Annotated in this window: 100 protein-coding genes and 1 pseudogene (2 of these 101 only partly in view); 40 read left to right on the forward strand and 61 right to left on the reverse strand. The window is 32.6% G+C overall.

Translation table 11 applies throughout. The annotated features are described in order from the left end of the window. The 4 genes from IPO86_10300 to IPO86_10315 form a co-directional block, all read right to left on the reverse strand. Positions 1-2003, reverse strand: the 5' portion of a protein-coding gene (locus IPO86_10300; protein MBK9728498.1) for a CotH kinase family protein. 307 nt of this gene lie to the left of the window's left edge; 2003 of the gene's 2310 nt are visible here — the first part of the coding sequence; the start codon lies at positions 2001-2003; its stop codon lies off the left edge, out of view. A 16-nt stretch (positions 2004-2019) separates the two neighbouring features. Continuing rightward, a complete protein-coding gene (locus tag IPO86_10305) occupies positions 2020-2712 on the reverse strand; it encodes a DUF4956 domain-containing protein (GenBank protein MBK9728499.1) in 693 nt (230 codons plus the stop codon). A gap of 146 nt (positions 2713-2858) precedes the next feature. After that, entirely contained in the window at positions 2859-5312 is a 2454-nt protein-coding gene (locus IPO86_10310) for a ribonucleoside-diphosphate reductase subunit alpha (GenBank protein ID MBK9728500.1), read from the reverse strand. 49 nt (positions 5313-5361) lie between these two features. Beyond that, the gene (locus IPO86_10315) at positions 5362-6339 is read right to left on the reverse strand and encodes a ribonucleotide-diphosphate reductase subunit beta (protein ID MBK9728501.1); all 978 of its coding nucleotides are present in this window, start codon (positions 6337-6339) and stop codon (positions 5362-5364) included. 436 nt (positions 6340-6775) lie between these two features. On the opposite strand from IPO86_10315, the gene IPO86_10320 reads away from it, so the two are divergent. Beyond that, positions 6776-7357 (forward strand): pseudouridine synthase, encoded by a 582-nt coding sequence (locus IPO86_10320; protein ID MBK9728502.1) that lies wholly within the window; start codon positions 6776-6778, stop codon positions 7355-7357. Positions 7358-7371: 14 nt separating this feature from the next. On the opposite strand, the gene IPO86_10325 is transcribed toward IPO86_10320, so the two are convergent. Continuing rightward, positions 7372-8352 carry a pyruvate dehydrogenase complex E1 component subunit beta gene (locus tag IPO86_10325; GenBank protein MBK9728503.1) on the reverse strand — a complete coding sequence of 327 codons (981 nt, stop codon included), beginning with the start codon at positions 8350-8352 and terminating at the stop codon, positions 7372-7374. A gap of 133 nt (positions 8353-8485) precedes the next feature. Continuing rightward, entirely contained in the window at positions 8486-9820 is a 1335-nt protein-coding gene (locus IPO86_10330) for a peptidoglycan synthetase (protein MBK9728504.1), read from the reverse strand. Positions 9821-9922: 102 nt separating this feature from the next. Here IPO86_10330 and IPO86_10335 point away from each other — a divergent pair, with 102 nt between their 5' ends. The 5 genes from IPO86_10335 (at position 9923) to IPO86_10355 (ending at position 13538) form a co-directional block, all read left to right on the forward strand. Then, positions 9923-10090 (forward strand): hypothetical protein, encoded by a 168-nt coding sequence (locus tag IPO86_10335; protein ID MBK9728505.1) that lies wholly within the window; start codon positions 9923-9925, stop codon positions 10088-10090. 61 nt (positions 10091-10151) lie between these two features. After that, the gene (mnmD, locus tag IPO86_10340) at positions 10152-10826 is read left to right on the forward strand and encodes a tRNA (5-methylaminomethyl-2-thiouridine)(34)-methyltransferase MnmD (GenBank protein MBK9728506.1); all 675 of its coding nucleotides are present in this window, start codon (positions 10152-10154) and stop codon (positions 10824-10826) included. Positions 10827-10909: 83 nt separating this feature from the next. Beyond that, entirely contained in the window at positions 10910-11446 is a 537-nt protein-coding gene (locus tag IPO86_10345) for a hypothetical protein (GenBank protein ID MBK9728507.1), read from the forward strand. Next, the gene (locus IPO86_10350; GenBank protein MBK9728508.1) at positions 11443-12768 is read left to right on the forward strand and encodes a TlpA family protein disulfide reductase; all 1326 of its coding nucleotides are present in this window, start codon (positions 11443-11445) and stop codon (positions 12766-12768) included. Before IPO86_10345 ends, IPO86_10350 begins: the two co-directional genes overlap by 4 nt. Continuing rightward, the gene (locus IPO86_10355) at positions 12765-13538 is read left to right on the forward strand and encodes an SDR family NAD(P)-dependent oxidoreductase (protein MBK9728509.1); all 774 of its coding nucleotides are present in this window, start codon (positions 12765-12767) and stop codon (positions 13536-13538) included. Before IPO86_10350 ends, IPO86_10355 begins: the two co-directional genes overlap by 4 nt. A gap of 162 nt (positions 13539-13700) precedes the next feature. On the opposite strand, the gene IPO86_10360 is transcribed toward IPO86_10355, so the two are convergent. From IPO86_10360 to lipB, 4 genes are read right to left on the reverse strand one after another with little or no spacing between them, the layout of a single operon-like run. After that, positions 13701-14102, reverse strand: coding sequence for a DUF1801 domain-containing protein (locus IPO86_10360; protein MBK9728510.1), 402 nt, complete (start codon positions 14100-14102; stop codon positions 13701-13703). Positions 14103-14107: 5 nt separating this feature from the next. Then, entirely contained in the window at positions 14108-16678 is a 2571-nt protein-coding gene (locus IPO86_10365) for a T9SS type A sorting domain-containing protein (GenBank protein ID MBK9728511.1), read from the reverse strand. A gap of 6 nt (positions 16679-16684) precedes the next feature. Beyond that, positions 16685-17209: an acyl-CoA thioesterase gene (locus tag IPO86_10370; GenBank protein ID MBK9728512.1), complete on the reverse strand. Its 525-nt coding sequence runs from the start codon at positions 17207-17209 to the stop codon at positions 16685-16687. Continuing rightward, positions 17206-17928, reverse strand: coding sequence for a lipoyl(octanoyl) transferase LipB (gene lipB, locus IPO86_10375; protein MBK9728513.1), 723 nt, complete (start codon positions 17926-17928; stop codon positions 17206-17208). The genes IPO86_10370 and lipB overlap by 4 nt, the downstream gene beginning before the upstream one ends. Positions 17929-17960: 32 nt before the next feature. On the opposite strand from lipB, the gene IPO86_10380 reads away from it, so the two are divergent. Next, positions 17961-19691 (forward strand): redoxin domain-containing protein, encoded by a 1731-nt coding sequence (locus IPO86_10380; protein ID MBK9728514.1) that lies wholly within the window; start codon positions 17961-17963, stop codon positions 19689-19691. 41 nt (positions 19692-19732) lie between these two features. Here the strand turns inward: IPO86_10380 and IPO86_10385 are convergent, their stop codons facing one another. Next, the gene (locus IPO86_10385) at positions 19733-21364 is read right to left on the reverse strand and encodes an ABC transporter substrate-binding protein (protein MBK9728515.1); all 1632 of its coding nucleotides are present in this window, start codon (positions 21362-21364) and stop codon (positions 19733-19735) included. Beyond that, positions 21318-21854, reverse strand: a complete 537-nt coding sequence (locus IPO86_10390) for an NAD(P)H-dependent oxidoreductase (protein MBK9728516.1) — start codon at positions 21852-21854, stop codon at positions 21318-21320. Before IPO86_10390 ends, IPO86_10385 begins: the two co-directional genes overlap by 47 nt. A gap of 92 nt (positions 21855-21946) precedes the next feature. Here IPO86_10390 and IPO86_10395 point away from each other — a divergent pair, with 92 nt between their 5' ends. Genes IPO86_10395 through IPO86_10415 form a run of 5 tightly spaced genes read left to right on the forward strand, consistent with a single transcriptional unit; the run spans position 21947 to position 25285 of the window. Then, positions 21947-22627: a metal-dependent hydrolase gene (locus tag IPO86_10395; protein ID MBK9728517.1), complete on the forward strand. Its 681-nt coding sequence runs from the start codon at positions 21947-21949 to the stop codon at positions 22625-22627. Further along, positions 22628-23389, forward strand: a complete 762-nt coding sequence (locus tag IPO86_10400) for a ParA family protein (GenBank protein MBK9728518.1) — start codon at positions 22628-22630, stop codon at positions 23387-23389. An 8-nt stretch (positions 23390-23397) separates the two neighbouring features. Next, positions 23398-24288 (forward strand): ParB/RepB/Spo0J family partition protein, encoded by an 891-nt coding sequence (locus IPO86_10405; protein MBK9728519.1) that lies wholly within the window; start codon positions 23398-23400, stop codon positions 24286-24288. A 4-nt stretch (positions 24289-24292) separates the two neighbouring features. Beyond that, on the forward strand, positions 24293-24928 hold the full coding sequence (locus tag IPO86_10410; GenBank protein ID MBK9728520.1) for a hypothetical protein: 636 nt from the start codon (positions 24293-24295) through the stop codon (positions 24926-24928). Positions 24929-24958: 30 nt separating this feature from the next. Continuing rightward, positions 24959-25285 (forward strand): hypothetical protein, encoded by a 327-nt coding sequence (locus tag IPO86_10415; protein MBK9728521.1) that lies wholly within the window; start codon positions 24959-24961, stop codon positions 25283-25285. Between the two features lie 63 nt (positions 25286-25348). On the opposite strand, the gene IPO86_10420 is transcribed toward IPO86_10415, so the two are convergent. Genes IPO86_10420 through IPO86_10430 form a run of 3 tightly spaced genes read right to left on the reverse strand, consistent with a single transcriptional unit; the run spans position 25349 to position 28386 of the window. Then, complete coding sequence (locus IPO86_10420; protein ID MBK9728522.1) at positions 25349-25666, reverse strand: SCP2 sterol-binding domain-containing protein; 318 nt, start codon at positions 25664-25666, stop codon at positions 25349-25351. Between the two features lies 1 nt (position 25667). Next, complete coding sequence (locus tag IPO86_10425) at positions 25668-27503, reverse strand: M1 family metallopeptidase (GenBank protein MBK9728523.1); 1836 nt, start codon at positions 27501-27503, stop codon at positions 25668-25670. Next, positions 27490-28386 carry a CPBP family intramembrane metalloprotease gene (locus tag IPO86_10430; GenBank protein MBK9728524.1) on the reverse strand — a complete coding sequence of 299 codons (897 nt, stop codon included), beginning with the start codon at positions 28384-28386 and terminating at the stop codon, positions 27490-27492. The genes IPO86_10425 and IPO86_10430 overlap by 14 nt, the downstream gene beginning before the upstream one ends. A gap of 66 nt (positions 28387-28452) precedes the next feature. On the opposite strand from IPO86_10430, the gene IPO86_10435 reads away from it, so the two are divergent. Both IPO86_10435 and IPO86_10440 read left to right on the forward strand, forming a co-directional pair. Then, positions 28453-29016, forward strand: coding sequence for a hypothetical protein (locus tag IPO86_10435; GenBank protein MBK9728525.1), 564 nt, complete (start codon positions 28453-28455; stop codon positions 29014-29016). Next, the gene (locus IPO86_10440; protein MBK9728526.1) at positions 29000-29164 is read left to right on the forward strand and encodes a hypothetical protein; all 165 of its coding nucleotides are present in this window, start codon (positions 29000-29002) and stop codon (positions 29162-29164) included. Before IPO86_10435 ends, IPO86_10440 begins: the two co-directional genes overlap by 17 nt. Here IPO86_10440 and IPO86_10445 read toward each other — a convergent pair. After that, complete coding sequence (locus tag IPO86_10445; GenBank protein ID MBK9728527.1) at positions 29161-29703, reverse strand: cob(I)yrinic acid a,c-diamide adenosyltransferase; 543 nt, start codon at positions 29701-29703, stop codon at positions 29161-29163. The two genes, IPO86_10440 and IPO86_10445, sit on opposite strands and share 4 nt — an antisense overlap. Continuing rightward, the gene (locus IPO86_10450; protein ID MBK9728528.1) at positions 29700-30380 is read right to left on the reverse strand and encodes an ABC transporter ATP-binding protein; all 681 of its coding nucleotides are present in this window, start codon (positions 30378-30380) and stop codon (positions 29700-29702) included. The genes IPO86_10445 and IPO86_10450 overlap by 4 nt, the downstream gene beginning before the upstream one ends. Positions 30381-30608: 228 nt before the next feature. Here IPO86_10450 and IPO86_10455 point away from each other — a divergent pair, with 228 nt between their 5' ends. Beyond that, positions 30609-31226, forward strand: a complete 618-nt coding sequence (locus IPO86_10455) for a deoxynucleoside kinase (protein MBK9728529.1) — start codon at positions 30609-30611, stop codon at positions 31224-31226. 313 nt (positions 31227-31539) lie between these two features. Here the strand turns inward: IPO86_10455 and IPO86_10460 are convergent, their stop codons facing one another. Further along, positions 31540-32493 carry a magnesium transporter CorA family protein gene (locus IPO86_10460; protein ID MBK9728530.1) on the reverse strand — a complete coding sequence of 318 codons (954 nt, stop codon included), beginning with the start codon at positions 32491-32493 and terminating at the stop codon, positions 31540-31542. 209 nt (positions 32494-32702) lie between these two features. Beyond that, positions 32703-33947: an ABC transporter permease gene (locus IPO86_10465; protein MBK9728531.1), complete on the reverse strand. Its 1245-nt coding sequence runs from the start codon at positions 33945-33947 to the stop codon at positions 32703-32705. Between the two features lie 78 nt (positions 33948-34025). On the opposite strand from IPO86_10465, the gene IPO86_10470 reads away from it, so the two are divergent. After that, a complete protein-coding gene (locus tag IPO86_10470; GenBank protein ID MBK9728532.1) occupies positions 34026-35312 on the forward strand; it encodes a tyrosine--tRNA ligase in 1287 nt (428 codons plus the stop codon). Between the two features lie 2 nt (positions 35313-35314). Then, positions 35315-36580 (forward strand): alpha-hydroxy-acid oxidizing protein, encoded by a 1266-nt coding sequence (locus tag IPO86_10475; GenBank protein ID MBK9728533.1) that lies wholly within the window; start codon positions 35315-35317, stop codon positions 36578-36580. A gap of 9 nt (positions 36581-36589) precedes the next feature. On the opposite strand, the gene msrB is transcribed toward IPO86_10475, so the two are convergent. The 3 genes from msrB to rimO are packed head-to-tail and all read right to left on the reverse strand — an operon-like array spanning position 36590 to position 38896. Next, on the reverse strand, positions 36590-37141 hold the full coding sequence (gene msrB / locus IPO86_10480; GenBank protein MBK9728534.1) for a peptide-methionine (R)-S-oxide reductase MsrB: 552 nt from the start codon (positions 37139-37141) through the stop codon (positions 36590-36592). Beyond that, complete coding sequence (locus tag IPO86_10485) at positions 37128-37580, reverse strand: hypothetical protein (protein MBK9728535.1); 453 nt, start codon at positions 37578-37580, stop codon at positions 37128-37130. Before IPO86_10485 ends, msrB begins: the two co-directional genes overlap by 14 nt. Continuing rightward, positions 37577-38896, reverse strand: coding sequence for a 30S ribosomal protein S12 methylthiotransferase RimO (gene rimO / locus IPO86_10490; GenBank protein ID MBK9728536.1), 1320 nt, complete (start codon positions 38894-38896; stop codon positions 37577-37579). Before rimO ends, IPO86_10485 begins: the two co-directional genes overlap by 4 nt. A 53-nt stretch (positions 38897-38949) precedes the next feature. Here rimO and IPO86_10495 point away from each other — a divergent pair, with 53 nt between their 5' ends. Further along, complete coding sequence (locus IPO86_10495; GenBank protein ID MBK9728537.1) at positions 38950-39621, forward strand: hypothetical protein; 672 nt, start codon at positions 38950-38952, stop codon at positions 39619-39621. A gap of 86 nt (positions 39622-39707) precedes the next feature. Here the strand turns inward: IPO86_10495 and IPO86_10500 are convergent, their stop codons facing one another. Continuing rightward, positions 39708-40235: a TrmH family RNA methyltransferase gene (locus IPO86_10500; protein ID MBK9728538.1), complete on the reverse strand. Its 528-nt coding sequence runs from the start codon at positions 40233-40235 to the stop codon at positions 39708-39710. 12 nt (positions 40236-40247) lie between these two features. After that, entirely contained in the window at positions 40248-41858 is a 1611-nt protein-coding gene (locus IPO86_10505; GenBank protein MBK9728539.1) for a CTP synthase, read from the reverse strand. Positions 41859-41921: 63 nt separating this feature from the next. On the opposite strand from IPO86_10505, the gene IPO86_10510 reads away from it, so the two are divergent. After that, a complete protein-coding gene (locus IPO86_10510; GenBank protein ID MBK9728540.1) occupies positions 41922-42689 on the forward strand; it encodes an MOSC N-terminal beta barrel domain-containing protein in 768 nt (255 codons plus the stop codon). 211 nt (positions 42690-42900) lie between these two features. Here the strand turns inward: IPO86_10510 and IPO86_10515 are convergent, their stop codons facing one another. The 6 genes from IPO86_10515 to IPO86_10540 form a co-directional block, all read right to left on the reverse strand. Further along, complete coding sequence (locus tag IPO86_10515) at positions 42901-46017, reverse strand: M4 family metallopeptidase (GenBank protein MBK9728541.1); 3117 nt, start codon at positions 46015-46017, stop codon at positions 42901-42903. A 16-nt stretch (positions 46018-46033) separates the two neighbouring features. Beyond that, complete coding sequence (locus IPO86_10520; GenBank protein ID MBK9728542.1) at positions 46034-48949, reverse strand: hypothetical protein; 2916 nt, start codon at positions 48947-48949, stop codon at positions 46034-46036. Between the two features lie 11 nt (positions 48950-48960). Then, on the reverse strand, positions 48961-50649 hold the full coding sequence (locus IPO86_10525; GenBank protein MBK9728543.1) for a DUF1501 domain-containing protein: 1689 nt from the start codon (positions 50647-50649) through the stop codon (positions 48961-48963). A gap of 19 nt (positions 50650-50668) precedes the next feature. Then, a complete protein-coding gene (locus tag IPO86_10530; protein ID MBK9728544.1) occupies positions 50669-52315 on the reverse strand; it encodes a DUF1800 domain-containing protein in 1647 nt (548 codons plus the stop codon). Positions 52316-52618: 303 nt separating this feature from the next. Then, on the reverse strand, positions 52619-54520 hold the full coding sequence (gene dnaK / locus IPO86_10535; protein MBK9728545.1) for a molecular chaperone DnaK: 1902 nt from the start codon (positions 54518-54520) through the stop codon (positions 52619-52621). A gap of 395 nt (positions 54521-54915) precedes the next feature. After that, on the reverse strand, positions 54916-55923 hold the full coding sequence (locus IPO86_10540) for a DUF4249 family protein (GenBank protein MBK9728546.1): 1008 nt from the start codon (positions 55921-55923) through the stop codon (positions 54916-54918). A 577-nt stretch (positions 55924-56500) separates the two neighbouring features. Between IPO86_10540 and panB the strand changes: the two genes are divergently transcribed. Both panB and mltG read left to right on the forward strand, forming a co-directional pair. Beyond that, positions 56501-57316 (forward strand): 3-methyl-2-oxobutanoate hydroxymethyltransferase, encoded by an 816-nt coding sequence (panB, locus tag IPO86_10545; protein MBK9728547.1) that lies wholly within the window; start codon positions 56501-56503, stop codon positions 57314-57316. Continuing rightward, entirely contained in the window at positions 57316-58338 is a 1023-nt protein-coding gene (gene mltG / locus IPO86_10550; GenBank protein MBK9728548.1) for an endolytic transglycosylase MltG, read from the forward strand. The genes panB and mltG overlap by 1 nt, the downstream gene beginning before the upstream one ends. Before the next feature lie 210 nt (positions 58339-58548). Here the strand turns inward: mltG and IPO86_10555 are convergent, their stop codons facing one another. Next, positions 58549-59067, reverse strand: a complete 519-nt coding sequence (locus IPO86_10555; GenBank protein MBK9728549.1) for a hypothetical protein — start codon at positions 59065-59067, stop codon at positions 58549-58551. Between the two features lie 12 nt (positions 59068-59079). On the opposite strand from IPO86_10555, the gene tilS reads away from it, so the two are divergent. Next, positions 59080-60405, forward strand: a complete 1326-nt coding sequence (tilS, locus tag IPO86_10560; GenBank protein MBK9728550.1) for a tRNA lysidine(34) synthetase TilS — start codon at positions 59080-59082, stop codon at positions 60403-60405. A 48-nt stretch (positions 60406-60453) separates the two neighbouring features. Here the strand turns inward: tilS and IPO86_10565 are convergent, their stop codons facing one another. The 3 genes from IPO86_10565 to mdh are packed head-to-tail and all read right to left on the reverse strand — an operon-like array spanning position 60454 to position 62859. After that, on the reverse strand, positions 60454-61329 hold the full coding sequence (locus IPO86_10565) for a hypothetical protein (GenBank protein ID MBK9728551.1): 876 nt from the start codon (positions 61327-61329) through the stop codon (positions 60454-60456). 28 nt (positions 61330-61357) lie between these two features. Beyond that, positions 61358-61885 (reverse strand): redoxin family protein, encoded by a 528-nt coding sequence (locus IPO86_10570; protein ID MBK9728552.1) that lies wholly within the window; start codon positions 61883-61885, stop codon positions 61358-61360. Positions 61886-61926: 41 nt separating this feature from the next. Continuing rightward, entirely contained in the window at positions 61927-62859 is a 933-nt protein-coding gene (mdh, locus tag IPO86_10575) for a malate dehydrogenase (protein MBK9728553.1), read from the reverse strand. Between the two features lie 88 nt (positions 62860-62947). Here mdh and IPO86_10580 point away from each other — a divergent pair, with 88 nt between their 5' ends. The 6 genes from IPO86_10580 to IPO86_10605 all read left to right on the forward strand — a co-directional run bounded on the left by IPO86_10580 (position 62948) and on the right by IPO86_10605 (position 69283). Beyond that, complete coding sequence (locus IPO86_10580; protein MBK9728554.1) at positions 62948-64486, forward strand: T9SS type A sorting domain-containing protein; 1539 nt, start codon at positions 62948-62950, stop codon at positions 64484-64486. Positions 64487-64495: 9 nt separating this feature from the next. After that, positions 64496-65959, forward strand: coding sequence for a T9SS type A sorting domain-containing protein (locus IPO86_10585; protein ID MBK9728555.1), 1464 nt, complete (start codon positions 64496-64498; stop codon positions 65957-65959). Continuing rightward, a complete protein-coding gene (sucC, locus tag IPO86_10590) occupies positions 65960-67165 on the forward strand; it encodes an ADP-forming succinate--CoA ligase subunit beta (protein ID MBK9728556.1) in 1206 nt (401 codons plus the stop codon). Next, a complete protein-coding gene (gene xseA / locus IPO86_10595; GenBank protein ID MBK9728557.1) occupies positions 67166-68410 on the forward strand; it encodes an exodeoxyribonuclease VII large subunit in 1245 nt (414 codons plus the stop codon). Then, positions 68392-68583 (forward strand): exodeoxyribonuclease VII small subunit, encoded by a 192-nt coding sequence (locus tag IPO86_10600; GenBank protein MBK9728558.1) that lies wholly within the window; start codon positions 68392-68394, stop codon positions 68581-68583. Before xseA ends, IPO86_10600 begins: the two co-directional genes overlap by 19 nt. An 88-nt stretch (positions 68584-68671) precedes the next feature. After that, positions 68672-69283, forward strand: a complete 612-nt coding sequence (locus IPO86_10605; GenBank protein MBK9728559.1) for a hypothetical protein — start codon at positions 68672-68674, stop codon at positions 69281-69283. A gap of 50 nt (positions 69284-69333) precedes the next feature. On the opposite strand, the gene IPO86_10610 is transcribed toward IPO86_10605, so the two are convergent. Together IPO86_10610 and IPO86_10615 are read right to left on the reverse strand one after the other, a co-directional pair. Continuing rightward, on the reverse strand, positions 69334-70806 hold the full coding sequence (locus IPO86_10610) for an LptF/LptG family permease (GenBank protein ID MBK9728560.1): 1473 nt from the start codon (positions 70804-70806) through the stop codon (positions 69334-69336). 101 nt (positions 70807-70907) lie between these two features. Further along, complete coding sequence (locus tag IPO86_10615) at positions 70908-71303, reverse strand: SPOR domain-containing protein (GenBank protein ID MBK9728561.1); 396 nt, start codon at positions 71301-71303, stop codon at positions 70908-70910. 97 nt (positions 71304-71400) lie between these two features. Here IPO86_10615 and IPO86_10620 point away from each other — a divergent pair, with 97 nt between their 5' ends. Then, the gene (locus IPO86_10620) at positions 71401-72306 is read left to right on the forward strand and encodes a methionyl-tRNA formyltransferase (GenBank protein ID MBK9728562.1); all 906 of its coding nucleotides are present in this window, start codon (positions 71401-71403) and stop codon (positions 72304-72306) included. A 3-nt stretch (positions 72307-72309) separates the two neighbouring features. Here IPO86_10620 and IPO86_10625 read toward each other — a convergent pair. Beyond that, positions 72310-74010: pseudogene (locus IPO86_10625) on the reverse strand (ABC transporter ATP-binding protein). Between the two features lie 104 nt (positions 74011-74114). Between IPO86_10625 and IPO86_10630 the strand changes: the two are divergent. After that, the gene (locus IPO86_10630) at positions 74115-77225 is read left to right on the forward strand and encodes a hypothetical protein (protein ID MBK9728563.1); all 3111 of its coding nucleotides are present in this window, start codon (positions 74115-74117) and stop codon (positions 77223-77225) included. A gap of 48 nt (positions 77226-77273) precedes the next feature. Here the strand turns inward: IPO86_10630 and IPO86_10635 are convergent, their stop codons facing one another. The 9 genes from IPO86_10635 to IPO86_10675 all read right to left on the reverse strand — a co-directional run bounded on the left by IPO86_10635 (position 77274) and on the right by IPO86_10675 (position 87622). Next, positions 77274-78620: a hypothetical protein gene (locus IPO86_10635; GenBank protein ID MBK9728564.1), complete on the reverse strand. Its 1347-nt coding sequence runs from the start codon at positions 78618-78620 to the stop codon at positions 77274-77276. 129 nt (positions 78621-78749) lie between these two features. Further along, positions 78750-80165, reverse strand: coding sequence for a redoxin domain-containing protein (locus IPO86_10640; GenBank protein ID MBK9728565.1), 1416 nt, complete (start codon positions 80163-80165; stop codon positions 78750-78752). Between the two features lie 89 nt (positions 80166-80254). After that, a complete protein-coding gene (locus IPO86_10645; protein ID MBK9728566.1) occupies positions 80255-81436 on the reverse strand; it encodes a glycosyltransferase in 1182 nt (393 codons plus the stop codon). Positions 81437-81459: 23 nt separating this feature from the next. Beyond that, on the reverse strand, positions 81460-82392 hold the full coding sequence (locus IPO86_10650) for an aspartate carbamoyltransferase catalytic subunit (GenBank protein ID MBK9728567.1): 933 nt from the start codon (positions 82390-82392) through the stop codon (positions 81460-81462). Positions 82393-82407: 15 nt separating this feature from the next. Next, positions 82408-82962: a bifunctional pyr operon transcriptional regulator/uracil phosphoribosyltransferase PyrR gene (gene pyrR, locus IPO86_10655; protein ID MBK9728568.1), complete on the reverse strand. Its 555-nt coding sequence runs from the start codon at positions 82960-82962 to the stop codon at positions 82408-82410. After that, positions 82959-84644, reverse strand: coding sequence for a glutamine--tRNA ligase/YqeY domain fusion protein (locus IPO86_10660; GenBank protein MBK9728569.1), 1686 nt, complete (start codon positions 84642-84644; stop codon positions 82959-82961). The genes pyrR and IPO86_10660 overlap by 4 nt, the downstream gene beginning before the upstream one ends. A gap of 10 nt (positions 84645-84654) precedes the next feature. After that, the gene (locus tag IPO86_10665; protein ID MBK9728570.1) at positions 84655-86487 is read right to left on the reverse strand and encodes an arginine--tRNA ligase; all 1833 of its coding nucleotides are present in this window, start codon (positions 86485-86487) and stop codon (positions 84655-84657) included. A gap of 20 nt (positions 86488-86507) precedes the next feature. Beyond that, positions 86508-87047 carry an RsmD family RNA methyltransferase gene (locus tag IPO86_10670; protein MBK9728571.1) on the reverse strand — a complete coding sequence of 180 codons (540 nt, stop codon included), beginning with the start codon at positions 87045-87047 and terminating at the stop codon, positions 86508-86510. Next, on the reverse strand, positions 87044-87622 hold the full coding sequence (locus IPO86_10675) for a DUF3822 family protein (GenBank protein ID MBK9728572.1): 579 nt from the start codon (positions 87620-87622) through the stop codon (positions 87044-87046). Before IPO86_10675 ends, IPO86_10670 begins: the two co-directional genes overlap by 4 nt. Before the next feature lie 92 nt (positions 87623-87714). Here IPO86_10675 and tsaD point away from each other — a divergent pair, with 92 nt between their 5' ends. Beyond that, positions 87715-88719 (forward strand): tRNA (adenosine(37)-N6)-threonylcarbamoyltransferase complex transferase subunit TsaD, encoded by a 1005-nt coding sequence (gene tsaD, locus IPO86_10680; protein MBK9728573.1) that lies wholly within the window; start codon positions 87715-87717, stop codon positions 88717-88719. Here the strand turns inward: tsaD and IPO86_10685 are convergent. From IPO86_10685 to folP, 3 genes are all read right to left on the reverse strand, one after another. Next, complete coding sequence (locus tag IPO86_10685) at positions 88712-91117, reverse strand: Smr/MutS family protein (GenBank protein ID MBK9728574.1); 2406 nt, start codon at positions 91115-91117, stop codon at positions 88712-88714. The two genes, tsaD and IPO86_10685, sit on opposite strands and share 8 nt — an antisense overlap. A gap of 14 nt (positions 91118-91131) precedes the next feature. Continuing rightward, the gene (locus IPO86_10690) at positions 91132-95784 is read right to left on the reverse strand and encodes a translocation/assembly module TamB domain-containing protein (GenBank protein MBK9728575.1); all 4653 of its coding nucleotides are present in this window, start codon (positions 95782-95784) and stop codon (positions 91132-91134) included. 98 nt (positions 95785-95882) lie between these two features. Further along, positions 95883-96692 carry a dihydropteroate synthase gene (gene folP, locus IPO86_10695; GenBank protein MBK9728576.1) on the reverse strand — a complete coding sequence of 270 codons (810 nt, stop codon included), beginning with the start codon at positions 96690-96692 and terminating at the stop codon, positions 95883-95885. 229 nt (positions 96693-96921) lie between these two features. Here folP and IPO86_10700 point away from each other — a divergent pair, with 229 nt between their 5' ends. Continuing rightward, the gene (locus IPO86_10700; GenBank protein ID MBK9728577.1) at positions 96922-98217 is read left to right on the forward strand and encodes a peptidoglycan DD-metalloendopeptidase family protein; all 1296 of its coding nucleotides are present in this window, start codon (positions 96922-96924) and stop codon (positions 98215-98217) included. A gap of 1 nt (position 98218) precedes the next feature. Here the strand turns inward: IPO86_10700 and IPO86_10705 are convergent, their stop codons facing one another. From IPO86_10705 to IPO86_10720, 4 genes are all read right to left on the reverse strand, one after another. Continuing rightward, positions 98219-99190 carry a sensor histidine kinase gene (locus tag IPO86_10705; GenBank protein ID MBK9728578.1) on the reverse strand — a complete coding sequence of 324 codons (972 nt, stop codon included), beginning with the start codon at positions 99188-99190 and terminating at the stop codon, positions 98219-98221. A gap of 82 nt (positions 99191-99272) precedes the next feature. Next, positions 99273-99956, reverse strand: a complete 684-nt coding sequence (locus IPO86_10710; protein MBK9728579.1) for a response regulator transcription factor — start codon at positions 99954-99956, stop codon at positions 99273-99275. Between the two features lie 73 nt (positions 99957-100029). Continuing rightward, positions 100030-100356 (reverse strand): DUF4296 domain-containing protein, encoded by a 327-nt coding sequence (locus IPO86_10715; GenBank protein MBK9728580.1) that lies wholly within the window; start codon positions 100354-100356, stop codon positions 100030-100032. Beyond that, on the reverse strand, positions 100356-100868 hold the full coding sequence (locus tag IPO86_10720) for a histidine phosphatase family protein (GenBank protein MBK9728581.1): 513 nt from the start codon (positions 100866-100868) through the stop codon (positions 100356-100358). The genes IPO86_10715 and IPO86_10720 overlap by 1 nt, the downstream gene beginning before the upstream one ends. Positions 100869-100922: 54 nt before the next feature. Here IPO86_10720 and IPO86_10725 point away from each other — a divergent pair, with 54 nt between their 5' ends. Genes IPO86_10725 through IPO86_10740 form a run of 4 tightly spaced genes read left to right on the forward strand, consistent with a single transcriptional unit; the run spans position 100923 to position 104923 of the window. Continuing rightward, the gene (locus IPO86_10725) at positions 100923-102575 is read left to right on the forward strand and encodes a hypothetical protein (protein MBK9728582.1); all 1653 of its coding nucleotides are present in this window, start codon (positions 100923-100925) and stop codon (positions 102573-102575) included. 2 nt (positions 102576-102577) lie between these two features. After that, positions 102578-103867 carry a hypothetical protein gene (locus IPO86_10730; GenBank protein MBK9728583.1) on the forward strand — a complete coding sequence of 430 codons (1290 nt, stop codon included), beginning with the start codon at positions 102578-102580 and terminating at the stop codon, positions 103865-103867. A gap of 2 nt (positions 103868-103869) precedes the next feature. Continuing rightward, positions 103870-104334 carry a 23S rRNA (pseudouridine(1915)-N(3))-methyltransferase RlmH gene (locus tag IPO86_10735; GenBank protein MBK9728584.1) on the forward strand — a complete coding sequence of 155 codons (465 nt, stop codon included), beginning with the start codon at positions 103870-103872 and terminating at the stop codon, positions 104332-104334. Then, positions 104327-104923, forward strand: coding sequence for a rhomboid family intramembrane serine protease (locus IPO86_10740; protein ID MBK9728585.1), 597 nt, complete (start codon positions 104327-104329; stop codon positions 104921-104923). The genes IPO86_10735 and IPO86_10740 overlap by 8 nt, the downstream gene beginning before the upstream one ends. A 19-nt stretch (positions 104924-104942) precedes the next feature. Here the strand turns inward: IPO86_10740 and pruA are convergent, their stop codons facing one another. From pruA to IPO86_10755, 3 genes are read right to left on the reverse strand one after another with little or no spacing between them, the layout of a single operon-like run. Beyond that, entirely contained in the window at positions 104943-106574 is a 1632-nt protein-coding gene (gene pruA / locus IPO86_10745; protein ID MBK9728586.1) for an L-glutamate gamma-semialdehyde dehydrogenase, read from the reverse strand. A 32-nt stretch (positions 106575-106606) separates the two neighbouring features. Then, positions 106607-107071, reverse strand: a complete 465-nt coding sequence (coaD, locus tag IPO86_10750; protein MBK9728587.1) for a pantetheine-phosphate adenylyltransferase — start codon at positions 107069-107071, stop codon at positions 106607-106609. Positions 107072-107124: 53 nt separating this feature from the next. Next, complete coding sequence (locus tag IPO86_10755; GenBank protein MBK9728588.1) at positions 107125-107640, reverse strand: hypothetical protein; 516 nt, start codon at positions 107638-107640, stop codon at positions 107125-107127. Between the two features lie 90 nt (positions 107641-107730). Between IPO86_10755 and lpdA the strand changes: the two genes are divergently transcribed. Beyond that, positions 107731-109128 (forward strand): dihydrolipoyl dehydrogenase, encoded by a 1398-nt coding sequence (lpdA, locus tag IPO86_10760; GenBank protein ID MBK9728589.1) that lies wholly within the window; start codon positions 107731-107733, stop codon positions 109126-109128. Here lpdA and IPO86_10765 read toward each other — a convergent pair whose 3' ends face one another. From IPO86_10765 to IPO86_10775, 3 genes are read right to left on the reverse strand one after another with little or no spacing between them, the layout of a single operon-like run. Beyond that, positions 109129-109599, reverse strand: coding sequence for a DUF962 domain-containing protein (locus IPO86_10765; GenBank protein MBK9728590.1), 471 nt, complete (start codon positions 109597-109599; stop codon positions 109129-109131). 12 nt (positions 109600-109611) lie between these two features. Beyond that, positions 109612-110052 carry a GNAT family N-acetyltransferase gene (locus tag IPO86_10770; protein MBK9728591.1) on the reverse strand — a complete coding sequence of 147 codons (441 nt, stop codon included), beginning with the start codon at positions 110050-110052 and terminating at the stop codon, positions 109612-109614. A gap of 3 nt (positions 110053-110055) precedes the next feature. Then, a complete protein-coding gene (locus tag IPO86_10775) occupies positions 110056-110922 on the reverse strand; it encodes a hydroxymethylglutaryl-CoA lyase (GenBank protein ID MBK9728592.1) in 867 nt (288 codons plus the stop codon). Positions 110923-110980: 58 nt separating this feature from the next. Between IPO86_10775 and IPO86_10780 the strand changes: the two genes are divergently transcribed. Further along, on the forward strand, positions 110981-111190 hold the full coding sequence (locus tag IPO86_10780) for a hypothetical protein (GenBank protein ID MBK9728593.1): 210 nt from the start codon (positions 110981-110983) through the stop codon (positions 111188-111190). Between the two features lie 74 nt (positions 111191-111264). Next, a complete protein-coding gene (locus IPO86_10785; GenBank protein ID MBK9728594.1) occupies positions 111265-112236 on the forward strand; it encodes a hypothetical protein in 972 nt (323 codons plus the stop codon). Here the strand turns inward: IPO86_10785 and IPO86_10790 are convergent, their stop codons facing one another. Further along, on the reverse strand, positions 112237-113463 hold the full coding sequence (locus IPO86_10790; protein ID MBK9728595.1) for a DUF1343 domain-containing protein: 1227 nt from the start codon (positions 113461-113463) through the stop codon (positions 112237-112239). Between IPO86_10790 and IPO86_10795 the strand changes: the two genes are divergently transcribed. After that, positions 113432-114847, forward strand: coding sequence for a GIY-YIG nuclease family protein (locus IPO86_10795; GenBank protein MBK9728596.1), 1416 nt, complete (start codon positions 113432-113434; stop codon positions 114845-114847). The two genes, IPO86_10790 and IPO86_10795, sit on opposite strands and share 32 nt — an antisense overlap. On the opposite strand, the gene pyrF is transcribed toward IPO86_10795, so the two are convergent. Then, positions 114813-115343, reverse strand: partial view of an orotidine-5'-phosphate decarboxylase gene (gene pyrF / locus IPO86_10800; GenBank protein ID MBK9728597.1) — the 3' portion only. Its footprint extends 300 nt past the window's final position; the window shows 531 of its 831 coding nt (coding positions 301-831); its start codon lies off the right edge, out of view — the gene reads right to left on this strand; it ends in the stop codon at positions 114813-114815. The two genes, IPO86_10795 and pyrF, sit on opposite strands and share 35 nt — an antisense overlap.

Raw genomic sequence — 115343 nt, forward strand, 5'->3', positions numbered from 1 at the left:
CTAGCATATCCTTTGTCGGTAAGTTGTGCACCGAAACTAACCTTGTCAACTTGTTGAGCTAGGCTATCTAATAAAATAATTTCTTCACCGGAGGCTGATAGTTTAAAATTTGCATGGTAGCCTGTTTGCTTTCCATTTTCATCAGCCCAAATAATTAAATAACTATCTGGAATAAGTTTGGTGCCGTAAGGAAAACGATATTTATCAAGGTTTGTTGGATTATCAGTTAAAATCCAATTACTGATATCAATTTCTTTATTTGAATTATTGTAGAGTTCGATCCAATCATCAAATTCACCATCCTGATCAGCCATCGTAGTTGAATTCGAAGCCATAAATTCGTTAATTACAATTTCAGTGGCCGATGAATTTTTTAATTCTACTTGATAAATGTAAACGTCATGTTCCGCACCTTCTGGTGAATATTTAGTAGTTCCTGCAGTATTATTGGCAATAGATTCAATATAATATCTTATAAAATTACCGTTTGGATAGGCTGGAATAGAAGCTGCATATATTCCATCCTTCGCTTGGTTGTCGTTATGGTTTCCATCATCATACATTACGATTTTGTTAAAATAGCCATCATAACCTGGTGCAAAATATAAATTTACTTGCTTTGCTGCTATGTTACCACTGATTGTTGCTTGAATCGTTACTTCTTGAGTTTCATCTGGAGTTTTGAACGGTACCCCATTTGTCAAAAATTGCACATCAGAAATAGTAGCACCTATTTGCTTGAATTCTGTATTGTTTAAAACAAATGTTCTTCGACTTCGCATCCAATTTATTAGAACATTTTTTTCTGCTTGAAATGCAGAATACGTCATGAATTTTTTTGGATCACTAGTTACTACGGAATCGATATGATTGTAGAATGTGTTGATATAATTTGTGAAGTAGGTGGAGTCTAATGTAGCATTAAAAAGGCTTCTAACATGCGCTAAGTATCTTTGTCTTAATGCCGGAACAGCAAAAAGTCTGTTTGTTAATGGGAATTTTACATCAGCCTCTTTTAAGAATATTGACCAATTCGTAGTCTGTCCTTTCATCACTGAGTTTGCATCATATTCAAGTGGAATGAGTCGCTCTACGTCTTTTTGGTAAATTGCATAATAATCCATTCCTCCTTTATTTACATAGCTATCGTCATCGCCAAATAAAATCTCTTTAGCTAAAAACCAAAGAGCTCGGTCAATATCAAATACTTTATTCAAGCTGTCTTCTAATTGCGCCAAAGGGACCGTATTTAAAACTTTAGTAACTCTTGCAAGATCGGCCCATGGATTATCAACTGTAGTATGTTTTAATGTATAATGTGGTTTATAACTTGACGTGTCATCACCTAAATAATTTAAAGTCGAAGTTCCTGCACCAAAACCACCCATCCCTCCAGTGGTTCGTTCACATCTCCATCTGGTACCGTCGTTACTTAAAAACCATTCTTTGATATATGCCCCATCTAAAGCTTGAACATTCGGATAGAGTCCCCAATCCTGACCATTTATATAAAGATGAATAAAGTTAGCTTTCAAAGAAGGGCAAAAAGGTCTGGTAATATTTTCATATAAAACCTCTCTGGTGCAGCTATTATCTTCGAATGCATTATTGAAGTTTAAGGTTTGATATCCTTTTAAATCTTGTTCGGGGTCCAAAAAATCCATTGTAACATTAAATGATTTTTTTTGGCTGGTTACTCTGGAATAAGACGTTTGACCTTTAAACCGAACACCCACATTTGGATAGGTTACGCCATCTATAATTAGGCTGGCTACGATATCTTTTTTAGATTGATAATTATTAGTTAGTTGGGTCCAATAATCAGGCTGATCAAATATCAGATCTACACGTCTTAATTTTTCAGTGTTGTAAAGTCCTGCTACTTCAGAAATTCCTGTTATTAACCGTTTCCCATCGGTTGAGAATTGGACTTCCGATGGAAGTTTTTGTGCTTTAACACTATTGCATATTAGCAATAGTAAGCATGCTATAATATTTTTCATTCAACAATTTTAAACCTCAAATACTTTCTTCTTCTGATCTCAAATTATATCGTATTGATTTAACTTCAGATAAGGCGGAGATAGATTCTATTAAACTATTTTCATCAATATTTTGTGAAGATTTGACTTCCCAAATATAACTTTTATCAGTTCTACCTGATTCTAGTGAAATATCTATTCTGATGAGTTCTGCTGCAATTTTAGCCTGGACAAAATATTCACGAATGCTCTTTTCTCCAATACGAGCATCTTGATCAAATGTAACCTTTATAGTTTGGGATTTTTTAGGATAATTACTTAATGGTGATAAGTCTAATAAAAAAGCCAAAACACAAAAAAGTACACAGCCATAGAGCGCTATATTAAAAGCAAATACACCACAAGCTATTCCAGATGCCAGCGCAGCAAAAATAAAAATCATGTTTCTTGGCTGGTTAATATTTGTTCTAAAGCGGATCATTGCAAGCACTCCTAACATCCCTAACCCTCTTCCTATACTATCACCAACTGCCTGAGCTACAATAGCTGCAATGATAGATCCAAGTATCATAGATTGTATAAAATGACCTGGAGATTGATTGTGACCTGTTGTTTTTTCATAGGTAAATGCAATCAAAGAAGACAGGAAAAAGCTTAGCAACAAAGCATATAATACAGATAAAGGCGACGGATTATCAGTATTTATATTCGTTAATGAAAAATCAAACATTTCGGAAAGTTAAGCCTTTTTTAAATTTGATCCTTAATTTTAGTTAAGCCTACCAAGAGATTTGGACGGATGATTGATCAAAAGGTTTAATTGGGGAATATAAATTCCCCCAAATGCCCCATATTAATAAACTCTGTGTATGCGCTCTAACCTTGGCAAAAAACACAGCCATCTTCCATAGTACAAGACTGTCCTTCTGTCATTGTTTGAGTTTCCGTGGCAGCAAACATTTCCTGCAATTGCTCAATCTTGATTTCACCAGAACTTGGTGAAGTGGTCATTGTAAATTCTTCTGATTTTACATCTTCAATTTGATCCACAAATTTGCGCTGATGCTTTTCACTTAGTGTAAATTTAATAGGATCTACAGCAGATTTTGTTCTGAGGTAATACATACCGGTTTTTAAACCTTTTTTCCAAGCATAGAAATGCATTGAGCCTAATTTATTTACGGTAGCGCTTTCAAGAAACAGATTTAAGCTTTGACTTTGACAGATAAATGCACCTCGATCTGCAGCCATGTCTATGACTGCTTTTTGGCTTATCTCCCAGACTGTTTTATAAAGTTCTTTTAAATGTTGCGGGATGTTGGGAATCGTTTGAATAGACCCATTATTTAACATCAACATTTCTTTCATTTCTTGATTCCAAAGACCAAGTTTTACGAGATCTTCTAATAAATGTTTATTGATTACAATATATTCTCCAGATAAGGTTCTTCGAGTGTAAAAGTTTGAAGTATAAGGTTCAAAGCACTCATTATTACCTAAAATTTGTGAAGTACTTGCAGTCGGCATAGGTGCAAGTAATAGACTGTTTCTTAAACCGTTTTGGATGACCTCTTTTTTTAAGGAATCCCAATCCCAACGTTTGGAGTCTGGAGTCACTCCCCACATATCAAATTGAAATATTCCTTGGCTCATGGGTGAGCCTTTAAAACTTTCATAACTGCCATGCTTTTTTGCAAGTTCGCAACTTTCTTTTACAGCAGCAAAATATATTGTTTCAAAAATATCTTTGTTTAATTGTTTCGCTTCATCACTATCGAATGGCATTCTCATTAAAATAAAAGCATCTGCCAAACCTTGTACGCCAATGCCAATTGGGCGATGTCTAAAATTGGATGTTTTGGCTTCTGGAATTGGGTAATAATTAATATCAATGATTCGATTTAAATTTCTCGTTATTACTTTTGTTACAGCTGCCAATTTTTTGAAATCAAACGTATTATTTTCAACAAACTTAGGTAATGAAATAGAAGCTAAATTACAAACTGCAACTTCCTCGGCTGAAGTATATTCAAGTATTTCTGTGCATAGATTTGAAGAACGTATAGTGCCTAAATTTTTCTGATTTGATTTTTCATTACAAGCATCTTTGTATAATAGATATGGCGTTCCCGTTTCTATTTGACTTTGACAAATTTGAAACCATAATTCCTGCGCTCTTACTGTTTTACGCGCTTTGCCATCCGCTTCATATTGATGATATAAAGTTTCAAATTTTTCGCCATAGGAATCGTATAGACCGGGTGCTTCATTTGGACAGAACAAGGACCAATCTGCATCATCTAAAACTCGTTGCATAAATAAGTCAGGTATCCAAAGGGCAAAAAATAAATCACGAGCTCTCATTTCTTCTTTGCCATGATTCTTTTTTAATTCTAAAAAATCTTCAATATCCGCATGCCAAGGTTCAATATAAATAGCAAATGCACCTTTGCGTTTTCCTCCACCCTGATCTACATATCGTGCGGTGTCATTAAATACGCGCAACATTGGAATAATGCCATTGGATGAACCTCCAGTTCCTTTTATATAACTTCCTTTCGCCCGAATATTATGAATGCTTAAACCGATTCCACCAGCAGATTGTGAGATTTTTGCACAGCGACTTAAGGTTTCAAAAATTCCAGAGATTGAATCATCTACCATACTTAATAAAAAACAGGAAGACAATTGCGGTTTTGGTGTACCCGCATTAAATAATGTTGGAGTCGCATGGACAAACCATTTCTCTGACATTAAATTATAGGTTTCGATTGCAGCATCTATATTTTCACCATGAATCCCTACAGCGGCTCTCATTAAAAGATGTTGTGGTCTTTCAACTACTTTTTTATTGGCTTTTAATAAGTACGATTTTTCTAATGTCTTAAATCCAAAATAATCAAAACTATAATCTCTATCATAAATAATTGCAGAGTCTAATAAGTCTGCATGATTTCGAATTACACTAATCGTTTCATCGCTTATAAGGCCTGCTTTCTGGCTAGTTTTTGGATCGATATATTGATATAGCAATTCCATAGTTTCAGAAAAGGACTTATTGGTGTTTTTATGCAGATTTGATACCGCAATTCTAGCTGCAAGGATTGCATAATCAGGATGTATCGTTGCAAAACTTGCGGCAGTTTCTGCGGCCAGATTATCCAATTCCGATGTCGTAACACCGTTGAAAAGTCCGGTAATTACTTTTCTAGCAATTTCTATTGGGTCAACAAATTTACTATCGAGGCTATAGCACAATTTCTTCACACGGGCTGTAATTTTATCAAAACTGACTTCTTCCCGCTTGCCGTTACGTTTTAGTACTTGCATAATAAGTATAGATTAAAAATCAAAAAAGGGTTAAAAAAAAAACTACGGGTTAAAACTCTTCGTCTATGGTAAATACCTTCGGAGCATGTCCCGTTGTTACGCCCGATTTTTGGTATTCCGACACCCTTTTTTCAAAAAAATTGGTTTTACCTTGCACGGAGATCATTTCCATGAAGGCGAATGGATTTTGAGAATTGTAAACTTTAGGATTTCCTAATGCTATCAATAGTCTATCAGCAACAAACTCAATATATTGACACATCAATTCTGCGTTCATACCGATTAAAGCAACTGGTATTGCATCGGTAACGAAATTTTTCTCAATTTCAACAGCATCCTTGATGATTGCTTCGACTGTCTCCTTTGGAAGTTTGTTATTAATATGCTGATTGTATAATAAACATGCAAAATCACAATGCATTCCTTCATCTCTTGAGATTAATTCATTAGAGAAGGTTAAGCCTGGCATGAGCCCGCGCTTTTTAAGCCAAAAAATACTGCAAAATGATCCACTAAAGAATATTCCTTCTACTGCAGCAAAAGCAATTAACTGTTCCTGAAAACTACCTTTTTTTATCCAACGCATTGCCCAATCTGCCTTGTTTTTAACACATTCCAGGTTGTCAACAGCGTGGAAAAGGAAATCTTTATCTACAGGATCCTTAATATAAGTATCAATTAATAAGGAATAGGTCTCTGAATGAATATTTTCCATCATGATCTGAAAACCATAAAAGAATTTAGCTTCTGGATACTGAACCAGCCTGACCATGTTTTCAGCAAGGTTTTCATTAACAATTCCATCACTTGCTGCAAAAAATGCAAGGACATGTTTAATAAAATGTTTTTCGTCAGAAGTTAATTTATGCTGCCAATCTTCCAGGTCCTGAGCAAGATCTATTTCTTCGGCAGTCCAAAAAGAAGCTTCAGAATTTTTGTAAAATTGCCAAATATCATCATGCTTTATTGGAAATATGACAAATCGATCGGGATTTTCGGTAAGAATTGGTTCTGAACGGTAATTCATTGGCTCTTGCTGTTTGAGTTTGGTAAGCTGATCGGGTAATTGTGGTTCAAATGTATTTAAAACTTAATATTATATAACAAAAATTTTGATATATTTTTTTACTTAATATGTATTGCTTTGATTTATATTTAGAAATCTGATTTAATAAATTGTGATCCATACAAAAATCATATTATCAATAATTATTATATTTAGCTCAAAAATACAACGAACTTTGTTTGATTTTTTACAATAATTATCAACATAATGTGGAAAACTTGGGTAAAAAACTGAAAAGGCGTTAAATACAAAATGTTAATTCTTGCTATGGTTGTGGAAAACGCATTAAAAATGTTTAAAACTTATAATAAAATGACTCTAAAAGTTTTAAATATATGATTTTGTTTAAATATGAAGGTAATTTTGAAACCCTAAATGGACTAAAACAAACTATAAAATGTACTATTACAAAATATATAAACCTTATGGAGTCTTAAGTCAGTTTAGCAAAAAAGAGCCTGAACAAGTAACTCTCCAGGATGTATTTAAGTTTCCAAAAGCAGTTTACCCAATTGGAAGATTGGATAAAGACAGTGAAGGATTATTAATTTTATCAGATGATATTGCATTAAATAATAAGCTTTTAAACCCAAAATTTAAAATGCCGAAAACATATTTAGCCCAGGTAGAAGGAATTCCAACCCAAGAAGCATTGAAAAAACTCGAATCTGGGATTTTAATTAAAATTGATGGAAAATCACATACAACATTACCTGCAACAGTTAAATTGATGGATAAAATACCGACTTATCCAGAAAGAATACCTCCCATCCGACTCCGTAAATCCATCCCAGACCGGTGGATCGAAATAACAATCCATGAAGGAAAGAATCGACAAGTCAGGAGAATGTTTGCAGCTGTAGGCTTTCCGGTACTGCGACTTATTAGAATTTCAATTGGACCCATACAATTAGGTACATTGCAAGCAGGTAATACGGTGCTCCTAAATAATGCAGAACTTCTTGCTTTAAAAGTGTAATTAACTAAAAAGTGCTATCTGTACAATACACTTTTAACTGCCTTAATCACTTTCTCAGGATTCGGAAGATACTCTTGGACCATAGTTGGAGCATATCCCAGGGATGTATCCGCTGCATTTACTCTCGTTACTGGTGCATCAAGATAGTCAAATGCATGTTTTTGAATAGTGTACGCAATTTCAGATGAAACGCCCGCAAATGGCCAGCTTTCGTCCACAACGACTAATCGATTTGTCTTTTTAACAGATTGTACGATGGTTTCATAATCCATAGGACGAATAGTTCTTAAATCGATTATCTCTGCATGAATTCCTTCTTTTTCTAATTCTAATGCTGCTTGTTTAACTACTTCCATCATTTTATTATAGGAAACTATCGTAACATCAGTTCCTTCTTTACGGACTATCGCTTTACCAATAGGTACCAGGTACTCATCCTCTGGTACTTCTCCCTGAAGTCCATAAAATGACTCAGACTCCATAAAACAAACCGGATCATTGTCTCGAATTGCTGATTTCATAAGACCTTTAGAATCATATGGATCAATACAAGAAACTACTTTTAATCCAGGACAGTTAGCTAACCAACTTTCAAAGCTTTGGCTATGTTGTTGTGCCAGTTGACCTGCAGCACCGCTGGGTCCTCTGAAAACAATTGGACAATTAAATTCGCCCGCGGATTGTGACAATGTTTTTGCAGCGTTATTTACAATTTGATCAAAGGCCAGAACCGCAAAATTCCAGGTCATAAATTCAATTATCGGCCGCAGGCCATTCATTGCCGCACCTACACCGATACCAGCAAATCCTAATTCTGCTATAGGTGTATCAATAACTCTTTTAGGACCAAATTCATCCAGCATCCCTTTGCTCACTTTGTATGCACCATTATACTGGGCGACTTCTTCACCCATTAAAAAAACATTAGGATCTCGCCTCATTTCTTCACTCATCGCTTCTCTAAGCGCGTCCCTTAAGCTTAATATTCTTGCCATATGATTTGAATAGCCTGCAAAAATAGATAAACTACAGGAAATTAAAGTATTTCGTAATAGGATCCCTGAAATGTAAAGCACATGCTGCTTTAAGCACTTAAGTACAATGCAGATTTGAATTAAAATAGGAAGATTATTGAAGACTTATACCTCCAAATTGCCCACTTCCTAAAAACAGAATTAAATCAAACTCGGATTGATATTTATTTAAAAATTCTTCTAGTTGTGATTTGTTTTCACACACTTTAATGGAATCATTTCCGAAAGCTGACTTAATGAAAGCAGGGTCTAGTAAATTCATTCTTTTAATTTCTAATGCTTTTTGATCATAATAAACAACTACTTGATTTGCTAAGTCTACCGTGTATTTATACTGAGGTAAAAATTCCTTATTCAAACTGCTATAAGTATGAAGTTCCAGTATTACAAGGATTCGTTTGTCAGGGTAGCGCTCCCGAACTGCCTCTATAGTTGCTTTAACCTTTGAAGGTGCATGTGCAAAATCCCGGTATCGAACTTGGTTTGAATTTTCTGAAATTAATTCCATGCGCTTAGCCGCACCTGTAAAGCTACTTAAGGCTTCTGCAACTGGATTTAGAGGAATGTTTAAAATACTGCAAGTATTCAGAACTGCTTGCAAATTTTGCATATTGTGTTTGCCAAAAATTTTGAGCGGAAAGGTTTTATCTTTTATAATTAAATATACAGTTCCATTTATTAATTGAGAATTTGCTTCTGTATATGGATGACTCATAAGATGGTCAGCATGATGCAAAATAATCTCAATTAAAAGAGGATCCTTTTCATAATAAATCACATGTGACCCTACATCTAAACTGGCTACTAAATTCTGAAATGTATTTAAATAGGATTGAAATGTTGGAAATACATTGTAATGGTCCCATGCAACTCCAGTGATAATATTGATTGTTGGATGGTAATGCATAAATTTTGAACGAGCATCCAGGCATGAACTTAAATACTCATCTCCTTCTATGATTGCATAGGGAGCATTTGTAAAAGAAACCATAGTGTCAAATCCGTCCAATTGTGCTCCAACCAGATAATCAAATGAAATTCCAAGCTTTTGAAATACATGCATTAACATGGAGGTCGTTGTTGTTTTTCCATGACTACCTGTAACAACAATTTGAGTTTTATTACTGAATTGTTCACCAACAAACTCAGGGAATGATTGTATTCGTATACCAAGCTCCAAGGCTTTCAATAATTCAGGATTGTCATTTTTGGCATGCATACCTAAAATGACCAGATCTAATTTTTGATCAATCCTATTTGCATCCCAACCTTCAATTTCTGGCAAGATTCCAGCTGCTGCCAATCTGCTTTTTGCGGGTTCATAAATTTGGTCATCACTGCCACTAATCTGATGTCCTTGATTAGATAATGCTAGGGCTAAATTGTGCATTACACTCCCTCCTACTGCTATAAGATGTATCCTAGACATTCATATTATTTATAATATAGGGTAAACATAGTTTAAATTTAGAAAATAATTTATCTTTGCAGTCCGTTTTGAAAGTATTCAATCATTTCTAAACTGGTTATTATGAAAATTCAGAAAAAATCCGGTACTTTATTAGCATTCGCTGGGCTAGCTATGCTTTCACTTGGTTCTTGCAGCAGAGGATATGGTTGTCCATATGACTTTTCTGTTACTAAAAGCGCCTTTCAACTAATTGCGACTTGTTTTCAGACATTGATAAGTCTGCTTTAAATAAGCAAATTAAGATATAGCAAAAGCCAGTCTTGACCAATCAGGACTGGTTTTTTATTTTATGGATAGGCGAATAATTATTTCTACCCAGGATGGCTCGGATAGCATATTTGATCCGGCGCATAATGTCCATTTTCACTCCATTTATGGTGCATTGACAGAAAGTAAACATGTGTTTATCAGAAACGGCTTAGCATTGGCAAGTATCGGTAAATCTGAGCTTAAAATACTTGAAATGGGTTTTGGTTCTGGCTTAAATGCTTTTCTTAGTTTTATATATTCGAAGGAAAATAATTTAAAAATTGAATATACTGCTTTAGAAAATGAACCGTTAAGCCTGGATTTAGCGATTCAATTAAATTATCCAATGCTTTTAAAATCTGAAGAAATTGAACCAGCATTCGAAGAATTTCATCGTTGTGGTTGGGATTCTAAGATTATTCTAAGTGATCATTTTAGCTTGACAAAATTGAATTGTGATTTGGAAAATTTTGAATCGAATGAATTTTTTGATTTAATTTACTTTGATGCATTTGCTCCGGAAACACATTCAAATCAATGGAGTTTAGACATTTTTCAAAAGCTATTCCAGAGTACTTCAATAGGCGGCATTTTAGTTACTTATTGTGCTAAAGGATCTGTAAAACGGAAATTAAAAGAAGTTGGTTATAAAATTGAATCCCCTCCTGGTCCGCCTGGAAAAAGGGAAATGACTCGAGCTATTAAATACAATTGAATTAAACTAGATTTTCCAGGGATTCTTAAGAACTAATTTGATATTATAGTTTTTCTTAATATTTTTGCCTAAATTATTAACAGATGAGTATTGAAAAAACATTAGGAGTTGGTTCTAGAGTTCGGCATCCTGCATTTGGAGATGGTGTAGTCGTTATTGTAGATGTAGCAGCATATCAGGTTTGTTTTATTCAATTTGGAATGAAACTGGTGGGTAAAGATTACACACAATGGGAAATCATTGAACGCCTCGAACCTGCAGAAGCAATTTCATTTACGGAAGCTGAAAAATCACTAGCTAAAATTTTAAGAGCTTGGTCTGATATTACAGAAGTTACACCATTAGGTGATAAATGGAAAAATGGAGTGATGATTTTAAAACCAGGGGAAATTGGATTGAAAGAAAAGGAAATCCCAATTGAGCAATTTTTTCATAAAATTGTTATGCTTAGAGATCGATTACGAGTTATGGAGCAAAGAATAAATAGTAGCAATTTAACAGATGAAGAAAAAATTAATTTGCAACAGTATATAACGCGTATATATGGAAGTTTAACAACCTTCAATGTTTTGTTTAGACATAAGGAGCATCAGTTTGTAGGTGAAAAAGGGGAAGCATGATTAGATTTAAATTTATTATACTTCTTTTTTGGACTGCAATCTTATATAATTCATGTATTACAATTCCCAATCAACATAAAGGTTTTCCACCGGGAATTTGGAGAGGAATTATTTATATAGATGAATTTAAAGATTTGATTGTTACCCAAGGAAGAAATGAAGTGGTTACCCGGGATGTGAATTATGAGTCTAAATCAAAGTTTGTTCCATTTAATTTTAGAATTCATAAAGATTCTTTAGGCAATCCAGTTTTAACCGTATTAAATGGTGATGAACAAATTATTTTTAAAGATATTAGTTTTGGTAAAGATCGTCGTACAGGTGATGATACTTTTAAAATCAACTTAACACCATACGATGCTTGTCTTAAAGGGGTTTTTCAAGAAGATAAAATGAGAGGCTATTTTATTGTAAACGACAAAAAGGATTATTATATGCCTTTTGAAGCTCGATATGGTCAAGCTCATAGATTTACAAAAGTTCCAGAGAAGGCTACCGTTGATTTAAATGGAACCTATCAGGTAGTTTTTTCAGACACAACAAAAGACCGTTTTGATGCAGTCGGTGAATTTATACAACAGGATCAAAAACTCACTGGAACATTTCGTACAGAAACTGGAGATTTTAGATACTTGGAAGGTGTTGTTGAAGGAAATAAGTTTGCTCTTTCTTGTTTTGATGGTGCACATGCTTTTTTATTTGAAGGTGAATTATCTGGGGATTCAATTTCTGGTATGTATTATTCAGGTAAACATTTTAAAACAAATTGGCATGGACATAAAACGAGGAATGGTATTTTAAAGGCAGCAGATGCATCCAGTTATTCGAAGCAATCATTAAATGATTTTCTTTTTAAATTTAGTACGCCCGAAGGAAAAGTAATTGATTTTGCAAGTAAAGAATTATCGAATAAAGTTAAAATTGTTCAAATAATGGGATCCTGGTGCCCAAATTGTAAGGATGAATCCATTTTTTTAAATTCGCTTATCACAGAAAACAAGTTTTCTGATTTATACATTGTTGGATTAGCTTTTGAAAGATATGCTGACAAAGAAAAAGCAATGAATCGGATTAAAAATTTCAAGACAAGTATGAATTTGAATTATGAAATTGCTTATGGTGGATTAGCAAATAGGGATTCTGCAGCTATGGTCTTACCGCAATTATCTGGAATTTCTGCCTATCCTACTACCCTATTTGTAGATCGTCAGAATAAAATTTATAAAGTACATACTGGATTTGAAGGTCCTGCAACTTCAAAGTATGAAGATTATAAAAAGGAATTTCTGGAAACGCTTAATACACTTTTAAACTCGAAATGAAAACTATTTTAATTTCAGGTGCAAGTTCAGGAATTGGAAAAGCTACAGCCATTGAATTTTCAAAATCTGGCAATTATCAATTAATCCTATGTGGTAGAAGATTAGACCGATTAAATGCAATAAAGGAGTTATTGGAAACTGAATACAAAGTAAATATTCATGTTTTAAATTTTGATGTGCGTTCCTTTGTTGCATGTCAAACAGCATTCCTTAGCTTGCCAAAAAAATTTCAAAGTATTGATATTCTATTAAATAATGCTGGACTAGCAAAAGGTTTAGACTTTATACATGAGGGTGATTTAGAAGATTGGGAAACCATGATTGATACAAATTTAAAAGGATTACTGTATATGACAAAATTGGTTTCTTTGGGGATGGTTGAGCGCAAATCGGGACATATTATCAATATTTGTTCCACTGCTGGAAAAGAAGTTTACCCTAAAGGAAATGTTTATTGTGCCACGAAGTATGCTGTAGATGCATTAACAAAGGCAATCCGATTAGATTTATTTTTGCATAATATTCGGGTTAGTCAAATTGCACCTGGACATGTGGAAGAAACTGAATTTGCGCTGACACGTTTTGATGGGGATGTAGAAAAAGCTAAAATCTATCAGGATTTTAACCCTTTAAAATCTAAAGACGTGGCAGAAACTATTTATTTTATTGCTACACGGCCCGCCTATGTGAATATCCAGGATGTGCTTATGATGGGAACGCAACAGGGATCCTCTAGCCATATTAATCGAAGTGGGAGAATGTTTGATTAAGCATTGCATTCGATATTTTCCATTAGCAACAAATCTATTTTATTGAAGAAACGCACACTCATACAAGTGAGTCGATATCGCTTGATGAATATTTGATGTAAAATTTGCTTAACTTTTAATACTATTTAAAGTGTATTTAAATACTTACCTCAATTGAGATTGTTATTTATTTAATTGGGAAATATGATCAATTTCGGATGCTTGTTGTAATAGTTCACGTATTTTATATTCGTTTATTTCTGTGACTTTATAAAATGTTTTTATGGATACATATTTTCGTTTTCCCAAAGTAAGGTAGTTAGTATCCATTAGTAAATGGCCGCTTGTAAAACCTAATTCTACCCCATCCTTTGCTAGCTTCCCCCATGGAATTGCTCCTGGCCAAATGAAACAAATATTCTTATTTAACTTATAAAACGGTACATTATAGGATAGCTTCTCTCGGATTTCTGGGATCGTATCAAAAATAAGTGTTCTTAAGTTTTCAACAATTAATTTTTGATTTTCTGGCAATATTGCAAACATTTCTTCATAATTATTAAAATGGAAATCCTGGAATTTCATTGGATTTAAATCTTTGTAAAGGATTTACATATTTTCTGATTAGAAGCGTAAATATTTAGATAGTATAATCCAGTTGCATATTTTTCAATAGATATAAAAGAATCTTTGGTAGTATCTAAAATAGTATTTTGAACTAAACGACCTAAATAATCAAGGATTTGAATCCGAAGTATTTTATTTTTTAATGGTTCTTGGATTTGAATATTTAATTTATCTGTTGCTGGGTTTGGAAATAACTGGATGCTCAATTCAGCTTTTGCTTGACTTACTTTGACGATCTTTTTTAAAATATCTTTTAGTGGAAAACTCATAATGGATTTTCCAAAAGTACCAGCAATAAGCGTGTTTTCTGCTTCATTTATGGCAAGGTCAAAGACTTCTATAAATGGCATATTATCGCCTATTCTTTCCCAGCTTTCACCACTATCTACGCTTCCATAAACCCCTATGTGATTCCCAATGAATAAAATGGAATCTCCACGAAATGGATACACTAATAAATCATATACAGGCAATGAAGGTAAATCTGAATGAATACTACTCCAGTTTAGACCATTATTAGTAGTCCTATATACATATGAATTAAAATCATTACTGCGCAAACCACTGAGCGTAACATAAAATGTATTTGAATTTTTATAGGAAGTTTTTACAGAAGAAATATAAGCAATTGGCAAGCCTGCAGAAACATTTACCCATGCTTGATCAAAATTTTTAGTTAACCATACATTGCCATTTATCGTTCCTGCAATAATGACCGAGCCATTCAATGGAGATTCATCAAGACTCGTAATGGTAGGATTTGAACGGGACGCATACCGTGGATTATTTACTAAATTGGGACTTATTACTTTCCAATTGTCGATTGTATCTATTTCATTAAAGTAGACTTGATTTGAACCTGCCAAAAGTTTTGATGTGTTATGGTGACTAATCATATAAGGGAAATCCCAATTTTTTGGTCCGCCAAGTCCAGTTGTAAATGACCTCCAATCACCATGATAATATTGTTGGAGTGCTCCATTTTGATATTCAGCATAATAAATAGTAGGATCGTCCTTTTTAAATGCCATTTGAAAGCCATCACCACCGTAAATACGCTCCCAATTTTTAATAGTTGTTGCATTCCCACCCGTAGAACCATTATCTTGTAATCCACCGTAATAATTCGATTTTTCTGAAGGGTTATAAGCTACTCTATAAACTTGGTTCGTTGGGATATCTTCTAAATCTACCCAGCTATCATCAGCGTTAATATGCTTATATAAACCGCCATCTGTCCCTAATAAATAATCGCCATTTTTGAAAAATACTAAATCATGTTTATCGGCGTGTACATCATAAAAAGACCAGGGATTTGCTGCTAGTTCCCAATTGTTTCCACCATCTACTGAACGAAATATTTCAATTGCCATCAAATAGATATCATCTGGATCAAGAGGGTTGATAGCAATTTTGTCAAAATACCAACCAAAACCACCAAAATCTTCACATTCTAATCCAGAACCAGGGAGTAATGAAGGAAGTTCTTGCCAGGATTCGCCAGTATCTTCAGATTTATATAAGGCAAATAAATTATTTGACAATCGATTATTACAAAGAAATGTTCTCACATATCGAGCGTATAAAATATTTGGATGACTTTCTGAGATCGCTAATGCAATGCGGCCATTTAAACTATCACTAGGCAAACCATTTGTAATTTTTTTCCAATGAATACCACCATTAATAGATTTGTAAATCTGTCCGTCTGGTCCACTAACAAGGCCTCTGTTATTAAAACCTAATTTATTCCATCCTACTGCAAAGAGGATTCCTGGATTCTTTGGATGCATCACAATATCTGTAATACCTGCTGAATCATTTAAATACAAAATTTTGTTCCAACTCACTCCAGCATCGATTGATTTATATAAACCCCGATGTTGATTTTTTTCATAGCTATATCCTAAAGCTGCAACATAGATAATTTTCGGATTCGTATAATCTAGAATAATTTCTGTTAGAATTTTTGTTTCGTTGAGTCCGATATTCTTCCAGCTATTTCCATTGTCTATACTTTTATAAATTCCATTTCCTTGACCACAATAGAATCCGCCACTATGATCACCTGTAGCGATATAAATATTGTTTGTATTAACGGGGTCTATTGCAATATCACTGATATAAAGGGTTATTTGATCATCAAAAATGGCTGACCAGTTTTTACCTCCATCTAGGGTTCTGTAGGCGCCTCCATGTGAAAAACCAATAAATATAATATTTTCATTTTTTGGATTAATCGCGATGGTGTTAACGCGTCCTCCAAGATTACCGGGTCCTTGTACAGTCCAGTTTCCTGGAAAATTTAATAGAGGATTGCGATATTTTGATTTAGCATTTTTGAAGGATTCTATTTCATTTTTGCGCAACTCCATAAAGTCCAGAGTAGGTTCACCCAATTTATCCATTAGATAATTATCATCAGGTGGATTCAAATTTACGGTTTCAGGTACTTGAATGGCTTCAGGTTTGCAACTAAGTAAACAGCTAAATGTCACAAGTACGATGTATACGATAGATTGTATTTGGTTCATGCAATCTTAAATTTGATTTAAAAATACTTTAGATTGGGTAGCTTCTGATGGTTTCATTCGGCCGCTTACGACAAGTCTAAATTCTCTTCGGATGGCTGCCCCATCATACAATTTCTTTTCATCATCACTTTCTGGAATCACGGAAGGTACTGCTTTTGGTTTCATTGAACGGTCATCTAAAGCTACAAAGGTAAAAAATGCCTGATTAGATTTATTTGCATGATTTTGCAACACACCTCTGGTAAAAACTTCTAAAAACACCTCTACGGATGAATGGAAGGATCTGGTTACACTCGCTTTAATATTTACAACATCTCCTAATTTTATGGGTTCCTGAAAGGTAAGATGGTCTACGGAAACTGTAACTACATGTGCTTCGCAGTGTTTTGATGCACAGATTGCAGATGCTATATCCATCCAGCGCATAAGATTTCCACCCATTAGGTTTCCTAATACATTGGTGTCATTGGGTAAGACCAATTCATTCATTTCAGTACTGGATTCACTAACTTTTTTTGATTTTTCTTTCATAGGATTTTTATTAATTCAAAATTTGAAATAAAGTGTCTAATAAATTTTTCTTTGACCTCTTCAAATTGAATTGGTTGGTTTAATTCTTTTGCTAATGAAGTAACAGATTTCTGTTTTGGATCTATTCCGCAAGGGATGATATAATTAAAATAATTTAAATCAGAGTTAATATTAAATGCAAGTCCATGTAAACTTACCCACCTGCTTAAGTGTACGCCAATAGCACAAATTTTACGAGGTACTTTACCGTGTATATCTATCCACACGCCTGTAAGTCCATCAATTCTGCCAGCGTCTAGCTGGTACTCTTTTAATACATCCATGATACTCTTTTCTAAAAGTCTGACAAATCGATGTACATCCGTAAATAACTTATCCAGATCCAATATTGGGTAAGCAACTAATTGCCCTGGACCATGATATGTTACATCACCGCCTCTATTAATTTTATAGAAGTTTGCATTTATTTCATGCATTTTATCCAATGGTTGCAGCAAATTTGACTCTGCACCGGATTTTCCGAGTGTAAATACATGCGGGTGTTCACAAAGTATAAGGCTATGGTGGTGAAATGTTTGTGGTATTTCTTTTTTTAGTGCAATGAGGTCAAGATGGATTTTAGTTTGAAAATCCCAGGCTTTTTGATAGTCTATTAAACCTAAATCTATAAGCTTTAGGTTTTTTGAATTATTTGTTAAAGTATTTTGATTATCAGTCAACTAGCTGTATTTTTGATTAAATATTAATGAATATGAGAGCGAATTTAATGTTTAAAGCAATTTTTCTTATTGCATTGCCAATTTTTGGTTTTACAGCGAAAGCACCAGATTTTACTGTAACGGATTACAATAATAAGGTTCATAAGCTATATGAAGCGTATCTCGATAAGGACAAAGTTATGGTAATAAAGTTCTTTTTTGTTGGTTGTCCTCCATGTACAAGTATTGCTCCCTATGTACAACAATCATATGCCCGTTGGGGTTCAGGTGCGGGAAAAGTTGAATTTTTACAAATCAGTACGATGAAGGGAGACTATAATTCTACTATTAAATCGTATTCACAAAATAAAGGACTAACATTTCCAGGAGTTGGTGTTGATGGTGGCGCTCAGGCTGCGTTGGCACCTTATTTAGCTGGAACATTCGGTTCCTGGTATGGTACTCCAACATTTGTAGTTATTGCCCCTAATGGCGAGGTGAATTATAATGTAAATATGAGTTTGGGAAATCCTAGTGGATTGGATACAGCAATCGCTCAAGCTTTGCGCTTGGGTAATGGTGGCGGCGGAGGTGGAGGATGTACCAATGCATTTACGGTGAATACAATTACAAAAATTCTTCCAGAGACCTATTATATTGTTGATTTGCTCAATGGGAATCCTGCTTCAGAAATTCAAACAGGCAACTATAATTGTGAGTTTCAATTACCTCAAAATATTGATGGGCACTATGTCATTCCACAAATGAACCAAACAGTAGACCCAAGACAGAATGTATCAACTGCAGATATAGTGCTTATCCAACGTTATATTTTGACCTTACAGCCATTTAATAATTTGCAAAGAGCAGTAGCTGATGTTAATAATTCAGGGTCCATTACGGCTGCAGATGTTTCAGAAATTCGTAAATTAATTTTAGGAATTACTGCGGGTTTTAATAAATTGACAAAATCCTATGTCGTTGTACATAATCCAAAATCGCTAAATTATTTTGATCTTACAGATCGGGTTTTAGTTAAAGATTTGGTATCAAAAGCTAAAACAAATGTATTTGGTGTAGGACAATATGGCGATGTTGGTGGGGCTAATCTAATTTCAAATGATGATTTAATTGTTCGTTCTTCAGGCAAAATCAATTTTTTTGTAGAAGTTACACAAAATTCAAATGGAAATTTTGAACATCGTTTTTATTCTGATGAAACGTTGCTTGTGAATTCCTTTCAATATGAAATTCAAGGTACAGAAAATAATATTTTGGATGTAATGGCAGGTAATTATTTTTCTAGTAACCTGGGTTTTAAATATAGTTTAAATAATGCTCCAGGCACTGCCCGGATGGTCGGTTTGGCATCTAATTTGGCTGCAAACATACCTGCTGGAGAAACTTGGTTCACGGTCATAACGAAAGACCATGATAAATTCAAAAATAGCCATGTCAATGGTTTTAATTATGAGTTTGCGCTAGATAATTTAAGTCGATTTATTTCAGATGTAAATTTAATTTACCTTGTTTCTTCCTTGAAAGGGCAAAACGTTTCAATTTATTATTCTCAATTAAATGATATTATAATTAACTCAACGAAGAATGCAATTACTAAAATTGATTGTTTGAATTTAAATGGAAATCAGGTTTTTAATTATTCATATCCTGGGGAGACTTATGAATTGGAAATAAAGACGACTTCAATGCAACCAGGAATCTATTTTGCAAAAGTTCAATTAGCAAATGGCAATACAGAATTAAAGAAATTTGTTAAATTTTAGTTTCGTTTCGCATTGTTTTATTAGAAACATATCATACTTCACTAGAAGCTGTCTATTACTGATTCAAGCTTCAGTAGATTTATTGAATTAGTTTGAAGATGGTGAATATGGTTTTGAACAAACCAGGCAGTTTGATCATAAAATAAAAATATTACGGGGGCTTCATCGATAATAATGGAATCCATTTTTTGATATAATCCTTTGCGATTTACAGCATTTGTCTCTTTAATTGATAATTCGTAAAGGGCATCATATTTCTTGTTTTTAAAACGGGTATAATTTGGAGGGGCTGGATTCTTACTATAGAAAACATTCAGAAAAGATTCTTCATCAGGATAATCTGCTACCCAGGATGCTCTAAATAAAATTATTTCTGATTGTCGCATTTTTTCACGTAAGGTGGCGGTTTCAACTAAATCAATTCGAACGGGTACACCGATTTCTTCCCATTGCTTTGCTACAAAGGTTATAATATCGACATAATCTTTATTGGTATAGATGACAAGTTCTGGAAATGAATCTTTGCTTTCATATCCGGCTTCAATTAATAAAGTTCTGGCTTTTTGTGGATTGTATGAATACCCTTTTACTAAGCTAGAATCAAAACCAGGAAGTCCTTTTGGAACAAATCCTGCATGCGCAGGGGTTCCAATTCCAAATTTTAAAACTTGTATTAATTTTTGTCGATCAATACTATAATTCAATGCTTGTCGCACTCGTTTGTCGTGAAGAGGATGATCTCGTGTGACTAAATCCAGGTTTATTCCAATATATTCGGTATTTAAATAATCGCCTTTCATAAGTTTCAGTTGTTTCTCTTTGTCAGGTCTTAAGAAACCATCCTTTGTAACCAACTGTAATGCAAAACTAGCTTGGAGTCCAGAGAAAAAATCAATTTCATCTTTAAGAAATTCAAGATATGCTGTATTTCGATCTTCAATAAAACTGATGCGGATACCTTCTAGTTCTGGAGAAGCTGAAATAAAATAATGTGGATTCCTATTTAAGAACATTCCTTTTCTTCCTAACCATTTTTTTAGCATAAAGGGTCCGGTTCCAACCGGATTTTTGTTTAAATCCTTTCCATAATATAGAGCAGCTTCTTTTGGCATCACACTGCAATATTGCATGGTTAATAGATTTAATAAAGGTGCAAATGGGGTACTTAATTTAATTTCGAAAACACTATCATTAATAGCCTGAAATGCATTTATTGAATCCACTTTGTCTGAAAATATCCAGGATCCAGGAGAATTTACATTTGGATCTAAAAGTCTGTTGAAACTAAATACAACGTCCTGTGCATTTAATATTCTTGGCATTGCATTTTGGAAACAAGGATTAGAATGGAATTTGATGTCTGTTCTTAATTCAAAACGATATATTAGTCCATCCTTTGAAATGGACCATGATTTTGCGATTTCCGGCTGTAACTTTAAGGAATTATCTAAATCGACAAGTTGATTAAAAATGTGATCAATGACCCATATATTATTTTGTGATTTTGAAAATGCTGGATCTAATGTACTTATATAATTCGTTTGATTATAGTGGAATACATTTGTTCTAATTGGCTTATCATTATTTTTACAAGCAATGAATATAAATGCCAATAAAAAAAGATATTTAAAATTTTTCAAACTCCTCCACAAGAGATTCAATGCGTTTTGCATGTTTTGGATTTTCAAGCCAAAGATCCAATACTTTATTAATATTTGGAAAATAAACAAAGCCAGGATATATAATCATTTTTAAATATCTGCAAATGGACATAAGATGATCAACCCCACGTACGTTTCCGTTGATTCCATCAGAAATTCCAATCAATGCAATTTTTTTAAATTTAAAGCTTTCCGTTGGTTTCCGAATACTAAGTGTATCAATCCACCATTTTAAAAATCCTGGAAAGCTGCCGTTATATTCTGGTACAATTAAAATAATTTTAGTAGCTGGTATTAATACATCATCTTGAAATTTGGCAAGTAGACCAGCTTCATTTAAGGAGCTATATTGATCTTTATCTGAAATGGAATCTGTAAAATCCTCAAGATTTACAAAGGTGAATTTTATATTTTTCAAAGTTAAAATCTCGCAAATCCGTTTACTTATCAATAAAGAGGAACTGTCTTTTCGATTTGTACCGGAGATGATTAAAAGAGGCATTTTATTAAAACGAAGGGTATTAAGAATAGTTCATTATGGGCCAAATTCAAAAAATCAGATAGTTTTGGCGTAGGTTTGCATAAAGTTTTAGCATGAAAATACAATATTATGGTCATTCTTGTTTTGCAGTTGAAATCGGCGCAAAGCGGATCCTTTTTGATCCGTTTATAGCCGGGAACCCATTAGCTAAAGATATTGATATTCAAACTGTTAAAGCAGATTATATTTTGATTTCTCATGGACATGGTGATCATATCGGTGATGTGGAAGTCATTGCAAAAAATAATAATGCTCCTGTTATTGGAGCGTATGAGGTTGTTTCCTGGTTAGAATCTCGCGGATTAATTGTTTATCATATGAATATTGGTGGCAAACGGAAGTTTAACTTTGGAACCGTTAAAATGGTTAATGCAGTTCATTCATCCATGTTACCAGATGGTAGCTACGGAGCAAATCCTTCTGGATTTTTAGTTTATGGAGATGATTATAGCTTTTATTTTGCAGGAGATACCGCATTAACTATGGATATGCAGCTCATCCCTTTATGGTGTCCTAATTTAGATTTTGCAATTTTGCCTGTAGGAGATAATTTCACAATGGGTTATGAAGATGCTTTAATAGCCTCTGATTTTATAAAATGTAATACCATTATTGGCTGTCATTATGACTCTTTTCCTATTATTGAAATCAACCACCGTACTGTTGAAACTGCGTTTGAAGATCGAAATAAGAAAATATACCTTCCAGCTATTAATAGCGTTGTAGTAATCTAAATGGGAAAAGTAATTGCAATTGCGAATCAAAAAGGGGGTGTTGGTAAAACAACCACTGCCATAAATCTGGCTTCCTGCATAGCTATATTAGAGAAACGAGTTTTGCTGATAGATTCCGATCCACAAGCCAATAGTACTTCAGGTACTGGAGGTGAAAAATATCAAAATGAATATAGTCTTTATGATTGTATGATCAATGATATAGATCCACATAAGGTAATTATAGAAACAGATACGCCTAATTTATTTTTATTGCCTTCGCATATTGATCTTGTGGGTGCAGATATTGAATTGGTAAATATGCCAAATCGGGAAAAAGTAATGAAATCTGTGATTGATAAAATCAAAGATGAATATGACTTTATATTTATCGACTGCCTACCCTCTTTAGGCTTAATTACAATAAATGCTTTGGTAGCTGCGGATTCTGTATTAATACCTGTACAATGTGAATTGTTTGCTCTTGAAGGATTATCAAAAATAAAAAATACAATTGAATTGGTAAAAGGAGTTCTAAATCCTGGTCTCCAAATAGAAGGGGTTCTTTTAAGCATGTATGATAAACGGTTGCGATTATCAACAATGATCATTCAAAATATTAGAGAGAATATAAATTTGCCAGTTTTTGAAACAATTATACATAGAAATTCTAAAATTTCAGAAGCTCCATTGGTAAAAAAACCAGTGGTATTATATGATGCCGCAAGTAAAGGAAGCCATAATTTTTTAAATTTGGCAGACGAATTCATGCGTAAAAATTAAAAATAACGATGAGTCAAAAAAATGAATTAGGAAAAGGCTTACGTGCTTTACTTTCCAATATGAATACAGAAAGTGGTTCTAAAACCAATTCTGTTACAAGTACCGCAATCAATACTATTAATTTAATACCTGTTGAACAAATTATTCCGAATAAGCAGCAGCCACGGCATGTATTTGAGGAAGAACTTATTAATGAATTGGCAGATTCAATAAAGACCTATGGTCTCATTCAGCCTATAACAGTTCGAAAAATTAATATTAATGAATATCAAATCATAAGTGGAGAACGGCGATATAGGGCTTCAAAAATTGCAGGCCTACAGGAATTGCCTGTATATGTGCGTACCGCAAACGATAATGAAATGCTGGAAATGGCATTGGTTGAAAATATTCAGCGAGAAGATTTGAATCCTATAGAAATTGCAATTTCTTATCAACGATTATCAAATGAATGTGGATTTACCCAAGAACAATTGTCGGAACGAGTTGGTAAGAAAAGAAGTACCATAAGTAATTATGTGCGCTTATTAAAGCTGCCCGTCGAAATACAAAATGCAATTAAATCAAAAAGTCTCACAATGGGGCATGCCAGAGTTATTGCTGGAGTGGATGATTTAATTAAGCAAATGCAGTTATTTAAAGATATACAAACCAAAGATTTGTCAGTTCGGGAAGCTGAAAAAGCATTGCAATCATTTACTAAAACACAATCCCGAAAACTTGTAAGTCCAGCGCCTGCCAATTCAAACGCACAAATTAAATTGTTAGAAGATCGAATGAGTGCATTTTTTGGATCAAAAGTTCAAATTCTCAGAAAAGAGAATGGGCAGGGGCAAATCGTTATTAAGTTTAAAGATGATCGTCAACTTAATGATTTGCTTGATCGAATTGATGAGTAAAAATATGTTTCGCCTACTAACGTTTGTTGTTCTTTTATATTTTCATTGTATTGTTGCATTTTCACAACAATCTAGTGACTCTATTCCAGCAGAAACGGAGGGTGAATCAAGTGTTTTTTCTGTATTATTTAAGGGAAATCCGGGAAAGGCATTGACTTACTCTTTGATTTTACCTGGAGCAGGCCAAGTATATAATGGCAGAATATGGAAAGTTCCAATTATTTATGCCGGATTTGGGTTTTTGATTTATTCAGTTCAATTTAATTCAAAACAATTTAAAAGATTTGATAATGCATATCATCAAAGAGTTGATAGCTTAAAAGATGAATTTGAAGGAATCTTAAGTTTGTCTGGAATCAATAGTTACCGTCAATATTATGATAAAAATTTACAATTAAGTTACATAGGAATTGGGATTCTGTATTTATTAAATGGAATTGAAGCTTTTGTCGATAGACATTTACAAGAGTTTGATGTTTCTAAAAATTTAAGTTTTCAATACAAAACGGATCCTTTTCAAAATGTTTCTCAAGTCTCCATGATATGGTTAATTAACCCTGAAACTAAAAGCCAAAAGCAACAATATATAAATACTAAGATTCAGGAATTTAATAACAAAGTAAGATTTATTTCGTTCTAAGTAAAATCTTTTTTTACAAATTTTCATATAATGAGAAATCTTAATTGCATAGGATTTATATCCATGTTAATATTTTTAAGTTGTGATGCAAAAGAAGATTGTCTGCACGATTTAAAAGCTGTTGTTAAAATCAGATGGACAGGCGATTATGCAGTAGATGGTTATGGATATTTTATTGACATTCAAAATATTGAATACAAACCTATAAACGAAGATTATATTAAAAATACATATTCAATATTACAGGATACTATTGTCCATATGCATTATTTTGATCTTAAAAATAGTAAGCTCGTAATGTGTGGTTTTGTGCAAGCCAAAATATATCCTACACTAGAAGTATTGGATATTTATTAATGAAATTATTATTATTTCAAATTATTAAATAATAATTCTGCAATTTCAAGTACTAGAGGAATATTACATCCAGCCTAGAATTTTAGCAAATTTCAACATTTCTGTTTGATTGGTAATTTTCAATTTTCCTGTTAAAATGGCCATCATTGGATTTAGTTCACCTTTGAATATTTTGCTTAGGTTTTCGGCATTTGCTTTGATTACACAAGTCGGCTCCCCTTGCAGTCCTTCACTTGTGGTCATGCTTCCATTCTCTACATGGATAGTAACTTTACCTCCCTCTTCTCCATCTAAATCAAAATGAAAACAAGTTGACATTCCATCCAGTAATGCAACATTTACTTTTGTAGGTAAATTGAGTAAGAATTCTTTAGTATTCATTCTATTTATTAAATTTTAAAAAATCATTTGTAGGATTTATATCAAGCATTTGCTTGTCCGGATTTAACTGAATTATATTTAACTTAGAAATATCATCCTGAATTTCAAATTCATAAAATGGATTCACCCAGGACCAAACTGGGAGTACATAGACCTTATCTTGCTTAGGAAAGTATTTCTTGCCAAGCATTAAATTTAAAGGTATATAATAATCTTTTGTCGCACCATTATTTAATGTCACTTTTATTTCAACTGGCATTGGAAAAAGATTATGGTTTTTCAATCTGCAAATGGTTTTGCCGTTTACGACAAAGATACTATCAATGCCATAATCAATTTGTTTAGTAGAATGCACAAAGTATTCCTTAAACCAATCTAACTCCATATTTGAAGCATGCTCCATGATTCTAAAAAAATCATTTGGATTTGGATGTCGAAATCTCCATTTCCAATAATAGTCTAACATGCCTTTGCGAAAGGCATCTTCACCTATAATATACTTTAATTGGACCAAGCAAATAGCCCCTTTTGAATAGGATGCATTTCCATAAGCCGTATTCGAACTAAAGTGATCTGCATGTGTACATAATGCCTCTTCATTACCATCCGTAGAGAATTTTATAAAATTCTTAAGCGTCTCAGCATGTGGATCCTCTTCGGGTGCACCTGGTATCATTTGCTCTTGCCGAAGGTAATTTATAACCTCTTCTTCAGCATATGAGGCAAAGCCTTCATCCATCCATGGATATAAACTTTCATTACTTGCCAATAACATTTGATACCAGCTATGCATTAATTCATGGATAGATACCCCGACCAGACTGTTGAGAGGCCGGTTGCCAGTAATTAAGGTAGCCATGGGATATTCCATTCCGCCATCACCACCTTGTATAAAAGAATAATCTGAATATGGGTAGGGTCCATAATTAGTTTCAATAAATTCAAATGCTTTTGCAATGATGGATGGTAATTTTGACCAGGCTTCCTTGTTGTTTTCTTGCTCTTGATAAATAAAATGTAAATTACAACCACTCTTAAGTTGCAGAATATGGTGTTTATAATCAGGATCTGCAGCCCAAACAAAATCATGTACATTGAGTGCTATAAATTTCCATGTCTTTTTATTTTTTAAACTCGTGGACTCACTATATCCACAGCCTACTTCTGAAGCATTTGTTAAAACACCCGTTGCGCCTAAACAGTATTTTGAATCGATTGTAATATTTACTTTGAAATCTCCCCAAGGTGCATAAAATTCTCTTGCAACATATGGTGGCGTATGCCATCCATGTTCATCATAGTTACATAATTTCGGATACCATTGTGCCATAGAATACTCAATTCCCTCCTTATTATTTCTTCCACTTCTTCGAATCATAATTGGAACTTGTGCTAAAAATTCCATCTCTATTATGGTAGAATCATTAGGCAATAATGGACTTGTTAATTCTATTTCTAAAATGGTCCCTTGAATTTTATAGAGTAGTTTTTTATTATTTTGCTTGGCGCATTTAATTTCTGTGAAGCCTATTTCGTTTTTGCTTAATTTAGAAATTCGGCTTCCAACCCTTGGATCCGGATCCGGAAGTTGTCTAGAGCGAATGTCCATATCACTTCCTGGCTGAAATGCATTATAGTACAGATGATAAAATAAGCTACTTAAAGTATCTGGACTATTATTAATTAATTTTAGTTTTTGAATACCGTCAAACTGATTTTTACTAACATCAAAATCAATTTCCATATCATATTCTACGCTTTGCTGCCAACGATAACTTTGAGCGTATACGGAATTTAGAATTAAATGAAAAAAGAAAATGATTTTAAGAAAGTTCATATTCACTATTGGTTTTTAGGGTTTTGATAGATTCAAGCCAATTTAATTTGCGAAATATCAGAAATAATATTAAAAATAAAAGGAGCGTTTCAATGAAAATTAACCAGACATTTGGCGTTGATAAATGAAAAATGGAATGAGTCTGTAAAGGTGATGATTCATAGTTTACAACCACCGCACCATAAAAATTGTTTGCTGCATGAAGACCAATAGCAATTTCAAGACCATTAGACAAAACTGTAAATATTGAAAACAAGATGGCTACAGATACATAACTTAAAAACATTATAAAATAACCATACCTTTCATTTTCCGGATTTGCTAAATGTAAGCCGGCAAAAAGGAAACTGGAAATCAAAATAGCAAACCAAACATTCGTCCTGGGAATGGATGAAATGGCTTGAAGGATATAAGCCCTAAAGAAAATTTCCTCACTTGCAGATTGTAAAAACAAAAAACTAATAGAAATTAATAGGAGTGGTATAAGTTGAGTGTAATCAAAGCTAAATTTGTATTCTTGCAAACCCAACAAGTGATTTATAATATCTATTGATCCTGTGAGTAAAAGCATGATAAAATAGACAATGATCATTCGTCTAAATTGAAATTTAGTTTTTGCAGTTAATAGGCTTTTAACGCTTCTTTTATGAAAATAGGATGCTATTGGAAGAAAAATTATTAACCAGATGATAAATGGAACCAATTGAAGCAATAAATTAATATTTTTATTATTTGGAAATCCAATCCAGCTAACTAGTTTGACATAAACAAATGAAATAAAGATAAATATCAGTATACTACAAAGTAGGGTCCATAAATAACTAGCCGGAGTTTCAATTCCGCTTTTAGCTAATTTATGAAATGAATTTATATTTGAAGGCATATCAAAGTGTAAAAGTATTTAAAATGATTCTTTGTTCCGATGTAAAAAATACTTATTTTTGTTGCTATGAATGAAAATTTAGAAAAAAGTTCAATTCTTATCCTTATCAGCCTAGGAATTATCTTGGTTTTAAGTAGAATTTTGCCTCATGTGCCTAATTTTACAGCAAGCATTGCTGTAATTTTATTTGCAGCAACTATTTTACGAAATGGGTGGTCTTTTGGTATCCTCATTTTATGTTATTGGTTATCTGACCTGGTTATTAATAACTGGATCTACCCTGCTTCTGATTTTATGTGGTTTACTAATGGCTTTTATTGGATCGTTATACCGTATCTAATTGTTTTTCTTGCAGCTAAAGTTTACAATAGAGATCATTTTTCTCCGCTACGCATTTTAAGTTCTTCTTTTCTGACTTCCTTGTTGTTTTTTGTTGTAAGTAATTTTGGTGTTTGGATTAGCTCTGTTGTGACTTATTCCAAGGATTTAAATGGATTGTTGCTTTGTTACTGGAACGCAATTCCATTTTTTAGCTATGAATTGGCTGGAACTGTGTTTTATTCATCTATAATCTTTGGGATATATTGGTTATTTGAAAGTCGATTTCAGGTACATGAGCAAAGAGTTTGAAAAATCTGACTCCTATATTGAATTTGAGTTAAAAGCTGGAATTGATTATTATATTGAAAATGGATATTTTGTCTTTACAGCAGATTTTTTAAAACGACGAGGATTCTGTTGTGGTTCAGGATGTAGACATTGCCCTTATAAGCTTTAAGGCTTCCAGTAGACCTCTTCTGCGCCATTTTTAAATGCTATAAACCGTGCAAGTACAAATAAATAGTCAGAAAGTCTATTGAGATATATAATGATTTCAGGATTAATTTTTTCAATTTGACTTAAAGAAATTGTTCGTCTTTCTGCACGACGACAAATTGTTCTACAAACATGGCTATAGGCAGATTGCAAGTCGCCCCCTGGTAAAATAAAATATCTAAGAGGCTTTAGTTGTTCCTCCATTTGATCAATCTTTAACTCTAGGAATTGTGTTTCTTCCGGAGCAATATTTGGAACTGACAGATTCTTATTTTCTGGATCAGCTGCAAGATTAGAACCAATTACAAATAAATAGGATTGGATTTTGTACAGATCTGCTTTAATACCAGTATCTTCTAATGTTGAAGCAAGAAGTCCCAAGAATGAATTTAATTCGTCAATAGTTCCATAGGATTCAATTCGGAGATCGTCTTTTGAAATTCGCCTTCCACCAAATAAAGAGGTGCTTCCCTGATCGCCGGTCTTAGTATAAATTTTCATAGTGAGTTCGTTTGATCTGATTCCACTTGTCCATCTTTTAATTTTACGATGCGATGAGCCCGATTAGCGATATCAGTTTCATGGGTAACCAGGATTATAGTATTTCCATTCTGATGGATTTTTTGCAAGATCTCCATAATTTCTTCGCTCGTTTTACTATCGAGGTTTCCAGTGGGTTCATCTGCCAAGATAATTGCAGGGTTATTAACGAGTGCTCTTGCAATTGCAACCCTTTGTCTTTGACCTCCTGATAATTCATTTGGTTTATGAAGCACCCTATCTGCTAGTCCAACATCCGTCAGTTTTTGTAGAGCTATCGCTTCTCTCTCTTCTTTGTTTTTGCCAGCATAAATGAGCGGCATGGCAACATTTTCAAGAGCCGACATTCGGGGTAGTAGATTGAATGTCTGAAAAACAAAACCAATTTCTTTATTTCTTATTTCCGCTAATTGATTATCGGTTAATTCACTTACTAATTGATTATTAAGGATATAGCTACCGGAACTCGGAGAATCCAAACACCCAATTAAATTCATTAAGGTGGATTTACCACTTCCTGATGGTCCCATTAAAGCTATATACTCGTTTTTATTGATATTCAAACTTATGTTCTTCACCGCTTCAATTTTCTCATCACCCATAGTGTAAACTTTATAGATGTCCTTTAATTCTATTATATTTTCTGCCATAATCATTTATAATCATGTAAAAATAATGATTTCAACGTAGGATCTTTCTGTATTTAGTCGATTTACAGTTTTCTATAGATAAGTATTTTGTATTTTTCGATGAAATAAGCTATCAGACATATTAAAAATCAAAAATAGTCTGATATATTATTCGATTGCCACATTAACTATTATTTTGCAGAATATATCATTTGAAAACCCCTGAATGGTAAAATCATGAAACATATAGCAATCGCAGGAAATATTGGTGCTGGTAAAACAACCTTATGTGAATTACTGTCGAAGCATTTTGGATGGGAAGTTCGTTATGAAGATGCTACTACAAATCCCTATTTGAGCGATTTTTATTACGATATGCCTCGTTGGTCTTTTAATTTACAGGTATATTTTTTAAATAGTAGGTTCCAACAGATCGTGGAAATCCAAAAAGGTGAAAAAACAGTGATTCAGGATCGAACAATTTATGAGGATGCACATATTTTTGCTCCTAATTTACACGAAATGGGACTCATGTCGAAACGAGATTTTGATAATTATTTTTCCCTGTTTCAAATTATGATGAGTACTATTCGACCACCTGATTTATTAATCTATTTAAAAGCTTCAATTCCAACATTGGTTGACCATATTCAAATCAGGGGTAGAGATTATGAAGGAAATATGAGTCTTGATTATCTTAAGAAATTGAATCAAAGGTATGATCAATGGATTAAAGAATTCAACAAAGGACCTGTGATTATAGTAAACACTGATGAATTAGATTTTATGAATAACCAAGAGCATCTAGGAAAAGTAATTTCTGATGTAAATGCACAAATTCATGGTCTATTTTAAATCAGTTCGTAGAATTGAGAACAGTCTGGTGCAGTAAGATTATGTTGAACGGATCTAATATTTAGAATCCATTAGTTTGTGATGTGGAAGGCCTAAGAATTGATTTTATACTTAAAAATTAAAGTGTTGTAATTTTCATCAAGATATTCCTTATGAAAATAATATCGTATTGATAAATGGTTAATAATAGTGTGGGAATCTGAGACTTACTTATAAAGTTATAGAAAATTCATTTTTCAATTTTTTTAAACAAGAATTCATTTTTTATTTTCGCTTGAATTGCTTAAATAAAGATCCTAATAATATTAATGACTTATAAAACTTCCTTCCTTTTAAAAAACCAAAGCAATAACATACTAAAGCCCAGTGCAAAAATAATTACCAGATAAAAGGAAGCTTTGGAATCACTAAAGTTAAATGGCATAGGAACGTTCATGCCAAAAAAGCTTGCAATCAATGTTGGAACCATTAATATAACGGTAATGACAGTCAATCGATTAATAAATTTATTTAAATTATTTGAAATTATGGAAGCATAAGCTTCCATGGTTCCATTGAGTATGTTGGTATATAATTGAGCGACCTCTCGAGCCTGGTTATTATCCACAATGATATCTTCAAATAATTCACTATATTCTTCATTGCCCCGAATGTTTATGAAATCTGTACGCTTCATTTTCAATTTTAATAATTCATTGGCACTGAGCGAATTTACAAAATAAACCAAACTTTTTTCAATGCGCAAAAGGCTTCGAAGTTCTTCGCTTCTACTTGAATTGTATAATTCCTGTTCTATTAAATTTCTGCGCATGTTTAACTTTTTTAAATATTCCAAAAATAATCGAACCGTTTGTTCAAAAATATGAAGTATAAAAAGTGTTTCATTTGCTGGATTGAAATTTTTAATTTTATTATCCAGGAATTTATCAATCACGGGACTATCTACACTGCAGATTGTAATAATTTTTCCCTGACATAAAACAATACCCATAGGAACCGTGATAAAAATAGGATCATTTTCTTTTTCTGTTTCATTGATCACTGGGGTATTAAAGATAATACTTCGCGCTTCATCATATTTCTCATAACGAGCACGTTCTTCAATATCCAAAGGGTCCGTAAGAAAATCAGATTCGATACCAAGCATTACAGAGAATTCATCCAACTCACCGGGCAGAAATGGTGGAGAAAGATTAATCCAGGAGGCGTCTTCTAATGAATATGTCTCCAGGAATGCATTTTTGACAACTGCATGATAACGGATCATCGGAAGATTTTTCGCTGGATATTTTATTCATTATAGGATACTAATACAAGCGCTAAATTACAAAAATTGAACCAAAGGCTTGTATTTTTTATTTTTTAAAGAGAATTCTATGTTTCCTTTTATTTATAAAATTAAATAATTGCTAACGATTTTCTTAATTAATTAATTGACTGTATTTTATATATTCAAATTTATTTATGTAAGAAATGTTATCTAAATTTTAAAGCTTGAACCGGTTTAATGGATTGAACGATTAAAGAAGGAAGTAATAAGCTAGTTATAATTACTATAAAAAAAATTGCATTTAATATTAAAATCGGTAGTATTGATAAATCAACAGGAGCATAGGACAAATAATAGTCGCTTTCACTTAATTTAATTAGTTTATAATGATATTGAATATAACAGAGTCCAAACCCAATAAGATTTCCAAGTACTAAACTCCAAAATAATATTCTGGTGGCAAAATGTATAAATATTTTACGCTGAATCCACCGATTCATTCCCATTACGGTGAGGATACCAATCATTCGAGTTCGTTCTAATATGAGAATCATTATCGTGGTAGCCATATTTATTATGCAAACTGCCAATATTAAAAACAGAATAAACTGTTTATTTACATTTTGCAATGAAAGCCATTCAAATATATTTGGAAATTTTTGCCTGATTGTTTCAGAATACCAGTTCATAGGTAAAAGTTCCTGTGCTATTTGATTGCTAATTTCTTCTGATTTTAAAATATCATGACAAAATAATTCAATCCCTGTAATTTCAGTGGTGTCTTTATGGAGTATTTGTTGCAATAATTTTATATCTACTAATGCAAATTTTCGATCATATTCTCCTAATCCCGTATTATAAATACCGCAAATTTTTAATTTTCTTTTTAGATGCTCCTCTTTCACAATAAAATTTAATATTAGAAATTGACCAGTATCGACATTCAATCGGGAAGCCGTTTGTTCTGAAATCAATATTTCCTTGGAATAGCTCGTATCGTTAGATTCGATGATTCTTCCTTTACTTAAAAATTCCTTGAAAAACATCCAATCAAAATCAGAACTTACCGCTTTTAAAAAAAGGCCTTCAAATTCTTGTTTTGATCCGGCGATGGAAGGATACATTAGAAAGGATTGGATATGTTTTATAGAATTTTGAGTTTCGCCAGGAATTTTGAAATTCAGGATACTGTCTTTCAAACTCTGAGTCAAACGTATTGTAATGGGTTCTATACTTCGCTGAGATTGAATATCTGTAATATGTATATGACCCCAGAAGCCAAAAACTTTTTTTGCAATTTCCATTTGGAAACCATTAAATATACTTTGGGAAATGATCATCACAGCAAGACTTAAAGAAGTAGCTGCAATAGAGAGTCTAATAATACTCCTTGTAAAGGATTTACGAAAGCTACTAAAAGTCCTGTTTGCTATGTATTTAGCTAGGTTCATACATTAAATTCCTGCTGCATAATTTAGAGGTTTCATTTATTCATGTAATTTTGCAAACATACAATCTTATATTTAAGTATGCAAAAGCTAGGATTTTTAGAGGAATTGAGATGGCGAAATATGCTACAGGACTTTACACCAGGATTGGAAGAATATCTTGAAAGTGGAATGCGGTCTGCATACATAGGCTTTGATCCAACTGCAAAATCGCTTGGACTTGGTAATTATGTTCAAATCATGTTATTGAGTTTCTTTCAACGTGCAGGTCATCAACCGGTTGTATTAATGGGTGGTGCAACTGGAAGAATTGGTGATCCATCTGGTAAGGATAAGGAACGAGAGCTAAAATCGTATGAAGAATTAGATGAAAACATACGATTTCAGGAAAAACAATTGCGCTGCCTTTTGAATTTTGATTCCGGAGAGAATAAAGCAATCCTTGTTAATAATTATGATTTCTATAAGAATATGAATGTGCTTGATTTCTTGCGGGATGTTGGTAAGCATACCACAATTAATTATATGCTTTCTAAAGAATCTGTCAAAAAAAGATTGGAAACGGGTATTTCATATACAGAGTTCTCATACCAACTCTTGCAGGCTTATGATTTTTATTGTTTGTATTCATCGCAACATTGTACCATTCAAATGGGTGGTTCCGATCAATGGGGTAATATTACGGCAGGAACCGAGTATATTGGTAAGGTGATTTCTGATTCCAAAGCGTTTGCAGTCACAACGCCCCTTTTAACTAAATCGGATGGAAAGAAATTTGGCAAAACGGAAGAAGGGAATATTTGGCTGGATCCTGAATTTACAAGTCCCTATAAATTTTACCAATTTTGGATTAATTGTGATGATGCAGATTTATCTAAATTATTAAGATATTTTAGTTTCAAATCGAAAGCTGAAATTGAAAGTCTGGAAGCATTGCATATTGACCAACCCAAGGATTTAAAAAAAATTCTGGCAGAAGAGATAACGCTTAGGATACATGGTGCTAAAGCGTATCAAAATGCAATGCAGGTTTCCGAATTGTTGTTCAATAGAGATTGTACTCAGGAGTTTTTACATTCGCTGGAAGTTGAAGTTTTTATGCTGTTGAAAAACGAATTACCATATTATTCACTTCAACAAAGTAACTTAAATGAAAACTCAACGATTATCAATTATTTGGCTGAATTCACCAACATCTTAAATTCTAAATCCGAAGCACGACGCGCCATTCAAGGAAATGCGATTACCATTAATAAAGTAAAAATTTCAAATCCTGATCAAATTATAGATCCATCCAATTTTATTCATGGGAAATATTTAATGGTTGAAAACGGTAAGAAAAATAAATATATTTTAGAGTTAATTTGAAAATGGCATTATTACAAATAGGTAAATCACGCCAAGGAGAAATCTATTTGAATGGATTCAATGGAGTGCAACCAAGCATTTCGACAAATGGAAATTTGCTAGAAGAAAAGGCAAGAAAAATTCTAAATAAAAAAGCTTTTGGATATATTTTTGCCGGAGCTGGTTCGAATCAGGGTATTCAAAATAATCTTGAAGCATTTAAATCTTATAAAATTCGTTCAAGAATATTACAAGGTGTAGAATGGCCTGAATTAACTACGAATCTTTTAGATTTAAAATTACCATATCCATTTTTATTTGCACCAATCGGCGTTTTAGGCTTAGCGCATCCTAAAGGGGATCTGGAATTAGCAAATGCTTCAAAGATTACCCAAACACCCATGATTCAGTCAAATCAAGCTTCATTTTCAATGGAGGCATGTGCTGAAATTTTAGGCAATACGAATAGATGGTTTCAGCTATATTTTGGGAAATCCAGAGATCTGGTGGAAAGTCTTGTAAATCGAGCAGAAATTTCTGGATCAAAGGCAATCGTATTAACACTAGATACTACCATGCTTGGATGGCGGTGTATAGATTTGGATCAAGCTTATTTACCATTTTTAAGAGGCTTGGGTTTGGCGCAGTACACATCTGATCCAGTATTTAGAAAATTAATGCAAAAACACATAAGCACAGCTTCAAATTCAACTAAACGAAAATTACCAAATATTTTTGACCTGATTCAATTATTTAATTCTTATCCGGATACTTTTTTTAATAATATAAAATCTAAAAATCCTATAAAGGCTGTCAGCACATTTCTGGATATTTATTCAAATCCTTCACTTTCATGGGAGGATGTAAAATGGCTTAAAACAATTACGAAGCTACCGATTATTTTAAAAGGTATTTTACATCCCGAAGATGCGTTAAAAGCAATCGATTATGGTGTCCAGGGTATTATTGTTTCCAATCATGGTGGAAGACAAATTGATCAAGTAATATCTAGCCTGGAATCCATGAAAACTATTAAGAAAACTATGGACCCTTCATTTCCATTAATTCTTGATAGTGGAATCCGCACTGGAATCGATATATTCATTGCACTAGCATTAGGTGCAAAAGCAGTTTGCCTAGGACGACCTTATGCATATGCGCTAGCAATTAATGGTCATCAGGGGGTAATAGAATATGTTCAAAACATGGCATCCGAACTATCAATAGCAATGAGTCTTGTAGGATGTAAAACCATCGATGATATTTCTGAGAATTTGATAAGCATTTAAATAGAATTTCTATTTCACAACACCATTTGGAATAAAATGTAATGCCACTGAATTCATACAATATCGCAATCCTGTGGGAAAAGGTCCATCTTCAAAAACATGTCCTAAATGCCCTTTGCAACGTGCACAAACTACTTCAACTCGAACCATTCCATGACTGCGATCCCGATTTTCTTGAACCATTTCTTTTTGAAGAGGCTTTGTAAAGCTTGGCCAACCTGTACCGGATTCAAATTTAAATTCAGATTGAAATAATGGTAAGTTGCAGGCATTACAGAGATATATACCTTTTTCATGATGATCCCAATATTTGCCAGAAAAGGAACGCTCAGTACCCTGTTGACGCATTACATAATACGTTTCATCTGATAATTTTTCCTTCCATTCTGCTTCACTCAGTTGTATAATCCCAATTGGATTTGGAATTTCGACAATACTATCTTTTGTTGCGGCAGTTACAGTAATGATAGCTCCATCTGACAATTCTTTTTTTTGTGGAAATTGACAGGCTAATTGAAAACTTACTAAATAACTTACTAAAAAGAGACTAATGATTTTCATCTGTTAATTTTTTATCTTGTCTAATAGCAATTTCAACAATTTTTCGAAGCACATTGATAATGGTCAAAAAAACTATATATACAATACTAAATACGAATAAAATCCAGGAATATGTTTCTACTTCAGAAACGTCTTTGCCACTTATTATAGTGCAAATCATTACAATAAATACTAAAGTACCTAGATATGTAAAAATTGAATTCCGGTAATATAGTAACTTGTTTTCAGCAGTAAAAAAGAAAATAGAATTTAAAATGATGTAAAAAAATAACATAGCGGTACCATATAACCAACAATCGGTTGTCTCAAATTTAAGAATACCGATCCAGGATAAAATCCAAATGCATAATTGAATCAGGATAAATAAACTAACAGAACCTAATCCTTGAAGCCAAGGTTTAATATGAAAATTTAAAACTGAATTACTTGCTGCTTTCATAAGGTAGATACATTTGCATGTAAATCAAAAGCATCCGCTTGAAAAATCGTTGCGTTTATAAAATCCCCTACCCTAATATAATTAGTAGCATCAGATTTAATAATTACTTCATTATCTACTTCCGGGCTATCAAATTCTGTTCTACCGATATAGCAAGCATTTTCTTTTTTATCAATTAATGTTTTAAATGTTTTACCGATTTTTTGTTGATTTGATTCAAAACTTATTTGTTCCTGAATTTGCATCAGTGCAAGTGCACGTTCTTCCTTAATTTCAGGCGGAATATTATCATCCAATTTATACGCACTGGTATCTTCTTCATGTGAATATTGAAATACACCCAGACGTTCAAATTTTGTCTCTTCAATAAATTTACACAAAGTATTAAAATCATTTTCAGTTTCACCTGGAAACCCAACTAACATAGTGGTTCGCAAATGAATTTCTGGTATTTTATCGCGGATATTTTGGACAAGGGCCCGTGTTTCTTCCTGGCTAATTTGCCGTTTCATATTTTTTAATACGGGATCTGAGAAATGCTGCAAAGGGATATCTAGATAATTACAAATTTTGGATTCAGATTTTATGACGTCTAAAATCTCTAATGGAAATTTGGATGGATATGCATAATGAAGTCTAATCCATTCAATTCCATTTACATTAGACAAGGCACCTAATAAGGTATGTAATGAACGCTTTTTATATATATCTAAACCGTAATAGGTTAATTCCTGAGCAATGAGAATGAGTTCTTTTACACCCATAGATGCCAGATAGCTTGCTTGTTTAATTAACTGTTCAAGGGGTACAGAAACATGTTTTCCGCGCATTAATGGAATAGCGCAAAAGCTACAAGTGCGATTACAGCCTTCTGATATTTTTAGATATGCATAATGAGAAGGTGTCGATATTATTCGCTCCCCCACCAATTCCTGCTTGTAATCTGCATTTAAAGTGGCTAATAAAGCAGGCATTTCCATAGTTCCAAAAAATGCATCGACTTCAGGGATTTCTTCTTCAAGATTCGATTTATATCGTTGTGAAAGACATCCGGTTACATATAATTTTTCAACAATACCTTGTGATTTTAAATTTGCATATTCCAAAATAGTATTAATAGATTCTTCTTTAGCCCGATCTATAAATCCGCAGGTATTAATAATTACAGTATTTGACGTTTTCGAGTTTGGATTGTGTTCTACATCAATCTGGTTATGACTTAACTGGGTCATTAAATTCTCCGAATCTACCCAATTTTTTGAGCATCCTAAAGTGATCAGTTGAACCTTATTTTGATTTAATTTTTTAGTTTTCAGAAAAAATAATTTGTGCAAAGATAACAATATATAAAAAATAATGTTTTAGTACCATGTATCTTAGGATTTTACTTTTACTGGTGATCGGTTTTAGCCTGGAAAACCTAAAAGCACAATTTGGTTTTCAGCTCGTTGCAGGATTGAATCAGTATCCTAAAGAACAGGAAAATGGGCTTTATGTTCCTGAAAATAATTTGCATGTATCAATTGGCCCTTCTGTATGGTTTCGATTGAAAAATAGGCGTATAGAGTTTAATCCTTCAGTTATAATTGATTATGCCAGTTCTAAAGTGCAAAATTCTCCAGACCAAAATCTTACTTTAAAGGAATTGAATGCAGGATTTACATTTCCAATTTTGATATATCCATTGGATTTTGGTAATGATTGTAATTGTCCAACATTTAACAAACAGGGTCAATTTTTCAATAAAGGATTTCATTTTATAATTTATCCTGCTGCATATTATTTATCTCAAACACTAGAATCTGATCAGATATTAGAGAAATACGCATCTTTTGCTTACCAATTTGGGATTGGTGCTGGTATTGATGTCGGAATTAATAGAACGTGGACAATTAGCCCTTCACTGGTTGTTTCAAAATTTTTCAACGACCAATATTTGATTAATGATTTAAATAAATTCATTGCGAATCAAGAACGAAATCGATATCGTATTGATTTTATGCTGCGATTGGTTTGGTTTGCTAAGAAAAAACGATATTGAACTTAAGCCAAATTTCTAGCTATCCACGGTAAAATCTATATAATTACTTTATGGATTACATTGCTTTAGGTTAGAAATAAGTAGTTTTAAAACCATTCCTTGGCAAAATGCCAAGCAACTATTCCAGCTGCTACACTTACATTTAGACTATGTTTAGTTCCAAATTGAGGAATTTCTATGCAGTAATCTAGAATATCTAATAGTTCTTGTTGAATGCCATTTACCTCATTACCTAAAACCAGAATATAGGATTGTGAACTATTAATATCAAATTCATGTAACTGAATACTTTGATCTGTTTGTTCGACTCCGATAAGTTGGAAACCTTTATTTTTTTGTTGTATTAAAAAGTCCAAAGTATTTTCCACCTGTTCCCAATACACGGTTTGACTTGAGCCAATAGCTGTTTTTTCAATTTCTGGGTGTGGGGGTGTAACACAATAGTTACTTAAATACACGCCTCCAATTTTAAAAGCATCTGCTATTCTAAATAGTGAGCCAATATTATGACCAGATCGAATTTGATCTGCAAAAAAAAATATGGGGACTTTGGGCAATCTTGCAAATTCCTCAGGATTCAATCTTTTTAATTCTAATAGCGCTCTTTTTTTCAACTCTAAACTGAATTAATTGCTTGCTTTATGTTGTATACAAGCTTTAATAAAACCTACAAATAAAGGATGTGGACATTCAACAGTGCTTTTTAATTCAGGATGAAATTGTACCCCGACAAACCAAGGGTGATTTTTCAATTCAATAATTTCTATCAAATTTTGCTCTGAATTAAGACCAGTTGCAATCATTCCATTTTTTTCAATTAATTCTGCATATGCATTATTAAATTCATAACGGTGGCGATGTCTTTCGACAATATGATCTGTTTTATACGCTTTTTTAACCAATGATTTATCTTTTAAATTGCATTGGTATGCACCCAATCTCATGGTGCCTCCTTTGGCAACTATGACTTTTTGTTCCGCCATTAAATCAATTACAGGATGCGGTGTATTTGGGTTTACTTCAGTGGAAGAAGCATCTTTCAAATTCAGTACATTTCTACAAAATTCAACAACGGCACACTGCATTCCTAGACAAATTCCGAAAAACGGTAACTTCTGTTCTCTAGCAAATTTAATTGCCTGAATTTTTCCATCAATTCCTCGTTCTCCAAAACCTGGGGCTACAAGAATTCCATCAAGATCTTTCATAAGGCGTTTTGTTTCAGCCTCATTTTCTAAATCTTCAGCATGGATAGGAATTATATGAACTTTACATTCATTCGAAGCACCTGCATGTACAAACGCTTCATGTATTGATTTATAAGCATCCGGAAGTTCGTTATATTTTCCAATTAATCCAATGGTAACTTCTTCACTTGGGTTTTTTAAATGTCCTAGAAATTTTTTCCAGTTCTTTAAATCGGGTTCATTTTTAGATTGAAGCCCTAATTTTTCTAAAACCCGAATATCTAATCGCTCCTTTAGCATTAATAATGGAACATCATAAATAGTGTCGGCATCAATAGCTTCTATTACATTTTCGGGTCTAAGGTTACAGAAGAGTGCTAATTTAGCACGTATTTCATCAGTAACTGGCCTTTCTGTTCGGCATACGAGAATATCTGGCTGAATTCCAGCTTCTAATAGTTCTTTCACAGAATGCTGCGAAGGCTTCGTTTTTAATTCTTTAGCTGCGGCTAGATATGGCAATAATGTCAAATGAATAGTAACTACATTTTGAGGTCCGATATCCATTCTGAATTGTCGTAATGCCTCTAGATATGGAAGTGATTCTATATCCCCAACGGTGCCACCTAATTCCGTAATAATTAAATCATAACCGAAGTCGCCTAATAATGAAATCCTTCTTTTGATCTCATCGGTTATATGCGGAATTACCTGGACGGTTTTACCAAGGTAATCTCCGGCGCGTTCTTTATTAATGACCGTTTGGTAAATCTTACCAGTAGTAATATTATTGGCTTGGGAGGTTGGCTTATTTAAAAAGCGTTCATAATGTCCTAGATCAAGATCTGTTTCCGCCCCATCATCGGTAACATAACATTCTCCGTGTTCATAAGGATTTAGGGTTCCTGGATCCACATTTATATACGGATCAAATTTTTGTATAGTCACATTGAAGCCTCTAGCCTGGAGTAATTTTGCTAGAGAAGCTGAAATAATGCCTTTGCCTAGGGAAGATGTTACACCACCCGTAACAAAAATGTACTTGGCCATAATGAAGGAATTGGTTTACTTTGTTACGGGTCATAAAGGTAGTACATTTTATTAAAAACAAGAATGCAAGCGTATAAAACAGACGAAATTTATATTTATCCGATTAAATCTATTGGTCCTATAAAGCAAGATCAAATTAAAATAAATGGGTCTGGACTTATCTATGATCGGTATTGGATGTTGATCCATCCAGATGGCTCAGCAATTACCCAAAGGGAGTTTCCTTCCCTAAATTTGATCCATATTACTGACGATCTAACGCATTTTATTTTGAATGTTGAGGGCCAAAGCGTTCCTGCTATAAGATTTCGGAAACAAGCTGACGCAATGAGTCTCAAGGAAGTCAGTCTATGGAATAAGCAGTTTATTGCATATGAAACTCAATCTGAATTAAGTAAATGGTTTTCTCACTATTTAGGTACTGAAATTTTGCTGGTAACAAATCCAAGCCGGATAAAAGAATTAGTCTACAATGATAAGATCTTTAATTTGCCTTTAAATTTTCAAGATGGATACCCTGTGCATTTGATTAATTATAGTTCCATAATTGATCTATCCAACCGTTGTGGAGTTGATCTTAGTCCAATGCGATTTCGGGCGAATATTTATTTAGATCTGGGTACACCTTATATTGAAGACGAAATTGATAAAATCAAAATAAACGATATCATTTTTCAGTTTATTAAACCTTGTGAACGTTGTATTATGATAAACTTAGAACCGTTTACAGATTGTTTCCAAAAAGAACCGCTAAAAAGTTTATCGACCTATCGAAAAGAAAATAACGTGGTTAAGTTCGGTATTTATTTAAAAGTCTTAGCTTCTAATTGAAAATGGATTGCAAATAAGTCATTCAATAATTAGCGCTTACAGGTCATGACATAAGATTTATCCAATGGTAAACTGTTCCAAATTAAACGATCAAAAGATTCAAATTTTATATTTTGCTGTAAAACTATAATCAAGAGTTAAAAAAACATGAAATATTTATTCACTTTTTATATTCTGATGACAAATAACTTGAAATCTTCTAATATTAAACTTATAATTTTATTAACTTTTCACTTTTTAGAATGCCTGCAGAATTAAATATTTGAAGAATATAAGTGCCTGTTGGAAGTTCATGCGTTTTAATTTCCATATTATTTCCGACTATTTTATCTTGCATTGCAATGCTACCTAAAGAATTTACCAATTTGTAATTCAACGGAAGCTTCTCATTTAATACAGAAAGTAGAATATGATCTCCAAATGGATTTGGATCCACCTGAATTTTTATTTGATCTGCTTGATTGGTAAAAACTATTTCACCGCTAATTTTAAGATTATCAATTAAAACATAATCTTTAAACTCAAGAGAACTAACATTTTCATCGATAGGACCATCCAGGGTAATATTTGTTATTTCAATACTTATAGGTCCTCCTGTGAGTGGAATATCAGATTCATAATAATTCAATTTGAGTTCCGTATTTGCATCAGAAATATAACTTGGCATTCCTATTGTAGTGCCCTGTTCATTTTTGAAAATAATTCTGGTTGCCGCTGCATAAATCGGACTCGTTAACAAAGTAGAATCATAAACAGTTGTTCCCAATTTGTGAATATAATCAAATGACAATATTGCCTTTTGTAGATTTTCAGTATTTACACACAAATAAAGCGTACTTGTGAATTTTGGATTACTCGACATGAAATTAGCGAGTGTAGGTCCATTCGTTGGTATAAAGCTATTAGCAGCATTAAATATTTTTCCACCACTAAAGATTATAGCAGGTGATGTACCAATATCATGGATATTAACTACTTGAAAAGAATCCTTTTTGATTCCTAGCAATGTGGAATCGAATGTTGTATTGTCAAATGGCTCTAGATATCCAATTTCAGCATTATTAATATATACCGCATTAAAACTTGTAGAATTATTAGTTAATACGGTGTCCAAAGGATATCCTAATGTGGCAAGGATTCGTTTATATCCAGCAAACGTGCGGTCAATATCAAATGCAGTAGAACGATAATTAGCGCCTGGATAAATCGTTGTAACTGTTTTAACTTTTTTAATAATTTCCTGATTATCAAATTTCAACACGAGATCTAATTCAGTACCAGCAGGAACCGGAGAACAACCATTAAAATTTGCATTTACAGTTGCTCTAAGTTGCTTGTTTTCACAAGGCGATCCAGAAACATTTAAACTATTCACTCTGAAATCATGATCACTGTTATTGTTTTTTGTTACCGTGATTTGAACACGGTTATTTGATGTGTCAATATCATCTGGCAGTAAAGCATAAATGTTAATTCTAGTGTTAGTTTTATCGATTCTTGCCGGACTTAAAAATTTATAAATAAAAGATTCTCCGGGTAATAAATCTTGGGTACTTGTATAATTTTCGATGATTGGATTTTTTCCAGTTATTTGTATGGAGAATTGAATATCCGTTCCAGCAGGATATGATTTATCACAACTTTGGTTAACCAATCGCACTTCGACTGGATACAAACCTTCCTTGCAAGTAACCAAAGGAATTTTATTATTTACTAGTAATAAGTCTGCTTCGGTAACGCCAAGTCCCATGCCGACAGCTTTCCAGGCTTCTGCAATATTTCTATATTCTTTCGAACATTTTCCATATTGATTTTCCGTAATCGTTAAAGTAGCTTCTCGCACATCGAAATAAAAAGAAGTAGAAATTAAATAATTGGTCATAGCATTATACACTAACTGTATGGCAGCATCCATTCCAATTTTTTCTACATTGTATGTTTTACCTGTTTCATTTGTTCCAATTCCACCTTCTACTAAAAGATAAAACCAATGATTAATAACGCCACTATTCGAATGGACTCCTCCATTATCCGAACTGTTTGCTACCCAAAATGACCCTTTGTAATTTTTTGGATTTTTAAAACGATTGGGATTTGAAAGGCTTCTAAAAGCGGTATCAGGCTTAAAAAAGAATCTAGAACCTAATAACCAATTAAAATTTGCAGAATCATATTCAAATTCTACGGCTTTTCCAAAAATATCACTAAATCCTTCATTTAACGCTCCGCATTCATATAAATACTCAAGACCACAGGTAAATTGTGTTACACCATGTGTCATTTCATGAGCAACTACATCTAATGAAGTCAAAGGTCCGGTATCTTTATTGTCGCCAATTCCAAATAATGTTCCAGCGCCTTCCCAAAATGCATTAACTAAGGTGACTGAATCTACTATTCTATTGATAAGTTTTCCGTTTTTACCATCAATACCATTGCGATTGAAATGGTTCTTATAGTAATCATAAGTACTTTGAGAACCAAAATGTACATCTAATGCACCCTTTCTTTGTGGAAATGAATCCTTTTCCCAAATATTATCACCGTCTGTATATTTTCTTCCACTGGCTGACATTGTTTCTATTCCATTTCCTCTGGTGTTATCTACTAATTCAAATCGGCCTGTAGTCATAACGGATGTTTCCATTGGACGAATTCCATGATATAATGTATGTGCATCACCGATGCCACCAAAACACGCATGCAAAATAGAATGTGATAAAACTAATTCACCATTTTCTGCATTAAAATAATAACGCATTTTTGCAAATGGATTTAAACTATAAATATCTACCTTATATACAAGTATAAAATCTCCAGAATTCTCCGGAAATGCTTTGTCCATTATTAGTAATTCGGGTTTTGGATACAGTGAAGCATCATTTTCCCAAACATATTTTGTTGAAGGTAATAGCTTTAATGCTAGATCTAAAACTGCATGAGATTCAATTTTTGCATTCGTTTCAATGCTTAGATTTTTACCAAAAGTACCATTCAATGTTTCCACATTGCCATTACTTTCATGTAGAATCATTTCTGCACCAAGGACTCTAATCCCATTATGATATTGTTGAAATTTATAATGATGTACACTTTTAGATTCAGTGTTGGAATAGACCAGTTTCATTTCAGTTTGCTCTGTTAATCCTATTTCAAAGGCATACTTACTAAAAAACTGAGATGCTTTTGTAGGTTCAGCTGTTTTTAGTTGATACCATACAGCATTTCCATGTTGAATTTGTTTTTCTAAAATAGAAACACCAGCAATTTGGCTAAATACTGGCATTATAAAGAAGCTGCTTATGAAGCAAAGTAAGATTCGTTGCATTGATTTAATTTTTTAATTATAGTTTAATGAAGCGTATAATGTCAAAAAATCGCTCCCCTTCTAATTTGATATATATTAGTCCGGCAGGATAATTATCAATTTTAAGGGATATGATATTATTTGTTGTCAATGGGTTTACCAAATTCATTTCAATAAATTTGCCATCACTATTTAAGACCGTATATTTAATTTTAGAATCTTTATTTTGTGGTATTAAAATGTTTAAAAGATCATAAGCAGGGTTCGGATGAAAAGTAGTAAGTCGATCTTTAGTTAAATCTTTTCCTGATACAGGGATACAATTTATGTCCCCTGAATTAATCAAAGAACAACCAAAGGAATCTATCATATGTACTGAGTAATTATCAAGATTATTTAAAGTATCGCCATTTTTATGGCCACTAAGAATTATTCCTCCAGCATAACTACTAACACTTACATTTAAGATTGCTTTACCAGTGCGATTCCCATTTATATCCAAAATACAATCATAACTAACATTCATATTTGGCCTGGCATATGCGCAAGAATCAAATTTGCAAACAATCTCACCACTCGTAGAGATACTGCAACCTGCAGCATCAGTCACTTCAGTTAAATATTTATCTCCTTGTGCGAGTTGATCTCCAACTTGATTTCCTTTAATATTAAAATTCCCTAAATTGCCTTTAACCTCCAGATGCAATATCGCTTTTAATAAAGTATCTACACATTCATAACTAGCATTTATTGTTAATTTAGATTGAGAACAATCAAAAGGAGGACAGATAATTTGTCCTTCTTCTATAACATAACAACTATCTGAATCAATCAAGATAATTTGATACTGTTCACCATGTTTTAATTTACTTCCATCAGGTGTGCCATATAAATAATATGCTCCAGAACCTCCCATTCCATTTATATGCAAAAGAACTTCTCCTGATTGTCGACCAAGAGAATCCATTAAACATTCAGAAATGACTATTAGATCCAAATTTGAATTTTTACAAGATGCTGGAGCCTGACAATCTATTGTAACTTTATCAAAATCACGACAACCTACCTCATCTTCAATAAAAGCTTCAACAGTCGTTCCAGGATAAAATATTTCTGTCGATTGTGGGCCGTTGTAATTATATTGACCTTTCCCCCCTGTCGCTAGGTAATTTACTTTTCCTAATACACCATGTAAACATTCTACTTGAAGTTCTAAATTTAATTTTGTGAATGCAGGTGCTTTACTTAATTCATCAATGCGAACACAAAGATTTCCTTCTCCAGATTTTAATGGATTCACGGCTGATATAATTTGCAAATAATAGGTCCTGCCCGCTGTTAAAGCGGTTACAGGTATTCCTCCTGAGCAAGGATCTGGTGATTTTCCGCAAGCAAACTCGTTAAGATTATTACAAGTACCAGAATAAATTGCCCAATTATATATAAATCCTGCTTGTATATCTAAGTTTATATTTTTTTCCGAAGGTGCAACAAAACTAAACCAGACATCCGTTGCATTATAGACAACACAACTCGGTTTGATGCTACTTTTTATTCCATTTAAAGTGTTTAAGGATTCACAAATTTGATTTAAAGTAATTGCTTTGGAAGTTGGACAATCATCATTCAAAGGTTTCGTCGTTGATTTATCTTTCACTTCAATACATAAATGGCCTTCAATGGTAGAAAAATATCCAGAAACCTGAATAAAATACTCAGTATTCGTAGTTGGATTTTCCAAAATTAACTTTCCACCTAGGTCCTCACATTTGACTTCTATTAATTGTGAACAAGTTCCTTTATATACTGTTAAAACATCTGCAAAATCTGCATGTGAAATAATTTCAAGGGATTTTGTGTTGCTTGTTTTAAAACTATACCAAACATCAGCTCTTGATTTGTCATTTAAACTTGGTATTGGATTTTCAAAGCTTGCAAATATATTTTCCTCGCTCGTGCAATTTGAATTTATTGTTATTGTTTTTTTATTTGTACAAATGTCATGTGAAGGATAAAGAGGTTCTTTTTTTCTGATAGTCATGCATAAATCAGAAATATCTTCACGACCATAAAATCCAGTTTGTTTTGCTACTCTAATATAATAAGTTTTGCCCGCTTCAACGGCAGCATAATTGCGTTCGCCGGCGAAGCCATACTCATCCTTATTAAAACAATTTAAATCTTTAAGAGAGGCACATCCACCTTCAAATACACTCACAGCATCATTATAAACTGCATTGGTTTGAATATTAAGATGTCCTGTGAATGTACTTACATATTTATACCAAATTCCTTGTACATAATTTCCACTGCATAGAATTTTTGGTCCAGCAAAAAATGCACCTGAACTATTGCCAGATAGGCAAGGCTTATCTAATTGAAGTTCTACGGCTCGTGCACAATCATCATTATCAGGCCCTGAAATATTTAAATTATCAATTAATATTATAGTATTAAAATCATTTCCAATTGCTTCATACTCAAATATAAATTTTAATTTTTGATTTGCTTGGTTTGTATTGATCGTAAATACCTGATTTACCAGAACAATTCCATTTTGAGTAACATCACTTGAATAGGTTTGAACTAACCGACTGACATCGTCTATAACTGCGAAAAGTTTTAAACTACTATTCGCATTTGTTTTAATAAATCGAAGTCCAAAATTTAAAATATATTGATCATAATTAAATAATTGAAAATCCTTACTCGTGATATTGAATTTTCGATTTCCATTATCTGTTTTATTTGCTTGCTGATAGAGAATACTACAAGTAGCATCTGTTTGCGGCATAAGATTCGACTTGATTATTGAAAAGCCAAATGTTCCAATATCAGATTTTAAACTCCATTTTTCAGGAAGCGTACAGCTAGCAAATTGCTCTGTTGTGATCAGGTTTTGTGCGAATGCATATTGAATGCAAAACAGGGCTATATATAATAATTTTTTCATGGTTTTTCTTTTTAAAAAATATTAAATCTTCTCATGAATGTTTTTCCTGCACTATCCAATTGGTATATATACTCGCCTGGTTGAATTTTCCATTTTTGCGGATCGAATGGAATTGTATAGGAGCCTTTTACTGTATAGCCTTCATGCAATACAGCGAGCGTTTTTCCATTAACGGATTTAACTACTAGTTTTACTTCATTTGAATGCAGTTGGGAAAACTTGAGATCCACAATTTTAGAATTGAATTCATTTGGGTTATGTCCTAAAAGAATCGTATTATAATTGGATCCTGAACTGCTTCCTGTGCATGGATTATCAAATAGACTTAAACGGCTGTAGTTTTCACCTAAACTGTAATTTACTAATTCAGTATCCAAACATAACCATTGCTCCATGACGGTAGAATACATATGTCTAAAATCCAAACTTGTTTGTTTCTCAAAATATACCCTTGCATCCCCTGCTTTTAAAGTTGCATCATTTAAGTTCATAGGGGTACCTGTAAAACCTCCTTTTACAGCATCACCAAATAACATGATAGGAGACATATTTCCATGATCGGTGCCCACAGATCCATTTTCGCGTATAGTTCTTCCAAATTCCGAAAAGGTCATCATGCATACGTTTTTATCTGCATTATCAGCTTGCAAATCTGCAAAGAATGAAGATATAGAATCAGCAAGATTTCCTAATAGTCCGTTATGATAATTTTTCTGATCTGCATGCGTATCATAACCATCCATATAAACCATGTAAACCCGGGTACCAAGTTTACCTTTTATTAGTCGAGATACAATTTTTAATTGTTCAGCGATTCTGGAAGTAGTATTAGCTGGGTATGCTACTTTATTTATAGTTGAATTATAAGCTTGTGTAACGGATTGAGAATAGCGCAATGAATTATTGGTTAATTGTCTTAAAAATTCTACTTCCTGACCTTGGGGACAATCTCCTAATCCATCTGTAGGATATAATTTTCCAAATTGAGCTAATCGATAAAATTCATTTGGATCATTGAAGACTAATTCAAACTGTTGGTTACTAGCAGATTTAAATACAAGGTCTGCATTATAGCCAATTCGCAATGCTGGTGGAACAGTAGGTGGAGTTTCATTAAATACGGGAAAATCTTGTTCCAGATATCTTCCCATATACCCAGATTTAGATCTGGGATCAAGTGAATTATCTGCAGCACTAGCCCAATTATCTATGGAAGTAAAATGAGAATAATCTTGGTTAGGATAACCCACATTATGCAAAATATTCATATTGCCTGAATTCCATAAAGACATTAAGGAGGCCATCGTACCAGGCAAGGCAAAATCATCACTGCCAAATCCTGATAAAACGGTGTTTGAATTATAATCTGTACCAAATTTTTGACTCAAACTAGGTCTATAATTAATATATTCTGCTTTACCTGCTGCATCCGAATGCGGAAACACCATATTCAAGCCATCATTTCCTCCAAACATTTTCACTAAAACTAAAATATTATCACCGCCTTGAACTAAGGGCGATGCAAATGCTTTTGAAAATAATGGATTCACTGGAATTCCACTTAAAAGCATAGAACCCAGGCCTGCTATTCCCCCGGTTAAAAGGAATTGTCTTCTATTCCATAATAAATGATCTTCTGTATGTTTTTCTCCAAGATCTGAGCGGAACAAATTATTATTTAAATTATGATCGTTACACATATAATTTAGAATTTGGAGTTTATAATAATTGAAATTCAGGAAGTGTAACCATATAATTTACTAATGCAATAAATTGGTTAGGCACTGTGAAATAATCTAAATTCCAGGTTCCATTAGTATAGTAATTAGATGGAACTAAGGATTTAAAAACGCCGATGGCAGTTTGAATTATATCTTCTGGTAATTCAACAGTTATAAAATAATTTATAACGCTTCGTACGATTAAATCCGGATCGCTGACATTGCCGGAAAGTGTTTTTAAAAAGTCTCTATATTTTTCTTTGGTTCTATCATATTGCAAAAAATACCCAAATTGATCGCGATTGTATTTCCATCGATTTACTAATGTGAATTCATTTAACCAAGCTCTATAGCCTGGCCAACCAGCAACATTTATTGGGTTAAACAGCGTTTGACCAAGATTCGATGTAGCATAATAGACATTGCTCAGCGTGTCTCTGTTTAAACTATTTGGAAAATTTGCAGGATCTGGCACCTCAGCCTGGAAGGTATTATTAATCCATTTATATTTAAAGAAATCTTTTCCAGGTTCAAGATCCAAGCTTCTGAAAAAATGAATTTGATTATCAATATGACTTTTTATTACAAGTCCCATTGCTTCATCCTCAAAAAAATGTTCGCTTTTAAACAAGGTCTTTAATACCTCAGCAATGTTAAAATTAGAATTAATAAATACAGTTGCCAAGCCATCAATTATTTCTTGTGGTGGATCATTGTATAAATAATATTTGTAAAGTTTCTTACAAATAAATTGTGCAACTTCGTTTTTCTTTACATTGAAAATTACATTGTCATGTAAAGACTCGTATTCTGTTTGTGCTTTAATTAAAGCCTCGTCTTCTGTTGCAGGAACAACACCACCAAAGTTACCAACTGTTTTGCCAAATATTACTTTCCCTTTCCAGTCATGATTATATCTATAAAAAACAAATTCATCGATTTTTGTCGGACCAATTACATAATTTCCACCACCCGCATCATAATACTTAATATTCCAACCTGTTAAGGCTCGAGCTGTTTCGGCAACATCTTTCTGAGTGTAGTTTCCAACACCCATAGTAAATAATTCAAGTAATTCTCGTGCATAATTTTCATTCGGTCTTCCCGAGACATTAGCATTTCCATTTAAATATAAGATCATGGATGGCGTGAGTCCTATAGCTTTCACAAATTCTCTAAAATCACCAAATGCATATTTATGTAGAAGGTAGTAATATTGAAACACCCAGGTAGGACGGTTACCTGCTCCGTCTGCCGTTGCAACAAAATGATTTGACCAAAAAAGCACCAGTTTATGTCTTACACCCTCTGTAATCATGCCATTAAACCACATATGGACTAATTCCAGGTATTTGTAATATGCATTCGGATCTTCAGCAATGTTTTGTTCTTTCCATTGATAGGTATAATCATAGGTTCTTACTCCAACTTTCTTTTCTCCTGGCAGTGGATGGCTCATGGCGGTGCCAATTAAATAATCAATTAAAACGGAAGGCTTATTTGCTTTTGCGGCACTAATCAGATATGGTGGCGCACCGTTGCATAGTTTGTTATAAAGATGATGGATCCTTTTTTCATTCCATGGTTTTGCAGGGCTTGGAATATATTCCTGTAAACCTCCTGTAAGACATTTATTATCAGGCATGATTCGATTGTTTTACAGTTGTAAAATTACACGATTTTACCATTTTTCCAAATTAAATAACTTTTGATCAAGGTGGTGAATTAGGGCCAATAATGCATTTTTAAGCTACATTATTTTCAGCTACCCCATTGTTGTTTAGAAAATTGGAATTGGAATTTTAGAATATGAACGCTTTTTTCTTGCTTAAAATCCATTAAATAATGTTCTTTCAAAGTAAATTTTGAGAACAAATTGGAATGAACAAAAAAGCTGGGAATCATACATCATGTATAATTCCCAGCTTTGCGATTTTAAATCAAATTTTTACTTTTTTACTTCTTCAAATTCAACGTCCGTTACTTTTTCATCAGTGCCATTCCCTGTTTGATTTTCAGGAGCTCCATTAGAACCCGTTTGATCATTTTGGGTGGCTTGATACATATCTTGACTTGCCGCTTGCCATGCAGTGTTCAACTCTTCAACATGTTTGGTAATCAAATCTAAATCCTGCGTTTTGTGTGCATTTTTTAATGCTTCCACAGTGGTCTCGATAACAGTCTTTTTCTCTGCAGGAATTTTATCTCCATATTCCTTTAATTGTTTCTCTGTTTGGAAAATTAAAGCATCCGCCTCATTAATTTTATCTGCTTTCTCTCTAATTTTTTTATCTAAATCTGCGTTTGCGGCAGCTTCATTTCTCATTTTTTCAATTTCAACTTTAGTCAAACCTGTAGAAGCTTCTATGCGGATGTTTTGCTTTTTACCAGTCCCTTTATCTAAAGCACTTACACTTAAAATGCCATTCGCATCCACATCAAAGGATACCTCAACTTGTGGAACCCCTCTAGGTGCAGGGGGTATACCATCTAAGATAAACCGTCCTACAGAGCGATTGTCCTTTGCCATAGGGCGTTCACCTTGTAAAATATGTATTTCAACGGAAGGCTGATTATCTGCTGCAGTAGAATACACTTTTGATTTTTTGGTTGGAATCGTTGAATTTGCTTCTATCACAACATCATAAACACCACCCAAAGTTTCAATTCCTAAAGAAAGTGGAGAAACGTCAAGCAATAAAACATCTTTTACTTCACCCGTTAATACACCACCCTGTATTGCTGCTCCTACAGCTACTACTTCATCAGGATTTACTCCTTTATTAGGTTTTTTACCAAAAAATTCTTCAACTACTTGTTGTATTCTTGGAATCCGTGTTGAACCTCCTACCAATATAATTTCATCTATATCATTCTTGGTTAAGCCTGCATCTTTTAAAGCATCTTCACACGGTTTTAAAGTCCGCTTTACGAGATTATCTGCTAATTGTTCAAATTTTGCCCGGGTTAATTTCAATGCCAAATGCTTAGGAACCCCATCCATAGCAGTAATATAAGGCAAGTTAATTTCCGTTTCGGTAGATCCGGATAATTCAATTTTAGCTTTCTCAGATGCTTCTTTTAAACGTTGTAAAGCCATTGGATCTTTTCTTAGATCCATGTTCTCTTGGGATTTAAAATGATCTGCCAAATAGTCTATAATAACCTGATCAAAATCATCTCCTCCTAAATGTGTGTCCCCATTAGTAGATTTAACTTCAAATACGCCGTCGCCTAATTCCAACACAGAAATATCAAACGTTCCACCACCAAGGTCATAAACAGCAATGGTCATGTCTTTTGTTTTCTTATCCAATCCATAAGCTAAAGCGGCCGCAGTAGGTTCGTTTATAATACGCTTTACGGTTAATCCTGCAATCTCTCCTGCTTCTTTTGTTGCTTGCCGCTGAGAATCATTGAAATATGCAGGTACCGTAATTACAGCTTCTGTTACTTCATGGCCAAGATAATCTTCTGCAGTTTTTTTCATTTTCTGTAAAACCATTGCAGAAATTTCTTGCGGACTATACATTCTGCCATCTATATCTACCCTACAGGTATTATTGTCTCCTTTCGCAACTTTATAGGTCATCCTTCCAGTTTCGAGGTTCATCTCATCAAATCGACCACCCATAAAGCGTTTAATTGATGAAATGGTCTTCCTTGGATTCGTAATTGCCTGGCGTTTTGCAGGATCTCCTACTTTACGCTCACCATTATCTAAAAAAGCTACAATAGAAGGCGTTGTGCGTCTACCTTCATCATTTGCAATAACAACTGGTTCGTTACCTTCCATAACTGCAACACAGGAGTTGGTTGTACCTAAATCTATTCCTATTATTTTTCCCATTATTTCGATTTAAATTATAGATGTCAATCCTTATGCCATCCTGAAATACAGGAAATTATGTCAGTTATTCCAGTAAATAAGTATCAATTTGACATAAATAAATTTTATAATATGTCATTCCGTCATATCTATTTGGAAATCTACCAGATATAAATATTTCTGATTTTAACTATTAACTATATTGATTATAGTTTATAAAAGGATAGTCTTTGCTTTCAATTTAACAAATGACCTAATAAACACTAATGCTCAATATTTATTAATGGCTGATCCATAATTAATGTTGGTTATTGAAAATAAGAGTTGCCATCATAACTCTATTCAATTCATCAATTATTGCATCTTATGGATTCGTTTAGACAGAATGAAGATGAATACATCCTAATGAATAGAACTTATTTGAAATTTAAGTCTCTTGTCAATGGATGCATTTGTAAAGAATCAATGGTTGGATTTTGCAACGTAATCGTTTTTTTGATAGTCACTGCTGAACTAAAGATTCCAAAACCTTCTGAAAGGTTAGTATAACGTGGGATTTCCTGAGAAGCTGTAATACCAGTATTCGCATTGATAATATTTAGATAATTCTGGATCTCTGGCCCTCCACCGGTAAGATAAAAATCAAGTTTATTAATGTATCGTTCAATACTTGGATCAACAGTCAATTGATCATGTAAAAAGTTATATAAAGTTGAACCTAACACTTTTGTACTACTGATATTTGTCGATGATCCAGTTTTACCAGGAAAACTTTTAGCAAACGGTATTTCAATTATTTTAGTTTCCACTTTTTGAGTTACGATATTTAATTCATCAATTGAAACCAATGCTTTTAAATCAAATACAGAGGTATTTGATTGATGTTTCCAACCAAATAAATAGGAACTTTCATAAAATATCTTTAACTGTCTGGTATTGTCATCCGGAAATGTAAAACTGATATCCCCAACAAGTATTATCGTTGCTGTTACTGGTGCTTTACCATCACCTCTCAATAATTGCAAAGTTATTTTATCGCCTCCTTTTAAATTGATATCCTTAGACAAAATTTTATATAGGTAATTTGGGCTTGTAGCAAAAGGTCCATTTTGCCTTACAAGTCCTTCAAGATTTCCATCCACTTTACTTAGTAAAAACTCTTGTTTTGTGAGTTCATTTACTAATTTGACAGTTGGATTTGGATAATATAAAGAATCTGGATTTTTGGCCAATTGGGTAGAAGCAATGTTTTCATCTACAAATGCTTTTTGAATCCGTATATAATGAGCCGTATCTGCTCGATTTAAAAGGCCATAAATAACCGGAATGTCTTTATAGGGTTCTGTTAATTGAAAATCTTCTGAACAAGAATTTAAAAAGCCAGCCAAAAGTAAAAAACAAATAAAACGAGTTAGGATTTTCATGGTTCAAAGATAAACAAGATGAAATAGGTTTTAAAGCTATTCTCAAAAACACAAACTGATTTACACTGCTTAAAACGAATGAATTCGAATTCTAATATACAATCTTCCTTTTTTTATGCTCCAATTTAAGTGTACTTAAATGCTTGATATTAAGCATACTAAGCTAATAAACTTACAAGTTAAAGCTAAAAATTCTCTAATTTTAGATTTTCATTGATGAAATTTGGTAAAAGGTCAACATTTTGTAATGGTGTCTATTTTATTAAGTTAATAAAATTTTAGAACCCGGTTGAATTGTGTTAAAACAAGAATTAGTTTGCTATTTTAATTGTTTTAGAATAATACTTTTAGCATCTATGACTCAATAACTTAAAATAATCTCGAATTTAAATCAGACTACCAATTGATTAAAATTATCAGGAAAGACTGCTAGAATTTGTATATTTTGAAGCTATTTTAAAGAAATTTGGTCAAGTGACATTCTTCCAAAGTTAAATTGAAATCAAATCCAATTTAAAAGCGCTTTAGTTTGCCAATTTAACTGTTAGAAAAGGAGTGAGTTTTATAACTTTACGCCATGTCTATTCACAAAGATCTCAAACGTATTACAACTAATACGATTACTGAAATGAAACTTCAAGGTGAGAAAATTGCTATGCTCACTGCCTATGATTTTTCAATGGCTAAATTACTGGATGCTGCGGGTATTGATATTCTGCTAGTCGGGGATTCTGCTTCCAATGTCATGGCTGGTCATGAAACTACCCTGCCGATTACCTTGGATCAAATGATTTATCATGCCCAATCTGTCGTGAGAGCAGTTCGAAGAGCCTTAGTAGTTGTTGATCTTCCTTTTGGATCGTATCAAGGGAATACAAAAAGAGCCCTTGAATCATCGATTCGGATTATGAAGGAAAGCGGTGCTCATGCTGTTAAGCTGGAAGGTGGCTCAGAAGTTACAGATTCAATTCGGCGGATAATATCAGCTGGTATACCTGTAATGGGACATCTTGGATTAACTCCTCAATCTATCTATAAATTTGGCACTTATGTTGTAAGGGCAAAAGAAGAGGCAGAAGCTGATAAATTAAGACATGATGCCAAACTTCTTGAAAAATCAGGATGTTTTAGTATTGTTCTCGAAAAAATACCAGCTAAACTTGCTTTAGAAGTCAGCCAAAGTCTTACAATCCCAACAATTGGCATAGGTGCAGGTGCTGGAACAGATGGGCAAGTATTGGTAAGTCATGATATGTTAGGTATTAATCATGAATTTCATCCCCGCTTTTTAAGACGTTATGCAAATCTTTTTGAAATTATTGACCAGGCAGTTAAAAACTATACTGCAGATGTTAAGAGTCATAGTTTCCCCAATGAATCCGAGCAATATTAATGCGTTTAAATAACTTCGCTTTTTATGGTTCAGCTATCGCATTATTAAGCATTGGTATTTTTGCTTACCTAAGCTATTGTGCTGCATTTAATGCGAATGTGAGATCAAGCTCAAGAATGGAATTATATGTCTATCCAAATGAAACAGATGTTGCCATAGGCCTTAAAATGGATAGTATACTTTTTGATACAAGCTCTTTTATGCATTTGGCTAAAATTATGAAGCTTACTAAATTAAAGCCAGGTCGATATCTGTTTAAAAAGGACGATCATAATTTTGCAATCATTAATAAATTGCGAAGTGGTGCTCAGGATGCTATCAATGTTACAATCAATAATGTTAGAGATATTTATCAACTTTCAGGTAAATTAGGTGCTGTTATGATGCTGGATTCAATGGCTTTTGTAAGCTTACTAACGGACTCCATAAATTTAATGACATTAAATTTTACTAAAGAAAATATACTTAGCTTATTTATTCCAAATACATACCAAATGTACTGGACAACTTCCGGTGATCGATTTTTACAGCGGATGTTGCAAGAAAATAAAAATTTCTGGTTAAAAGAAAACCGACTACAAAAAGCTGCAGAGAAATCATTAGGTGCGTCTGAAATTTACACAGTGGCTTCCATTGTAGAAAAAGAAACAATCAATGAATCTGAAAAAGGAATGATTGCAGGTGTCTACTTAAATCGCTTAAAAACAGGAATGAAATTACAAGCAGACCCTACGGTTGTTTTTGCAATGGGCCTAACAGGAATTCAACGGGTATTATTGCAGCATTTAAGAACAGAATCACCTTATAATACTTATTTGGTTGAAGGCTTACCTCCAGGGCCGATTTGGATGCCATCAACAGCTACTATTGATTCCGTGCTGAATGCAACAAATCATGATTACATATTCTTTTGCGCTAAACCTGGTTATGATGGAACCCATACTTTCGCGAAATCGCTGGAAGGTCATTTACTAAATGCAAGAGCTTATCGCAAATGGTTGGATTCTCAAAGGATTAAATAAGCGTTAGCATGATCCACCATTAAAATTTCAGTATTTATAGACGAAATACCCTAAATTTAATTATCTAAAGCAGTTAGTACGGGCAAATTGGTAATGTATTTTGATAAATAATCATTTGTTCACTGTGAAGCCCTTGATTATCAATTCAAACTATTAAAATACCCAATTGTGTGTTTCATATATCTCAAGCTGGTTAAAAGAAATCAATTCTTATTTACCTGGCAAGGTATCTACTCTTGATAATTTAATTTGCCATGGGTTGTTGCTATATTTTGCGGTGCCAATAAGTATCATAGTTGCTGGATCTACCTTAACCTTCCATTCAGAAGATGTACCAGTTGTAGACCGGAGTTCGAGAAATGTTGTTTTTTCATCGAATATATACCTTCCCGTTTCAGTTGTTTCTCCGTAAAGTCCTTTTTTATACTCACCTTTAGGTAGAAGATCTAGCCATTGACCTTTGTAAATATTTTCTTTCGGTGCAGCTTCTTTTAGCGATAATGCAAAACTATAATGCCACAGCATATTTGTCAAATCCAGGTTTTCTTTTTGGGATTGAGACAATTGAATAAATTGATCGTCAATTCTTCCCATTGTAGGTGGAGCTAACTTGATTTCTTCTAATTTTGAGTTTTCAGACCCAGAAATAGCTTCCATGCTCTTGTTCTCCTTATTTTTACAGCAGATTAAAAGCATCCCTAATGAACAGATCAAACTAAATTTCTTCATATTAAAATTATTATGTTAAAAACGCCCCGCAAAGTTATTCAAAATCAAGAACTGTTTTCTAAAAATGACAAACTACTCGTTGGAGTGAGCGGAGGCATCGATTCCATGGTTTTGTGTGATGTTTTATACCGGGAAGGTTTTAACTTTTCCATTGCACATTGCAACTATGCACTTCGAGCGAAAGATTCTGATTTAGATGAACAATTAATTCTCCAATGGGCATTAGAACGAAACATTCCTTGTTTTATTAAACAGGTAACAATCCATTCGAATTCTAACATACAGGAAGAAGCCAGAAACATTAGATATCTTTTTTTTAATGAACTAAGAGCGCATGAACAATTTAATTTTATTCTAACAGCACATCATGCTGATGACCAGATTGAAACATTCTTTTTGAATTTATCTCGAGGGGCAGGATTAAAAGGTTTAAAAGCAATGGCATTTCAATCAAATTATATTCTTAGACCATTCTTAGAAATTCGAAAAACTACTTTGTACGATTATGCAAGTGAACATGAAGTTCCATATAGAGAAGATTTTACAAATCATGCATCGAAATATCTGAGAAATTTTATACGGAATGACGTTTTAACATTATTGAATAAAAAAATTCCTGCTTTTGATGAACTTGTTTTGAGGAGTATTCAACATTTAACAGCATTGGACCAATTTTTAGAAATTATATATAATGAATGGAAACTGGAAAATGTATTTTATAAATCAAATTCTACGGAGATTATCAAGCCAGTATTGGATCGATTTTACTTTGTAAGTACAACATTAGTTGAATTAGGATTTCACCCAGAAACGATACTTGAAATAAAAAATCACTACTTTACAACAGGTAAATTATTTTATGATAAAAATGAGCATGAGCTTTTAATAGATCGGGATCTTCTTATAATCCGCAAAAGGAATAATCAACAAATCATTGAATCTAACTATTTAATTGAAGACGCATCTGGTCAATTTATAGGGCTTGCAGGAATCTTAAAATGGGAAGAAGAACGCATAGATTTTGCTGCCGTAAAATTTCCAGATTCACAAAATACCTGTATTATCGATTATGAGAAAACCATATACCCTCTGATTTATAGAAAATGGCAGGATGGTGATGTAATACAACCTTTAGGAATGGCTGGAAAGCATAAAAAGGTTCAAGATGTATTAACCGATTTAAAAGTTAGCTTATTTGATAAAGAATTGGTATACGTTTTAGCTTCAGAGACTGAGATTTTATGGATTCCAGGATATCTACGCTCTGAAATTGCTAAGTTAAATGCTAATTCCAAGCATATTCTAAGATTTGAATTTATAAAAAATGAAAATTTATAGATAAAGTAGCTTTTTGTTTGAAACTTAAATCAAGTGAAATGTATAAGTTTATTTCACTTTGCTTTTCCCAAATAGATCCTTAGAATCTTTTCCAAGAACGGGTCGCTCCCGAGGTGCATTTTCTAAAATTTCACCTCTTTGGTATGGGATATAATTCCAATATCCATCTTTAAGTTCAAAAGCTTCAAAGGTTCCATCAGGTACCATTAATACTTCACCAGATTTCGAATCTGTAATTTGATCAATATGGTCAAAGAAAATCATTTTTGAATCTTCCTCATATCGGAGTATAACATTTGCTGAAGGAGAATAATGAATGACATGTCTGAAATATAATTCCTCCTGCTCTTTAGTATCATAATGCTTGAATATCGGGCTACCAATTTGGATATTGCCCTGATCTATTTTTATTACATCAATGAATCGATGTTTGTTTCCGTCTTTTGAAAAACGATATCCAAACAAAGTATAGTAGCCATTTATTTTCTCAGGGACAAAATGATAGTATAAAGCTCCATACCAATTGTGCTCCGTGAATGATTCAAAATTAATCCTATTTAAATTGCGCTCTTCAGATTTGAGAAAAATAGGCTTACATGAATCTGCAAATACAAATGCTGCATATCGATAATTTTGAAAATTTTCATCTATCTGCCAGGAAACAATTTTTAATTTTTTATCTGCAGATTCTGCCATGACAAAGGAAGGATGAAAGCTTAATTTTGAGCTATCTTCATTAGATTTTATGAGCGTTGTGGCGAGTCTTAAAAACTGATGTTCGGCGAACAATTTATGTTCAATTAAACGCATTGAGAACATTGCGTCGGCATAAAAACGCATACTATCAATTGGCGTTATAGGAACTTGGGCTTGAGTTCCTGAAATGGTACAGAAAACGAAAATTTGAAGCAAATATATTTTCATAAATGAAAAACGCCTTTACACTACTAATTTATTGCACAGACAAACAACTTACCATTTTTAAATAATTGGGCTTATCGGATGCATATTTATGAATAAAAGATGATAATATTTTCCCATTAGAAATTAAGAAAACACCGGGCATTTGGAAACCATCACCTAATTGCATTCCAAAACCATAACCTTTAATAAGTCCTGCTTCAATCCCTCTAAACCAGGATCGGAATCCAAAAAGTTGATTAAAGGTGCCTTTTAACAAACCAAATTGTTTATAAAATTTACAATCTGGATCTGCTACTCTCAACACATGATTTAAGTGATATCTTTCAAAATATTTTGCAGCAATTTCTTCATTAGACATATGTACTAAAATCAACTGAGTATTCTGGAATTTACCTTCATTTTGTAATGTACTCAATTCTTCTAGTGCCTCTCTACAAAATGTGCAACCAAAATGTCGTAAAAAAACCAACAATACATCTGATTTGTTGGATTGATCAAAAACAGAATTGCCATCATTGGTAATCATGTTCTGTATCACGTCACTATATAACACCATGAACAGAAAACAAGGTGTTAAGTAAAATGTTTAGTCAATATTTAGCCAGGAAGCTTATCGTACACTTCCATCATTGACCGAACTTCATCTGCAGATTGATTTAGGAGCGCTTGTTCACTCTCTGTTAATTTTAATTCAATAATGATCTCTATTCCATTTCTTCCTAATTTAACTGGAACTCCAACAAAAACATTATCTAAACCATACTGCCCGTTTAAATGGACACAGCATGGAAAGATTCTTTTTTCATTTTTAGCAATCGATTCAACCATTTGAGCAGCAGCGGCACCGGGTGCGTACCAAGCGGAGGTACCCATTAACTTCACGAGTTCTCCTCCACCATATTTAGTACGTTCAACGATCGCGTTTAAAGTATCTGTATCTATTAATTCAGTAACAGGAATACCTGAAACCGTTGTAAATCTTGGCAAAGGGACCATAGAGTCTCCATGGCCGCCCATAAGTAAGGCTTGTATGTCCTTCGGTGAAACATCCAAAGCTTGTGCTAAAAATGCACGATAACGAGCAGTATCTAGAACCCCTGCCATCCCGATTACGCGAGAAGAATTTAATCCAGACACCTTATAAGCTGCATAAGTCATTACATCTAATGGATTAGATACCACAATGATGATCGGGTTATTAGAGTATTTTAGAACGGAGGAAGTTACTGAATTTACGATGGAAGCATTTGTACTTATTAGGTCATCGCGTGTCATTCCAGGTTTTCTAGGTAGACCGGCTGTAATTACCACAATTTCAGAATCTGCGGTGCGTGCATAATCGTCCGTACCAATCAGACGACTTGAATAATAATCCACCGGTGCTTGCTGCCAGGTATCCAAAGCTTTACCGACTGCGAGATCGCTTTTAATATCTACTAAAATAATTTCTTCTACGAAATCCTTGTGCGCCAATACGTTAGCAACAGTTGCGCCGACATTGCCAGCTCCGATGACAGTAACTTTTTTCATTTTGAAACGTTCTATAAATTAAACCGCAAAACTATAAAACTAAGTATTAATTTTGTGGCCTCTTGCAAACATATTTTAAAATATTAGTATGAATAAAGCTTTCGTTTCAATTATTCTAAGTTTGTTTTTAACAGCATCCGGGTTTTCCCAACAGTTGTTAGGTACTTGTGGCTCCAGCCTGGAAGACAATCTCCTTATAAAGCAAAGGATGCTTGAGAATCGAGCAGTATGGCAGGGAAAATTAATTCAGCGAGGAGGAGCTCCGAGCTATGTACCGGTGCGGTATTGGTTAGTTGCAAGAGCAGATGGAACAGGACGTTTGCCTTTTAAGAATGTTATTGATAATTTATGTGCACTTAACAAAATATATGCAAGTTTAAATATGGTTTTTTACTTAAAAGAAACTGTAAACTGGGACAATCAATTTGTATTTGATGATCCAACGAGCACCTTAGGGCAGGCATATATAAATCAAAAAATGCAAACTAATAAAAATGCAATTAACATATTTACAGCGAATGTTGCAAATGCTTCAGATCTGGGGGTATTAGCTTTTTATAGACCTCAAGGTGATTATGTCGTTTCAAATAAGTTATATGTGAGCTCAAATGGAACAACATTAGCACATGAACTTGGGCATTACTTTTCATTGGCCCATACTTTTTTCGGGTGGGAAAATGATAAATATGATGAGTTAACAATGAACTGTTCAAAACCAACACCAATACTAATTGGTGGTGGTTTTCTTGTAGAATACGTAGATCGCAATAAGCCAGGCACGAATCCTTCAAAGAAAAATTGTCAAGAAGCTGCTGATGGATTTTGTGATACACCAGCGGATTATAACCTTGGTTTAGGATTTCAAGGACCTGGTTGTGTATATACTGGTTGTGCAAAAGATCCTGATAATGTTAAATTAGACCCAGATGAACTAAATTTAATGAGTTATTTTCTAAATTGTATTAAACAATTTTCTACAGAACAAGGGGACGCTATAGTTAAAGATTATGTCTCATCTGGTAGAAACTACTTGCGAAATCCAGTCTATACCCCAAAACCCGAAATTACCGATCAGGTTAATTATAATTATCCAAATGCTAATACAGCTCCATTAGGATATGATACTGTTTATTTTGATTGGGATGATGTGCCTAATGCTGATCGATATATCTTCGAAATTGCAGAAAATACAGGCTTTAATATAAATGCAAAAGTATTTGTCCTAAACCATTCAGATACCGTTTTGACTAACCTTAAAAAGTCTAAATCACATTATTGGAGGGTGACTCCTTTTAATCAAAATAGTTTTTGTGTAGTTCCAAAAGCGGTAGCCTTTGTGACACCATCCTGGACCGTTGCAAGTGATAATTTAGAAATTGAAGGGGTGCGTTCTTTCGTAACTCAAATTAGTGAAGAACATCCAAATCTTATAATTCAATCGAATCAATCACAAATTATAAGTTTGCAAATTATAGATGCAAATGGTAAAATCGTAGAATCCAAGAAGTTATCAATTGTAAATGGAGAAAATAACATTTCATTGCCAAAATTAAATTCAGGTTTTCATTTGTATCGCATTCTGGATAAAATGCAACGTTCTAATTCTGGAAAATTTATTATACAGTAAGCCCTATCCATGAAATTAATTAGCTGCCTAGTATTGGTAAGTTTCCATCTTGGAATATTTGCCCAATCGAACTTTTGTGGGACATCATTTCACGATGAAGCAAAAATTATTGAAGATCAAAAGCAATATATAAGCAGTGGTAATCAAGATCAAGCCACGCAGTATATTCCCTTAAAAGTTCATAATGTTAGTAATGATAATTCAATTGGATTTTTTGCTCCCTGGGCATTATTTGAAACTTTGTGTACATTGAATGAAGATTTTGCTCCTTCAGGAATCCAATTTTTCCTTGATAATGATTTTAATTATATCCGCAATACATCCTGGAATGATCATGAAGCATTTGAAAAGGGAGAAGAAATGATGGAGCAAAGTAATTTTCCGAATGTTGTTAATTGCTATTTAGTAACTAATCCTGCTGGTAATTGTGGATATTTTACGTATAGTGGGGATGCCGTTGCGCTAGGTAAAAATTGCCTTGGAAAACAAAGTCATACTTGGGCTCATGAATTGGGACATTATTTTTCTTTGCCACATACTTTTTTTGGCTGGGAAGGAATTAAGTATTCAAATAGTAAAAAAACGCAGGATTTTCAATCTCAAGTATTTACTTCTATAGAAAATGTTGAGCGTGATTTTTGTAAAAATCAAGCAGACCGGTTTTGTGATACACATCCTGATTATATAAGTAATCGGTGGACATGCGCTCCAGATGGTTTTAGTGGTAATATTTTAAGGGATACAAGGGATTCTACATTTCGTGCAGACGGATCCTTATTTATGTCGTATTCAAATGACGATTGTATGAATCGCTTTTCTTCCGATCAAATGGTGGCAATGGAAAAAAATATTAACGGCCAAAGATCCTATTTGAAACGGACTAATGTACTTCCTAAATTTATTGAGAAAACTGGAATTGAATTACATTTTCCTATTGATAGTCAAGTCGTTTCTACATCTAAGATTTTAATTTCTTGGGAACCAAAAGCAAATGCTAAATATTATATTATACAAATTTCAAGAACTGAAAATTTTACAGTAGTCATTAAAAATTTATTACTTACGAACCCTTATGTAGAAATTGATTCTTTAATTCAGGGAAAAAACTATTGGTGGCGTGTTAGAGCCTTTTCGGAGTTTGATTTTTGTGGAGCAGAATCTGAACCTGGGGTATTTAAAACAAAAGCTATCGTAAATCTAGAAAACCAGTTTTACGATACTGAACTTGCATTGATCCCAAATCCAGCAAGTTCATTTGATCGAATTCAATTAGATGTAAATAATCTATTTACAGAAAATTTAAAAGTTGAGATTCGAAATTTAAATGCTCAACTTATTTCTATCAACACTCCAGAAATTATTGGATCAAAACAAATACTACAATTAAATTATATGCCTGATGGTGTATATATAATACATCTTTCAGATAAAATACATGCGATAGCTAAAAAGCTGATCATAAAAAACAAGTAAATGAACTTACACGAATACCAGGGAAAGGAATTATTAAGTCGATTTCATATTAAAACACAACGAGGTTATCTTGCAACAACTGTAGAAGAAGCAATTGATCCTTATGATGCTTTTATTAAAGATACCGGCAGCAAATATGTTGTTGTTAAAGCGCAAATACATGCTGGCGGTAGAGGAAAAGGTGGAGGCGTCAAGTTAGCAAAAACAAAAGAAGAGATGATTCAATTTGCATCTCAGATATTAGGAATGCAACTTAAAACACCGCAAACTCCAGGTGGTCTCGAAGGTCCAGGTAAATTGGTGAGTCGAATTTATATAGCAGAAGACTCGTACGCACCTGATTTTGATGCCTGTAAGGAATATTATTTTTCTATTTTAACAGACCGCGCTACCCAAAAAAATGTAATTATTTATTCCCCTCAAGGTGGGATGGATATTGAAAAAGTAGCTGAAGAAACACCCCATTTAGTTTATAAAGAATATGTAGATCCTGCTTTGGGATTTCAGGAGTTTCAAGCACGTAAAATCGCATTTGAATTAGGGCTTGAAGGATCTGTTTTTAAGCAAATGGTATCTTTTACTAAAAATCTTTATCATGCTTTTGTCGAATTAGACCTTAGCTTGATTGAAATAAATCCAACACTACAAGATTGTAATCAGGAGATTATTGCTGTGGATTGCAAAATAGCAATTGATGATAATGCATTGTATCGGCATCCAGATCTTGAAGCAATGCGCGATGAATCTGAAGAAGATCCGACAGAAGTGGAAGCAAAAGCTTATAATTTGAACTACGTTAAACTTGATGGAAATGTTGGCTGCATGGTAAATGGAGCTGGGTTGGCAATGGCAACTATGGATATTATTAAACTGTCTGGTGGGAATCCAGCAAATTTTTTGGATGTTGGTGGAACTGCAGATGCAAATCGTGTAGAGCAAGCTTTTCGTATTATTTTAAAAGATCCAGCAGTAAAAGCTATTCTTGTTAATATTTTTGGTGGTATTGTTCGTTGTGACCGGGTTGCACAAGGCATTGTTGATGCATATAAAAATATGAAGAACATTGAAGTGCCTATTATTGTTAGGTTGCAAGGTACGAATGCCGAAGTTGCAAAAAAAATTATTGATGATTCTGGATTGAAAGTGCATTCTGCAATTTTATTACAGGAAGCGGCGGATTTAGTTAAAAAAGTACTGGTATCGTAATTGGAACATTTTACACTTAGTAAGCTCAATTCTTATATTAGGCGGGTTCTTGCAATCAATTTTCAGGATGCTATCTGGATTTCAGCAGAATTATTAAGTTATAAGGAAAAAGCAGGACATGCATATCTGGAGCTTGTTGAAAAAGACGAACAGGATACAATTATTGCTCAATCTTCTGCTGTTATATGGAAATCAAGTTTTGCTGCAATCAAAAAGATTAATGCAGTAGATTTATTACAAATTTTAAGAGAAGGTAATGAAATTAGAGTATTGGTCCAAGTGGATTATAATGCTCGATACGGACTTAAATTAGTTGTTCAAAATGTAGATGCGGCATATACTTTAGGTAAAATTGCACAATCCAGATTGCGTACTGTGGAGCGATTAAAAAAAATGGGTTTATGGCAAAAAAATAAAGAACGTGCACTGAAGCCTGTTTTGCAAAGTATAGCGGTTATCAGTAGTAAAAATAGCGCGGGTTTTATTGATTTTGAAAATCATTTGCTCGAAAATAATTTTGCTTATAAATTTAGAATTCAGCTTTATGATGTTTCTGTGCAAGGTGATAAAACAGTACAAGAAATTCAGAATGCCTTTCATCGAATAATTAAAGATGCTTCCCAATTTGATTTGATTATCATATTGCGGGGAGGAGGTTCTAAACATGATTTAATTGAATTTGATTCTTTTGAAATTTCTGAATGTATTTCAGATAGTATATTACCTGTTTTTACCGGAATTGGACATTTTATTGATGAAAGCATCGCGGATCTGTCTGCTTATTCATCTTTAAAAACACCAACTGCAGTTGCAGATGCAATATTGAATATGAATTTTAACTTTGAGCAATCTATGATTCAAAAATTGCAAGAAATAAACACGCAGGTTCGTCATCTGCTAAATTATTCAAAACAACAAATACTAGATTTTGCACAAACATATAAATCGAATTCTTTAAAAACCATAAAGATTCAAGAAAGAGAATTAACACAATGGAAACATCGCTTGTTCTTTGATGGACATAAATTTTTAAATGCAACTCATAATGAACTTATTCAATATCTTAATTTTCTGGACTCAAATGATCCTAATTTAATTTTAAAGAAAGGGTATTCTTTGACTTATTGTAAAGATCAATTGTTATATAAAATAAATGAATTGCTTCCTGATGAAGAACTCACTACCCTGTTTTCAAATGGGTCTATTACCAGTACAATTAATAAAAAATGGCACAGAAAAACCTAAGCTATTTGCAGGCATATCAAGAATTACAGCTCATCTGCGATCGAATTAAAGAGGAATCTATACCTATTGAAGAACTTCCAAATGAGATAAAAAAAGCCAAGAAGCTCGTAAGTTATTGTGAAAATCTGTTGCGGGCTATAGAATCAGAATTGGACGAAACAAAGGAAGCCTGATTAAAAATAATTTTAGTGAACTGATCACTTTTATTTAGGATTGCAATAAACCTATGTAAATGAATTATTCACCCTAAAATTATGAATTATGAAAAATGCTTTTTATTTGGTTGCTTTATGGCTACTTAGCGCCTGCGCCCCAGAATCTCTTCCTGTTAGTACTGTTGATTTAAATGGTATAGAAGTAGGCAAATCATCTTTAAAACCCTTTAATCTTTTGGATGCTTGTAATGACAAAACAAATTGTATAGAAGCTTTAAAGGAAAAGGTTGCAGAATTGCAAATTCTTGCAGATCAAAGTTGTATTTCTGTAACAGATGATTTGACTTGTTGTCTGGATGGTCGGTCTATCTCTTATTCTGTGATCGCAAATCCAAAGTCTGATCGGTGCTTCCATGAGAATATTAAAGAAGTAGAATCTGCAATACCTGTGGAACGGCGGAATGGATTTAATGTAATTGTAAGCAGACAGTATTGTACTGCAAAAGCTATAAGCTTGGGAGTAAAAGTACTGGATGATGATGCTCGCGGAGCAAAATTTGGGTATCGTTTTAGATGGTCATTAGACGGCGCAGATTTAATTACTGGAGAATCCCTACAATGCATTAAAGGGTTTAAATATAATCTATATGTAATTCGTGTTTTTGACCTTAAAACAGTTGAAATATCTGGAAGTCTTTTTCCCACAATATCAAGATAAGAATTTTTAAAGAAAGCTGCCTGGTTTAATATCAGGCAGTTTTTTTATTTTTATTTTTTTCGGGATTTAAAATGAGAAAGTACGTTTTTTAAAAATAATTTAAAATCATCAAATACATTTCGATCCCGCATTGCAGACCAACTTAAAAAAATACCAGGAATTGATAATAAGATACACGGCAACCAAGCAGCCCAAACAGTTGGTATTTTGAGTCCTTCGGTAAGCCGTTTACAAAATGTGTTAAGTAAAATATAGACTGCAAAAACTAAAATGCAAATAATAAGAGGATAGCCATATCCACCTTTTCGCACAATGGCGCCGAGCGGTGCACCAACGAAAATAAATAAGAGGCAAACCGCTGCAAATGAATATTTGATAAAAAGTTCATATTCAAATTTGGCTTTTTGAACTTTAATTTGCCGTTTATCTTTTTCATCTGAGAGTTTCTGACTTTGATTAATTTCTATAGTTCCTAGTACTTTTTTCTGCAAGCTTTGATATAGGAAGGAATCCCGCATATCCCATTGGCAGCTAAGACTATCCATGAGTCGGAGGTTTGTTGTAGAGTAATAATGACTAAATGTGATTGACTTTTTAAAAGTATCCAATTCTTTTTTTTGTACTCTGTTAATACTTAGGTTATTGAAAATTCCTCGGGGTGTTTTATGTAAGGACCGATTAATACTGTCAATTTCCAATCGCAATTGTTGACTGTTTTTCATACGCTTGTCGTTTTTAAACAAGTCTTCATCCGTTCGATCCAACTGAAATTCACTAAGATCAAAAACTTTTGTGAGTTCAACAAAGGAGGTTCTAATAAATGGCAAATTCGATGTTGCAGATTTTGAATTTCCTGGATCCTGATAAACGGTGCCATCATTTAATTCCATGATTAAGTACATTTGATGAGGCGTGACATACATTCTCCCATTCGTTGCTGAGATGATTGTTTTTTCTCCAGAACTCTCTGAACGACTATGATCATAAATTAATATATCCTGAATGTCTTTTCCGTTTGAACTTTTATTGCCAATCCGAATGGTATAACCATAAAAATCTTCATTGAAAATTGCTTCATCTAAACCGAGTGTTGGTTTTTGCCTTTTGAGATCATGTAATCGACTCAAGTATTTTAAATTCGTACGAGGTATTATGTAATCTGAACAAATCCAGGAAAACAGAGCTACAAAAAAAGACATAAGTATGAGTGGTCGCATGATTCGAAAGAGCGAAATTCCAGCTGACTTCATGCTGGAAAGCTCATACTGCTCACCCAAGTTGCCAAATAAAAATACACCGGCCAATAATACACCGATAGGAAGCGCCATTGGAGTTAAGGAGAAACTTAAATAAAATAAAAATTCAAGAATCACCAATATACCTGCCCCTTTCCCTAAAATATCATCAATATATAACCAAAATACTTGCATTACAAGCACGAATAAGGCCATTAGAAAAGATAATACAAAAGGCGGGATAAAACCTTTTATAAGCATTAAATCAAGTTTTTTGATTTTCAGCATTTCTGATTAAGATTGGAGCAAAAGATTATAATTATATAGAATCATAAATTGAATTTTAATAAAGTTCTTGAACGATTTGGTAGTGCGTTTGTATTTAAAAATTATAAACACTTTGTAAAGAATTCTAATTTATTGCTTGAGAGTTCTAAAATGGTTTTTTCAATACGTTCTTGATTCGTGAAGGTATCAACCACCACAGCATAAAATTCTGTATTTGGAAAATTATACTTATAAGCTTTCGTAAAGCCCAATTTCAATAATTTGTTCACTTGCGTATCTGCATTTTTTGGAATCAGAAAACTGCCAGAAATTAAGTAGCAAATGAACTTTGATGGATTAGGTATTATGGTATCCTGATTCTTAATCGTTGATTTGTGGACACCATCAGCCATTAGAAAATGCAAACCTTGGGTTTGTATAAATTCTTTAGAATGAATGTTGGAACAATAAAACCAACAAATAAGAAAAGGAAGTCCGAAGAGTATTGAAATTTTCACAAATTAAAGCTTAGGTATTGAAGTACATTAATGTCTTTGCAAAACTATATTTAATATCGCTATTTAGCGCTTTATTTGTAGAATAAACGCTTTTTGTATGAGAATTATATTTATGGGCACTCCTGAGTTTGCAATTCCTTCACTTGAAGCATTGCGTGTTAAAAATGACATTATTGCTGTTGTTACTGCCCCGGATAAGCCAGCAGGAAGAGGTCATGTAATGCATCTATCAGAAATTAAGCAATATGCTGTCTCACAAGGATTTACAGTTTTACAACCTATAAATTTAAAAAGTCCTAAGTTTTATAAAAAACTAAAGGAACTTAAAGCAGACTTATTTGTGGTCGTTGCATTTAGAATGTTACCTGAAAGTATCTGGTCAATGCCTAAATATGGCACTATTAATTTACATAGTAGCTTGTTGCCAAAGTACAGAGGAGCTGCTCCTATTCAAAGAGCCATTATGAATGGTGATGAAATTACAGGACTAACTGTCTTTAAACTTGATAAACAAATTGACACAGGAGCTATACTAGCTACCATTGAAATAAAAGTTGGACTTGACGAAACCGGTGGTCAATTACATGACCGGATGAAATTAATGGGAGCAAAACTATTAGCTGAAACGATTGAAAACATAGAAAATGGGACAATAGTTCCGAAGATTCAACTTGAGGAATTCGTATCGAATGCGCCTAAGATCTTTAGAGAAGATTGCCAAATAGATTGGAATCAGGATATCCATAATGTTTATAACCTTATCCGGGCTTTAATACCTTACCCATGTGCATGGTTTATTAACAAAAATATTACATATAAAATACATGCAGCCACCATGATTTCTGAGATCCATAATTATCCAGCTGGAAAATTCATTGTGCAATCCAATCAATTAAGAGTTACCTGTTTAAATGGATATATAAACATTACTGAAATCCAAGCGGAAGGAAAGCGAAAAATGCCCATAAATACGTTTTTAAATGGGTACAAAAATTTTGAATAAATCTTAATCCGGAGTAGATGCAAGCAACATTTGAGTGTAGGCTGTTTTTGGGTTATGGATGATATTATTGCAGTTACCATATTCAATGATTTCTCCATCTTTCATAACCGCAATACGATCTGCAATAAAATTTACAACAGAGAGATCATGCGTAATGAATAAATAACTTAAATCAAATTTATTTTTTAAATCAACCAATAGATTCAATATTTGGGCTTGAATAGAAACATCGAGGGCTGAAACTGGTTCATCACAAACAATGAATTTAGGTTCTAAAGAAAGTGCTCGTGCAATACAAATACGTTGCCGTTGGCCGCCTGAAAATTGATGTGGATATCTATTAAAATGGCTTACCTCTAATCCAACAGTTTCTAAAAGATTCATAGCCTTGTCTTTCCGATCCTTTGGATTATTATACAAAGAATGCACTTCCATCGGTTCCATAAGTGCTTTACCAATAATTTGCTTTGGGTTTAAAGCTCCATATGGATCCTGGAAAATAATTTGTAAATCCTTTCTCAAAGGTCTCCAGTTACTTTGAGACACTGTGTTAAGATTTAATTCTTTGTATTTAATTACCTCTGAAGACGATTTTACTAAATTTAAAATTGCCCTCCCTATGGACGATTTACCACTTCCCGACTCACCAACTAAACCTAAGGTTTCCCCTTCTTTGATTGTAAAACTAACATCGCGCACAGCATGAATCTCATTCTTAATCTTTCCAAAAAATGTTCGACCTGTAGTATAGCGTATATTTAATTTTTGAACTGTAATTAAATCTTTTTTCAATCCCAAGGATTGTAGTCTTTTGTCTATTTCAAATTGACTTACAAATGAATTTTCATGGTCTCTATTATTTGATGTTTGGGGCGTTTCAAAATCTTGAATCGTAAGCAATTTTCTTATTTTTCTTTTTAATGGTGGTCGGCAGTTTATCAATCCTTTTGTATAAGCATGTTCTGGGTTTTCAAAGATTTTCTGAATGTTGCCTTGTTCAATAATCTTGCCTTGATTCATGACTATAGCATAATCACAAAGTTCTTTAACAATATTTAAATCGTGACTAATAAAAAGTATAGAAAGGCCTAATTCCTTTTTAAGTTGTTTTAATAGTTCAAGAATTTTTCGCTGAAGGCTTACATCCAAGGCGGTGGTAGGTTCATCGGCAATAATTAATTTTGGTTTACAACTGATTGCAAGTGCAATTAATACCCGTTGTAATTGCCCACCAGATAATTGAAAAGGGTAAGCATTATAAACGCGTTCAAGATCTGTAAGTCCTACCAACTTAAAACATTCGAGAACTCGATCTTTAATTTGAGATTTAGATCCATAATGATGAGCGTATAAGCCTTCAGAAACTTGAAAGCCACATCTTAAAATTGGATTTAAGGCAGACATTGGCTCTTGAAAAACCATTCCAATCTTAGCTCCTCTGTAGCTTCTGATTTCTTCCTCTTGAAGCTTTAAAAAATCTATAGTTGTATTCGATTCATGCCAGTTTATGCTTCCTGAACTTTGCAGGCTTTTTTTGTCAAGAAGCTGCATAATAGACATTGCTGTTACTGTTTTTCCGGAACCGGACTCGCCTACTATGCCTACAATTGAATCCATTGGAACCTGAAAATCAATGCCTTTTAGCACTTCAACTGAAGTGCCATCCTGGTTATAACTAACTCTTAAATTTTTAACTTCTAATAAATTCACCGCACAAATAAAGCTAAAAAAGCTTAAATATGGGCTAATCTTCAACAACAGGACACTATTTTTGTATTATAGTAGTTGATATAGTTAAATACACTTACATGCCTAAATTTTTGAAAATCACACTCATCGTTTTAATTTCAGTCCTGCTTATTTTATTTACATTACCTTATTTATTTAAAGATCGCTTAGTTTTAAAAGTTAAGCAAATTGCCAATGAGAATTTGACTGGAAGTTTTGAATTTAAAGATGTCTCTATTTCATTGTTCAAAAAATTTCCAAATCTAAGTTTATCGCTACTTGAATTAAACTGTAAATCATATGTATTAGAAGATACAACAGATTTAATCAAAGCAGATGAGTTTTTAATTAGTTTGAATTTATGGGATGTACTAAGCCAAAAAGAAGTCCCTTCGATAGCAGCCATAGAATTTGTAAAACCAATTATTTCAATTATTCAATATGATAGTTTAGTATCGAATGCGGATATCGTTAAACCAGATCCAGACCATAATTCAAACGATTCAACTTCACTTGAGCTTACCATTGAAAAATTTAAAATCATAAATGGGGCAATTCATTATCTGGATCAACCCAGCGGCACTCAACTGGTTTTAAAGGCTATTAATCACCTAGGGGCTTTTAGTTTTATGAGTGACCGTACTTTAATTCAAACTTCAACACAAATTGATACCATCACATTTCAAGCAAATGGTATGAAATTACTAAAGGAAGTCTCTATGAAATCAGATTTAAATCTTACATATTTTGATTCTCAAGGCAAGTTCGAAGTAACAAAAGGCTCCTTTAATTTTAATAATCTTAAATTAGACATCCAGGGAATTCTTCAATTGAAAGGGGATTCTATAATTTCTGACATTGCGATTAAGGCTCCTGAAAATCAGTTTAAAGATCTTTTTTCTATACTTCCAGAAGCATCCACTGCTGACTATTCAAATGTGACATCAAGTGGTACCTTTCTATTGAATGCTTCCATTAAAGGTATTTATTCAGCTAGTGACAAAGTTTACCCTTCCTGGGATTTATTATGTTCAGTTATGAATGGATCAATGAAATATCCAACGAAACAATTAAGCCTTGAAAATGTCAATCTTGATTTGGTTTCAAAAAACGAAAGTCCAGATGCAAAAACAGCCTACTTTAATGTAAATAAATTTTCTTTTTTATTAAATAATCAATCTTTTGAAGGCTCTGTTTCAATTTCGAATTTATTAGATAATTTCAAATCATCTGGCAATGTCAAAGGTCAAATTAATCTAGCAGATGTTGAACGATTTTATCCAATAGAATCTGGAAGTACAATGAAAGGAATAGTTAAGCCGGATCTTGCTTTTGGTTTTTCAAAAAGTGATATTATAAATGATGTATATGATCAAATACGGTTGGATGGTAGTTTAAAGATTGAAAATTTAGAGTATAAAAGTAAGGAGCTGCCTTTAATTGGAATACCCTCTGCCCTATTCCATTTGAGTCCTAAAAAAATTGATATCCCGGTATTAGAATTGCGATTTGGCAGAAGTGATCTGGCAGCATCCGGGAATGTCATAAATCCTTTGAATATGATGACTTCTAACAAAATTGTTACAGGCTCAATTACTGGAACAAGTAGTCTGATTGACTTAACGGAATGGATGAATCCGGTCGCAAATACTTCAAATCAAAAACCTGTAAAATATCTGGGAAGTGAATTGAAAATATTGAACCAGATTTCATTATTGGTTCAAGCAAAAATTTCTAAACTAATCTATCCAGAATATGATATTCAAAATATTTATTCCGATGCAAGAATTCAAGGTGATCAATTGAATATAAATACATTTACTGCTAAAATAAATGAAAATTCAATTTCAGGAAGTGGAAATTTGAGAAATGTATTTGCATTTTCTATGTACGATCAACCAATTCAGGGCAGCCTGAATTTAAAGGCTACTGTATTTAACGCTGATCAGTTTTTAAGTCCAGTATATTCGACAAATTCAAACGGTACAGCAGCAGCATCGGAACCCTTTGAAATTTCTAAACTCTTTCATTTTGATATCGACTTTTTAGTTGATCAATTTATTTATAAACCTTTGACTTTGAATCAAGTGAAAGGCAATTTGAAAGTTGTGAATCAAGAAATTCAATTTCATAATCTCAATTCAAATGCATTAGGTGGCAAAATGTTTTTGAATGGCATTTTGGATGCAAGTAACCCAGCACAGCCAAAATTTAATTTTAAATATGATCTCAGTAAAGTTCAGTTTTCAAATACTTTAAATTCTTTTGTTAGTGTAAAGAAATTAGCCCCGGTACTAGAATATATTCAAGGTTTTTTTAATAGTAGTTTGATATTTCAAGGAGTACTAGGAAAAGACATGTTTCCTGTAATTGATAGTATTAATATCGATGGCATCATTGAAACATTGGAAGGATCCATTAAAGGATTTAAACCATTAGAGGCAATTGCTGATAAATTGAAATTAAACGCCATACGAAACTTAAATATAAAGAACACTAAGAACTGGATCACTGTCCAAAATGGACTCGTTTCCATTAAAGATTTTAATAAAAAATTGGACGATATTGATTTAAATATTAATGGTACACATAGAGTCTCAGGTCAGATGGATTATCTGCTTTTATTTAAAATTCCAAAAAATAAGGTTTCTGGATTTATGCAATCGATTAAATTAGAGAAAGGTCTTGAACAATTAAATGGATTGTTAAGTAAAGTAGGTTTGCAAGGTGTAGCTAATAATGGAATTAATGTATTGGTAAATATGAAAGGAGGGCTTACAAATCCTTCCTTTACATTTAAACTCGTTAATGAAAAAGGAGAATCGGCATCTGATTCAAAGTCGATTATTGAAAATGTTGGGAATCAATTAAAAGATACAATTCAATCTAGACTTGAAGAAGAGACGAATAAATTGAAGGAAAAAGCAGCAAAAGAAATCGATAAATACGCCGACAGTTTAAAACGTGTAGCTGCCCAAAAAACGGAGGAATATAAAAACAAAGTACTTGATAAAGCAGCTGAAGAAGCAGGCAAACATGTTGATTCGAATATTATAAAACAAGCTAAAACTGTTTTAAATAATCCTTTAGATAGCTTAGCGGGTAAAATATTGAAGGGTGATAAAAAAGATGTTGATAAGATTAAAGATAAAATGAAGGATTGGAATCCATTTAAAAAGGATAAAAAATAAAGCCGGTGGTTTGCCGGCTTTATTTTGTTTTTATATTTAAATATGGGATTACTTTAATTCTAAATTTATAACATTTTGAGCGAGATCATAGCCCATTTGGAAACCTGCATCTATACTACTCCTGAAATAGATTGCACCTAGCATATCAGAATATGAAGCTTCTTTAGCCATAATATTAAAAGTTTCAAAGTATTTGCGGTTCTCTCTTAAATCCGTTCTTGATGCTTGTGTGTAATCCATAAATGGAGTTCGGTATCCAAAGTACATTCCTAATATTTCAGAACAAGCACTATAAATAAGTGCATTTTCCGAGACAAAATCTGGCACAGGAGTATTACTATAAAATGGTATATAATACTTATTTATATTTTGTTTGATATAACTGGCAGGTCTAAGTAAGTTATACGAAAATTTTGTTTTCCAACTGACTATATAGCCATCATATTGTGCTATTGAAAGTCTTAATGCTAATTCAATGGCATGATCCAACTGAAATTTGCGCTCTTTTATAAGTTGAATCATAAGCGAAGTATTATGACATACCGGTGATACATGAGGATCTTTATCCTGGTGCCAGTATTCATAAATCTCACGTTGAGCAGGGTTAATATTTGTCGCCATATTATAAAGCTCAACAGCCTCTGAATACATAATAGAAGTTTGTGCCGTACTATAGGTCAAAAGTCTCAAAGGTGCTACATTGGTTGCATTTTCTAATAGTGCTAATTTGGAATTTCCCCAATAAGGTAATAGAGGTTTTTGTGAATAATCCGGAGGTGTTGGAATCCATGATCCTTCTTTTACAGGCATATTTACATCAGGAAAATTTCTTAAATAGGAATCAGCTTGACCATCTGCATTTGCAAAATCACTAATTTTCCAACCAATTTCGTTGCCTAATTCTTTTGAGTTAAAAACAATGTCAGTTGATAACTCAATCGATGCTGATTTTACATATTTATCTCTTAATTTAGTAATTCTTGCTAAATTTTCAACTCCAGAAGCTTTGTATAAATCGGTTGACACAATAGCTAATGCTTGATTCGCAACGATTATCCAATTATAACTTTTATTTGGATCAGCTTGAGGTAAAGTAGTATTAAAGCCATTGATTCTGGTTTGGAGTGATTTATAATTGTATAATCCACCTAGGAGTGATTCGTAGCAAGTAAGGCTCACATAATAAAGTGCTCTACTGGCTATAGGGTCATTAAACCCATTGCACTTAGTACCAAGGTCTAACGATAAATCAAGCCAATCAGTTACAAGGGTAGCTTCAAAATTATTTACAAATGAGTTTCCTGTGGGTGTAGGTGTTTCTTTATTACAAGAAAAAGAGGCTACAATCAAGAGTAGGCATAGAATGCCTTTAGAATAGGTTTTTAAAAAGGTCATACTCAATGGTTTTAGTAGTTAATACTATGACAACAACGTTATCAGGCACAAATATATTATAATATTTTATAATACATAAATGTTTGATAATTTAAAAAACCATTTGAGCTCTTCTATTATTCGTTTATTTTATTCGTTTTCTTTGATATTCAACAGTTTATCCATAATTTCTGATAACTGTTCAGCACCTATTTTTTTTGTTAATATTTTTTTGTTTTTATCTAAAATATAAATTTGTGGGGTCGTTTTCAAATCATAAATAAGCTTAAATCTGGATGCGTGACTTGGATCTGAAGCATTTATCCAGCCATTCATATGCATACTTTCCATGGATTCCCAACAGGTTTTCTCATCTACTCCTGTCTTCGTGCAGACAGCGAGAATTTCAACTCCTCGAGTCTTAAATTTATTGTAAAAGTCTACTATTAAAGGCATTGATTTTTTGCAATGTCCACAATCTGGTGCCCAAAACATTAGTACAAGATAAGGAGATTTTAGTTCATGTAACCGTATTTGAGAAGAATCTTTTTTATATACAAGAATATCCGGGGCAATTTTATCAATTAATAAGGGTTTTAAAGATTTAGCATCACTGACCATTTTCGCCAGATTCTCCGGATCCATCCAACTTGCCTTGTTATTTGCATAATACTGCTCCACTAAATGAACATAAACTCCATCCATTCCAACAAATTTTGAATTCGCATATTGGTTTAAATAACTGGATAACAGGTATTTATAATTTTCAGAACCAACAATACATTTAGATAAAATATAATCCAAGGCTACATTTATAGAGTCTGGATGTTGCATTGTTAATCGTTGTATATAGCGATCAACCTTTTGAGAAAATAAAGGTAATCTCACAGCTCTATCATCTTTAAAGTCTGAAAAATCAAAGTAATGATCTTTATAATAATTAAAAATAATTAGATCCTTCTTGTCGGCTGGTTCTTTACTAAAGTCCGGTATTTCCACCTCTAGACTCCATTTTATAATTAAACTTAATAAACTCAAGGGTTGTGTTAGGATAATCTCTTGTTGCTTATTTTTTACTTCTTTATCTAATTTTAATAAAACTTCTTCTATAGATTTGGATTGAGAACTATCAGCAAGATTCTTACTTATTTTAGTTAAAGAATCGGCCTTTGTTCTTCTTTCAGTTATGAAATCAATATATTTTATAAAATCCTCATTTAGCTTAGATCCTTTAAATTTTAAGGCTCCCGAAAGATTATCGTTGGAAGTTTCAATACTAAAGTTTTGCTTATCTTTTTCAATTAAAATTTGGAAAAAATCATGGGATGGCATGGTTACAATAAGATACATTCCTGGATCTAACAAGGTATCTTTCGTAAAAACAAAGCTATTGTTATTCCTGAATGCTGTGTCCCTTATATATTGTTTATCTCCAAAATGATATCCTAATAGCAAAGTATCATTTGTGTAGCCCTGAATATTTACTTTGATTTTATAGGACTGACCAAACAAACAAGTATGAAGGAGGAATATTCCAAAAATTATAGTTCGATTCAAAAGCTGCATATCTTAACTATTCAGTTTATCTAATTTATTAGTCAAAGTTATTGCAAGTCTATAAAAATAGCTGTCAACAGCCTTACAATAACAATATTTTAACCTACTTTCAAGGTGTTTAAGCAAATGGAATAAATGTGATCTAGGCGATTTCCTATTGCGCCTGTTGAAAATAAAATTTGAGCATCGCGTGATATGGTTTCAGGGTCAAAATTCTTAGTGCCGTTCAGAAGGCTTTCTAAGGAGGCATATAATGCGATACTGTTTCCCTTCTCAATTAGAATTCCATTATTAATGTTTATAACTTCTGCGATCCCTCCTACCCCGGTACTAATGACAGGTGTGCCGCAACACAAAGCTTCGGCAATAACACAAGGCATATTTTCTTTATTGCTAAAAAGCACTAATGCATCCGAACTTTGATACCAATTGGCTAATTCCAAATTTTGCAATTTACCATGATATTTAACAATTTCAGTCAATTGATGCATTTGAATAAACCCTAAAACTAAATCTAAATCCTTCCCATATCCAATTAAATTAAGTTTAAAATTTTTATATTTCAACGATAATAATCTTACAACTTCTAATAGACCCAATAAATTTTTGTGGTCATTTTTAAACTCTGAAACGTGTAAAAAAGAAAAACCTTTTCTTATTAAATGAATTTTATTTGTAAAAATATGGATATCAACAGAATTATAAAGTAAAAAGTAGTTCTTGTTATATAGCCCAAAGGCATGCATTCCAATTTCCAAATCTTTCGAAACAGTAATTACTGCCCGGGCGTTTCTCACAATAAATTTTCGAATCTTATTTTTAAAATTATATTTAGATTTAGTAAACCCCGAAGTATAATATGTAGAGTGCTCGGTGATTAAAAATGGAACACGATAAATGCTACTGAAAACAAATGCAATAATTGAAGATCGAAGTAAAACATGCACATGAATTAATTCTGGCAATCCATACTTTTTTATAGTTGCTTTAATGAGTTTAGAAAGCAGAAAAAAATACAGTAAAAATTTTATAAGCCTGTCAAGAATTAAAATACCTGAAATTTCTTTACGATAATAGGCTAAATATTCAATTCCATTTTTTAATTTGGATTCCTGGATGTAATAAATTTTATTTGAATTTATTTGTTTGCATACTTTCGCAAAAATGACAATTGCAAATTTTGTGTGACTTGCTTCAATATGGCGCTTTACAAAAATACCTTCTAGGTCATCCTCCGCATTGGGATACCATTTTGGCAAATGCAAAATATATTTTCCCATGATTATAGCGCTTGGAATAAAAATTATGCACGATTATTTGCCAATAAATAGAGCACAGCCATCCGGATTGCAACGCCATTTTCTACTTGATCTAAGATGATTGAATATTCAGAATCCGCTGCATCTGTATTTAATTCGACTCCTCTATTGATAGGTCCAGGGTGCATTAGAACAATTTTCTTCTCTAGTTTATCCAGTAGTGCTTTAGCTACCCCAAAAAACTGACTATATTCTCTTGCAGATGGAAAATATTGAAGATCCATCCGTTCCGTTTGAATTCTTAAAACATTTGCAACATCACACCACTCTAAAACAGAATTTATATTGTAATCTACTTCTACACCCAGTTCCTCAATATATTTAGGTATTAATGTGGGTGGACCACAAACTTTAACTTTGGCACCAAGTTTAAGGAGGCAAAGTATATTTGATAATGCCACTCGACTATGCAAAATATCACCTATTAATGCAACTTTTACATTTTTAAGCTTGCCCATGACTTCCAAAATAGAAAAGGCATCCAACAATGCTTGCGTAGGATGCTCATGAGTGCCGTCACCAGCATTTATGATGGTAGCTGGTACTTTCTCTGTTAAAAATTTAGCTGCACCTACAGAAGAATGTCTAAGTACAATAATATCTACTTTCATTGCCAGAATATTCTGGACAGTATCCAACAAAGTTTCTCCTTTTGTTACAGAAGATCCACTGGAAGAAAAATTTATGACATCTGCTGATAATCTTTTTTCTGCCAATTCAAAAGACATTCTGGTTCGAGTAGAATTTTCAAAAAATAGATTTGCAATTGTGATGTCTCTTAAAGACGGTACTTTCTTTATAGGGCGTTGCAATACCTCTTTAAATTGCTTCCCTGTTTCCAGAATTAATTCAATATCAGTTAGCTTAAGATCGCGTATTCCAATCAAATGCCTGGTGCTTAATTTAGGATCAGCCATTATTTATATTTCAATTTAAATTCGCTCTTCTTCATAAAATAAAACCCGATCACTACCCTGCTCTTCAATCCAATCAACTTTTACATAAGAATTATCTAAAGCATCTACTCGGATACCACAATAATCTGCCTGGATAGGTACTTGTCTATTAAAACGTCTGTCTACTAAAACTAATAACTCTGTTTTTGAAGGACGGCCAAAACTTTGAATTTCCTGCAACGCAGCTTGTATTGTTCGTCCAGTATATAGCACATCATCCACCAGAATGACATTCTTAGATTCAATTAAAAAATTAATTTCAGTTGGATATGATTGGTGATTTTTGAAACTAGATTTAAAATCATCCCTTGAAAAAGTAATATCAAGTTTACCAAATTCCAGATGTATATTTTTTGATAAGTCATGGAGTCTGTTAAAAATTCTTTCAGCAAGCAATGCACCTTTATATTGTATGCCAAGAATGCAAGTATTGCTAAAATCATTATAATGCTCAATCAATTGATAACACAAACGATCAATTGCAATGTTCATTTCTTTACTTGTTAAAATAATTTTAGGCTTCTTTTTCATTTTGCCTTTTTTGATTTATCCTGAGTTTTTGCAAAGGAGTCTTTTAAACTTACCGTTCTGTTAAAAATTAATTTTTCAGATGTTGAATCCAGGTCAGGTGTAAAATATGCATTTCTTATAAATTGAAAGTAGCTGCCTATTTTAGCAGTTTTTAGATACGGCTCCACACGTGCATTATAATTAACAACCAACGAATCTGGGTTGATATAGTTTTTAAAATCGGTTTCTTGATTATCAGGATCCGGAACCGTAAAAAGTTTATCATATAATCTTAATTCAGCGTTTATGGATTGCGTTTGTTCCACCCAATGAATGGTAGATTTAACTTTAATTCCAGACTGATCTTGGCCACTTTTTGATGTTGGAAAATAACTACAGTGTAATTCCAAAATATCACCCTTTTCATTTTTAATAAGGTCATTACATTCAATAATATATGCACCTTTTAACCGAACTTTCCCATGCAGGCTTAATCTGAAAAATTTTTCCTCTGGCTGTTCAATAAAATCATCGTGCTCGATAAAAATATTCTTTCCAAAGGGCACTTTTCGGGATCCTGATGCTATATCTTCAGGATTATTTTCTATTTCCAATTGTTCAATTTGGTCCGGATAATTTGTAATAACTAGTTTTAATGGATTTAATACAGCCATGACCCGATTTGCTTTCTTATTTAAATCTTCCCGAATCGCAAACTCCAATAATTCAAGTTCTATTACATTATCTCGACGGGCTACGCCAACTAAAGATGCAAAGTGACGGATAGACTCGGCTGTATATCCTCGTCTTCTCAAAGCACTTAAAGTTGGCATCCTAGGATCGTCCCATCCATTTACATATGAATCTTTTACTAATTGAAGTAATTTACGTTTGCTCATCACAGTATAGCTAAGATTTAGTCTTGCAAACTCTGTTTGTTGTGATGGGAAAATTCCTAATTCTTCAATAAACCAATTATATAAAGGCCGATGATTTTCAAACTCCAATGTGCAAATAGAATGGGTGATCCCCTCTATTGAATCACATTGCCCATGGGCAAAATCATACATTGGATAAATACACCATGTATTCCCTGTTCTATGATGCGGCTTGTATAAAATTCTATATAAAATAGGGTCACGTAAATGCATATTTGGTGCATTCATATCAATTTTTGCTCGAAGTACCTTCTCCCCTTCCATAAACTTGGCATCCTTCATTTTAAAAAACAAATCCAGGTTTTCTTCTATCGTTCGATTTCTAAATGGACTTAAAATACCTGGTTCCATAGGATTCTTTTTCATAGCCGCAATTTCTTCTGAAGTAGAATCGTCGACATAAGCTTTACCTTTTTTGATAAGCTGAACTGCAAATTGAAAAAGCTGATCAAAGTAATCAGATGCATAAAATTCGCGATCATCCCAATTGAAGCCTAACCATTTAATATCATTTTTTATGGAATCTACATATTCAGTATCCTCAGTAACAGGATTCGTATCGTCAAACCTTAAATTTGTTTTACCCTTATATTTTGCAGCCAAACCAAAATTTACACAAATCGATTTAGAATGACCAATATGAAGATAACCATTTGGCTCCGGAGGAAAACGAGTATGGACTCGGCCACCATGTTTGCCATTGCGAATATCTTCTTCGACCAACTCCTCTAAAAAATTCAATTTTTTATGTATATCTTCAGTCATATATATCCATTTACATTCTATCCGGCATTTGGATGCCTAGGCAATCCATGCCATGTTCAAGAACTTTTAAAATATTTTCACTTAACATCAATCTCCATTCTATTAAATTATCAGACTCCGCTTTTAATATCCGAAAATCATGGTAATACTTGTGATAATCTTTTGCTACAAAATATAAATAGTTTGCTAAATGGGAAGGGTCATAAGTCCTAGCTGATTCTTGTAAAATCTTAGGATAGTCCAAAAGTTGTCTTAAAAGATTCTTTTCTGAACGATCGACATAATCAGGTATAACGTTTGAATTCTTACAATTCGCCTTTCGCAATATAGATTTTATACGAACATATGCATTTACTATGTAAGGTCCTGTATGACCTTGCATGTCAACGGATTCCTTTGGATCAAAAATCATTCGCTTTTTTGGAGCTACCTTTAGAATAAAGTATTTTAATGCAGCAAATCCTATTTTTGAAAAAATGACTTCCTGTTCTTCCAAAGGTAATGCAGTAATCTCTCCTCGCTCTTCAGCTGTATGCCTGGCTTCAGAAATCACTTCATGGATTAAATCATCAGCATCTACTACGGTTCCTTCTCTTGATTTCATTTTTCCAGTGGGTAAATCAACCATTCCATAGGAGCAATGATACAGGCCATCAGCATATGGCTCTTTAAGTTTCTTTAAGGTTTCAAATAAAACTTTAAAATGATAATCTTGTTCATCTGCTACGATGTAAATAGTTTTATCGGCTCGATGATTTTGAAAACGCATTCTTGCGGTTCCCAAGTCTTGGGTTATATAAACGGAGGTACCATCACTTCTTAGAATTATTTTCTTATCTAATCCAACATTTTCAAGATCAATCCATACAGAATTATCAGATTCCTTGTAAAGTATATTATTCATTAAGCCATCGTGAACAATATCTTTGCCTAATAAATAGGTTTGTGATTCATAATAATAATGATCAAATGAAATATTTAATAATCGAAATGTTTCCTCGAATCCTTGATACACCCAATTATTCAATTTTTTCCATAATTGGATAACCTCTGGATCATTAGCTTCCCATGAAATTAAAATAGTTCGAGCTTCTTTACCTAATAAGCTATATTGATTAAAGTATTCATTTTTAAACCGTACGAAAAATTCTGATTTACTTTCATCTGGTTTTTTAAGCTTAGAATATACTTCATTAGCAATTTCTGATTGTTGCCATTGCAAATATTCTTCCTTAAATTTAATTTCAAAAAGCACATAATAATCTCCAACAAAATGATCTGGTTTGATATTTGCTATTTCAGGTGTTATACCATTTGAAAATTTTTTCCAGGCTAACATACTTTTGCAAATTGCGATCCCTCGATCATTTACGACCTGGGTGGTTTCAACTTGATGACCTAATGCTTTCAGTATTTTTGAAAGCGACCATCCTAATAAAATATTTCTGATATGCCCTAAATGCAATGGTTTATTTGTATTTGGTGAGCAATATTCTATAAGGTATTTTTGCTGCTTTGAATGGATCTCCAGGGAGAAGTTAAAATCCGAATTAAATAAATTAGCATTATTTGAAATCCAATAAGAATCTGGTAAAGAAAAATTAAAAAATCCCTTAACTACGGAAAAAGATTTTATATAATTTTTAGATATTAAATAATCCCCTAGTTGAGCTCCAAGTATTTCTGGTTTAGTATTTAATTTTTTAAGCCAAGGGAATAAAATAAAAGTGTAGTCATCATCAAATTCAGAAGTACAAAAATTTACAGGGTAATCATTCAGATCACCTGAAATATTAAGAACATTTTGAAAAGTTTCTTTAAATAGAACTGAAAGATTACTCATTTCCTTCGCAAAGGTACGAACTATGGCCGAAAAAAACTGAAAAATGTTTCTCCATAATTTCTTGATTTCCAATAAAATGGATGTTTTTCAAATCGATATTGTGGATTGTGCTCCAATACTAATAAACCATTTTCTTGGATCATGTTTGCCGCTAAAATTTTGTCTGGAATTTGGTCTAAATTCGGTAACGGGTATGGGGGCCCAGCAAAAATGTAATTAAATTTTATTATATTAGTATTTATAAATACCTCATAATCAGCATTTTTTAGGCTAATAAATTCTAAAATGTCGAATTCAATTGCAGTTTTTTTTACGAAATTTAAACAAGGCATAAATTTATCAACATACACTACGTTTTGACATCCTCTCGAAATCATTTCATAACCATGAGCTCCGGTTCCTCCAAATAGATCTAGCATTGCTATTGCTTCGAAGTCAAGCATATTGGAAAGTATATTAAAAAGGCCTTCTCGGGCGATATCTGTAGTTGGACGTGTTGGCCACTTTCCAGCAGGTGGATAAAATGTTCTGCCTTTTAAAAATCCACCGGTTATTCTCATACAGAATATTCCCCCGAGAAATTGAAATTATGCTCAACAGCTACATTCAGAAAATAAATTTTCAAAAGGCGAACAATTTGGGACTCTGTATCAATAGATCCTAGTACGAATATTTTATCGTTGCTATTATTTAGATTAAGCGCTTCAAATACTGATTGTATATGGTATAAAAAGTCTTCCGCCGTTGAGAATTTAAAAACATTACTAAAAATTGGATCTGAAATTCTTTTGACAAAAACAAAAGCATTTTTGTGGTAAATGCTTATATAAACACAACAATTATTTTGACAATTTCCGAACGAAATAATTTGGGATATACACTCAGCTATATGGGAAATTTTATATTTACGCTCCTTTGCAAGGGAATAATCACCGGTCTTCAAAACATAGTTGATAAAATAGGAAGTATCCTTAAGTTCTCTAGTAATTTGTGTTTGATTAGGATATATAGGAATCAGTTCTGATAAAATAGCAGTATTTCGCTCTGATGTTAAGCAATAATTGTTGTCAAAACAAATTCCATTAGGTTCTGCCTCAAAGTTTATGTTAGAAGATATAAATGGTGTGTTATACATGAATTTTTAAATACAAACTGATAAATTGAAGACGCGCATTGATATGCAATATTAGTATTTTTACACCATTCTATCAAATTTCTTATGATTTTATGAAGGATATAATAATTCTTGGAATTGAATCTTCATGCGATGATACCGCAGTATCTGTAATTGTTAATGGTAAAATCAAAAGCAATTTAATAAGCAGTCAATGGATTCATAAAAAATATGGAGGTGTTGTGCCAGAGGCAGCTTCAAGACAGCATGTGGAGTCAATTGTTGAATTGACAGAAACTGCATTATTGGAAGCAGGGATCCTTAAAACTCATTTATCAGCCATTGCAGTCACCCGTGGTCCCGGTCTATTGGGTTCGTTATTGGTTGGTATATCATTTGCCAAAGCACTTACTTTAAGTTTAAAAATACCGTTAATAGAAGTCAATCATTTATATGCACATTTGATGTCGCTGTTTATTGATAACGAGCCGAATTTTCCTATATTGGTTCTTACGGTCTCTGGTGGACATACTCAATTAACACTCATGAGAAGTTTTTTTGATCTAGAAATAATTGGCCAAAGTATTGATGATGCAGCCGGAGAAGCATTTGACAAAACCGGTAAATTATTAGGTCTTGCCTACCCTGCCGGTCCCATTATAGACTCGTTGTCCAAAGCTGGCAAAGCAATATTTAAATTTCCAATTTCAAATGTCGCAGATTTCAATTTCAGTTTTAGTGGTTTGAAAACTGCGGTTCTTTATTTTTTACGGGAACAATTGAATAAAGATTCCGAATTTATTAAGAAAAACCTCTCCGATTTGTGCGCTTCCATTCAAACAACTATTTGTCAAACTTTAATTCAAAAATTAAAATTAGCCGCTGTTAGAACCCAAGTAAAGGCTATTGGAATTGCAGGAGGCGTTTCTGCAAATTCCCAGTTAAGAGAGGAACTGACAATACTTTGTAACTCAAATGACTGGAAACTGTATACAGCAAAATTATCTTATTGTACTGATAATGGAGCTATGATCGCACTGGCAGGGTATTATAAGTTTTTAAATCAGGAATTTGCAGAGGATACGTTTCAGCCTTTAGCTCGTTATCCAATTATTTAAATTGAATAATAGTAAGTCCTTGTCCACCGTTAATCTCTTCAGGATGAGAATAATTTTCGATGAATTTATTTTTTTTCAAAACTTGATGAATTGATTTTCTTAAAGCACCAGAGCCTTTTCCATGCAATATTTTTATTTCTTTAATATTTGCAATGAGTGCCTGATCCATATACTCATCTAGCATTCTAAGAGCGTCCATAGCACTTTGTCCTCTTAAATCCAAGGTACTTACAAAATTGGAAGCCTTATCAATTAACTGCACTTTAATCGAATTTTGAACTGGCTTAATAAGACTTTCTTGAACAAGTACTAATTCACTTTTATCTAAATTAAACGTAAAATGTTCGGTAATCACTTTAGCAGTTTTATCAGATAGTTCTGAAATGACGCCAATCATATTATGTTTTAGTAAACTTACTTTATCCCCAATTTTTAAAATCTGATTACCAAAATCTTTCCGTATTAATTTTGTGTATTCCGTTGAAATGCTTAATAATTCTTCAGAAATAGCATTCACTTTAATTTTATTTTCTTCTGCTAATTGTTTTGCTTTAACTAAATCTAATTTTGTTTTAATTTCATTTACAAGTTCCGTATGTTGATTTCTATTTAGTATACTTTGCTCGTGTTCCAACTGCTTTGTGTCCATTTTTAATTTTAATCTTTTTAATTCATATTGCTTTTGAATACCTTCGTAAGCTTTTATGATTTTATTTAAAGATTCTAATTTTTTTAAATAAGAAGTATTTAAATCAACTAATTGCATTTTCTCTTCTTCCAGTTTGGATATTAAATCTTCCATTTTAACTAAATCCTTACCGGCTCTTTTCTTCGCGTAGTCAATTAAATGTTTAGGAAAATCAAGCTTTAAAGCAATATCCAATGCGTATGAACTTCCTGGTTTTCCAACTTGCAAAATATATTTTGGTTGCATTTTGGATTCATCATACAGCATAGCACCATTGACTAAACCAGCTGTTGAATGTGCAAATGCTTTTAAATTTGCGTAATGTGTTGTGAGCACACCCATAGCATTTTTTTTAATAAGTTCAACCAAAATACTCTCTGCAATAGCACCTCCAATTTTCGGCTCTGTACCGCTTCCAATTTCATCAATTAAAATAAGAGATTTCTCATCAAAATTCTGAAGCAGGCATTTCATATAAGTCATCTTCGCAGAATATGTACTCAAGCCGTCCTCAATAGATTGCAAATCACCGATGTCAACCCAAATATTATTAAAAATGGGAAATACAGACCCCTTTGAAATTGGAATCAGAAATCCTTTTTGCAACATTAATTGCAATAAGCCAACAGTCTTCAAAACTACTGTTTTTCCACCTGCGTTTGGCCCAGAAATTAATAGAATTCGGTTTTTATTATTTAAGAAGAAGTTTAAAGCTTGTGGTGTTTCCCCTTTCTTCAACAAATTAATATATAACAAAGGATGAAATCCATTATTTATAATTAGATTTTGGTCTGAACTTATATGCGGTCGAATAGCATGTATTGAAATTCCAAACCGAGATTTAGCAAGCAAAACGTCAAAGGAAACAAGTAAATTATAGGCTTCTATAAAATCATTATTAAAAGGCTTAATTTTGATTGTCAGTAGCTTTAAAATTTTTGAAATTTCACGTTTTTCTTCTAATTCTAATTCAATTAAATCATTATTTAACTCAACACAAACTTGGGGTTCTATAAAAACTGTTTTTCCACTATCTGATTCATCAACAATAATTCCTGGAGTCTTCCGTTTATGTTCAGCCAACACTCTAAATACAAAACGTCCATTTCTAATAGATTCCTCTCCTTCTGCTAATATTCCTTGGACTCTTGCAAGTTCAAGCTGCTTCTTAAAAGTTGAGTATAATACTTTTTGAAATTTTTTAATCTTATCTCTTAAAATTTGCAACTCAGGGGATGCTTGGTCTCGAATTTCATTTACATCATCAAAAATTTCATTAATTGATTTTAAGACAAAATTTAAATCAGGAAATAAACTAATAAAGTTAATAAGCAAAGCACAAGACTTAAGTTCATCCTTTTTAAGTAATTGTAAAATCTGAAGCACATTAATAGCGAGCTTTCTGATTTTAATAAAGGTGTCTTTTGAAAGTTCAGCATTTTGAATTTCCAGTAGTTGCACATCTTTTTCAATTGAGTGGTACGTGGATAAATTAAAATTTACACTTCTTAAAACGGTACTTAGCTCTTCAATCAATATTAATTCATCAATTGGATTAACATTCAATTCTGAATGTTGTAATTCTAACAATCGACTTCGAGCTTCATCCGAAACAGTATATTCTGAAGCTAATTCCAAAATCTTATTAAATTCCAATAAATATTGAGCCTTTAAGAATAAATTTTTCTTATTGTATTCCTTTTCTTGCATCCTTTTCTTCTAAACTACTTTTTTGCCTGATTTTTTAATTCCTTGTTGAAATCATAAAATGAATCAAACTCTTTCCGATAATTTACACCGGTACCTATTTTATGTTTAACACCTTCAATGGATTCATCACCTCGATAATATATTCTCAATTTAAGTCCTGGTACAGGTGTATTCCATTCAATAACACTTTCTGGATTAAAATAAGAGTTTCCATAAATAGCAGATTTTGATTTATAATTTCCGCCTAAGGTTACAACCCATTGATCGTTCCATAATCGGTGTTTAAGACTAAAAACAACCTCCCCTTCATTAAGTTTTGTACTTTGTTTGGTGTCTCCAATACTGGCATTGTCGAGGTCATAACCTATATTAAAATCCACTCCCGAAATAAAATCAACATCACCAAAAGCATTACTAAGTAAACTTGAAACAAAAAGTGAAAATTGATTTGCAAGCATTTCGCTCATCGTGTTAATAGTTGTTGCACTCAGATTAATACCGCCATCAAAACTATTATTATTCAAAAATGTACGTAAAACTAAAAGACCAAATACTTGCTGATTTAATTGGTCCTGGTTACTCCGTAAAGATTGTATCTTACTGTCGGCAAATCCCTTCAATGTGCCTGTCAATTCAGGTAATTCAATATCAAATTTTATATCAGGTTTTAATAATGAACCGGTTAAAAGCATTATCAATTTAACATTTGTTCGTCTTTTAGCTTCCGTTTTAACTACTTCATCCCCATTTTCAATGTATTCTTGAACGAGCAAATAAGGGGGCGCATAGAGTCCTTCATAAATAGCTTCTAAATTTATATTTGCATTCAAAGGATCTCCGGTCCAAGTTATGGTTCCTCCTCGTTTTATAGTAAATGGCTTATTTACAAAATTATAGAGCGTAAATAAATACTCACCTTTTTCAATTTCATAAGTGCCGTTGACTGTAAAAACGCCATTTCTCAGAGACTTAATTAATAAATTCCCCCTTCCAGATCCTTTCAATATATCTCCAGTCAATTCATCAAATACGATAGCAGTTTCAGCTTCATCGGTCATCGTGATTTGCATATTAAGATTCATTCCTAATATACTGGTGTGAAGTGGAGACTTAACAGTGTCTATAGAGTTTAGTTTGGAATTGAATTTGACAAATTTTGACTCATTTACAACTTGGTCTGATTGAACGGGTATGCTAATTTTAGTACCTCTAAGACTTGTAACGCGCACATTCATATCCAATGCACTCAAAGGCCCGGTAAAATCAACATCCACACTACCAAATCCATAGCCGTAATAAAATAGATTTTCACCTTTTTTCGTATCTAAAATTAGCGCTTTAGGGGCTGTAAGATTCGCCACTACTTCAAAATCATTAAAATGATCATGAATTAATTTTCCATTTAAGCTAATTGGGTTATCAAACTTATCCTTTAATTGTAGGGATTCAAATAGAATTTCATTTTCTTCAAATCGAATGGGTTGTTTGTCAAAATTTATTGGAATGCCTAAGTAATTGATACTAGTCTTGGCTTTCTGAGAAATCAATTTTCCAGTAAGATAAAGTTTATGATCTCGACTATAAAACTTTAGATTTCCGTCACCACCTCCTTCTGTATTGGAAATTGAAGAAATAAAATTTTCCAAAAATTTAAAAGGAAATGCTTTAACGCTTAAGTCTAATCCAAAGTCATAGGCCTTATATTTATAATCTCCTTTACCTAAAGGAATATTAAATGTTCCAGATCCAGAAATTACATGCTCTTGAAATATATTTTCAATTTTTAAATTCCATGGTTTATTTGCATCTGGAACAGAAAATCCCAGGCGAAATGGCCCAAAATTATCTTTGCTAAAATGAAGTTGAAATACTTCTATATTTCCATTTAAACCATCAAACTTCTTTAAATCAGGAATTTCCACCTCAAGTGAAAATAAACCTGAAAAACCAATTGCTTTATTTCTAATAAATTGATTTACAAAGGATATATCAAATCCATCCGTCTTTAATGAAATTCCTTTTTGGTCAATGTCATGAATGCTAATATAATGTGAAGAATCGGTTAACTCCATTTGGCTGATGGAAAAATAATCTCGGCCTTTAATAAATTTATTTTTTTCATTGATCAACCATCTTTGATTATTAAAAAATAGGTCCTTATTTATAAAATTTAAAGAAAACTCCTGATTTTTAAGCGAGCTTTTTAAGTTGGCATTAACAAGTATATTGGTATTTGTTGAATCAAATATTTGAATGCTTGATGTGCCTTCATTGGTTTCAAAATTAGTTGTAAATTTAAAATTTCCAATGACGATCTTCTCTGAAGTTTTAATAAAATCGGTGGTTACAAGAATTTTTAAATCCTTTGAACTTAAAATTGAAAAACTAAATTTACTTGCAAAAAATGATTGAAATTCAAGATCGAATCGATTTGACTTTAGTTCAACGATTTCAGATCTTGTATCAATATTAAAATCAACGTCCATAAACTTAAAAACTACAGGGAAAGCCAAAATTTGACTTAGCTTTTCTCCATCCCTGATAAAAATGTTTCCACTGGCTTTCGTAGCATGGTAACTTTTATTAAATTTCAAATTTAAGGTGTGCTGAATTTCTGGGTACTTAACACATAGAAAACTATAAACATCTTGTGGCAGAGAACTCAAATTATACAATCCACCCAATTGAAAATCAGCAACATCACTTACAAACTTAGCAGCATTTAAGCCATTTATAGAAGAAAGCTCTAGTCGTATTTTTTTGAGTGCAAAAGCTTGATTATGGACTTCTAAACGTGAATTATTAACTTCAATAAATCCATTAAAATCTTTACTAAAATCACCCAAAAACTGACAGCTTAAATCTCCAGCATACGAAATTGTATCAGATGTTAAATTTAATTTAAAAAAGTTTATATGCTGAATTCGAGAATTGATATTTAACGCTATTTGATTTTTATCTCTAATGGCTGTGCCATGCAGATCAAGCTTTATATTTTCATCTGAAATAGAGATATCTCCTTTAAATAAATCTTTATTCAAATTTCCAATTATAGAAATATCTTTATATACATATTTTTTATATTCAAATGAAAAAAGTTGACCATTTACATTTGCAAAAACATTATCTCTTGAAAGCCCTGAGCCGTTTAATATTTGAGTATTTAAATTTATAATACCAAAATCTTGATTATTTATAAGTTTACCAAGATCCAATTGAATCGCTTTAAATATTCCACTATAAGTTGCTGTTTTTTCATTTTTTAATAACCGCACTTTGATATCAGATTGTACAATTCCTAAATCAGTCTTAAATGTTCCGAATGCTACAAAATCATTAAGATAGCCATCAAATTGCCCATTCATGCGAATAGTTCCAAATCTATCATAAGTGTCCGGAATTTTATAGTTTGGAAATAAGCTCCTGATAAAGGAAGCTTGACTTTGCAGCTGAGCTATATTAAGGTTAATTAATTCCTTTCCTTTACTTGTGATGTTTCGCAAATTAACATTTCCATTAAACGTTAAATGATTTCCATAATTTAAATTAATATTTTTAGCTTTAATACTATTTACTTTTCCAGAGATTTCTCCTTTTAAATTTAAAACAACATCTTTCTTTAAATTTACATATTTCTCAATATTAAATTTTGGAAATAATGAAACTAAATCTAAGGGATTAAAGATACCTTCTTCAAGTTTTAAATTGTAATATGAATTCAAATAATCAATTTGATAATTATCGTCGTGACTAAAATCAGCCTGCAGTTCAATTTTTAACTTTGAGATTGGTGTCTCAATAAATAATTGCTCCAATGTTGCCTTGTTTTTATCAAGTCTAAAATTTGTAATCAATGCATTTTTTAAAGAAAAGCCATTAGAACCTTTTGCATTAAAGTGCATAAAGTCTAATTGACTCATGTCACTTGATTGGAAGAAACTCTTTAATGTAAAATTAATATTCTCTAAGTAAAAGTTATCTGTGTTTCCAGAATCTATGGATGTATAGTTTAACGTTGCATTGTTGAAGTTTATAAAATCGACCAATAATCCATAACCCATTGCACAAGTGTCTAAACCTTGTTGATCTTTCGTTGAGGTAATATTGTTATCCTTTGATATTATAATATTAACGGTAGGCCGATCCACTAAAAGTTTTCTAACTTTAAAGTAATTTATATCTGTGTTTATGGAGTCTACTGCTAAATTTAGAGAATTAAAATTTATATTTAACTCCGTATTTGGGATTATAAAACGAATGCTTGATTTGGAAAAAATTAATTTATCAAATTTAAAATTAAACTTGGCACTGGAGATGGAATCTTTAGATTTAAAGTTATTAATAAATTGCTCCAAATTAGTAATGGATTCGTTCTCATATTGAATTATATGAAATACAGAGGAATCAATTTCAAGATTTTGTAATTGTAGGTTCTTATAATACAAAGACCACAAACTCCTGGCAAATCCTATTTCCATATGATTCGTGTAAAATAGTGTATCCGTATGATGATCTCGAATTAAAATAGATCCTGTAAATCCTTTGAATGGGTCAAGATAAAATGAGTTAATTTGAATATCTTGATTGAATTGTTTGTTTACATAATTAAGTAACTTTTCTTTTGCATAATTTTGTACTACACTTGTTTTAAGTAACAGTGCTAACATAAGAAAAGCAATCAAAGCAAAAGCGAATACCCTGAATGTTGTAAAAAGATATTTTAAAGACAACTTATGTAATGATCGTATTTTGGATGGTGGCGTACTCATTTTACAAAGTTGCTTTTGTTTTCTACATTTGGATGTATCATCTTATATATAGATAACATTTGTTTTGTTTCTTTAACATCATGAACTCTTACGATACTACACCCTTTCAAAACAGCATAAAATTCGGCTACTACACTTCCTATCAATGCTGTTTCCGGACTTAAATTCAAATTTTTGTAGATCATTGATTTTCGTGAGATTCCTACCAGTATGGGCTTTGACAAAATTTGAAAACATTCCAGATTTTTTAAAATTAGAAAGTTATCCGTTGTTTTTTTACTAAATCCAAATCCGGGATCAATAATAACCTTATGTAAACCAATACGTTTTAAATGTTCTATAGTTTTACTAAAATATTTGATTAAATCTGTAACGACATCTTGGTAACTTGTATTTTCAGTCGACTGCATTGTTTTTGGAATACCCCTCATGTGCATCGCAATATATATTTTATCTGCATCCTTTACAAGCTCTGGAAGTTTTGGATCAAAAATCCCTCCACTAATATCATTGATAATATCTGCTCCAAATTCAATGGATTCCTGGGCAATTAACGAGTTCATCGTATCAACAGATATCGCTAACCCTTCAAATTCATTTCGAATCGCAGTAAGAAAAGGCATTAGTAGTTGCCTTTCTTGCTGATAATCAGGTATTTCAGTTCCAGGTCTGCTTGTAAAAGCTCCTATATCTAAAATATCCAAACCGTCATTCAACATGGTCTCTACTTTTTTCAAAGCCATATGAATCGTTGTCACAATACTCTCCTTATAAAAACTATCAGGATCCAAATTCAAAATACCCATAATTAGAGGGAATTTGGCCGACTGATTAAAAATTGTATATAACTCCTTATTATTCAATGAAATAAGCTAATATTAGTTGCTTGAAATTACCATAAATATCTTAGAATTTACTTAAAACACAATACTATATATATAAATCATTGATTAACAAAACAATACAATAAGATAAAGTTTTCAAAAAATGATTAGTTTTGCATTCTATTTCAATTAACGAATCAAACTTACAGGAATGACAGGTAAAAGTCCGCTTTATACTATTGCCCAAATAGTTACTCTTGCCATTTTATTAGTTTGCAATGGTTTTATTTTAGATTTTATTTTAAAACTTGAAAATGGCTTTACAATTGATAAAGTATGCAAACTACCAAAAGAATGCCAAACCAAATATGAATCCAGTATATTTGGTTTTGATCCAAGCCAGTTTCACCTTGATATTTCTAAAATTGATAATGGTCAATCTTTATCAGAAATACTAAAATTATACAGTGTACCAAGTGACCGTTCTGAGAAAATATTAAAAGAAATTTCAACAGTAATTGATTTATCAAATATCAGAGCGGGCAATAAATATGGCTTTGTTAGTACTAATTTGTGCCAGTTTCCTGATTATTTCATTTATGAAATTAATGCTTCAAAATATATCACATGTGAACTAAGAGGTGATCATTGTGCTGAGATCAAAACTCGGGCAAGTGAAATTCGTAGGGAACATGCATATGGAATTATTGAGAGTTCATTATGGAATGCTTTAGAAAGTCAGAATTTATCTTTAGATTTAATTGATCAAATGGAAGATGCCTTATCATCTGCGGTAGATTTTCATCATGTACAAAAGGGAAATACATTTAAATTATTATTTGATCGGGTATATATTGAGGGTAAACCTTCTGCTTCCGGTGAGTTAATTGCAGCCTATTTTGATACTGGAATTAAAGAGCATTATTCAATTTCCTATGTTCCAACTAATAAGAAGGGCTTTTATGATATAAATGGCAGCCCAATGGTAAGTCGATTTTTGCAGGCACCGGTTAGATTTTCCAGAATAAGTTCTGGTTTTAATTTAAAACGTTTTCACCCGGTTTTAAAGTACCACAGACCTCATTTAGGTACAGATTACGCAGCACCTTATGGGACTCCAATTATGGCTGTTGGAAATGGCATTGTTGAATCTGCTTCGTATACTGGAGGAAATGGAAACTTTGTTAAAATAAGACATGATAAAACGTTTGCAACACAATACCTTCATATGTCAAAATTTGCTAGAGGTATAAAGAAGGGCGCAGCTGTAAGTCAAGGTCAAACGATTGGATATGTTGGCTCAACAGGTTTAGCAAGTGGTCCACATGTTTGTTTTAGATTTTGGAAAAACGGAGTACAGGTTAATCATCGAAACTTAAGATTCCCATCACCGGATCCGCTTCCATCCAATCAAATTGATAAATATTTCAAACATCGTGATGAAGTTGTTAAAATATTTGATTCAATTCAATTTAATACCGCTTTAAATTCGAACAGAAACTCTTAATTTAGATTGCTTTTTGAAGTGTAAATCCAAAGGTAGTACCATACCCTTCCTTGCTCCGAACATGTAACTTTTGACCATGACTTTCAATAATATGTTTTACAATTGAAAGCCCAAGTCCAGATCCACCTTGATCTCTGGATCTACTTTTATCGACTCTATAAAATCGATCAAAAACATGTTTAATATGTTCTTCTGAAATTCCAATTCCATTATCTGTAACTTCTATTAATACTAATTTATCTAGATCATATAAACTTACTTTAGTATAGCCACTGACTTTGCCATATTTAATTGAATTATTTATTAAATTATTCAAGACAATTTGAATATGCTCTTTATCAGCTTCTACTCTTATACTTTCTTCCGCTCCATTTTTAAATTTCAATTTAATATTTTTTGCAGCTGTTAGACTAGCATTCTCTTCAAAAACCTCTTCAATTAGATTTTTAATATCAAATGTTTGCAGATCCAGAATTTGAGTTCCAGATTCTAATTTATAAACAATATTTAAATCCTCTATAATCGATTGCAATCGGATTGAGTTTTTATAGGCTTTTTCAATAAACGATTTTCTTACCGTTGGGTCATCAATTCCTCCATCCAGTAATGTTTGCAAATAACCTTGTATATTAAAAACAGGTGTTTTTAATTCATGTGAAACATTTCCAATATATTCTTTTCTGTACTTTTCTAAATGAACAGATTGATCCAATTCGGCATTCTTTTTTAAAATCCATCGTTCTACATCCTTTTCTACATTTTGAATAAGTAATGATTCATCTCCTTGTGGATCCTTCTTTAAATTATCATCAAACTTCGTATCACTTATTAATTTATAAATTAATTTTACACGTCTAAACAGAAATTGATTAATTGAAAAATAAATAATTATATAAGATAAAATAAGAAGGATCCAAAAATATAGAAAAGCATAAACAAATTTATTATTAAGTATTCCAAGGACTATAAACAATCCATAAATAATTGCAAATGCTAAAGAAATGCTTAGGCTTAATAAAAATGAAAATCTTTTTACAGAAATATTTTTAAAATATTTAAATATCGAATTTATAACCAACGCCTTTTATAGTTTTAATGTATGAATTCTCTAATTTTTCCCTTAATTTACGAATGTGTACATCTATCGTGCGATCTCCAACAATTATATCTTTTCCCCAAATTTTGTCGAGAATTTCTTCCCTTTTAAACACTTTACCAGGATAAGAAGCTAATAAATAAAGTAAAAGAAATTCTTTTTTCGCAAATTCTACAATTGTTCCTTTATAAATAACTTCCATTTTTAAAGGATTAATTTGAATTCCATCAAAAATCAATATTTGATCTTGCTCTCCAGTATCAAGCGGTTTCAATTTTCGTCTAATCACTGCTCGAATCCTACTCAGCAAGACGTTCATATTTACAGGTTTTGCAATAAAATCATCTGCACCTTGATCTAAAGATTTTATTTGTGTTTCTTCATCTGCTCTAGCAGTTAAGAAAATAATAGATAAATTATCATATTGGGTATGCTTTCTCAATTCTTGACAACAAGTAAGGCCATCCATAATTGGCATCATTATATCTAGAAGAATTAAATCAGCAGCATACGTTTTTAATGCTTCCAAAGCTTCCTCCCCATTTAATGCTGTTTTAACATCAAATCCAGCTTTCAATAAGTTATAGGACAAAAATTCAAGTATGTCTTCTTCATCATCAACCACTAATAATTTATACTTCATATATGGATATATTAAATCTGCAAAATTAAATTTATAAGTCCTGTTATTGAACGAAAACCATATTATCTAATTATTAATTATGTTTTGATGCCTCGTTTACACTGCTTTTCACACCTTCTTCCAATTTTTTTAAAGCATCTTCATTTGCATTATAATACTGTTGAGCCTCTGTATAACGCGTTTCGTCTACTCCATGTTTTTGAAGTATGTTCTTAAACTCCACTGCAATAATACTATCCTTTAAATGGCTATTCAGATCCGTAAATTGAGCTTCTAAAAAATAGCATTCGGTCATAATCTGAATCATTGTTCGCTCTTCTATAGGAGGAGTACCTATTGTCTTAGAATGTTTACAACTATAAGCCAGTAAAACTAAAATAAATAAAATTGTGGGTCGCATCAAATTTTTGTTAATGAAAGTTTAGGGAAATAATAATCTTGTATACTTAAATCATGATAACTTAAGTAATTCCATGAATTTTGAAGATTAATGCAATGAAAAATAGAACATGTTGGGACTAAACCATGATATGCATTAACAAACTTTGCTACTAAGGATTCAATTGTTGGGTTATGGCCAAACACAAAAACCAATTCGATATCATCGGAAAGCTCTGTAAGGCATTCTAGGTAATTAGATTCGTCTCCTGAGTATAAACCTTCATGCACTCTAATGTTATCCACAGATTGCTTAAATTCTATGGCAAAGTATTTTGCAGTTTGAATTGCACGCATTGCCGGACTGCTTAATATCATAGGATGGCTATCTGGATAACGTAAATGAATAAGTTCTGCCATTCTTGGGGCAGTTTTGTTTCCTCTTTCATTTAGAGGACGTTCCAAATCCGAAATACCAAAATGATCCCATGATGATTTTGCATGCCGGATATACAATACGCTCTTTTTATTCATTTGCTTAAAATTATGGCAAATTTAATATCTTTGCTGGTTTAGTAGCAAGAAAACGTGAAATCTGTTAAACCAAATTTGATTTTTGATTTATTGGAATATGAAATATCCAATATTGATCTGGAATACTTTAAAACAAGTATAGATCAAGGCTGTGTCAAAAAAGTAAATCAATTAAGTTCATCCAAATGGCTCTATCTCATTCGCTATGACTCAAGTCTTCTGGAAATTGAAGTTATATACAATAAAAATAGCATTAAATTATTTCAATGTGCCTGTGGTGCAAAATCACCTTCTAAAATTTGTAAGCATGCACTCCTCGCAGCATATTGGCATCATTTAAAAATTCATACTAATGAATCTAGAAATCATCGCGAAACGCTTCTTAATAAAGAATTACTACAGAGCCTTACTAAAGAAGATTTAGAGTATTTTCTCGTTTTTTTAACTAAGAATAATCTATTGAATAGAGAATGGGTTCATTTTTTTATTTCAGCTCGAAATCCCACAAAGTATCCATACACTAAATACCAAGACCTATTAAACAGATTTAGTCTGTTTCTAAATAGTTTTACAAGAAATCCTGCCTCTCAAACAAAGTATAAGCTTCAATTATTAGATGAAGTATATCAATTAGCTTTTTATCATTATAATCAATCTAATACCGAAGAAGCCATTCATGCAATACTTTCAGGTATTACATTTCTTCATCAATGGAATACAAGCGCTCCATTAAAAAATGCATCCAAGCTCTTTCACCTTAATGAAAAATTTCACTTAGCTATTTCCCAATTTATTTTGTTAATTATTGCACCTCATGCATTAAACAAATTAATAAATTTAATACTACAAATTGCAAGTTCGGATGAATATCAGGTGATCCATCAAAATTCTAATTTATATGAGATCATTCATAATCGTAAATCAAGCCAAGAGTTAGCAAAAGATCTCTTTTTAAATATTACATCAAAATTAAAATTGCCTATAAATATTGAGTTTAAACACAATCTATTAGATTATCTCTATTTTAAAAATAAAAGTAAACTTCTTACGTATTTAATCCAAACGGATAAAGCCATTAACTATAATCTTTCTTTAAACTGGATTGAATCCCGGAAACGCAAAATCTCTGAAGATTGGATATATCAATTATATCTAAAAGCTTACGAAGATACTTCTGGAGATTTAAAGAAACATTGTGCAAATTTAATTTCGGAACTACTCTTAAAAGGAAACATTTTATTTGATACTATACTTTATTATAAATTTTACATCGAGACTGGGGACTCAAAATATTTAGAGCTCTATTTTTCAAATTTCGACTTAAATAGTACTGAAATTCAGGAATCTATTACAACGTATAATAAAGCTTTTGGAAAGCAGAAGTTATCATTCTATCAAACTTTGGATATAGCTTACTTTTCCAGGCAATATCAGGAATTAGTTTTATTATTAAAGGAAGCACCTGATTTAGACTGTATTACAAAATATGACATTTCGCTACCGGATGAATATCAATTGGAAGTAGTGCAAATTTATTTGAATCAAATCAAGACATTTCTGGAAGGGCACGCAGGATATAAGGCGAATCTAAAAATTGAAGAATTAATAAAACACGTTAAACAATATTATAAAAATATTTATTATCAAACTTTTGTTAAAGAGATTAAAATTCAATTTCCTGAGCGAAAATTAATTGCGATAAAATAATTATGAGAAACTATTGTTTTATTTTTATTATTTTGTTTACTGCTTGTAATCAATCAGTAATAAATTCCAAAATTCCTGATTGGGTCAAATATTTATCTATTTATGAAGTAATGCCACAGCAGTATTCCGAGTCAAAAAATTTAAATGGTATAACAGATGACTTAAAAAGGATCCATACTATGTTTTTTACTGCTCTTTGTTTACTTCCGATTCAGGAAAGAGATGAAGCAAATAATGCATTTAACCCAAGCAGTCCATTTGCCATTAAAAGTTTTGATGGAATAGATTTAAAATTAGGGATTGCTAAAGATTTGACAAGATTGATAGACTCTGCACATGCACTTAAGATGAAGGTACTAATGGAATGGAATTTTAATTTTACAGGTCCACACCATACTTGGAGAGAACAGCATCCTGAATATTATATTTCTGATCAAAAAATGATTGACAATCACTACAATCCGAATTATGTTAAATTGAATTTAGAAAATACAGATTTGCAAAAAAAGTTAATTAAATCTATTTCAAATTTTTTGCGGGAATTTCAATTTGATGGAGTTGTTCTCTTTGATCAGGACAAAACTCCGGCAAACTTTAATGAATCACTTTTAAAATCCATTTCGAATATTAGACCTTTAGTATTAATTAATCATTCTAATACAATTCTAAATGGCTATACATTTCACATGAACTCTTCATTTTATGCAAAACTCCATCAAGCTTATGATAGTACACTGTTGGTTGATGCATTCAATTTATTTGTAGATTCCTGTTCAAAAATACCAAACATTAACTTTGTGCATGATTATTTATTAAATGAAAAATTTGGATCAGAGGTGAATGTATTTTATAATGCTTATAAGTATTTTCATACGCTGGCTTTTTTTCTACCAGGAATCCACTGGGTATTGAATGGTACAGAGGATCCACAGTTTGATAGACTTAGTATATTTTCAAATAAACCGTTTTCAAGGCAGTTTAAATATAATAATGATTTCTTTAGAAGCATGAATTATCAAAAACAAAAGAATCCGGCTTTATGGAATTTAGATCCAGAAAACTTACCAAAAAGAATTTCTACATCCAATGATGTTTTAGCCCTAGAACGAAAATCTGGATCATCTTGTATAGTTGGTCTCTTTAATCTAACCAACAAAATTGTTCGTTTCCAAATAGTAAATGATTATTTTAATTACTATCAAATATTTAATAAAGTTCCTTTAAATTTTAGCAAAAATACAGAGCTTCAATTAGGACCATTTCAATCGCTACTTTTCTCAAATATCCCTTAATTATGGAACTTTGGTGGACTGGCAAAACAAATTCTAAGTACTTAAACGATGGAATTCTTGAGTATCAAAAGCGAATTTGCCAATTACATAAATTTGAAATCAGAGAGTTTAAAGAATCAAAAGGGATTCAAATGCCAAAACTCATTACAAAATATGAAGAGGAAGCTATCAGTTTAGTATTGGATAAATCAAAATTCAAAGTGGTATTATTAGATGAAGTTGGAATTTCTATGCGTTCCATTGAATTCTCCAAATGGCTTGAAGCTAAATTTTTAAATTCAACACATAAGTTTTGTTTTATAATTGGTGGACCGTATGGATTTTCTGATGAATTTAAATTAAAAGCCGATTCTTTGTTGTCTTTATCTAAAATGACCTTATCTCACCAATTAATTCGACTTGTTTTTTTAGAACAATTATACAGAGCCTTATCCATTAAAAATAATTTACCATACCATCATGAATGAACTACTGCCATTAATGACTTATTCATTGCTGATATCCATATCGCTGATATCGATTATTGGTTTCAATAATACTGCTTTATTTGATCAATGTAAGCACTATCCATATCTTGAAAACAAACAAAAGTCTTTTTATAGATGGTTTACCTGTGGCTTTTTACATGCCAACTGGTTACATTTATTTTTCAATGCATTTGTTTTGTGGCAATTTGGATCTGTCATTGAGAAAATATATAAAGAAATGTATGGAATGATGCTAGGCGGAATTCTATTTATTGTTATTTACGTTTTAATTTTAATATTATCCTGTATCCCAACTTATATAAAATTTAAAAATAATCCACAATATTCTAGTATCGGTGCTTCTGGTGCCATTTCTGGTATCTTATTTATTTACATTTTATACTTTCCGTTTAATTTGTTATATTTATTTGGAATGATTCCTGTACCAGCTATCGTATTTGGATTCTTGTATTTATATTATTCGTGGTGGGCATCCCGAAATACAAATGATCACATAGACCATGATGCGCATTATTATGGAGCTGTAATGGGCCTTTTATTTGGTGTAATAATTAAATATCTGCTATAAATAATTGTTTACATAATATTTAGCACTCTTCCATAAAAGGATAATCGTAAGCAACTGGGGGAACAAAATTTTCTTTAATTGTTCTTGGCGAAACCCACCTCAGTAAATTTAAATGTGAGCCTGCTTTATCGTTGGTGCCAGATGCCCTTGCACCGCCAAATGGCTGTTGACCGACTACTGCACCTGTTGGTTTGTCATTTACATAATAGTTTCCAGCAGCATTTCTTAGTATAAAACTAGTTTGCTCAATAATACTTCGATCGGTAGCAAAAAGTGCACCTGTTAATGCATATGGTGTTGATTGATCTACTAAATTTAAAATTTCTTTATAGTACTCTTCATCATACACGTAAATTGTTAAGACTGGGCCAAATATTTCTTCACACATTGATATATATGATGGATCATCTGTTAGAATGACCGTAGGCTCAATAAAGTAACCTATGGATTTATCAAAATTTCCACCTGCAATAATTTTAACATTAGAATTTAACTTCGCATCCGAAATATACTTTGTTATTTTATCAAAAGATTTTTCATCTATTACTGCATTAATAAAATTTGTAAAATCTTCAGGGTTTCCCATTTTCAACTTACTTAAGTTTTTCAGAAATGATTCCTGAATTGCAGGCCAAAGTGATTTTGGCAAATAGGCTCTGGAAGCCGCACTGCATTTTTGTCCCTGAAATTCAAAAGCACCACGCAATAAAGCAACTGAAACCTGGATAGGATCTGCAGATTCATGAGCAATTATAAAATCCTTTCCACCAGTCTCTCCTACTAATCTAGGGAAGGATTGGTACAAATCAAGATTTTGTGCAACTTTTTGCCATATGGATTTGAACACTTGTGTAGAACCTGTAAAGTGAATACCTGCAAAATAACGATGATTGAAAATTACCTCACCAGCTGTTGATCCATCAACAAAAACAAGATTTATAACGCCATTTGGCAAACCAGCTTCAATTAGAATTTCCATAATTAAAGACGCTGAGTAAATTTGAGTTTCAGCAGGTTTCCATACTACAACATTACCCATCAAAGCAGGAGCACAGGGTAAATTACCAGCAATTGAAGTAAAGTTGAATGGGGTAAGTGCGAAAATAAATCCTTCAAGCGGTCGATATTCCAATTTATTCCAAATAGTCGGAGAAGACTCTGGTTGTTGACTATAAATTTCAGTCATAAACCGAACATTAAAACGTAAAAAATCACAAAATTCACAAACTGCATCAATTTCTGATTGATAGATGTTCTTTGACTGTCCGAGCATCGTCATTCCATTTGTTCGAGCTCTATATTTACCAGAAATCAAATCCGCTGCTCGCATAAATATAGCTGCCCTTTCTTGCCAAGAAGTAGCCTCCCAGGATTCTTTTGCCTGTAAAGCAGCATCAATAGCTTTTGATACATGGGAGGCATTCCCTTTATAAAAGTACCCAAGTCGATGTGCGCGTTCATGCGGAGAAAATATATCTTTTGTAAGCTCAGATTTAATTTGTTCTCCATTAATTGTCATACAAATTTCCTTTACTTGAGATTTAAGATCTAGCAAAGTCTGCTTAAGTTCTAACTTCTCATTGGAACCTGCTTTATAATTTAATATTGGCTCATTCTTTACTTCAGGGATTTTTACAATTGAGTTTAACATGTTATGGTGATTATTGTTTGTCAAAATAAAAATTATAGGGTTGCTTTAACAAGCGCTGGAACAAATGCCTGGACATCTGCTTTACCTAAAATGAGTTCTCGTACAATGGTAGAACTAATATGTGATAATTCAGGACGAGAGATAAAGAAAACGGTTTCAAGATTCTCTACCAATGTGTGATTGATTTGAGAAATGGTTTTTTCATAATCAAAATCGGATGCATTTCGGATACCACGTATCAGATAATTTGCATTAATCGATTTACAATATGTCGCAGTAAGTCCATGGTAACTGGTAACTTTTAACTTTTCTTCATTTTGAAATATTTCCTGAATCCAATCTTTTCTTTGCTTCAATGAAAATAAACTTTTCTTCTGTGAATTTTCACCTATAGCTATATAGATTAAATCAAATAGTGGCATGGCTCTTAATACAATGTCCATATGCCCTTTGGTAATAGGATCAAAAGATCCTGGAAAGACAGCTATTTTTGGCAATGTTTGAATTTTTTACAAAGATAACGAGACTCATTTCTTTTCCTTGACTAATTTTAATCTAATAATTTAAAACTTTCAAAAAATTCATTGGATTCAGCGATTAATCGTTCTTTATAATTTGAATAAAAAAATAAACTAATTAATTGATTTCCCTTCCAAATCAAACAAGCCTTTAATGATTTCTCTTCATATTTTATTAAGAACCAACAACATTCAATTCCTTTTAGTTGTCCAAATTCTTTATATATAAGTTGGCCTTTCAAATAATTTTGCATTGCATCAATCAAGGTATTGTTTACTGTATTTCGCTCTTCCAATAATGAAGTTGAATTCATAAATTGTGCAGGATACAATGAACTTATGATTTGATAGGTTTTTGAAGTGTTAAAAGTATCAATCGAAACATAAGATGTTTGTAATATGGTGCCCAGTTCCGTTTGAATTTCTTTGGACTCTATTCTTGGTAAAGCCGGTATGGATATCTGAAAGAAATGATCGATAGATTTAAAAACAATCCAGGATTTATTAAAAAACAAAAGAATTCCAGTAAAAATTACAATTTTAGCCACTATTTTAAAACGACAAAGCGCAGAAAATAGTACAATACTATGCACTGATATCTATTTTTATCAATAATTTCGCACCCAAATTAGTGCTTTATGAAATTTGATATACTTGTAATTGGATCCGGACCAGGTGGTTATGTAGCAGCTATTCGAGCCGCTCAATTGGGAAAGAATGTGGCCATTGTAGAGCGGGAATCTTTAGGTGGCATTTGCTTAAATTGGGGTTGTATTCCTACAAAAGCCTTATTAAAAAGTGCTCAAGTCTTTCAATATATAAACCATGCGGCTGAATATGGTATTGAAGTCAAAGAAGCAAGGCCAGATTTTAATGCAATTGTAAAAAGAAGTAGGACTGTTGCAGATGGCATGAGCAAGGGCATACAATTCTTAATGAAAAAGAATAAAATCCAGGTTATAATGGGTCTAGCTAAGCTTTTGAAGGATAAATCAATTGAAATCACGGATGGTACAGGTAAAAAAGAAGTACATACAGCAGATCATATTATTATAGCAACTGGAGGTCGGGCAAAACAACTTCCAAATTTAGAAATAGATGGAAAAAATATTATTGATTATCGGAAAGCCATGGTGCTGGATACGATCCCTAAAAGAATGGTCGTAGTAGGTGCAGGTGCAATTGGTGTCGAATTTGCTTATTTTTATAATACCATGGGTTGCGAAGTTAGTATTGTAGAGTTTATGGAGCAAGGATTAGTGCCCCGAGAAGATCCAGATATCTCTAAAGAGTTAACAAAGTCATTTAAAAAACTTGGAATTCAAGTTTTTGCAAATACCAGTGTTGAAAAAGTTGATAAATCTAAATCAGGACTTTTAGTAAAATTAAAAGATCGAAAGGACGGAAAAGAATCGACTCTTGAATGTGATGTAGTATTATCAGCAGCAGGTGTTACTGCAAATATTGAAAATATTGGATTGGAAGATTTAGGAATATCAACTGAAAAAGGATTAATTAAAGTAGATGCTTTTTATCAAACAAATGTAGCTGGGATTTATGCAATTGGAGATGTAACACCAGGCCAAGCTTTAGCACATGTTGCAAGTGCTGAAGGGATCATTTGTGTAGAGGCCATCGCTGGCCACAAACCTGAGCCAATGGATTATAATAATATTCCAGGTTGTACTTATTGTAGTCCAGAAATTGCATCCGTGGGATATACTGAACTCGCTGCAAAAGCAGCAGGATATGATGTTTTGATTGGTAAATTTCCATTTTCAGCTTCTGGTAAGGCAAGTGCTGCTGGATCAAAAGAAGGATTTGTAAAACTCATTTTCGACAAAAAATATGGGGAACTTTTAGGTGCCCATATGATTGGCATGAATGTTACTGAAATGATTGCTGAAATTGTTGTCGCCAGAAAGCTTGAAACAACGGGTCATGAACTTATTAGATCAATTCACCCGCACCCTACTATGTCAGAGGCAATTATGGAAGCCGCCGCCGCAGCATACGGTGAAGTAATTCATTTATAATTAATAAGAAATGCCTAGTTTTTTATAGATAAAATGCAATAACCAAGCAGGTCCAATTAGTAAATACTGAATATCCTCTAAAAATGATGGTTTCTTGCCTTCTATTTTATGACCAATAAATTGGCCAATCCATGCAATTGTAAAAATAATTACTAATGTTATAACAGAATTACAATTATTCAAACTACAATATTCTATTAAATACCAGTTCATTTTTAGTAATAAAAAACCAATAATTATAAAACCCAAAAATATCGGCTTAGATAATCTAAAATAATAAATCAGAATAGCCAAAAGAACTAAGGACGCCCAATTAAAGTACCATGTTTTAATAAAAACAAAAGGAATATGCAGTATTAAACCAATGAGGCTAAACATTATCAATGGTACACAAATCCAATGAATTAGCTTGTTGACTTTGTTTTGATGACTTATGCCATAAGTTTCTAGTAAAATATATAATTTACCCATTGCATTTTATTTTTAAAGAACTTTACTCATTTTCCAATGTAAAATATTTACTTCGATAAATGAATCGTCAATCTTTTGATATCCACACTTTTCATAAAACGGAATTGCGGTGTCACGGGCATGTAAAATAATTTCTGAATAGCCATTCAAAATTGCCCACTGTTCTGCTTCAAAGACCAATATTTTACCAAAACCAATAAACTGATATTGCTTAGAGACTACTACCTGCCTCATTTTTAATTTTAAATCAGGCATTTCTTTGAAAGTAAGACAGGCAAATAAAATCATTTCGTCATCGAAAAGCCCAAAATGAAATTGATTACTTTCTTCTTCAAGTTGCTCTGAAGTAAACTCAAGATTTAATGGCTTTCTTAATTCCTGATCCCGAAGTTTAACACAAGAATCATACTCTGGACTCAAAAATTCAATAGGACTAAAAATCGGATCTTGCATGTTCTAATGATAATTTTCAAATATTAATTTTGAATTATTAATTGCAAGATAAAATTGATCTAGTTTTATAGATTCAACTTGTTTTCTTTCATGGAAAAACAGAATAAGATTTTCTGTAGGCATATTTCCAGTAAGTTCATCTTTCGCCATTGGACAGCCACCATAGCCATTAATTGCACCATCAAACCGAAGACAACCAGCATTAAAAGCTGCCTCCACTTTTTCCTGCCATGCTAGTGGAACGGTATGAAAATGAGCACCAAATTCTATAAAAGGATAGTTTGGGATTAAATTCGAAAATAGATACGAAATACTTTCCGGTACTGCAACACCAATTGTATCTGATAAAGCCATGATTTTAATACCTAAACTATGAAGTTTATTAACCCATGACATTACAATCTCAGCATTCCATTCATCTCCATAAGGATTTCCAAATGCCATGGATAAATAGATAACTAAATCTTTTCCATTCTTTAAACACAAATCATGAATCTCTTTAACGGTATCCATGGATTCGGGGATATTTGAATTTGTATTTCGTATTTGAAATGTTTCTGATACAGAAAAAGGATAACCTAGGAATTGTATATTTGAATAAGTACAAGCTTCCAGGGCCCCTCTTTTGTTTGCAACAATAGCTAGCAATTTGGTTTTTGAATTAGACAAATCTAATTCTTGAACAATTTGATGTGTATCGCGCATTTGAGGAATCGCTTTGGATGATACGAAGCTTCCAAAATCAATAGCATAAAAACCTGTATTTATCAATTGCTGAATATATCTTATCTTTAACTCCGTAGGAACAAATTGATGAATACCTTGCATAGCATCTCTAGGGCATTCTATAATTTTAACAAGATTTGTCATTCGTTAGGATGAATATCATTTATGTTTTATATAAATTCAATTAAAACTCAAATTTAATATGGAATTACGAATACGCTCCTTTCTATTAATACTTGGTTTTGTTTTGTTTGTAGTTGGTCTTCTTTCATTAATATTAAGTCTGGTAAGTATTCGCTTATCTTTTATGGTGCCAATTGATGATTTAGGATACCTTAAAGCAAGTATTATTAAACTTATTATGGTCGTTTCAGGTATCATTTTAGTCTATTTTATGAAATCAAATAGATAATTTTAGTATATTTTAAAGGGTCAAATATAATATTTTAGATTTTTTTTGCGTCCTTTACAGTAAAATACGCTTTCATGAGCCAATACTATTATTATGACGCCGATAAAGTTGAATCTGGTAACAAAAGGATAGGTTATTTGATAGCTGGAATCCTGCATGCATTATTGTTACTTATATTTTTATGGCGCATACTTGATTTTGCAAAAGTCCCAGAAGAACAAATAGGAGTTGAAATTCTTTTGCCAATCCAAATCCAGGTTGAAGAACCTGAAGTAGCCACTGGCGGTGGTTCAAGTGCTGGACCTGAGTCAGAAGCTCCAGAAGAGGGCGGTTCAAAAGGTAGTGAAGCCGCACCCGCATTAGAAGATGTGGTGAAACAACCTGATAAAATTGAAACCACTAAGCCGATGCCCGTGCCGGTTACCCAAGCTCCTAAACCAGTGATTGTAGCTCCTGATCCTCAAGTAGTTAAAGTGGATCCTCCTAAAGTTGAAGCACCACCCACAACCAAACCATCCACAGAAGTTGTAACGGCTCCAGTAGAAACTAAACCAAAACCATCGACAGGTGGTTCTCAAGGATCTGGAGGTCATGCAAATACTGGTGATAATGATTCACCAGGGACTGGAACCAGTGGAACTGGCTCAGGTTCCGGAAGTGGTTCAGGTGGAGCCAATACAGGAACTGGAGCTGGAGGAGGAGGAGGAACTGGTAATGGTACCGGAACTGGAACAGGCGATGGTGTAGGTGTTGATTTTGATGAGGTTGGAGTTTTAAAAAGAAAAGTAAGTTCAAGACCAGATATTAAGGATTTAGCCAGGGAAAATGCTCAGATCGTTGTTTTTAATATGTGCATAAATCGAGATGGAGCAGTAACATACATAAAGTACAATCAAAAACTTTCTAAAACTCGGGACATGAAATTTATAAGAGAAGCAACTGTAAAAATGCAACAATATAAATTTCAGGCAGATGCTAAAGCCCCAAAAAAGGAATGTGGTACATTCACTTTTAATGCTTCCGGGATGATTCAGCGATTAAAATAGCTAATCACTATAGATTAAGTATTTTTTCCGCATTGCTTTAAACCGAACAAGGTCTTTATTCCAACTATTCCGGATTTGTGTTTCGCTTTCATTCGAAAGTATTTGTTTTCTTAGTCTATTATCTCCAGCCAACTTATCAAAAAATAAGTTGGGTAAAAAGAAAGCAGTATCCATTTTCAATTCTTTAAAGGCACTTATCAAATAATTTAAGTTTATTTTTTTTTCTTGAAACAATGCATCAATGTTGCCACTGTTCAATTTAGTACCGAAGCAAATTTTGGACTCTAAAGGTGGATTTTGGGCTTCCATACGATCTTCAGGTATGAAACTAAACCCATTTGTGCCTTTTAATTTTGGATGCCCGAACACTTGAAATGGAAAATCAGTTCCTCTCCCAAGACTAACTACAGATCCTTCAAAAAAACATAAGGATGGATAGAGAAGAATTGAAAATTCATTTGGTAAATTTGGGGAGGGTTTAATTTTTAATTTAACTTTACTTCTATGTGTATAATGCTTGCAGGAAATTACTTTTAAATCTAATTTTTTACAATCTTTAATCCAGCACTCCCCTCTTATCATTTTAGCTAATTCGCCAATTGTCATACCATAAACTATTGGAATGGGATGCATTCCTACAAAACTTCGAAAATTAGTGTCTAATAAAGGCCCATCTATATAATGCCCATTAGGATTTGGACGGTCTAAAATTATAAGTGGAACATTATTTTGTGCACATGCTTCCATAACATAATGCAGGGTGCTAATGAACGTGTAAAAACGAACTCCAACATCTTGAATATCAAAGACTACGACATCCAAACCTTGTAAGTCGATAGGATTAGGTTTAAATTTTTTTCCATATAAAGAGACAATTTTAATTCCAGTCAAAGAATCTTTTCCGTCAATTACATGAGATCCAGCCTCCATATTTCCACGAAAACCATGCTCTGGTGCGAAAATGATTTTTAAATCAATTTTTAATTTCAATAAGGTATCTACTAAATGAATATCTTCAATCATAGAACTATGATTAACAACCAATCCTACCCTTTTATTCATTAAAATAGGTAAATATTGATTTAATTGATATGCACCAGGTTTAATATTCTTAGCTACAATTGATATAGATTCATTAAAACTGAATAATTTTGGTTGATCAAAATAACTTAAAAGAATTATTAAAGTAACTACTTTGAAGGATCCTCGTTTTGCAATAATAGACATAGAGACAACTGGTGGTATAGCTAAAAGGGACAAAATTACAGAAATTGCTATTATCATATATCAGAATGATGAAATCATAGATACATTTGAAAGTTTAATTAATCCTGAACGCAGTATTCCGTATGAAATTACACGAATAACAGGAATTACGAATGCTATGGTCGAAACTGCTCCAAAATTTTATGAAGTTGCAAAGGATATTATAAAAATTACAGAGGATTGCATTTTTGTTGCTCATAATGTATTTTTCGATTACAATTTTATTAAAGAAGAGTTTCAGCAATTAGGATTTGCCTATAGCAGAAAGAAATTGTGCACGGTTCAATTAAGTAGAAGATACTTTAGAGGATTAAAATCGTATAGTCTAGGATCGTTAATTGAACATTTTAAAATTGTGGTCAATAGCCGTCACCGAGCCATGGAAGATACAAAAGCTACTTTGGATGTTTTTAAAAGGGTTCTGAAAGTGAGTGGTAATTTAGAACAATCACAGACTCAATTAACAGTTTTACTAAAAGAAACAAAAATACCAGCAACACTAAATAAAGAGGAATTATACAATCTACCGGAATCTCCTGGCATCTATTATATGAGAAATGCAAATGGAGATCCAATTTATATTGGTAAAAGTAAGAATATTCGAGATCGCGTTTTTCAGCACCTTAATGAAACCACGAGTAAAACTAAAAGAATGATAGATGGAATTCATTCTATTGATTTTTTAATTTCTGGAAATGAATTAATGGCATCATTACTTGAAGTTCAGGAAATTAAAAAATTTCAACCAGAAATTAATAGGGCATTAAGAAAAAAATCACATGCCGCCTTATTAACGATTCAGTTTTGCGAAGATAAGTACACAACATTTACAGTTAAAGAAGCCGAATGGTTAGATTCAAATGATGAAATCATAAATCATTATGCGTCCAGGACTATCGCAAAAGAACATCTTGAGTATATAATTTCAATGTATCAATTATGTAAAAAAGCAAATGAAGATTTATTAGATGGAAAGCCTTGTAATTCTTTTCAAATGGGTCAATGTCTAGGGGCATGTGTACAAAAAGAGGATTTGGAGTCCTATAATAATCGCGTTTTAAGAGCCTATCAAGAAATTAATAAAATATTTCAAAACGATTTTTTAATAATTGGGGATGGTCGTTCTATGGATGAGCAATCTATTGCTGTTGTTGAAGATGGATTTTGCAAATATTTTGGATTTGTATCGAAAGAATTAAGCTATAATCAACCCAATGATTTAATAAATGAGCTTACTGCATATAAAGGTAATATTGAGACGAATCGTTTAATAGAAAGTTATTTGAATAAATCAAAATCGTATCGTAAAATTACATACCGGCAGAATACGTTTTTAGATATTTAAACATTTCTGATCGATATTCATTTGCAAGTTGTCGGACCGTAGTTTTATAATCCGTAAATGACTCAGGATAAATTACTTTTCTTGATAAATTAATGAGTAAACCACCAAATTTATTTTGTCCAAATTCCACAGTAGATTTCAAATCACCTCCTTGCTCACCAATTCCAGGAACTAAAAGGAAATGATCAGGACAAAGTGATCGGATTTTAATAAATTCTGAAGGATGCGTTGCCCCACATACAAACATAATATTTGAACTATATTTAGATTCTACAAAAGTCTCAATAACGTTTTCATATAATTTTTTGCCAGTATGCAGACTTTGAAGTTCAAAGTCTTTACTCCCTGGATTCGAGGTTAGCGCTAATATTATGGACCACTTCTCTTTATATTCTAAAAATGGCTCCAAAGAATCAACACCCATATAAGGATGTAATGTTATTGCATCTACAGCCAAAGTATCAAAATAATAAGATGCATATTGTTTTGAAGTATT

It is taken from the genome of Saprospiraceae bacterium (assembly GCA_016717265.1).
GTDB lineage: Bacteria > Bacteroidota > Bacteroidia > Chitinophagales > Saprospiraceae > Vicinibacter.

Excerpts from the sequence above, each read along its gene's own strand:
- IPO86_10780 (MBK9728593.1), top strand. The coding sequence starts at position 110,981 with ATGGAATTACGAATACGCTCCTTTCTATTAATACTTGGTTTTGTTTTG.
- IPO86_10470 (MBK9728532.1), top strand. The coding sequence starts at position 34,026 with ATGCAAAAGCTAGGATTTTTAGAGGAATTGAGATGGCGAAATATGCTA.
- IPO86_10610 (MBK9728560.1), bottom strand. The coding sequence starts at position 70,806 with ATGCTGAAAATCAAAAAACTTGATTTAATGCTTATAAAAGGTTTTATC.
- IPO86_10650 (MBK9728567.1), bottom strand. The coding sequence starts at position 82,392 with ATGGCTGATCCTAAATTAAGCACCAGGCATTTGATTGGAATACGCGAT.
- panB (MBK9728547.1), top strand. The coding sequence starts at position 56,501 with ATGTCTATTCACAAAGATCTCAAACGTATTACAACTAATACGATTACT.
- IPO86_10635 (MBK9728564.1), bottom strand. The coding sequence starts at position 78,620 with ATGACCTTTTTAAAAACCTATTCTAAAGGCATTCTATGCCTACTCTTG.
- IPO86_10365 (MBK9728511.1), bottom strand. The coding sequence starts at position 16,678 with ATGAACCAAATACAATCTATCGTATACATCGTACTTGTGACATTTAGC.
- IPO86_10380 (MBK9728514.1), top strand. The coding sequence starts at position 17,961 with ATGAGAGCGAATTTAATGTTTAAAGCAATTTTTCTTATTGCATTGCCA.
- IPO86_10555 (MBK9728549.1), bottom strand. The coding sequence starts at position 59,067 with ATGAAGAAATTTAGTTTGATCTGTTCATTAGGGATGCTTTTAATCTGC.
- IPO86_10435 (MBK9728525.1), top strand. The coding sequence starts at position 28,453 with ATGAATGAAAATTTAGAAAAAAGTTCAATTCTTATCCTTATCAGCCTA.
- IPO86_10770 (MBK9728591.1), bottom strand. The coding sequence starts at position 110,052 with ATGCAAGATCCGATTTTTAGTCCTATTGAATTTTTGAGTCCAGAGTAT.
- IPO86_10445 (MBK9728527.1), bottom strand. The coding sequence starts at position 29,703 with ATGAAAATTTATACTAAGACCGGCGATCAGGGAAGCACCTCTTTATTT.
- IPO86_10465 (MBK9728531.1), bottom strand. The coding sequence starts at position 33,947 with ATGAACCTAGCTAAATACATAGCAAACAGGACTTTTAGTAGCTTTCGT.
- IPO86_10510 (MBK9728540.1), top strand. The coding sequence starts at position 41,922 with ATGCAAGCGTATAAAACAGACGAAATTTATATTTATCCGATTAAATCT.
- IPO86_10370 (MBK9728512.1), bottom strand. The coding sequence starts at position 17,209 with ATGAAAGAAAAATCAAAAAAAGTTAGTGAATCCAGTACTGAAATGAAT.
- IPO86_10585 (MBK9728555.1), top strand. The coding sequence starts at position 64,496 with ATGAAATTAATTAGCTGCCTAGTATTGGTAAGTTTCCATCTTGGAATA.
- IPO86_10345 (MBK9728507.1), top strand. The coding sequence starts at position 10,910 with ATGAGTATTGAAAAAACATTAGGAGTTGGTTCTAGAGTTCGGCATCCT.
- IPO86_10685 (MBK9728574.1), bottom strand. The coding sequence starts at position 91,117 with ATGCAAGAAAAGGAATACAATAAGAAAAATTTATTCTTAAAGGCTCAA.
- IPO86_10530 (MBK9728544.1), bottom strand. The coding sequence starts at position 52,315 with ATGCCTGATAATAAATGTCTTACAGGAGGTTTACAGGAATATATTCCA.
- IPO86_10675 (MBK9728572.1), bottom strand. The coding sequence starts at position 87,622 with ATGTATAACACACCATTTATATCTTCTAACATAAACTTTGAGGCAGAA.
- IPO86_10765 (MBK9728590.1), bottom strand. The coding sequence starts at position 109,599 with ATGGGTAAATTATATATTTTACTAGAAACTTATGGCATAAGTCATCAA.
- IPO86_10525 (MBK9728543.1), bottom strand. The coding sequence starts at position 50,649 with ATGTGTAACGATCATAATTTAAATAATAATTTGTTCCGCTCAGATCTT.
- IPO86_10485 (MBK9728535.1), bottom strand. The coding sequence starts at position 37,580 with ATGAAAGCAGCAAGTAATTCAGTTTTAAATTTTCATATTAAACCTTGG.
- IPO86_10350 (MBK9728508.1), top strand. The coding sequence starts at position 11,443 with ATGATTAGATTTAAATTTATTATACTTCTTTTTTGGACTGCAATCTTA.
- IPO86_10670 (MBK9728571.1), bottom strand. The coding sequence starts at position 87,047 with ATGAGAATAACCGGTGGATTTTTAAAAGGCAGAACATTTTATCCACCT.
- IPO86_10640 (MBK9728565.1), bottom strand. The coding sequence starts at position 80,165 with ATGCAGCTTTTGAATCGAACTATAATTTTTGGAATATTCCTCCTTCAT.
- IPO86_10405 (MBK9728519.1), top strand. The coding sequence starts at position 23,398 with ATGAGTCAAAAAAATGAATTAGGAAAAGGCTTACGTGCTTTACTTTCC.
- IPO86_10515 (MBK9728541.1), bottom strand. The coding sequence starts at position 46,017 with ATGCAACGAATCTTACTTTGCTTCATAAGCAGCTTCTTTATAATGCCA.
- IPO86_10310 (MBK9728500.1), bottom strand. The coding sequence starts at position 5,312 with ATGCAAGTACTAAAACGTAACGGCAAGCGGGAAGAAGTCAGTTTTGAT.
- IPO86_10600 (MBK9728558.1), top strand. The coding sequence starts at position 68,392 with ATGGCACAGAAAAACCTAAGCTATTTGCAGGCATATCAAGAATTACAG.
- IPO86_10790 (MBK9728595.1), bottom strand. The coding sequence starts at position 113,463 with ATGTCTATTATTGCAAAACGAGGATCCTTCAAAGTAGTTACTTTAATA.
- IPO86_10430 (MBK9728524.1), bottom strand. The coding sequence starts at position 28,386 with ATGCCTTCAAATATAAATTCATTTCATAAATTAGCTAAAAGCGGAATT.
- IPO86_10440 (MBK9728526.1), top strand. The coding sequence starts at position 29,000 with ATGAGCAAAGAGTTTGAAAAATCTGACTCCTATATTGAATTTGAGTTA.
- dnaK (MBK9728545.1), bottom strand. The coding sequence starts at position 54,520 with ATGGGAAAAATAATAGGAATAGATTTAGGTACAACCAACTCCTGTGTT.
- IPO86_10570 (MBK9728552.1), bottom strand. The coding sequence starts at position 61,885 with ATGGTGTTATATAGTGACGTGATACAGAACATGATTACCAATGATGGC.
- IPO86_10580 (MBK9728554.1), top strand. The coding sequence starts at position 62,948 with ATGAATAAAGCTTTCGTTTCAATTATTCTAAGTTTGTTTTTAACAGCA.
- folP (MBK9728576.1), bottom strand. The coding sequence starts at position 96,692 with ATGGGTATTTTGAATTTGGATCCTGATAGTTTTTATAAGGAGAGTATT.
- IPO86_10520 (MBK9728542.1), bottom strand. The coding sequence starts at position 48,949 with ATGAAAAAATTATTATATATAGCCCTGTTTTGCATTCAATATGCATTC.
- IPO86_10660 (MBK9728569.1), bottom strand. The coding sequence starts at position 84,644 with ATGACTGAAGATATACATAAAAAATTGAATTTTTTAGAGGAGTTGGTC.
- IPO86_10360 (MBK9728510.1), bottom strand. The coding sequence starts at position 14,102 with ATGAAATTCCAGGATTTCCATTTTAATAATTATGAAGAAATGTTTGCA.
- IPO86_10505 (MBK9728539.1), bottom strand. The coding sequence starts at position 41,858 with ATGGCCAAGTACATTTTTGTTACGGGTGGTGTAACATCTTCCCTAGGC.
- IPO86_10775 (MBK9728592.1), bottom strand. The coding sequence starts at position 110,922 with ATGACAAATCTTGTTAAAATTATAGAATGCCCTAGAGATGCTATGCAA.
- tilS (MBK9728550.1), top strand. The coding sequence starts at position 59,080 with ATGTTAAAAACGCCCCGCAAAGTTATTCAAAATCAAGAACTGTTTTCT.
- IPO86_10395 (MBK9728517.1), top strand. The coding sequence starts at position 21,947 with ATGAAAATACAATATTATGGTCATTCTTGTTTTGCAGTTGAAATCGGC.
- pyrR (MBK9728568.1), bottom strand. The coding sequence starts at position 82,962 with ATGAAAAAGAAGCCTAAAATTATTTTAACAAGTAAAGAAATGAACATT.
- IPO86_10700 (MBK9728577.1), top strand. The coding sequence starts at position 96,922 with ATGACAGGTAAAAGTCCGCTTTATACTATTGCCCAAATAGTTACTCTT.
- IPO86_10400 (MBK9728518.1), top strand. The coding sequence starts at position 22,628 with ATGGGAAAAGTAATTGCAATTGCGAATCAAAAAGGGGGTGTTGGTAAA.
- mltG (MBK9728548.1), top strand. The coding sequence starts at position 57,316 with ATGCGTTTAAATAACTTCGCTTTTTATGGTTCAGCTATCGCATTATTA.
- IPO86_10325 (MBK9728503.1), bottom strand. The coding sequence starts at position 8,352 with ATGGCAAGAATATTAAGCTTAAGGGACGCGCTTAGAGAAGCGATGAGT.
- IPO86_10630 (MBK9728563.1), top strand. The coding sequence starts at position 74,115 with ATGCCTAAATTTTTGAAAATCACACTCATCGTTTTAATTTCAGTCCTG.
- IPO86_10320 (MBK9728502.1), top strand. The coding sequence starts at position 6,776 with ATGTACTATTACAAAATATATAAACCTTATGGAGTCTTAAGTCAGTTT.
- IPO86_10605 (MBK9728559.1), top strand. The coding sequence starts at position 68,672 with ATGAAAAATGCTTTTTATTTGGTTGCTTTATGGCTACTTAGCGCCTGC.
- IPO86_10730 (MBK9728583.1), top strand. The coding sequence starts at position 102,578 with ATGAGAAACTATTGTTTTATTTTTATTATTTTGTTTACTGCTTGTAAT.
- IPO86_10385 (MBK9728515.1), bottom strand. The coding sequence starts at position 21,364 with ATGCAAAACGCATTGAATCTCTTGTGGAGGAGTTTGAAAAATTTTAAA.
- IPO86_10410 (MBK9728520.1), top strand. The coding sequence starts at position 24,293 with ATGTTTCGCCTACTAACGTTTGTTGTTCTTTTATATTTTCATTGTATT.
- IPO86_10690 (MBK9728575.1), bottom strand. The coding sequence starts at position 95,784 with ATGTTAGCACTGTTACTTAAAACAAGTGTAGTACAAAATTATGCAAAA.
- IPO86_10620 (MBK9728562.1), top strand. The coding sequence starts at position 71,401 with ATGAGAATTATATTTATGGGCACTCCTGAGTTTGCAATTCCTTCACTT.
- IPO86_10390 (MBK9728516.1), bottom strand. The coding sequence starts at position 21,854 with ATGCCTCTTTTAATCATCTCCGGTACAAATCGAAAAGACAGTTCCTCT.
- IPO86_10420 (MBK9728522.1), bottom strand. The coding sequence starts at position 25,666 with ATGAATACTAAAGAATTCTTACTCAATTTACCTACAAAAGTAAATGTT.
- IPO86_10785 (MBK9728594.1), top strand. The coding sequence starts at position 111,265 with ATGAGCCAATACTATTATTATGACGCCGATAAAGTTGAATCTGGTAAC.
- IPO86_10425 (MBK9728523.1), bottom strand. The coding sequence starts at position 27,503 with ATGAACTTTCTTAAAATCATTTTCTTTTTTCATTTAATTCTAAATTCC.
- sucC (MBK9728556.1), top strand. The coding sequence starts at position 65,960 with ATGAACTTACACGAATACCAGGGAAAGGAATTATTAAGTCGATTTCAT.
- IPO86_10495 (MBK9728537.1), top strand. The coding sequence starts at position 38,950 with ATGTATCTTAGGATTTTACTTTTACTGGTGATCGGTTTTAGCCTGGAA.
- IPO86_10740 (MBK9728585.1), top strand. The coding sequence starts at position 104,327 with ATGAATGAACTACTGCCATTAATGACTTATTCATTGCTGATATCCATA.
- IPO86_10460 (MBK9728530.1), bottom strand. The coding sequence starts at position 32,493 with ATGATCCGTTATCATGCAGTTGTCAAAAATGCATTCCTGGAGACATAT.
- mdh (MBK9728553.1), bottom strand. The coding sequence starts at position 62,859 with ATGAAAAAAGTTACTGTCATCGGAGCTGGCAATGTCGGCGCAACTGTT.
- pruA (MBK9728586.1), bottom strand. The coding sequence starts at position 106,574 with ATGTTAAACTCAATTGTAAAAATCCCTGAAGTAAAGAATGAGCCAATA.
- IPO86_10645 (MBK9728566.1), bottom strand. The coding sequence starts at position 81,436 with ATGGGAAAATATATTTTGCATTTGCCAAAATGGTATCCCAATGCGGAG.
- msrB (MBK9728534.1), bottom strand. The coding sequence starts at position 37,141 with ATGAAAATCATTAGTCTCTTTTTAGTAAGTTATTTAGTAAGTTTTCAA.
- IPO86_10475 (MBK9728533.1), top strand. The coding sequence starts at position 35,315 with ATGGCATTATTACAAATAGGTAAATCACGCCAAGGAGAAATCTATTTG.
- IPO86_10315 (MBK9728501.1), bottom strand. The coding sequence starts at position 6,339 with ATGAATTACCGTTCAGAACCAATTCTTACCGAAAATCCCGATCGATTT.
- IPO86_10540 (MBK9728546.1), bottom strand. The coding sequence starts at position 55,923 with ATGAAAATCCTAACTCGTTTTATTTGTTTTTTACTTTTGGCTGGCTTT.
- IPO86_10415 (MBK9728521.1), top strand. The coding sequence starts at position 24,959 with ATGAGAAATCTTAATTGCATAGGATTTATATCCATGTTAATATTTTTA.
- IPO86_10305 (MBK9728499.1), bottom strand. The coding sequence starts at position 2,712 with ATGTTTGATTTTTCATTAACGAATATAAATACTGATAATCCGTCGCCT.
- IPO86_10715 (MBK9728580.1), bottom strand. The coding sequence starts at position 100,356 with ATGCGACCCACAATTTTATTTATTTTAGTTTTACTGGCTTATAGTTGT.
- IPO86_10330 (MBK9728504.1), bottom strand. The coding sequence starts at position 9,820 with ATGTCTAGGATACATCTTATAGCAGTAGGAGGGAGTGTAATGCACAAT.
- IPO86_10565 (MBK9728551.1), bottom strand. The coding sequence starts at position 61,329 with ATGAAAATATATTTGCTTCAAATTTTCGTTTTCTGTACCATTTCAGGA.
- IPO86_10720 (MBK9728581.1), bottom strand. The coding sequence starts at position 100,868 with ATGAATAAAAAGAGCGTATTGTATATCCGGCATGCAAAATCATCATGG.
- mnmD (MBK9728506.1), top strand. The coding sequence starts at position 10,152 with ATGGATAGGCGAATAATTATTTCTACCCAGGATGGCTCGGATAGCATA.
- tsaD (MBK9728573.1), top strand. The coding sequence starts at position 87,715 with ATGAAGGATATAATAATTCTTGGAATTGAATCTTCATGCGATGATACC.
- IPO86_10735 (MBK9728584.1), top strand. The coding sequence starts at position 103,870 with ATGGAACTTTGGTGGACTGGCAAAACAAATTCTAAGTACTTAAACGAT.
- IPO86_10335 (MBK9728505.1), top strand. The coding sequence starts at position 9,923 with ATGAAAATTCAGAAAAAATCCGGTACTTTATTAGCATTCGCTGGGCTA.
- lpdA (MBK9728589.1), top strand. The coding sequence starts at position 107,731 with ATGAAATTTGATATACTTGTAATTGGATCCGGACCAGGTGGTTATGTA.
- IPO86_10355 (MBK9728509.1), top strand. The coding sequence starts at position 12,765 with ATGAAAACTATTTTAATTTCAGGTGCAAGTTCAGGAATTGGAAAAGCT.
- IPO86_10665 (MBK9728570.1), bottom strand. The coding sequence starts at position 86,487 with ATGAGTAATCTTTCAGTTCTATTTAAAGAAACTTTTCAAAATGTTCTT.
- IPO86_10710 (MBK9728579.1), bottom strand. The coding sequence starts at position 99,956 with ATGAAGTATAAATTATTAGTGGTTGATGATGAAGAAGACATACTTGAA.
- IPO86_10455 (MBK9728529.1), top strand. The coding sequence starts at position 30,609 with ATGAAACATATAGCAATCGCAGGAAATATTGGTGCTGGTAAAACAACC.